Origin of the sequence: Methanoculleus horonobensis (genome assembly GCF_001602375.1) — an archaeon.
In the GTDB taxonomy this organism is placed as follows: domain Archaea; phylum Halobacteriota; class Methanomicrobia; order Methanomicrobiales; family Methanoculleaceae; genus Methanoculleus; species Methanoculleus horonobensis.
The window spans coordinates 1-103,415 of sequence record NZ_BCNY01000004.1 but is presented as its reverse complement, the minus strand read 5'-3'; the positions used below and the strand labels follow the sequence as shown (position 1 = coordinate 103,415).

Genomic DNA, 103,415 nt, shown 5'->3' with positions numbered 1-103,415 from the left:
TATCCCCTTCCTCAGGTCAGGTTATCCACGTGTTACTGAGCAGTACGCCGAGGGCCGAACCCTCTCGACTCGCATGGCTTAATCGAACCCCGATAGCAGTGACCTCTGGCAGGATCAACCAGAATTTTGAAGTATGCACACTACTGTAAACTTGGGAGGAATTAGCGGTTACTGAACAAATTTCCGCATTGCCAATGCCAACGTCAGAACCAACCCGCGTCACGGCGCGGTCATGTCGGTTCTCCATCAATAGGGAAACAATGTTGGTTTTATGGATATTTAAACATTTGCTTCCCACATCAGATTCGAGATCGCATCTCGAACCCACATATCCTCAAATGCAGGAAACCCCGGCCGAATCAGGCCGGAGCAACTTCCTGCGCAGGAAATAATGTTTGTATGTTTTACCATATAAACATTGTCTTCCTGCTTGAGATCGTTCCGCGAAAATCCTGTGAGAACTTTCGCCGGATCACGAATTCCAGGCGGATATTGTTCCGCCCGCGTGAGATACAATGTTGATCCCGAACCCACATAAACATTTCGTCAGGCCCGGACTATCTCAGGGCCTCCGGAGAGATGAGAGCGTGAACCGGAACGCAGCATTCCGGCACATCTCATCACAGAGTATTAATTTCCCCAATGGTTTCATGTAGGGATTTTGCAGCCAGGAGAAGGGGGAGAAGACTCCTTTTTTGCAGACGCACGAGATATCGCGGAGTTACACGAACGCCGATACCGCACATGGCACACCACGCGCAGGGAACCACCACTCAAAACCCGGTCTAAAGACCGCGTGACTGCCCGGAGACGCGCGCGGTCTGCACCGGGATGACCGGGGGTCTGTTCCAGGCCACAAACGCGCATATCCCTCGAAGAGCTGTCGGTCGATCCTATCTATCATATGGAACGCAAAAGAACCGACCGACAACAACTGTTTTCCCGCGCCCCCACAAACAGAATGGCACACAGGGAGTCATCCCGGATCCTCGAGTTCGTCCATGCCACGCTTCAACCTCAGCCCGTCGCTCATCGGCCGGTTCTTCTACCACGACTGCGAACGCCACCTCCGCTACCACGCGACCCCGGAGCAGGAGCGCCCTGGAGCCGGCATCCCGGCGGCCGCGATCGATACGAGCCCGGTGACGCGAGCCCTCCTCGAAGCCGGCATCCGGTGGGAGGAGGAGGTGATCCGGACGAAACTCGCGGGCCGGGTGCGGCTCCCGGACGGGGGCGGGCCGATCTCCGGGCGGTCGTTCTCCATCGAAGAGAGTTTCAACCTCCTCCCCCGGCTCTCCCGGGGCGAGGCAATCTACCAGACGACCATCCCGGTCTCGGTCCACTTCCTGCAGAGGTACGATCTTGACCCCGGGAGGCACCGGTTCTCCCCCTGCCGCCCGGATCTCGTCAGGGTCGATGAAGAAGGACGCCTGCAGATCATCGATATCAAGGCAAGCGAAGAACTCAGCGTCAGTCACCGGATCCAGGCGACGCTGTATGCCCTGATCCTCGAGCACGCCCTGGACCTGCTCGGGCTCGATCTCCGGGTCGACCGGAACCGGGCGGGGATCTGGCTCTACGGGGAGGACGAACCGGAACCCTTCGATCTAAACCTCAACATACGGGTGATCGAGGACTTCTTCCGCCACCGCCTCCCGGGCATCCTCGGCGCCCCGCCGGGGGACGTGCCCTGGCACCTCACCTCGCGGTGCGAGTCCTGCGAGTTCTACCACCATTGCCGCGCAGAGGCGGAAGATTCCTCCTCGGTCTCGCAGATCCCGGGGCTCTCGCCCATCGGGCGGCGCTACCTGCGGGAGGCGCCGTGGGACGGCGGGCTCTCGATCAACGCGCTCTCCGACCTGGAGGTGTTTCTTCGTGACCCGGCGAGCGACGGCTGCCTCGACAACTGCGGGTCGCTCGCCGGCCAGGGCGACCGCCTGCGGGCGACCGTCCGGGCGCTCACGACGGGAGAGATCATTCCGCTCGCCGCGACCTCGCTCGCGCTCCCCGTCTACGAGGATATCGCCGTCGTCCTGACCATCCAGAAGGACCCTGTATCCGGCCGGATATACGCCCTCGGGTTCCGGCGGAGCAGGGGCAAAGCCGTCTACGGGACGCCGTCGCACGAAGCAATCTTCGTCGCAGCGAACCCCGGCGACTGTGCCGGGGTGCGCCGGGAGTTCGTCCGGGCTCTCGCCGCGGAACTCGAGGCCGTCGACGGGTACAACCGGGGCCGCGACTGGGCCGAGCAGGAGTCGGTGCAGACCTACGTCTACGACACCTACGAGGAGGAACTCTTCACCCGGCTGCTCGAAGAGGCGCTCGACGATCCCGTGACCGCCGAGGACGCTCTCAGGCTGCGGTTCTACTACCAGGATCCCGGCATCGCTCTCGGATCAAGCCACCCGAGCACTTCCGTCCCCTTCCCGGCCGTCGTCCTGACACGGGAGATCCGGCGGCTGCTCGCGCTTCCCGTCCCGTTCACGCTCCGCCTGCCTGAAGTTCTCGCGGCGATCCCCTCCTCCCGGTTTGCGTACCGCCTCAACCCAAGCTCCCTCTTCTGGAACGAGCACGGCAACGCTATGAAAAGCGACGCCATCATGATGGCCTGGCACGGGAGACGGCCGGAGGCTACGGACTGGATCCGGCAGGAGGTCTCGCGCCGCCTGCTCGCCGCGGGGAGCGTCCTCGACGGGCTCCGCGAACGAACGAAGGAGAGACTCGTGCGGTGGGCGGAGAAGTTCCGGTTCCCGGGCTCGTGGGACGCCGCGACGCCCGAGATATCCCGCCTCCTCTTCATCGCGGAGTACGAGTCGACGATGGGCGCACGGCAGGTGCAGGAGCTGCGGAGCCGGCCGCGGGCCGCAAGGGTCCGGGACGGCGTCAGCATCCCGCTCAAGAAGAGCGAGGGGAACTTCTGGAAGGTGCTCGCCCCCCTGGATCTCGCACTCTTCGAACAGTCACGGGCGTTCAGTTACCTCCTCGTGCCGGACGAACCGGCGGGCGAGGAGGCTGAGCGGGCGTTCGACGACCTCCGCTACCGGAGCAGCCCGAACCCCGGGAACAGCGGGGTCTGCTTCGCAAGAGTCCGCGACACCATCGTCGACCGGACGGCCGGGGAGGTCAGGGGGCTCGTGCTGGAGGTGGCCTACCCCCGCGATCACGCGCCCTTTGCCGAGGGTGATCTCGCGGTGCTGCACCCCCGGTTCACGGACTTCACCGCCCCGCGCTACGTCGACCGCCTCCTTGCTCTCGACGAGCAGCCGGAGAACGACTTCATCCGCCTCCTCCGCGACCCGCAGGGGTTCGCCGCGCCTATCCCTGAGCCCGGGGAGGTCGCCGCCGACGCCGAACGGCTCGCCCGCGATGCCGGGTTCACGAGGAGCCAGAACGCGGCGTTCTCCCACGTAACGGAGAACCGCCTGACCCTGGTCTGGGGGCCGCCCGGAACCGGGAAGACGCATTTCCTCGCGACGGCGATCCTCTCGCTCGTCAAAGCCCGGCGTGCGCACGGGGAGCGGATCCGGGTGGGGGTCGCGGCGTTCACCCACGCGGCCGTCGAGAACCTGCTCGTCAAGGTGCAGGGCTCGGTCGACGAGTTCGGCCTTACCGCGGGCCTCCCCATCTACAAACTGAGGGATATCCGGACACCCGGCGGGGAGCGGAGCCTCGAGGTGCTGCCCCACGACCGGGCCGAGACCGTCGTCGGCTATCCTGCCCTTCTCCTCGGCGGGACGGTACACGGGTTCGCAAAACTCGAGAAATCCCTCCCGTCCCTCGATCTCCTGATCGTCGACGAAGCGTCGCAGATGCGGGCGGCGGAACTCGCGATGGTGCTCCCGATGCTGGGAGAGGGCGGACGGCTCGTCCTCGCGGGAGACGATCTCCAGCTCCCGCCGGTCGTCCAGGGGGCGTATCCGGCACCGGTTGACGGCCTCCCCGGGCTCGATGACTCCGTCTTCGCCTACCTCCGGCACCGCGACGACCCCTCCCGCCCCATCTACACCTGCCAGATCCAGGAGAACTGGCGGATGAACCGCACCCTCTCGGGATTCCCGGCGGAGACGCTCTACGGCGCCGGATATGCTCCCGCAACCGACGAGATTGCACGGCAGCGGATTACCCTCGCTCCGGCTCCGCCGGGAGAGGAGTGGATGGAGTGGGTTCTCGATCCGGCATACCCGCTCGTGCTCTGCGTCCTCGAGGGCGTCCGGACGACGGTGGAGAACCCGGCCGAGGCGGCGCTGGTCGCCCGGCTGGCCGGAACGCTCCGGGAGAGGCTCATCGATTCCGGCTCAGGAGAACGGTATCCGGCGACGGAGGACGGCGACTACCGGTTCTGGCGGCACGGGCTCTTCATCGTCAGCCCGCACCACGCCCAGATCGGCGCCATCAAGAGCAGTCTTGCCGGGGTGCGGGCCTGGAAGTCCCCCCCCTTCGTGGACACCGTCGACAAGATGCAGGGGCAGGAGGCGGAGAGCGCAATCATCAGTTACGGCGTGAGCGACGTCGAGACCGCCCTTCGCGAGGCCGAGTTCATCTACAGCAGGAACCGCCTGAACGTATCGCTGACCCGGAGCCGGACGAAATGCGTGGTCTTCCTGCCCCGGCCGCTCCTGGAGCCGCCGCTTGAACTGGAGCAGAACGAGAAGGCGGCGGCGGGGTTCCGGCACATGCTCGACCTCCAGGAGTTCTGCCGGGCGCACGGCGATACGCGGACATTCGACCTCGACGGCGAGGCGGGCGTCCGGCTCACGGTGATGCGGGCGCGGGTGGAGTGAAGGGGGGAGGAGAGGCGGAGAGGGTGGAGCGAACGCCGGTTGTCACCCCAAGACCAAGCACCGTTTCGAGTAGTTGGCATTCTGTCCCTCGCAACCCATAACACGGATTTCCAGTGCATATCGCATCTGGGGGGTGGGGACAGGAGAGGGGGGTCTCCCCCCTCCCCTGCAACCCCTCCCCTATGGCGATATTCCCACGGTCCAGTGTACGGGGCTTGAGCCGGCACGCGTGAAGGGGCATCTCTTGGAGCAGGAGGGCGTTGTAACTGCCGTTCTCAGTGCCATTTAACATCCCCACCCCCGGGGTGCCCAACCTATTTGCCCCCGTCAGACAGATGGTATACCGTGATCGGCAGCCTCGACCCCGACCAGAACCAGCGCGAACGCCGGCTCCTCGACGCCGTCCAGGCAGAGGGGGCGACGCCGGAGGCCATCGACCTCTTCCGGGATCTCATCCTCTCCTACTTCCGAGCCCACGGCCGCGACCTCCCCTGGCGGCATACCACCGATCCCTACCGGATCCTGGTCTCCGAGATCATGCTCCAGCAGACGCAGGTCGAGCGGGTCGCCGTGAAATACACGGAGTTCCTCGAACGGTTCCCGGACTTCGAGAGCCTTGCCCGTGCCCCCAGAAGCGAGGTGCTCCTCGCCTGGCAGGGGATGGGCTACAACCGCCGGGCAATCGCGCTCCAGGAGACCGCGAAGCGCGTGATGGACGAGTACGGCGGCGAACTCCCCGCCGATGTCGAGACGCTCGCGACCTTCCCCGGGATCGGGAAGGCGACCGCGGCGGCGATTGTTGCGTATGCGTTCAACATGCCGGTCGTCTATATCGAGACGAACATCCGGCGGATCTTCATTCACTTCTTCTTCCAGGACAGGGAGGGCGTCCGGGACGACGAGATCCTCCCGCTCGTGGAGAGGACGCTCTACCGCGAGAACCCGCGGGAGTGGTACAGCGCGATGATGGACTACGGTACGGTCTTGAAGAAGCGGACGGCGAACCCGAACCGGAGGAGCGCCTCCTACTCCCGCCAGAGCCGGTTCGAAGGATCCGACCGCCAGATCAGGGGACGAATCCTCGCGCTCGTCCTCGAGGAGGGGACAGTCACGGAGAGGGAGGTGATCCTCCGGCTCTGTGAAGAGCCCGGGCGGGTGAAGCGGATCCTCGGCGACCTCGCACGGGAGGGGTTCGTCGCCGAGAGCGAGGGCACGTATACCTGTAGGTAAAGTTGATGCCTGTCCGGGAGCACCCGGGAGAGCCATGAAGATCGGCTACCCGTGCATCAACCGGAGCATCGGCTGCTCCTCGGGCCGCACGTTCCGGCTCTCCTCCTACTCCGGCGAACGGCTGGAGGAGACCGTCCGGGAGAACCTCAGGTGCCTTGGGGAGATCCTCCACTTCAATCTCAAAGAGTGCATCCTCTTCTTCCGGATCGGCTCCGGCCTCGTGCCGTTCGCGTCGCACCCAATCTGCACCGCCCCGTGGGAGGAGGTCTTCGCGGAGAGGTTTCGCGAGATCGGCCGGTTCGTTCGCGAGCATGATATGCGGGTCTCCATGCACCCCGACCAGTTCGTCGTCATCAACGCGAAAGACCCCGGTATCGTTGAGCGGAGCGTCGCGGAACTCAGCTACCACGCCGCCCTTCTCGACGCCATGCACCTCGACGAGACCGCGAAGATCCAGATCCACGTCGGCGGGGTCTACGGCGATCCGGAATCCGCCATCGAGCGGTTCTGCACGGAGTATTCCGGGCTCGACGAGAGCGTCCTCCGCCGATTGGTCGTCGAAAACGACGACTCGCGGTACACCCTGGCCGACTGCCTCCGCATCCACGAGGAGACCGGCATCCCGGTGCTCTTCGACGTCTTCCACCACACCGTCAACCCCTCCGGCGCCGGGGTGGCCGAAGCGGTCGAACTCTCCGGCGCGACCTGGCAGCCCCGCGACGGCATCCCGATGATCGACTACAGCACCGCGATGCCCGGCGGGCGGAAGGGCCGGCACGCGGAGACTCTTGATGCTGCCGACTTCGAGCGGTTCCTCGCCGAGACCGCACCGTCCGACATGGACATCATGCTCGAGATCAAGGATAAGGAGAAGAGCGCTCTTGCCGCCGTCGGGATCGCCCGCCGGGACGGGCGGTTCCGTCTGCCGCGAGAGCGGTAGCCCGGTCAGGGGGTGACGATCTCCAGTGTCGGCGGGACGAGCGCCGACGCTATCGCGTGGCAGACCCCGTTCGTGCAGAACGCATCCGCTTCAACGATCCGAACGCTGTTGACGGTGATCCCCCTATCGGACGACCGTATTACGAGATCCGTCCCGAGGCTCGACCTGACGGCGCCGATGCTCCGGAGATCCTCCGAGGTCAACTGCCCCGGCACGACGTGGTAACTCACGATCAGGAGGAGTTTGTCCGCATCCTGCCGGATCTCGTCCATCCGATCCTTCGGAACCCTCGAAAATGCCTCATCCGTCGGGACGAAGACCGTGTACGGCCCCCTCTCGCGGAGCATCGGTTCCATGCCGGCAATCCGGACGAGATCGAGAAACGTGCCAAGGCTCTCGGAGTCCTCCAGGGTATCGATGATATTCTTCATGCTGCTCTCTCCACGCGCACCACTAACCGTACCGGATTATTTATACGTTCCGGCTACCCGCGTGCGGCGACGGCTCTTGCAACGGGCGGCAGGAGCAGTGCGGAGACCGCGTGGCAGATCCCGTTGGTGCACCAGGCATCGGACTCCACGACCGCAGCGTCGTTGACCAGCACCCCCTCCGGCGCAACCTCCACGGTCAGATCCACCCCGAGGAGCGACCGGAGCGTCCCTATGCCGAGCAGGTCGATCATGGAGTGCACCCCGGGGACGATATGGTAGTTCAGGGTATCCCCGAGCCGGTCGGCGTCCCGGAGAATCGTCTCGAAGTCGGGCCGGGGAACCTTCTGGAACGCATCGTCTTCCGGGACGAAGAGCGTATACGGCCCTTCACTGCTCAACCGCTCCTCCATGCCGGCCGCCCGTACGAGGTCAAGAAAGATCTCAAACGATCCCGAGTCGCGCAGGGTCGCGAGGATACTCTTCATGCGAACCAACTCCCGGCGGGAGTTGAAGGGGCATGAGTATATATAACTACGGATAATTCCGCACTGCTCGGGGAACCGGTCTCCTGCCGGTCTTCGCCGCCGGACAGGAACCTACCGCTTCACCCGCGCCTCGACCGCTCGCGGCAGGAGCACCCTGTCGATGACATGGTAGATCCCGTTCGTGCACTCGACGTCGGACTGGACGACGCCGGCATCGTTCAACCGTATCGCGCCGGGAGTGCCCGCGATGTCAAGGTGGTCGCCCTGCAGCGTCCTGATCGCCTCCATCTGCGCGAGTTCGTGCGCGGTGAGTTTGCCCTGGATCACGTGATACCGGATCATGGCTGTGAGCCGCTCCCGGTCGGCCGTGACGGCGTCCATCACCTCCCGGGAGAAACCGGAGTACGCCTCGTTCGTTGGAAACAATGCAGTATACTCTCCCTCTTCCTGGAGCGTCTCGGCCATCCCTCCGGCCTGCAGCATCGCAACGGAGGTGCTCAACCGGTCGTCTTCCCGGGCCGTCTCAAAGATACTCTTCATGGGTAACCCCCGAATCATTTGGCCAGATATATAAAATTACGGACATGATACCATGCGCCCGGGGAGAGGGCTTCGGGCGCGAGGAACGCCGTATCCTGCGCCGTCTCCCGCCGGGAAGAAAAAAAGGGTTTCCAGCCGGACGATGCACTCCGGCCCGGGTTCAAACGTTCGTCGACAGGTAGGCCTGTTCGGCCTGCGCAAGCGTCGTGAAGGGAACGCTGTCGAGGGCATGGATGACCCCGTTCTCCGCCTCGATGTCTCCCTCGAGTACGACGGCCGTGTCCACCTGCGTACCACGGTCGGTCTTCCGGATCATGATGTTGTTTCCTTCGACGGTCTGCACGACGTTCCTTTTGAGGAGCGATTCAAGCGTGCATTTATGATTGCCGATCGTGAAGAAGTCGATCAGATGTGAGAGCATCTGCTTGTCGTTCATGATCATCGACCGGTTCGGCTCGGGGATCGCATCCCACGCCGAGTCGACCGGGGCAAAGAACGTCATCGGCCCTTCGCCCTGCAGCATCTTATCCTCACCGAGGGTCTGGATGATCTCGACCAGCCGGCCGAACCTGCCATCGTTCTGCAACGTATCAAAGATCTTCGCCATTACCAGGTACCTCCCTGTGGGGCGTTCGTGGTCCGTCCTGATATATAGGCATTAGTATATTCCAAAAAATATGGAACTGCGGCAAAGGGATACGCGGCTCCCGGGAAGAATAAGCAGGCCCGACTCTCACTCGTGGGTCCTGTCGGCGATATACCGCTCGAGGAGTTCGAGCGCCTCCCGTTCCCGCGGACCGCCGCACTTCCGGACGAGGCCGCTGTGGTGCTCGATCAGCCGCCCGAGCCACGGGTCGCGGTTCCTGACGTAGCGGGTGGCATGGACGGCAGCCTCCACGATGCTCGCAAATCCCCGGTTCACCGGGTGGAGACGGAGATCGAGCACCTCCTCTTTCAGAGGGCTGAGCCGCACGACGATCGACTCGTCGCCCGACCGCTCCACGTCGGCGGCAAACGCGGCCCAGGCCTCCGCGTCGCGGAGGCGGCAGACGGCCGTCCCGTCGATCTCTTCGGAGACGAAGGCGTCGAATGGAAGGTCGCCGAACGCGGTCTGGACGTAGATAACGGGGTCGAAGACGAAGTTCGCCACCACCCGCCGGTCGCGGGCGATATTTCTCGCGGTATGGCTCCCCCGGAAGAGAACCATGTGCAGGGAGCCGTTCCGGTTGATGATCCCCATGGGAGCGGCGTTGTGGCCGGTGGTCGCGATCACCTCGTTGATCCCTTCGGTCAGCAGTCCCACTGCCATCCCTCCCCGAGCGCCACGTATATCCCGGCGATGGCGATGTCGGCGATCGAGCCCGGGTTGATCCCGGCGGAGACGCACTCGGCATCGAAGGCGGCAAGGTCGCGCCTCCCGTCGAGCACCTCGGCCGCAGACCGCATCGTCCTCTCCGCCACGGCTTCCCCGTGCTTCTTCGCGATAAAGGTGTCCGGCTCTGTAGCGAGGAGATCGAGGAACGCCGCGACGACCGACGCCCTGCCGCACCCGTGCGCATGAAGCAGGTCGGCGCACCGGCGGGTCAGGGCAAATCCGTTCGTCCATTCCCGTGCGACCATGTCCCGGGGCGCCGAGTAGGCCATGACGTCGGCAAGCGTCATGCCGCGCTCCCGGATGGCGGCGACCGAGGCCGGGTCGTTCACGTCCAGATCGTCGCTCTCCGCCATCCGGACGCTCGTGAGGCCGAACGCCGCGTAAAAATCGACTGCATCCTCGACGTCGGTTGCGGCGACGACTGCCCGCGCCCCGTCGATATCTCCCCCGAGGACGAGAGGGATGAGGAGGATGAACGCCCCGAAGTGGGTGTTCCCCCCGGAATGGCCGTTCGTGCGCATGACCGCCTCCCGGATGAGGTTCCCCACCCGGCCGCCGGTCTTCTCGGCCGCATCGAAGACCGGGCGGGCGAGGATCGTCGAGGCGAGGAAGTGCTCGAGACGGGTATCTGCATAGTCGTGGCACCTGTCCACGTTCCCGGGCTTCGGGTAGGCAGAGACCTCGAGCATCATCGCCATCTGCGCACGTTCAGCTCGATTCATCGGTAGATTCTTCTTCATCGAATATCCTGTGCATGATCTTCTCGGAGAGTTGGTGCTTGCACCGCATGTACTCGCGTGGAGAGAGGCCCTTCTTCTCGAGCGTCATGTTGCGGAACATACAGGGAGAACTGATCTTGCAGCACCAGGCAAGGCTCCCGAAACAGGTGCTCTTCCCGTCTTCGAGCGGGGTCTCCTTCACCGCCTCCTGCTTGAACTTCAGGTACTCGTCGCGGGAGAGCCCGATCCGCTCAAGGGTCGGGAGGAGCGGGCAGGCCTTCACCGGCATGCAGCAGAAGGCGAGCGCCCTGATATCGCCCCCGCGGCAGAGCTGTTTCGGGGCGTTGTACCAGCCGCCCTCCTCGGCCGACCGGGTGATGGCGGCATCGAGGCCGGCGAGCGTCCAGGGGTCGGACTTCCGGGCAAGCGAGACGAGGTCGGCCCCGTGAGAGAAGGCGTCCATCGCTTTATCGAAGGTGGTGATGGAGTTGTTCGCGATCAGCGTCAGGGGGGAGGCGTTACGGATCTGGCGGACTTTGTTGTGCCCGAAGTCCATCAGGTCGACGTGGAGGATATCCGCACCCGCCTTCCAGACGGTGCGGGCGAGAGCAGCGTCGTCGGCGGCAATACCTGCCCGGATCTTCACCGAGACGGTCACGTCCTCGGCCTTCAGCGCCCGGACGGTCTCGACGAGTTTCGCCGGGTGCTGGAGGAGATACTCGCCGCACCCGGTTTCAAGCATCGCCGGCTGCCTGCAGTGGGCGTCGATCTCGTAGACCACCGCGTCCTCGAACGCCCGGGCGACCTCGGCGTAGGAGGCGGGCGTGCTCCCGCGGAGGTTGAGGCCGGTAACGACATCGCTCTCTTTCAGGGCGTCGATCTCACGGCCCAGCGCTTCGAGCGGGTCGTCGTACAAAAACTCTTTGCGACCCTCCCCGGCCATCCGCCGGCTTGCTTCAAGGGTAGGGGCGTCGATGGAGTAGCCCCCGATGAACGCTGCCCCGACATGGTCGGCCCGCTCAAGAACGTATGCCGCATCCACGATCCCGGCCATGGATGCTATTGCCACCGGTGTTTTCACGATCCGATCGTTTATGAGGAGCTCAAAACGATCATATGCTTCCATCATACTTCTCCATCAGTTGGCAGTGAGAGAGGATATTGATTTGTGTCGAGTCCCGGCAGATCGTACTCCTCACCGGAGCGGTCGAGCGTACAGCAGAGCCGGAAATCGTCTATCGAGATGCCCGGGACGTTCCCGTAATACCCGAGAACCGTGTCCCAGGGCATGAGGTACGCCTCCTTTGCCCTCCCCGCACCGAACCGGAACTCCACGGCAAGGAACCCCCGGCGGCCGGTCTTCCCGATAAAGTCGGTGATTGCGTCGATCTGATGGACTTTGTGCTTGTCGAAGTGGAAGTGCTGGGAGAAGTAGATCTTCTTGCCCGATATCGACTTGCACTCGATGGCCAGGTAGTAGCGGGGGTCGAGGGAGTCCACGAGGACGTCGACGTACTGGGTATTGAATTTGCTCTGCTTGAGCCGGTAGGCGAACCCGTGGATCTGCCGGTGCGTGAAGAATCGGTTGATGCAGTAAGTGATCTCCCGTTCGAAGTTTGCCATCAGATAAGTTTTGGATCGGGGCCTTAAAAACAATCGGTAATTATTTTAATATAGTATCGTAGTACCTTGTAACATATGGCTATGAAAGGCATGTTACTGGTCGGACACGGGAGCAAGCTCCCCCACAATAAGGAACTGATCGAGACCACTGCAAAACTCATCGCCGAGAAGACGGACGATTACATCGTCAAACCCGGATTCATGAGCCTCAACACCCCGACGGTGGAGGAGCAGCTCGAGGCGTTCCGGGACGAGAATATCGAGATGCTGGTCGTCGTCCCGCTCTTCCTCGCAAAAGGCGTCCACATCAACCAGGACATCCCCGAGATCCTCGGCCTCCCGAAAGGAGAACGGCTTGGAACGTTCCAGCTGAACGGGAAGTCTGTACCACTCGTCTACGCCAACCCCATCGGCAGCGACCCGCTCCTTGCCGAACTGATGCTGAAGAACGCGTCCGAAGCGGTCGCCGAACTAAAACCCTGAACAATATGCGAGTCCTGGTGCTGGATACCATCCACGGCGGGGCGGAACTCGCCGGGGCACTCCGTGGTGCCGGCCACCGGGTGGACGAGGTGGACGTCTACCGGGGGCTGGCCGGCATCCCCATCGAGGAGGCGCTCGTCCGGACCTACGATCTCGTCACCGCACCGGTTCACCTCGATCCCGATCACCCTCTTCTGCGACGCCACGGCCCCGCGGTCTCGCACCATGAGGCGGTGAAGAGGATTCTCGACGACGACCGGCTCCCACACCCCTTCATCGAGATCACCGGGACACGGGGGAAGACCACGACCGCCCACGCCCTCGCAACGCTCCTGCCGGGGCCAGGCATCCTGCACACCTCGACCGGAACCTACCGCTACCCGGAGCGGGAACTGCTCTGGAAGAAGAGCATCACTCCCGCCTCCCTGATCCCGGCGGTGCGCGAGGCCGAACGGATCGGCGGCTGGCTGGTCGCCGAGGAGTCGCTCGGGGTCGCCGCCGCCGGTGACGTGGCGGTGTTGACCTCGCCGGAGGACTATCCGGTCGCGGCGAGGAAGAAGAGCGCGATCGCGGAGAAGTGCCGGCTGCTCTCCCGGGCACGGACGGTCGTGCTCCCGCCGGGGATCGACCTCCCCGGAGCGGTCGCGGCCGACAGTATGGTATCCTTCGAGGGGCGAACCTGCCGCTACTCCGGGAACGGGATCGCCGGGTCATTTGAGAACCCGCTCACTACCCTCCCGGGCTACCGGACACCGCTCGCGCTCGCGGCCGCGGCCGCCTGCGTGCTCGGGGTCGATCCCTCCCCCCTCGGGCGGTTTACTGCCCTGCCCGGCCGGATGGCGGCCCGGCGGGAGGGCGAGATCCTGATCGTCGACAACGCAAACAGCGGGACGAACATGGCGACCACCGTTGAAGCCGCCCGCTACGCAAGGGAACTCTCCGGCGGCGCACCCCTGACACTCGTCATCGGCGAGGAGGCACGGGCGATCTGCGAGGGGTTCTCCAGGAACGAGATCCTGCGGACGGTATCGACCGTCGCCCCTGCGGAGACGGTCTACGTCGGGGAAGGGTATCCGGCGGCGACGATCGCCGCGGGGCTCGAGGCCGCCAGAGCGATCACCCCGGCGGGCGCGATCGTCCTCGCGGTAAAGACGTGGAGATAAGTATGGACTACATTCAACCAAGACCGAGTTCTATCGTCGCGGCGCTCTATACCGCCCGCGACCTGGGGGTGGACGTGGCTATCCTCCACGGCCCGTCGGGCTGCTCGTTCAAGCACGCCCGTCTCCTCGAAGAGGACGGCATGCGGGTGCTGACGACGTCGCTTGCCGACAACGAGTTCATCTTCGGCGGGCACGATCCGCTGATGCGGGTTCTCCGTTACGCAGAAGAGACGTTCTCACCCCACCGGATGGCGGTCGTAGGGACGTGTGTCTCGATGATCATCGGTGAAGACCTCCAGTCGGCGATCCACGACGCGGGGGTAGCGACCCCGGCGATCGCCGTGGACATCCACGCGGGGTTCCGCGAGAACATCGACGGGGTGATTGCGACGCTCGAGCCCGCCTCTGCCGCGGGCTGGATCAGCGCCGACGAACTCGAACGCCAGCGATACCTTTTAGCGAAGGCAAACGAGGTGGAGCGGCTGCGGGGAGCGGCCTCGCGGAACTACATCGAGCCGTCTCGCGGCGATCTCAAGCACGTCGCGGCGGAACGCCTCGTCGAACTCGCCGACTCGGGCGCGAGGGGGGTCGCAGTCATGAACGCGAAGAAAGAGACCGCCTACATGTTCGCCGACGAGCTCATCGCGCTCCACGACGCCTGCCCGGAGGCCGCGATCACCTACGTCGCGAACCTCGAAGGCCGCGGCCTCCCGAAGGTCGGGGAGGACGCCCGGCGGATCCTTGCCGGGATGCGGGAGCGCGGGGTCGACCCCGAACTCCTCGGGGCGCTCGACGAGTACGGGGCAAACGGCCCTGCGGTCGGGGAGCGGCTCCGGGAGATTGCTCCGGACTTCGCCCTCATGGTCGGGGTTCCGCACGCCGTCCCGCCGGAGTACACAGAAGGCATCGAGGTCTTCTCGGTCACGAACGGCCCCCGGCAGGTGGCGCCGCTCCGGGAGATGGGGCACCGGCACGTCATGGTCGAGATCGACCTGCACCCGAAGACCCTCGGCGTCCGGAATATCGTCGCAAGCGAGTTCGGGGAAGTCCTCCGGAGCATGCGATGAAGTCCTTCCTCGTCGCCGGCGACCGATCCGGGAGCGGGAAGACGAGCATCACGCTCGCACTCTCGGCCCTCCTCTCGACCGACCGGATCGTCCAGACCTTCAAGGTGGGGATGGACTACATCGACCCCTCTTACCTTGCCGGGGTGACGGGGCGGCCCTGCCGGAACCTGGACGGCTACGTGATGAGCCCGGACGAGGTTCGGGCGGTCTATGCCCACGGCTGCCGGGGAGCGGACGTCGCGGTCGTCGAGGGGGTCCGGGGGCTCTTCGAGGGCGCGGAGGCGCTCACCGACCTCGGGAGCACGGCCGCGATCGCGAAGCAACTCGACCTGCCGGTCGTTTTAGTCGTCAACGCCCGGAGCATCACCCGGAGCGCGGCGGCGCTCGTGAAGGGCTTTGTGGCCTTCGACACCGACGTCGATATCCGGGGAGTCATCTTGAACAACGTCACCGGAACCCGCCACCGGGAGAAGGCCGTCCGTGCGATCGAGCACTACTGCGGTATTCCCGTCGTCGGGGTCATCCCCCGGACGGAGGAGATGGAACTTGCCATGCGCCACCTCGGCCTCGTCCCCTACCGGGAAGGGCAGGAGCACGGCGAGTTCCTCTCACGCATCGAGACGGTGAAGCGGATGATCGCCAATCACGTCGACCTGGACGGACTGCTCGCGCTCGCACGGGAGGGCGAACCGCCGGCGGAGGAGAACTCCGTTTATAAGGCGGCCGACCCGGACGTCCGGATCGGCGTCGCGCTCGACGAGGCGTTCAACTTCTACTACGCCGATCTCTTCGATATCCTTGCGTCGTGCGGGGCCGAGACGGTTCCGTTCTCCCCGATTCACGATCGGCTGCCGGAGGCCGACGGCTACGTCCTCGGCGGCGGCTACCCGGAACTCTTCGGCGCGGAGCTCGAGGCGAACACCGCGATGCGGGAGGGGCTCAGAGAGGTCTCGCGGAACGGCACCCCCATCTACGCGGAGTGCGGGGGGCTGATCTACCTCACCGACCGGATGGTGCTCGCCCCGGGGTTCGCGGGCTCCGGAGAGGAGACCTACGACCTCGCCGGGGTCTTTGCCGGGGAGACACGGATGCCCGCACGCCGGATGCTCGGCTATGTCGTCGGGACGAGCGCGGCAGGGAGCCCGATGGGCGAGGCGGCGTTCCGCGGCCACGAGTTCCACTACAGCAGCGTCGACCTCGCGCCGGAGACGCGGTTCGCCTACCGGCTGAGCCGGGGGAGCGGGATCCGGGACGGCTTCGACGGCGCGGTCCGCGACCGGACGATCGGGAGTTACACGCACCTCCACCCGGTGACGAGCAGGGGGATGCTCGCGCACTTTGTGGACTGCTGCCGGGGCTGACTGGGCAATACGGTTTTCGAGACTCCGCGTTCTCCGCACCTTCGACCCTGAGAGAAGACGCTTCCGCGCCTTCTTACACACCGGAGATTGCCGCGCCGTTTCGGCCGCCGCCGGGCGGTGCACGAAACGCAAAAGATACAAGCAAATCGATACCACACTATTCCCATGATAATTTATCTCGACGGCAGATTCGTCCCCGAGGAGGAGGCGAAGGTCTCGGTCTTCGACCACGGGCTCCTCTACGGCGACGGCGTTTTCGAGGGGATACGGGCCTACAACGGCAGGGTCTTCCGTCTCGACGAGCACATCGCACGGCTCTACGACTCGGCGAAGGCGATCGACCTCGCCGTCCCGATCACGAGGGAGGAGATGGCCGAGGCGATCAAGGAGACGCTCCGGAAGAACAACCTGCGGGACGCCTACATCCGCCCGATCGTGACGAGGGGCAAGGGCGACCTCGGTCTCGACCCCCGGAAGTGCGAAAAGCCGACCGTCATCGTCATCGCCGTCACCTGGGGCGCGATGTACGGCGACCTCTACGAGAAGGGGCTCCGGGCGGTCTGCGTCTCGGTCCGCCGCACCCCGCCGGAGTCGATGCCGCCGAACGTCAAGAGCCTGAACTATCTGAACAACATCCTCGCGAAGATCGAGGCGAACTACCGCGGCGTCGACGAGGCGATCTTCTTCGACACCAAGGGCTACATCGCCGAGGGCTCGGGGGACAACATCTTCGTCGTCAAGGACGGCGCCATCGTCACCCCGCCGACCCTGAACAACCTGCGCGGCATCACCCGGGCGGTCGTCCTCGAGATCGCGGAGTCGATGGGCATCACCCTCCTCGAGCGGAACCTGGGCTACTTCGACCTCTACACCGCCGACGAGGTCTTCGTCACCGGAACCGCGGCGGAGGTCGGCCCGATCCGCGAGATCGACGGCCGCGTCATCGGGAACGGCAAGCCCGGCCCCGTCACCCGGCAGCTGATGGCGGCCTTCAAGACCGTCACCCAGAAGGAAGGAAGCCCGATCGGCGAGTGAGGAGAACCGGGCCGGCCGGGATTTCCCAGGCATAACTTTTTTATCCGCACACGCCCAAGTTGTATAGCACTTCGGTGCATCAATTCGCTGCTATAGTGTAGGGGCCAATCATGTCGGCCTTTCACGCCGACGACAGGGGTTCGAATCCCCTTAGCAGCATCTTGTTTTGAGGGCAAAAACTCTGCTGTCACACCTAAAACTGCGGGCAGAAAGACTGTTTTATGACAGTGGAACCACGATTCAGAGCTCTGACCATCCACGATCACACATTCCACAACCAGATTTAACAGGGTTCGGAGAATTACGATTAACCGGTACTGCGAGGACTATACGATTCATATAGGCTCTACGTCGTTTCATTCTGGGTTAATAACTATCCTCACAATGAGGAGGGTAGATCAATGAAAAGAAGTTGAAGATTTTAGTACAACCCCCGCACTAAATCCACATCAGTCATCTAATCCAAAATGCTTTGTTAATCTGTCTAGTGTGAACTTATTTCTTAATTTAAATGCACTATTTTGATTAGCAGACAATCCCTTTTCCCAATATGGCTGATCTTCTGGGCTTGTAGTTATCCACCTAACGCGAACCAGGTACTCACACATTTTGGGATCATCCGAGTATTCTTTTATTGTTTCGCACTTCAATGGGACGTCTAAAATTGGAACACCTTTTTCTCCTTCCAAAACGAAAAAATCCGTAATAGGGACGCTATTTGCTAGTACTTCTCCTACACCAAGGTACCCTCTTTTTGGGAGCATCGCAAATACTCTTGCTCCCGGGAATAGGTTATTGAGAGTTTGATGATACCACTTTCCTCTTCCCGCAGAAATAAAACCATATTTTATCGAATCTTCCCACGTTGATATTCCGTCGTATTCATCAATATTTACAACAAAATCACGGCCGTTCCAACCTTCTCCTTTATTTTGAAACCTTGAGTTACTTGACTTCTCCTCAACTTTAACGGGATCAATCAACCAACTGCGCGTCAAATAGTCTGATCCCAAGTCGGTAAAAAATCTGAAGAACACAGCGTTAATTGGGACGTAATAGTTATCAGATAGATAATTCAGTATTCTTTCTGTTTCGTTATCGAGCTCCGAGCATACAATCAGCATGTTATGCTCTTGATTGATCATTTCGGGAGGTGCAATTCCAAATTTTTCGGCGAAGAGGGATTCAAAATCCATTTCATGGTAATCTTGGCAATAATTTTTTACATCATCGTATGACAAGTCTTTAACCCACGAAGCATAATCCAAAATTTGTGCTATTACTTCCCGGGGGGCCCTATCTCTCTTCAATTCAATGATAGTGAGTTTCCCGTCTTTGTTAATCGCTAAAAGATCGATGTACTTCCCAAAAATCGTAGGCACCTGTCTTCCAATTAACAACAGATCCTCATCGAGAATTGAAATGTCATCAGTGAGGATGTCTTCAAGCCTTCTTTCAGAATTAATTGAAGAATACTCTATTCTTTGTGCTTTATTGGATGAAATGTTCCAGAGACCAACCTCTATTGGCATATTACCACACACAGAAGTTATTTTATTACAATTAATCCTTTTCCGAATTTGTCAGACATAAATATTCCTAATCTCACGGAACGGATAAGCAGGATTCTGATATGGCTTTCCGACGGCTAAATCGAATAGGTGGAACAGGGCGGTTCCTCCACCGGTTGGAAGAGACAAATCATCCAGCAAATCCCCCCTCTGCCACAGACAGACAGCATTCCTCAACTCGTGAGCATCCAGAACCATAAACACGCTTGCCACGAGCACGACTCCAGCAAGCAGCAAGTTGAGGAACTCAATCAGCCTGTCAGGCAATATGGGAAGAGAGCGACTAAAAACCTTCAGAGCAATCGTATTTCGGAAGATACATCATCACTAAAACAGAGCATCTGATAGTATGTCTTTAACAGAGATAGGCTGCTGTGGGGCGTATTGCGGGACATGCAAGGTACTGAAGGGACAAACGTGCAAAGGATGCAAACTCGGCTACGATACCGGCGAGCGGGATATCGACAAGGCCAGGTGCAGGATAAAGGTGTGCTGCATGAAGAAAGGCTACACATCCTGTGCGGATTGTCCCGAGCTCCAGGGATGCCGGACACTGAACGAATTCTATACCAAAAACGGGTACAAATACAAAAAGTATAAGCAGGCAATCGAGTTCATCGGACAAAACGGGTATCCTGCATTTCTCAAGATAGCCGATACCTGGACGAATGCCTACGGAAAATACGAAAATAAGTGACCGGGAGGGGTTCTCCGGATATTACTCTCCCACACCCCGGGCACCGGCCGGGCAGCGATCCCCTCCGAGCAGCAAGGAGGCTGCAGCGGGCAGGCAGTGCCGCCCCCTCGACCACATAGCCATCCAGTATGTTTTAGCCCGGAGCCAGGACACCGCGAGGGTGCGGGCAGTCGCAAACCCCCTGTCAACACCTGATGCCGTATCAGCGCACCTTTTCCAGAAGCCTATTGATGATCCCGGGTAGCCTGATACCGAGAAGCCCCAGGCTCACAACCATATCGCCGAGCAGGGGATGGCTGTCACAATAGTCGACCGCCCGCGGGCTGGTCAAGACCGTGACGAGCCTCCTCGGCACCCAGCCCATTCGCCACCGCCTGGATTTACCACCCATCAGCGATATCAGCCCGTTCAGGTAGACGTTCTGCCGCTTCCAGTCGTGAGTCCTGTGATCGTATCCGGAGAGGAGGTCCAGCTCGGCCGCGCTATCATCGATGCCCGTGATGATACCGTCCTCAACGGCCTTCTCGTAGAGGTTGGTTCCGGGCAGCAGCACTAGGTTGTAGGCCCGCAGGAAGAACGGATACGGCAACTTCTCCAGAAGGCGCACGCCATCAATCAGGTCCTGGCGCTGCTCGTAGGGATTTCCAAGAATCAGGAAATATATCACAGATTCCGGCGCATGAGCGTGAATGGCGGATGCTGCCCGGCACTGCATCTCGTCGGTGATGTGGCGATGGAAGACCTCCCGCCGGACCCTCTCACTGCCGCTCTCCAGGCCGACGTCGAGCTGATGCATGCCGGCCTTCGTCGCCAGGGCCATCTTCTCCTCGATGATCTGTCGCGGGGACGCCATGCACTCGAACGGAAGCCCCACCGCATCCGGGTAAGTCCCGGCAAACTCCCGCATCTCGTCCTCAGAGCGAGCGAAAAAGTCCTCGTCGGTGAAGTAGAAGTATGTTAACTGTGGGAAAAGTTGCTGATATACTCTCGCGGCTTCTACGAACCGGGGAATGGACATCTTTCTCACAAAACGGCCTTTGCCCCGGTAAATTACCTTGAGCCGGGAGTTCGAACAGTAGGCGCAACTGTTGTTGCATCCGCGGCTCCCGCTGAAGAGAACGATCCCCTTTTGCTTCATCCTGGTGTTCGGTACCAGCGCCCCCGTCTGGTCCAGGACATACTCATTCTCGAAAGCGAAATCAAGAAACGGCAGATCATCCAGATCGGCGATCAGGGGCCGGAGATCGTTTAAGACGGTTTCGCCGTCAGAGAGGTAGCCCCCATTGGGAATATCCGCAAATCCTCTGCCCGACGCCACCCGTTCTGCAAGGTCGAGCATGAACTCCTCGCCTTCACCCCGGCAAACGAGATCCGCATGTCCCGTGCAATCCCCCGGAAAGAGTGTGGGATGAACCCCTCCCCAGACGATCAGTCTCCCAAGAGGGCGGAGCCCTTCGATCAGTGTCTTGGCTCTCGCTGAACCCCGGGACATCGAGCTGATCCCGATGATCTCGGAGTCCCCGACAACCGCAGCGATCTCACGTATCACCTGATCGGTCATGGGCACATCGGATGCACCGGCGAACACCATCGTAGTCTTGTATCCCCCTTCACGGAGCACTGAAGAGATACTCCTCATGCCGATGGCCCAGGACTCATCGTCCGTATTGATCAGCGTGATCTGCATGGCTCACCCAGAATAGTAAAATTCAGTATATAATCTTTCGCCCGCCGGGTTGCCGGGGAACCAAGGTTTCACAATAATTGAACTGTCTAAAAGAAGCGGATTCCTCAACGGATTCCCGGGAAGGGTGACGGAGGACTGTAGTCCGGGAAGGTATTCCGGCCGTGGAGAAAGAACGAGTCTCGCTGCAGTATACCGCCTACGGGGCCGGAGCGGGCACAACCAGAATCAATAACAATGAAGCGGTGGTGACGGCCCTGAGAAATCGCCAGCAGTTCCTGTGTAGAGACCGGTTCCGCCGTCGCCACCCCTCCCGGAACATCGCTTCAACCACAACCCTCCGGAGGCAAAGAGCCAGGTCCGGGTGATGCCAGGATCAGGGTCCTCAGCGAGATGGCCCGACAGATGAAGGGTTCGGCAGGTAGAGCCACGCCGTGCGCCCGGCCGGCCCCCTGCACAAACGTGGTGGCTGAGATTGTTCTGACTGCCCGGCTCTTACACCGGGCCAGCCCGGTACTGCCCCTTCGGCACCGTGATCTCGAACCGTGCCCCCCTGCCTGCATCCCCGGTCTCCCGGATCGCGATGCCGGTGAGAGCAAGGATCTCACGCGTGAGGAAGAGCCCGAAACCGGTGTTCTTCCCAAACCCCCGCTCAAATATCTTCTCCTTGAGACCGGCCGCAACACCGCCGCCGGCATCCTCGCAGACGACGACGCAGTCTCCGTTGCGAATCTCGGACGTAAACCGGACTGTCGTGGTCTTCTCCCCGTGGCGAAGGGAGTTGTCAATCAGGTTGAAGAAGACCTCGGTTATGAGGGGATCGGCAAGCACCCCCATCTCTTCGGGGATCTCATTCTCCAGCGCGACCCCGTCGAGGCTGGCGCTCCTGCCCGCACCCGTCACGAGCATCCGGAGGTCGTGCCAGACGGGGAGATGCATACCGACCTCCTCGTAATCCCTCGTGAACTGTATCAGGGATGAGATCCGGCTGCTTGCCGTGGCAACCCGGGACAGCAACTCCGCGTATGAGGGATCGAGATCCTTCTCCTGCAGGAACGCGAGATACCCGTTCAGGATCTGGAGCTGGTTGTTGATGTCGTGCCGGGTGATGCCCGAGAGGAGGTTGAGTTTCTTGTTTGCCTGCTGAAGCGCCTCTTCCGCCTGCTGCCGCTCGGTGACGTCCCGGAGCGAGATCAGGATCGACGGGGCGCCGTTGAAGACGATGGCCTTCCCGAGGCTCTCGATCCACCGGTTCTCCTGCTTCATCGTGACGATCCGGTATCGGGCGACGTACCCGTCCATCCCTCCTGCCACGTTCGCAAAGTCCCTGACCGCATCCCCCTGCGACGCGGGGGCGATGAACTCCATCACGTTCCTCTTCCCGATCAGCCCGGCGGGGTCGCCTGCACCTACAAGCCGGCCCGCGGCATGGTTCGCAAAGAGGATCTTTCCTTCGTGATCAAGGATGAGAATGCCGTCGAGCGAATGCTCCACGAGAGCCCGAAACTTCTCTTCACTCTCTGACCGGGCCGCAAGAGCGTTCATACGCCCGACCTCGGCCGCCGCTTTCGCAGCGACGATCTCGATGATCTCCCGGGCGGACGGCGGCAGGTTGAGCGGGGCCCTGCTCAGGATACAGAGGATCCCAACGACCCGCCCCTCGTCATTGCGCAACGTTGCTCCGACGTAGCCCTGGATGTTGAGGTCGCGAAGGTCACGGCTGTTGGGGAAGAGCCGGGCGGCGTTGTCGGGGTACAGGCAGAACCCCTTCTTTGCGGTATTCTCACAGGGCGTACCCTTCAGGGTATAGGAGTAGTCCGGAACCTTCTTGCCGTCGAGGAGCATGGAGAGCAGCCGGACATGCTCACCATCCGGCGTGATCTCGCTGATCATGACGCAGTCGGCTTCAAGCCAGGCACTGAGGCTCTCCGTTATCCGGTCGAGCGACTCCATCCCGGTTGCACCCACCATGCCGGCGACCAGGGTATGGAGCGCCGACTCCGCAGCCCGCTGTCCCGTGATGTCGCGGACGACCGAGATCGTGGTCTGCTGTCCTTCGAGATCGAGCAGGCTGGTGCTGATGTCGAGGATCTTCTCCTGGTTGTCTCTCGTCCGGTAGGGGGTCTGGAGGACTGCGTGCCTGTCCCGTATAATGTCCTGAACAATCCCGGGAGCCCTTACCTGCATCTCGGGAGTGTCGAGATCGACGAGACTTGCGCCTAGAACCTCGTCCCGTGTCATACCAAGGATCCGGCAGGCCGATTCGTTGACGTCGATGAACCTTCCCGGCCCTCTCGGGGTGAGCTCATTGATCAGCACGCCTTCGTTGGCATTCTCCAGAATGAGCCGGTAACGCTCCCCGCTCTCCCGGATCGCCTCCTGCGCTTTTTTGTTTTCCGTAATATCCTCGATCGTCGTGAGGATGTGAGGCACGCCGCCGATCGGCACGATACTCGAAGAGAACCGGCAGGTCCGGATCTCCCCGCCCTTGTTACGGCACCGCAACTCCATGCCGAGCACGGAATGCTCGACCCGGAGCTTCGAGACGAACCGGGCGTTTTCGTCATCATCGACAAAGAAATCCATTCCCCCTGCGGTTTTACCGATCACTTCCTCCCGGGTATACCCGGAGTTACGGAGAAATGCATCGTTGACATCGGTGAAGACACCGCCGGATGCCGATGTAAGGGTCAATGGGACAGGATTGCTCCGAAAGACCGTGGTAAACTTATGCTCCGACTCGCGCAACTCCTTCTCCGCCTGCACGCGTTCGGTGATATCCCGAAGGGAGAGGAGCATGGCCGGCGAACCATGCAGGAAGATCGCTCTCCCGATGCACTCAATCCACTTCGTCCGGTCAGCAAGGGTGATGATCCGGGATTTCACCAAAATCGGGTCATGCCCCTCCACGGCCCTGTGGAAATCGCTGGTCGCGCCCTCTCTAAACTCCGGGGCGACAAAATCCAGCACGTTGAGCCCGCTTTCCGTGTTCAGGCCGCCTGCGCTATCGACGATATCGGCCGCCCGTGGATTGGCATACAGGAGCTTTCCGGTAAGATCGACGATGACGATCCCCTCGCTCGACTGTTCCACGACCGCCTGGAACATCTCGGTGCTCTCACGAAGCGCCTGCTCCTTCTTGATGAGCTGTTCGTAATTCTCGCGAAGTTCTTCTTCGGCAACGGTAACCTTCGCGTAGGCAGCATGCAGTTCATCTGTGGCCTTCTTCCGCTCCGTGTTGTCGAGAAACGTCTCAAGCAGGCATTCCCGTCCGTTGAGATTGAACGGGACGACATGCTTTATGATATCGATCTCCCTCCCATCGGCGGCGAGCAGCGTGCGCTCGGAGTTGTCCAGTTCCTGGTGCAGATCCGTGATCGGGCACCTGCCCCGTTCTGCCGGGCAGATGTGGCGGTGGCAGGTCTTGCCGATGATCTGATCCCTGCTCGCCCCGATCATCTCCGCAGCAGCAGGATTGATCTCCACGATCTCGTGTGTCGCGGCGTCGACGATGACGATCCCGCCCTGAATCGATGCGTAGATCTGGTGGAGATAGTCACGGCTCTCGGCAAGCGCTGCCTCCATCAGTCTCCGATCGGTGACGTCCTTGAAGATCCCCCGGGTATACTGGCATCTTCCGTCCACCATCCTGCAGCTCGCCACACCCTCGACGTAGACTTTCCTGCCGTCCCGGGCTCTGAAGACCGCTTCGATGAGCCCTACGTTCTCACCGTCCATCACCCGCCGGAACGTCTCGGCACAGTGATCTGCGCTATCCTCATGGATGATCTCGAAGATTGTAAGGCTCGGGAGTTCCTCCGCCGTATACCCGAGCGTATCCAGCCATTTCGTATTGACGAAACGGAAGTGCCCGTCAGGGGCGACGCTCTGGATCAGGTCGCTGGCGTTCTGGAGATCCAGGTAGTGCTCCTCCTGCTCCGCAAGAGTTATCTCCGCCCGCTTCCGTCTCACCGCCTGCCGGACCTTGTGCGCGAGCTCGGCGAACTGGGCTTTCGGATCCCCACCTTTCTGGACGTAGAAGTCGGCACCGTTGTTGATGGCTTCGATCACGACCTCCTCGCGGCCCCGGCCGGTGAACAGGATAAAGGGTACATCGCCGAACTCTTGCCGGACAGCCTTCAACAGTGCGATCCCGTCCATCTCCGGCATCTGGTAATCGGCGATGATGGCATCGTAGGATCGGATTGCAGGGTCTGATAGGACTTCCAGTGCCGATGTCGAGATTGCGACCCGAAACTCCCCCTCTCTCTCCAGGAAGAGCCGGGCAAGCTCAAGGAGGCCAGGCTCGTCGTCAACGTAGAGGACTGATATCATACAGCACACTCCTCGTGCTCCTCTGGCTTGGCATGCAGGGCAGCATGTCCCCAGGAGAAAAACACTGCTGTATTCATCCCCTGAACTCCGCCGGAGAGATCGATGCAGTGTATTATCACATTCCACTATATATATGTTACATTAGGATACCGTGAAAGATATTCGGAGTTTCTGAAAAAAATAGTATAAATATTTTGAATATGCCCTCTTATCCACGGGAAATTTTTCCGTGCCGCCAGATTGCAGGCAATTATTTTGCATCCCCCGACGATCCTCCCCGGCCACACCAACAGCCGCGCCCTCACGACCCCTCGATCAAAAGGAAATGGACACAAGTATAAGGAAGGAGGTAAAGATCTCCTTGAAAGCGATGATCGAGGAAAACCGGGCGTCCGGACTTCCTGAGCGTGGAGAAGAAGACGCAAATACCGGCGTTTTCACCTTCAATCCACGAACATTCTGCATCTCCCGGGCCACCGATGCTTTCTCCGGCATGCTCGGCTACTCGCCGGAAGAACTCGTCTCCTTCACTCTCTCCAGGATATGGCCGGACGAGGTGGAGCGGGAGCGATTCGTCCGGTCGATCGACGTGCAAAAGGCGGTCGCAGAGTATCCCGCCGACCTGCTCTGCCGCGACGGCACGCTTCTCCCGGTGACGATCGCCGCATCCTCCTTTCCGGACACGGATATCACCTGCATCGTCTCTTTTCGCCCCCGCGAACAGGAGGAGTACCTGCAGATCTTCAACTCCCTCATGGATGCCGTCCTCATCCTCGACTGGGACGGCACCGCCCGGTTTGCCAATACCGCGGCCGCAACCCTCGTCGGCCTCTCCTCGCCGGCCGAGCTCCTCGGCCGAACCCCGCTGCAGTTCGTCCACCCGGACTACGCGGAGGCCGTCGTCCGCGACCTCACGAACGTGCGCTCCGGGCACGACGGCTACCTCGCCCACTACCTGATGCGGGATCTCCACGGGAACGACAGGTGGATCGAGGGGCTCGGTTCGAGCATCACGTTCAAAGGCCGGGAAGCAAACCTCGTCACGCTCCGCGACATCACGGAGCGAAAGAGCGTCGAAGGCGAACTCGCCCGAACCAACCAGCAGTTCCGCGACCTCTACCGCCTCGTCCGGATGATGTGCGACAACGTCCCCGATCTCATATGGGCAAAAGACATGGAGAGACGGTACCTCTTCGCGAACAAGGCCATCTGCGAGAAACTCCTGAACGCTGCCGACACCGACGAGCCGCTGGGCAAGACGGATATATTCTTTGCCGGGCGTGAACGGCAGGCTCATCCCGATAACCCTGCCTGGCACACCTTCGGCGAGATCTGCCGCGACTCCGATGCAGTCGTCATGGAGAGCGAGGAACCGGAGCGGTTCAATGAGTATGGGAATGTAAAGGGAGACTTTCTCTTCCTCGATGTCAGCAAGGCCCCGTTCCGGGACGAGAACGGACAGATGCTTGGAACCGTGGGGTGCGGCCGCGATGTGACCGAGGAGCGGCGGGTGGAGGAGAGGCTCCGCTGGAACGAGGCGCTGCTCTCCCGGATGGCCCAGGCCTCCCCGCTCGCCTATTTGGTCGTCGACAACCGGACAGACGAGATCCACTATTTCACCAGCAGGTTCTGCGAGATGTGGGGGATCTCACACCTGGAGGAGGAGATGCGGGCGGGAAAGATCCGGAACAGCGATATCATCCCCCTCTGTGCCTCGCTCGTCAGAAACCCGGAGACATTTGCCGTGCTCCCCCCACCGCTCCAGGATGAAACCGACCGGCCGGTCATCGAGGGTGAGATCGAGTTCATCGACGGGCGGTGTATCCGGCGTTTCTCCACCCAGATCCGCGACGCGGACGACCGTTACCTGGGGAGACTGTACCTCTTTGAGGATATCACGGAACGAAAGAAGGCATCCGAGGCCCTCCGCCGGCACGACGCCATCATGAATGCAGTGAACGTTGCGGCGGACAGGTTCCTCAAGGAGCCGGACTGGAAGGTGCAGATGCACGAGGTTCTCGAACGGTTCGGGAGAGCAGCCGATGTCAGCGGTGTGTATGTCTTCGAGAACGGCACGGACCCCGCAACCGGCAACCCCGTCTGCAGCCAGCGGTGGGGGTGGCGCACCGAGGGGGTCGCCACCGGGGTCGATGATCGGGAACTGCAGAACATTCCCTACGAGAGGATGCCCCGCTGGCATGAGGAACTCGCTGCCGGGAGGCCCATCGTCGGGCTGGTGCGGGAGTTCCCGGATCCCGAACAAACGTACCTCGAATCCCTCCAGAACCAGTCCGTTGCGGTTGTTCCGATCTTCGTCCACAGCCAGTGGTGGGGCATCATCGGGTTTGGCGAGAGACGCAGCGAGCGGATCTGGTCGCCGGCGGAGATCGAAGCGCTCCAGGCAGCGGCAAGCATCATCGGCTCGGCGATCCTCCGGACGATGAACGAGGAGGTCTACCGGAACCCGGTGGAACACTCACCGGTGGGCGTCTACCTGATGCAGGACAGGTACATGCGGTACTTCAATACGCGGTTTGCCGAGATCTTCGGGTATTCCCGCGACGAACTTCGCGGCCACGCCGCACAGATCCCCCTGATCGCCCCGGAACACCGGGAAGATCTGATGAGGCGATACCAGGCTCTTCTCTCCGGCGATACCGAGTCGGAGCATCACGAGTTCTGCGGCGTGCACAAAGACGGGCGGATCATACTCCTCGAAAACTTCGCAACCCGTCTCCAGTTCGAGGGGCGGCCGGCGATCATCGGCAGCCTGATGGATGTAACCGACCGAAAACGGGCGGACGAAGCGCTGAGGAACTCGGAGGAACGGCTGAAGGTGATCTTCGATTACGCCCCGGACGCCTTCTTCCTTGCGAGTGTGGACGGGGTTCTGATCGACGCAAACCGGGCGGCCGAGAAACTGTCGGGCATCCCGAAGGAGGAACTCATCGGCAAGAGCATCGCCGATGCCGGACTCGTGTTGCAGGAGGAACTCTTCAAGATGGAGGCGATGCTCGGCCAGCTTGCGGCCGGAACCGCTGCCGGCCCGACCGAGTTCAACTATCTCCGCAGGGACGGCACCCGGGTCACCGTGGAGGTAGCGGCATTCCCGGTGACGATCGATGGCCGGCAGTTGGTGCTCGCAAGCGCCCGCGACACCTCGGAGCGGCAGCAGCTGGAGAACCTCAAAAAGAGAGCGTTCATTCAGATCGAGGAGAATCTCGAGCAACTTGCCGTCCTCAACGACTCCATCCGCAACCCCCTCACCGTCATCATCGGCCTTGCGGAGATGAGGGGGGAGGAGATCGACGGAAAGATCGTGGATCAGGCCTGGGCCATCAACGCGATCATCGATCAGCTCGACCAGGGATGGCTGGTCTCAAGGAAAGTGAAGGAATTTTTGAAGAAGCATTACAGGTGAGAGGCGGGCAATTGGGTCTGTGGCCGGGACTCACGACAAAGAGAGGCAGCCCCCTGCCGGAAGGGGGCTGTCAGGCAAAGTCGCCTTCTTCCATCAGCCGGGAGGCATTCCTCATACCGTAAGCATCCAGGACCAGAAACGCACCGGCCATGAGCACGATCCCGGCGAGCAGGAAGACGAGGAGATCGACCAGCCCCTCGGGCAGGATCACGGCGAGAACCCCGAGAACCAGCGAACTGACGCCCAGGCCAAGCGTGTACCAGAAGCCGTTCGGTAAATTCCCTCGCTCCCGAACTACCCGCAGCAGCGTGACGGCGGCGCTGGAGAAGAACCAGACCATGAGAACCAGCAGGATGAGGACGAGATACAGCTCCCAGAAGACAAAGAGAGCGATCCCTGCAAACGCCACGAGACTCCCCCATAGTACGTCCTTGCTTGCATACTCCTTCCTCTTCCTCTGTCGGATGCCTTTACCGATCGTGAGAAGGCCGATAACGAGAAGAAGGGAGGGCAGGATCAGAGCAAAGATGGATGTAACGTCGTAGAATGCCAGGAAGAGAAGAATGGCGGCTATCGCCCACAGAAGCGCTCCAAAGCCCATCCGGAGCCCCCAACTTATCCGTTGATCGAGAAGGCGCTGCATGGGGTCTTTTCGTGTTGCATCCCTGCCGGTTACGAGAATGGTCTCCATGGTTTCGTGAATCATGAGCACCAGGGGGGCATCGTCGATCAGGTGCATGATGGGGTTTTTCTCAGGGTCGTACCGGTCCATGTGGACATGGTACTCCGACGCCGTCTCGTGCGCATGGTACTGCCCTCTCCGGTAACTCGCGATGGTCTCGGGGCTCGGCACGTTGATGGCCGACCGTTTCCAGGCCGGCTCGAGCGGCTCGGTCACCAGGGCCTTCGGGACGACGACCTGGAAGACCCCCTGGTGCAGTGCATCGAGATACGACTCAAGCGTGCTCAACAGGTTCCCCCCTCATCCCATACGACAATGCCGAAGCATACAGAATGGCCGGATCACGCCTCCTCCAGGTCACGGGATGAGGCGTGGTCGTCCGAGACGGCTGAATGCGGCCGTCCCGCCCGGCGTATGAGGTAGTAACCGCCGGAGAGCGCGATGACGACCAGCGCGATGCCGATGAGTTCGCCTGCCGTCGACGTATCGAGGAGGATGACTTTCCTTGCGATGGCGATGATCGCGACGAGGAGGATGACCTCGACGTGGAACTCTCTCCTGTCCAGGTACGCTTTTATCGTCTCCAGGAGTTCCAGGCCGATGAGAACCAGCAGGAAGTACCCGAGAAGACCGAACAACTCGCCGCTGTCCAGCCGGTAAACGGACTCCTGGAACAGCCCTATGAAGACCATCCACCCCAGCTCGACGAGGGTGAAGAACAGCAGCACAACCAGGAATAGAATGAGCACGATATAGGTGAAATGCTCAAACCGTTCCACGAAACGGCGCATGAATAAAAGTCATGCTGTTCCGTATAAATAAATGTCGGAGATCGCGCTGTTTCACCCAGTTCCACAAAATCAGCCTCAATTGTGTATATCCGGTTCGGACCGGCCGGATCTTTCCTGAATGCCAGGACGGGTTCTGCGCCCGGAGGGGTCGGGCGCCGGGATCGCGATGGAAGAAGGGTTATACTCCGGTTTCAGTCGATCGCTGCTCCTGGCAGATGCAGAAATAATCCGGCGAGTTAACGTATCGAAATTCATCGAAGAGTAATGGAAAATCAACCATTTCAATAAAAAAGTGCCTTGAAATACCGAATGAAAACGAAATTATTATATATAATCATCCAGAAGTCCTCTTTGCCCCCGGGCAGGAGGTGTTCGTCTGTTTGACTGGGTATTGTTCCTCAACATTCTCATCGCAGTCCTCCAGGCAATCGTTTCGAATCTTCCGGTATGAAGACGACAGCGTTCATCAAATTGCGGCATCAGCCCGGTGTCGCACTCACCAACTCACTTTTATGAGTGTGGCTCTACGTTCCGGGCCATAAGTGTACGGCGCCTGTTTCGAGAGAAGAGAATGCAGTCATGGAATGTTGAGACGCTGTCGGCCACCTCCTCCGCCCACGCCGTTGTTTTCACAGGTGCCGCCACCGGCGTTCACGAAATGCAAATACACCTCAAAAACGGCGCAATTCCGCAATTTATTCCAAAAATTGGTGATATTGCAAAAAAGACAAATGGAAAAGTCTATTATAAGGTGGACCTAAGTGTTCTTGCCTGTTGGTACGGTGTTCTCTGTTAGACGGAGTAACGTCCATCAACATTCTCATCGCAGTCCTTCAGGCTATCATTACAAAATTACCGGATAACAATATCAGATCACGTCTCATTCCATAGATAGAACTGGTGTCCAATTATCAATTCAGTTCAATCCACTACGTCACCCCCATGTAACTTGCAGGACGAAGGGGGGCAGAGCAGGATGTCACCGGTCTTGGGGGCAGGGAAGACGCAAGGAGTCTTTTATGCCCCGTAGACCGGTCTTCTACACACCTCTGTGACGCAGGAAGCCACACCCTTCGGGGAGCGGCAGTTCACAGTTCAACTACGTAGCGGTCGCGCCCGGAGAGATCGCTCTCCCGCGAATTGCGGGGACGCGTCCCCCGGGATCATGCCGGAACCGGCGCAGCCTCTACATCGCTATCGATTCTGCCACCCGCACGAGTTCATCTCTGCCGAGTATCCCACCCGTGACCAGATAGGAGTATTCCCCGGAACGCCAGCGGAGCTGATCCCTCCCGCCGGTGAAGACATATTCGGCATCCCGGCCACCGGAGAGGAGCACCGCCTCAGACGTCCCGGGGAGAACCGCTTCCTCCCGGTACGGGTCGTAGAGCCGTTCCACGATCTCCAGTTCCCCGGTGCCGTCCGTGAACCGGAGCGTGGTATAGGCGCCGGGGAGGAGCGTCCCTTCTTTGAAGACATAACCCTTCGGGAGGTAGGACGGCACCAGGGAGTCAGCATCGTAGCGCCGGGCGTCGTCGACACTCCATAGGAAGAGCGGCGTGATCGCGGCCGTCGGCATCGGCCGGACCTCGACGCCTGCCGGCGGATCGAAGACGAAGAGGTCGTCCGGGAGCCCGGTGTTCGCCGAGGGATCGGTATATTCGACAGAGAGAATCAGATTCTCGTCTTTACCATACATCTCCACGCCGAGGAGGAGCCAGGTTTCGGCGTCGATCCATGCCCGGAAGCGGTACACCCCCTCCCGGTGGCGGGTGGGCGCTTCAAAGAGTTTTGATCCGCCCGCAACCTCAAGGATATAAGCGGTGTGGCCGCCGACAGATTCGCTGCCCCGGTAGGAGGCGTTCTGCTCCTCAAGCGACTCCGCGACCGTTTCGGCGTATCCCCGGACTTCCTCCGCCCAGCCGGGGTAGGGAGGTTCGGAGAAGGCAGCCTGTATATACGGCCCCGCGACCGTCTGCGCCGTCCGGGTTGCCGGGTCGTAGCGCCACTTCCGGGTGCCGTTCGAGACGACGACCGTCCCCGCGAGGTCCGTGGGTTTCAGGAACTCCAGCCGGTAATTCTCAGGGTCTTTCTGGAGCAGCCTCGCGGTGACGTTCTCAGAACCGGCCGCTACCGCTACGGTGGCAGAGAAGTCCGTCGCCTGCTCCTCTGCCGCGATGAACCGGGCGGCAATCTCGTCCGCCGGCGGCGGGTCCGCGGCGGTGTCGAGGCACCCGGCGGCGCAGGCGAGGAGGAGGAGAGCGAGTGCTAAATGCTTCATTTACAGGCCGCCCCCGTCACGATGAAGAGCAGTCCGACGAGCGGCATGAGGAGAAGAGTATACAGGACCATGGCAATCGCCATGAAACCCGGCACAGGTGTCCCGGGAACAAAGGCGCAGAACGCGTTAGCGGCCAGGATGAGGGACAGGACGCTGACAAGGGCGGAGATAGCGATCGGCATCATTACCCCGTTCCGGCAGTCATCCGGGAAAGAGTAGAAGAACAATGCTGCCGCCGGAGGAAGCAGGAATAGGAATACATGGTTCCCGATATCAGGAACCGTCACGACCCACCTGGTGATTCCCGTCCAGAGCGCAAGAGCGGTGCAGACGGCCGCGAACGGGATGCCCCAGAACCACCGGGGCGACTCGTGCCGCATTGCCCGCAGGAACTGAACCGACCCGGCGAGCGAGACGAGCGAGAGCAGGATGATCACACTCCCGGAACCGATGGAGCCGTGGGATGCGAGCGTCACCGGCATGACCGCCCAGAGGAAGAAGAAGACCGCGCTCGTGGCGACGAGCGGGGCGAGTTTCATCCCCGCCTCACCCCCCGGCGCAGGAGCGCGATACCGCAGGCGGCCGTCGCCGCGAGCGCCCCGAACCCCGGAGCGCGGACGGGCGCCGTCCACCCGTTCTCCCCGAACGACCGGGTCGTCCCGGCAAGGACGTAACCGCCGTCGGCCGTCGCAGCGAGGGCCGAGATATCGTCGGTCGCATCGCCGCCGAAGGAACGGGCGGCGGTGACGTCACCCCTATGGTCCACGAGCACCAGCCACCCATCGTGCGGCCCCCCGGCGTAGACCGTGCCGGTGAAGGCATACTCCCCCGGAGACGGTGCGACCGCCGACGTGATCGGGAAGACGCCGGGAATCTCGGGCGTCACGGCCCAGGCGACATCCCCGGTCCCGCCGAGTCTGGTGAGACAGGGGCCGGGGAGATCGCTTCCGGGGCAGAACGCCCCGCCGGCGACGAGGTAGCCGACGGCACCTCCGCCGGGCACTTCGAGAAGAACCGCGCCGGTGCCGCCGTCCATCTCATCAAGCGTCTTCGTCCAGAGTACCTCCCCCGTCGGATCGGTCTTGAACAGTCGGATGGGCGCGGCGGTTCCGGAACGTGCCGCTTCCCAGGGGTTCCTCACCGCGGCGAGGTAGCCCCCGTCGACCGGGGTCGATATGACGCTGTCCATAATCCCGGAGTCGTTGCCGCCGATGGTTCGGTTCCACTCCTCGAACCCGTCCCGGTCGACCCTGACCAGCCATGCATCATCGGTCCCGGCATTCCTATTCCCGCCAAGGATGAACCCGCCGTCACCGGTCAGATCGACCGTCGTGAAGAGTCCGTCCCCCGGAAACGTCCGGCTCCAGACCTCCCGGCCGTCCGGCGCGACCTTGAAGAGCCAGGCACTCCGCGTATTCTTCTCCGGCGTCCAGCCGGTGCTCCCGGCGACGACGTAGTTGCCATCACCGGTCGCGACCACGGCACGCACGGTATCCCAGTCCGGCCCGCCGTAGGTCTTCCTCCAGACCTCGTTGCCGTCGGCGTCCGTCCTGAGCAGCAGGGCGTCCCGGAACCCGGTGTTTCCGGCGATCAGGTATCCCCCGTCGTCCGCCTGGAGCACTGACGCGACGTCCGCACTATCCCCGCCGGGGTAGGTCCGGTTCCAGGCCTCGTTCCCCTGCCCGTCCGTCTTGACGAGCCAGATGGAGAGGTCGTACCAGGTTGCCTGCGTGCCCGTGGGCGGGGTGGAAAATGCCTCCGCCATCGCCCGGGAGATATCAGCGAGGACGGCGTTCTCCTCGTCGGTCAGGACCGGGTTCTCCCCCGCCGCCGGGGCGAACGCGATCCGGGTCACCGCACCCTCGGTCTCGTGCACCACCGGATACTTCCGCCAGATCTCACGGAGGGACTCCTTTAATGCCTTCTTCTCTTCGTTGGAGCGGGGAGAGCGGTCGATGTAGCCGAGCAGGTTTTCCTGCTCGTCATCGGTTCCGACGAGCATGACGTAGTGGGACGATGCCTGCTTCACCGCATCGTCGATCTCAAGCCGGTCGACGGGGCCCTCCACCGGGCTCTCGGCCGGCCGGGGGGTTTCGGCAGCCGCCGGGAGGATGAGCAGGCAGAGGATGAGAATAACACGAAGATACTTCATCGGATCAACTCCGGCCTCCCGATTTTGTCAAACATCGGTCCGGCACGTCTGCCGGCAGAACGGAAGGCCTATTAATGAGCGGTGGGGGAGGGCGCTATATATCTTTTCTGTGCGGACCATCTACCCTGCAGAGCAACGGTCGGACTTCGAATCTGTGCCGGGCCTCGTAGCGGCGCCACGGGAAACCCGTCTCCGAAAGCCCCGCCGCAACGACTGCCAGAGCAGCCGCGCCGAAGAGGTGTGCGCGGTTCACCCCTTCCGCCCCCTCCCTGCACGGGCGGCCAGCAGCCCTCCCGCGAGCGCAAGGATGCCCATCCCGGCGGAGAAACCGGGCGCGGTCCGGGCCTGCGGCGGCTCCGGCTCCAGTTCCAGGTCGAGCCGGTTGGTGGTGTTCTCAAAGACGACATCCCGGTGCAGGGAGAGGTAGCCCTCCTTCTCGACCGATATGTTCTGGGTGTAACCGAACGCGTTCTCGATCAGGTAGCCGCCGTCGCCGCCGGTTTCGGTCGTCACGGGATGGGGTCCCCAGGCGAGCGGGAGGACTGACTCGAACCTCACCGTTGCGTCCGGGACCGGACGGCCGTCGATGTCCCTCACCGTCCCGATCACGTAGATCCGGGGCGGCGGCGGGATATCGACGTTGACGTAGACGTGCAGCACCGCACTCGATCTCGTCCCCAGGTTGTCGATCAGGGTCACGGTGATCGTCTCGTTGCCCTCCGCGACCGGGACGGTGCAGGCGAAATTGGTCGCGTTCCCGCACGAGACCCTCCCGGCGCTGCTCTCGACCACCACGTCCCGTATCCCGTTCGAGGCCTCGGCCCTGCCGGTGACCGTGACCTCGGGCGGGACGAGATCGCTCCATACCGTCTCGTACTGCTTCGGTGAGATGACCGAGAGGAACGTCGAGGTCTCGACCGGTTCCTCCCCGGCGCTCGCCGGGGCTATAGCCGCAGAAAACAGCACGAGAATACTAAAGATCGTCAGAAGGGTTCGTCTCATTGCCCGGCTCCTTGAAAGAGCGATTGGGGAGGGGGGTTTATATCCTTTCTGTGCCGTTCGTCTCCGCGTATGCAACCCTCTCCGCCAGGGCGATCTCCCGCGGGGCAAAAATGACCAGCGCCCGGGGATCCTCGTCGATGGCGGTCGGCGTCCGGTTTTCGTCCGGCGGGTCAAGAGGGTAGATCTCAATGGTGTTCCAGACCTCCGTGGTGGCAAAGGAGATGAACTTCAGCGGGCGGAGCGTGCCGTTCTCGACGGCGTAGATGTTTCCATAGGTGTCGTCGTAGGTCCGGTTCTGCTCGTGGTAGAAGATCTTCAGACTCGTTCCCCCTTTGCCGTAGGAGATCTCGTCGAACGGGATGTCGTCGGCAGCGGCGAGGGTTCCGAGCGGGTGGGCATGGGGAGGGCGGTAATCGAGCCGCTGGGACGAGAGGTAGGCGCTCCCGTTCTGAAGGACAAAGGCGGAGTGGACCCAGGGTTCATCCTCCATATCGGCAAAGAAACCGAACTGGATATAGGTGAACGAGCCGTTCGCATCGAAATCCATGACAAGCAGCGACGACTTCGCCGTCCGGTTGTCGAACGGGATCTGCTCTTCCATCGCCTCCCAGATCTCGAGGAACGGGGGGTTATGCTGTTCCGCCGGGAGGACGGGGACGGTCTCGTACTTGATCGTCTCGTAGCCGGGCGGGACGTAGGAGGCACGCCAGAGGACGAACACCACCACGATAACGATGCCGAGCATAAGCCACCGGTCTCTCATGCGTTCGTGCTCCCGGCGATGAGGTAGCCGCCGTCCGCCGTGCCGATGCCCCGGAACGAGTAGAGGTCGATCGGCTGCTCCTGCCGCCAGATCTCGCTGCCCGTAACGTCCCTGCCGACGAGTGTGGAGCCCCCATCGGCAGCGGTGGCCGAGAGGGAACCGCTCGGCGATGCGACCACGGCACCGCCGGCTTCGGCGGCGGTTCTGTAATCCATCACCTCTCCGTTCTCGTCGAGCGTAAAGAGGTAGCCGTGGTTGGCCCGTTCGACACCGCCCCAGAAGTTCTCGGGGAAGGTCGTCGACCGGTAGAAAACCGCGAACCGTCCCGGCGCCGTCTCCCGGACACCCAGGAGTTCGTCGAGCCCGTCGCTTCCGAAGTCCCGCTTCCAGAGGACGGTACCGTTCCCGTCCAGGCGGACGGCCTCCAGGTAAGTCTCGAAGTGATCCCCGGAGAAGACGTGCTGCCCCTCTGCAACGACGAGAACGCCGCCCTCAGGGGCCGGGTAGATCGGGTGGTACTCGATACCGCCCGCGGAATCGAGCGAGGTCTGCCAGAGCCGGGTGCCGTTCTCGCTGAAGCAGGCGACCTTATCCTCCCACGCCGCGACGTAGCGACCGTCCTGAGCGAGGAGGGAGACGGGCACCATCCCCTGATCGTCTTCGACGAACGATCGCTCCCAGACCGCCTCGCCCCCGGCACCGACGCGGACAATCCCGGGGGTCTCCGTGGCTACCAGGAACCCGCCGCCGGGCGCCGGGACGAGCGCGGTCACGCGCCCATATCCGGCTTCGGCGATCACCCGGCCGAGGGCGTCCCCGTCTTTAGTGTAGGTGAGGATATGCGCCGTGCTCCCCCCCCGGCCGTAATCCGTGACCGCGAGAGCGTAGCCGCCCGGGAGTTCAGCGAGGACGTCGGGCCGGTCGTAGGCGTCGATATCAACCCGCGCCTCCCACTTGATATCGCCTGTGGCGGAGACCTTGACGACCAGAATATCGGTCTCCGGCGCGGGCTCGCCGCCCGAGTAGGGTGCCGGAGGGATGACGCCCACGGCGATACCGGCCGTCGCGAGGAGCGGCAGGACAGCGATGAACGCGACGGCGACCGCCGCGAGCGGGAGAAGGTCGCGGTACGGCCGCTCCGGGTCGAGGAACGACGCGACCAGCCCCCCGAGCCCGGCAACCAGCGTCGCGCCGCCGACGAGGAGGAGAACCTGCCCCGGGGCCGCGACGAGCGACTGGACGAGGTAGGTGGGGTTGCCCGCGAAGAGGAGCGTCCGGGCGGCGATTCCGGCGACCGCACCGGCAAGGAGGGCGGAGAGGAGCCGGGTGCGTCGCGAGGCGGTGCCGTTCATGTACGCCGGGAGGAGTCCGGCGAAGAAGAGCACCAGCAGGATCGAGACGAACGTCTGGGTGATCCCCACCCCCAGGAGAGCCTGGTTGTAGGCGGACGGGGCGCTCCAGTACCGCGTGAGCGCTCCCACCACCCCGAGGACGGCCGCCCCGGCAAGGAACCCGATGCCGATCGAGACGGCGGCGATGCGGCGCGTTACAGGGGGTTGCTCCTCCATCATAGTGAGTTCTGGGACGCGGGAATATATACGGTTTCTGTGCAGGCCGTCTATTCACAAGCCCCGGTTTCTCTGAAACCCGGCAATGAGGGTCGCCGAAAAAGCACAAACATAATGGTTCCTTACCCCAATCTCTGAAGCATGCGACGCCGGGCGGCTATTCTACTCCTGATCGTTCTCATGGCCGCTCTCCCCGCCTCTGCAGCCGCCGGGTACACGGTCAGCCCTGCCGGCAACTACGTACCCGACGGCCCGCCACAGGATCTGACGCCCATCGAGTGGTGGCAGGTTCCGCCCCAGGTCCTGATAATCGGTATGCTCATCGGGACATCCCCCGAACTCCTGGTCGTCGCGAACGTCCTCGTTCTCCTGAACGTCTGGCTCTTCTTCGGCTACCGCCGGATTGCAAAACGCGCCGCGCTCGAACACGAGACCCGGACGGCGATCTACGACCACATCCGCGCTCACCCGGGCATCCGCCTCGGGACTCTCGCCGAAGACCTCGGGATAAACCGGGGAACCCTGCGGTACCACCTCGGGAAACTGCAGGAGTTCGGGATGATCGCCACCGCCGCCGTCGGGGGGCAGACGGGATACTTCGAGAACCGGCAGAAGTATTCGGCTCTCGAAGAGAAGGTGCTCATCCACCTCAAGAACCCGAACACCCGGGAGATCCTCTTCACGCTGCTGGAGAGCCCCGGAGCGTCGCGGCCGGAACTTGCCGAACGGCTCGGGATCACCGCCTCGTCGATCTCGTGGCACCTGCGAAGGCTGAAGGGCGACGGCGTCGTGCTCCGGGAGAAGGAGAGAGGAGACGTCCGGTATACCCTCTCGGGAGAGGCGGCGGCGTTTGTCGGGGAGCGGACGGGGGGCGGGGCGGCGACGTCCGGGGATTGCCGGGGCACCGGGAGTGAGGGGGCGGGCGCCGGGATCGAGGGGTAAGGGACGGAGAGAACTGTTTTCTTCCGCGTATGCTGCCACCTTATCTTTAGTAAAAACACATTCATGGCAGTGACACCGATGAACTCCCACCGCATCCGCACCGAACACCTCGACCTGATCCCCGCCACGCTCGGAATCCTCGAGGCCGACCGGGACGACCTCCAGGAACTCGCCCGCCTCCTCTCCGCCGCCGTCCCGGGATCGTGGCCGCCGCCGCTGCTCGACGGTGAAACGCTCGCCGAGTTCATCCGGATAACGGCAGAGAACACCGACCCCTGCTTCATAACCTGGTACTGGGTGCGGGACGACCCCGCCGAGGGCGGCCGGGTTCTCGTCGGCAGCGGCGGACTGGCCTCGGCACCCGTTCCCGATACAGTCTTCATCGGCTACTCAGTGCTCGAAGAGTTCCAGCGCCGCGGCTATGCGACCGAGGCGGTGCGCCACATCATCGCGACCGCATTCTCCCTTCCCGGCGTCCGGCGGATCGTGGCGACGACCTACCCGGACCTCGTCCCATCCGTCCGGGTGCTCGAGAAGAACGGGTTCACCTGTGCCGGGGGGACTCCCGGAGGCGAGGGGTTCGAGGAGGGAACCATCGCCTACGTGCTGGAGAGGGACGGCGATCCGGCCTGAAGGGGGGGGGAGGACGCCGGAGTGGAGGTGCCCTGCCCGCACAGGAACCTATATGAAGTGTTCGCGCCCTGTGAGCCTGCCGAGATCAACAGAAGATTGCGGCAGGATGTGGGAATCATGGCATGGAGAAGACCGTCACGCGAGATCTGGAGCGAATTCGACCAGATGATAGGGGATATGCAGAAGCAGTTCTCCGAGGTGATGGAGCGGCTCTCGGGAGCCGCACAGCAGGTGCCCACGCTCGGGGGAGCCGGGACGGTTGTCGACGTCGTCGAGCACGAGGACGACGTCGTGGTCGTTGCCGACCTCCCCGGCGTCGAGAGGGAGGGGATATCCGTCCGGCTCCTTGATGCGAGGACGCTCAGGGTCACCGCCAGAAGAGAGGAGGCGAAGGAGGAAAGACAGGCCGGATATCACGTGCGGGAACGGAGGTTCGGCGCGATCTCCCGGACGGTCTCCCTCCCGACCGAGGTCCGCGACGAGGGGGCGACCGCCACGTTCAAGAACGGCGTCCTCGAGGTGCGGCTGAAGAAGGTTCCCGAGACTCGCGGAAAAGAGATCTCGCTGACCGAAGAGGCCGGCCAGGCCGCCGAGCAGCACAGGAAGCAGGTGGAGGAAGGATACCGGGAGGCGCGGGAGAAGATAGAACCATCCGGGTACCCGAGCTCACGGGACGTGATGGGAGCGGCGGAGGGGATCGAACTCGAGGAGCGGGGGAGTCCCGAAGAGCAGGAGACGGCCGCGAAGCTCCGCGAGCAGAAGGAGCAGCTCTACAAAGAGGGGAAGAGGAAACTCGAGGAGTAAGCCGGTCACCTCGAAAGGTTCCGGAGGATATCGAACCCCGACTCGATGGCATCCAGGTACCGCCGGTTGCGCCCGCCCGGGTAGGGAAGACAGAGGAGCCGGCTCTCCTCGAAGATCGCCTCCCGGGATAGCCCGGTGATCGTCCCGGCACCACAGAGAGCGCTCGCGTAGGGCTCGATACACCGAAGGCCGGTGAGCGCCGTATTCCCGAGGGCGACGACGTACTCCGGGGCGAGGGCGGCAAGTTCCGGGGCGAGCGTCTTTTGGGCGCTCATCCTGACCAGATCTGCCGGGATGGCAGGCTTACGGTTCTTCCGAAAGACGCACCTGACCGTATCGACGAGGAAGAGACCCCTCTCAGTGAAGAGATCGAGGTTCTCCCGGCGCGAGCTGCCGTCGAGCCCGAGCAGACGAAACAGGTTCTCCGCGAGCCCACGGGAGAGGGGCGCGGCGCCGGGACGGCACGGCGCGTCGTAGCGATCGTTCCAGAAGTAGGGGTAGCCGGGGCTCCGGCAATCGGCCGGTTCCGCGATCTCGTGCCGCCCGGCGGCCCAGGGCGGAGACTCCGCGACGAAGAGCACCTTCACGCGGCCGGATCTCCGGGATGCGGCATCGCAGGCGTCGTGGGGCAGGAGCCCGGGCAGGAGAATGCCGCCTAAATCAGGGCGGGCGGCGGCGTAGAGGCGGTAGGCTTCCCGCATCGCCGCCGGAGAATGTCGGGGATCCATCAGTGCAGGTTTGCCGCGGTGACGGATATGTTTCACGGGCAAAACCCGGCATGGGATGCGACATATAAAGAGGTCTCAGAACCAAGAAGTGGAAGAATGGAGAAGAATATTACCTTCCAGGAACTCAATATCTCGCCAAAGACACTCCGCGCAATAGAAGATATGGGCTTTGAGGAGCCCACGCCCATCCAGACCAGCACCATACCGGCGATACTCGACGGACGCGACGTGACCGGCCAGGCACAGACCGGAACAGGAAAGACGGCGGCGTTCGGCGTCCCGGCGATCGAGCGTGTCGACCCCGACAGCCGGAAGACGCAGGTGCTCGTCCTCTCCCCCACCCGGGAACTCGCCATCCAGACCGCCGAAGAGTTTTCCCACCTCGCGAAACATCACCGGGGCATCAACATCCTCCCGATCTACGGCGGCCAGCCGATCGATCGGCAGTTCCGGGCGCTGGAACGCGGCGTCCAGATCGTCGTCGGGACACCCGGCCGGGTGCTCGACCACCTCGACCGCGGGACGCTCTCGTTTGGCGCGGTGAAACTCGTCGTCCTCGATGAGGCCGACCAGATGCTGGACATGGGCTTTCGTGAAGACATCGAGAAGATCCTCGACGAGACCCCGCGTGACCGCCAGACGATCCTCTTCTCGGCCACCCTCCCCCGACCCATCCTGGAGATCTCGAAGAAGTTCCAGAAGAACCCCGAGTTCATCTCGGTCGCGCGCCGGGAAGTGACCGTCCCGCAGATCGAGCAGCTCTACCTTGAGGTGCGCAACCGCGACAAACTTGAGGTCCTCACCCGGCTGCTCGACATGTACGACCCCGATCTGACCCTGATCTTCTCGAACACCAAGAGGGGTGTCGACGACCTGACCACGCACCTCCAGGCCCGCGGCCACTTCGCCGAGGGGCTCCACGGAGACATGAAGCAGACGTTGCGCGACCGGGTGATGGCAAAGTTCCGCGGCGGGAGCATCGACGTCCTGGTCGCGACAGACGTCGCCGCACGGGGCATCGACGTCGAGGACGTCGACCTGGTCATCAACTACGACGTCCCGCAGGACATCGATTACTACATCCACCGCATCGGCAGGACGGCGCGGGCCGGGCGCGCCGGCCGGGCCGTCACGTTCGTGGGCCAAAAAGAGTACTTCAAACTCCGGACGATTCAGAACTACACGAAGATCAACATCGCCCGGATCCCGCTCCCGACACAGGGGGACGTCGAAGAGAGCCGGACGCGTAAACTCATCGAGCGGGTGCAACAGACCATCGAGGCGGGTGATCTCGACAAGTACGTGAATCTCATCGAGCGGATCATCACCGAGGACTACACCTCGCTCGAGGTCGCCGCCGCCCTCCTGAAACTGGAAATCGGCGGGACCGCCCAGGGCCAGCCACAGGATATCAGACCGACCCGGGGGCAGGCTCTTCTCAGGATCCCGGTTGGAAGGGAACACCAGATCAGGCCGAAGGATATCGTCGGAGCGCTCGCGGGGGAGACCGGGATCTCCGGCAGCGCCATCGGCGCGATCAACATCTACGACACCTACTCCACCGTCGACGTGCCCATCGAAGCCGCCGAACAGATCATCGAGGGGATGAAAGGAAAGACCATCGCACGGGCCAGGTTGACCCGACCGATCGAGATCGTCGAGGCGGCTGGCGGGCGGTAAGGGCATACAGGCCGGCGGCGTGCGGAGCCGGCCTCCACAAACCTTTTTGCCGGGCCGGCGCAGCTCACCGGGATGCTTGAGACGCACCGGAAGGGCGGCAGAGCAGAACAGTCGTTGACCCGGGACGCTTTCCCCGAATCAGGAGCACCGTCCGGTATGAACCGGCGGGATCACCGCATGGGAACCCGGAGGTGCGGCGGGATTCACCGGGGTTGCGGCACCGGTCCCGTCCGGAGAAATGATTATATAGACTGACACGTATTCTACACCGTCTGGGGGTGGTGGCGTCAACAGGTACGTACAATCTCTTGTCTTCCGGAGTCTCATCGCCATCGAAAAAATCGAGGATTATCTGCCCTAAGACCCGCAAATAGCATATGTAAAGGATAGGGTGCTGCAAACTCCTGCCCGGGTTCGGCCGGCCATCTCTGCCACCTGCCCTGCATAGGGGGGCGCGACGGGGCAACCCGACCCGAAAGCGCCTCCCTCCGGAAAAAAAACCGGATCCCCGAAATAAGTCCAGACGAATCTGCCGGATGGGCGCGGCCGTGAGACCGCTTTAACGGCCCCGCCCGCAGTACGTGTATCGGGATTGTATGCCTTTTTTTATGTATTCTGAACGCCGAGCTCCGCGCTCAGCATGTCCAGATAGTCGGAGAGAAGACGGGTGATCAGGAAGTTCTGCCGGACGTGCTCTTTGCCTGCCCGGCCGAGCCGCTCTCCGAGATCAGGATTCTCGAGAACCTGCCGGATCCTCCAGGCAAATCCCTCGGTATCAGTCGGGTCGAGGAGGAAACCGGTCTCCCCGTCCTCGATCTGGAGCGATATGCCCCCGACCCGGGACGCGATGACCGGACGCCCTTTCCAGAGTCCTTCGGTGACGGTCAGACCGAACCCTTCGCGGAGCGACTTCTGGAGGATGACGCACGAGACTCGCTGCAGGGCGTTGACCAGCAGGTGGTCTTCGGCGGTGATCAGGATGACGTCGCCGGCCTCGATGAACTCCCGCGCCTTCTCCTCGACGCTACGGTAGATCGCCCAGCCTTCGGGGTCGTCCGGAGCCATGCTCCCGCAGAGCACCAGCCTGCAGTCGACGTGTTCGCGTACCCGGGCAAAGACGTCGACGACGCCCTCGGGGTCCTTCCACTTATCGAACCGCGAGATCTGGGTGATCAGCGGCTTGTCTATCGGCACGCCGTACTTCTCAAGAAGCCCTGCGATCTCCGCGTCAGTGAGATCGCGGTTCTTCTCCGAGAGGGGGTCGATCGCCGGGCGGCAGATCCACTGCTCCATCGGCATCCCGCGGCGCCGGTACTCCTCGTGCGAGATGACCATCCGGTCGTAGTCAAGGACAAAGTCCTTGAGGAACTCCCAGAGGTTCGCATCAGGGTTCGAGAGATCGACGTGGCACCGCCAGACCCAGGGCTGGGTCTTCTCGTAGAACCGGATCAGGGGCAGGGGCTGCGGGTCGTGGATGACCACAAGGTCGTGGTCAATCTTCATCTGCCCGGAGAAGCCCTCGTTCGTTTTGAGGTAGAGCTGCTTCTCATCGTCCGAGAACGATATCGCCTGTCCCTGGAGCGCGTTATGGAAGTTCTTGGTGATGGTGAAGAAGTCACCCTCGCCGGTCAGGATATTCCACTGCGTCCTGATCCCGACGTCGTTCATGAGCGGAACGAGCGAGAGGATCATCTCCGCCACGCCGCCGCTCTGGTAGGTCGAGTTCACGTGAAGGATCCGTCTTCCCTGGAGAACCGCCGCCTTGCGGTAGATCCCGGAGATGACTTCGTCGCCGACGATGGGCCGGTGGTCCTCGAGCGTCCGGCCGTTTTCGCAGATGCAGGTTATTCCGTCCATATAGGCCATCGCAAATCTCCCCCTCAAATACAGTTTTGAGACTTACTGCACACAGCATCTATGAGCACCAATTAATAAATATATGCTTATAAAAATGGCCCGTTTGCCGCCGGAATTTGCTCGCGACGTCGATTTTGTCCATAGTATATCGATTCCGGCGATGCAGACCAACGATGCCCGGGACAAAAAGGGTTAATAAGGTGAAAAAATTCGGAGCCCCGGGACGATGCGGATCCGGAGAGCGCAAGAGACGGAGAAGGCGACGCGCCGAAAGAAATGAAGAAGCAATGCCCATATAGGGAGGATTCCCAACACTATACGGTGCGATGTATCGAAATCACGCCGGGAAACCCGGCATCGATCCCGGGAACACGTCCCTGTTCACCACCCCCGACGGGGTAACCTTCAGGAGGATGCCGCACGGAGCCGACGCCGTCTACGTCGTCGGCGAGTACCGCTTCGACGACATCCGGCCCGACGAGATCGTCCTGGACATCGGGGCCAACGTGGGCGCTTTCTGCATCCGGGCCGCCCGTCGTTCGAGGCACGTGCTGGCCGTCGAACCCATCCTCACAGAGGCGCTCCGGGAGAACGTCGCACGAAACGGCGGAGGTGTCGATGTGGTGGACGGGGCGCTCGGCACGGGGGAGAGAGTCCGGATCGCCTGGGGAGAGAGAACCCTCGCCGTGACGACCTGCACCCTCGAGGAGTTCGCCGCCGCGGCCGGGGGGTGCGACTTCTTAAAGTGCGACTGCGAGGGGGCGGAGTGGTTCATCAGGCCACAACACCTTGATGGGGTGCGCCGGATCGAGATGGAACTCCACATGCCCCCGATCGGGGGGCCGGTGAACAGGAGGCTCCTCGACTACATCGGGGAGCACTACGATTTTGAGATAGAGCGGACGCCCGGCTACGATGTGAAGGGCGTGATAGGGGTTCTGCACGCCATCCGAAAGGGCGGTAGATGAAGATCCGCCGGCCTTCGCGAGCCGGGATAGTTCAGGGAATCCCGGCCGGGATAAAATGGCCGGTAAATTCCCCGAGATCCGGCTAACCGCGACCAACCGGCATGCATAAATAGGGATCGGCAACAACGCCCCGGGTGGTGATGTAGTATGGCGCAGGCAAAAGAAGGCGACACCGTAAAGGTGCACTACACCGGAAAACTTGAAGACGGAACGGTCTTTGACACGTCAGAAGAACGAACGCCTATCGAGTTCACCATCGGCAGCGGCCAGATCATCCCCGGGTTCGAGCGGGCCGTGGTCGGCATGGAGCCGGGAGAGACGAAGACGATGAGGGTCCCGCCCGAAGAGGCATACGGCCCACACCGCGAGGAGATGACCATCACGGTGGACAGGGGACAGTTCCCCGAGGAGATCAACCCCGAACCCGGCCAGCAACTCCAGGTTCAGCAGCCGGACGGCCAGGCGGCCGTCGTCGTTGTGAGCGACGTCTCGGAGTCGACCGTGACGCTGGACGCAAACCATCCCCTTGCCGGCCAGCCCCTGACATTCGAGATCGAACTCGTGGATATCGTCAGCGCCAAGCAGGAGCAGGCAGCCGGGTAACTCCCTAAGAGCGCAGGATTTTTCTTAGTTCTGAAAGCGGCCGGGTGTTGGCGATATCGCCGGCCGTTAGCCACCCCCGCCGGGCGGTCGCGACGCCGAGTTCCATATACCGGAGGTTCTCACGGCGATGGGCATCCGAGGCGACCGAGAACCGGACGCCTGCCCCGCGGGCCGAACGGGCATTGATGTCGGAGAGGTCCAGCCGGGCCGGGAACGCGTTGATCTCCATAAGCACCCCGAGCGCTGCCGCGGCTTCGAAGATTGCGGCGAGATCGATCCGGTAGGGTTCACGGGAGAGGAGTATCCTTCCTGTCGGGTGGCCGATGATATCGACGTGATCGTTCTGCATCGCCGCGAGCACCCGTTCGGTCATCTCGCTCTCGGACTGCTTGAACCCCGAGTGAACGCTTGCCACCACCACGTCGAGGTCGGCGAGGACGCTGTTCGGGAGGTCGATCGTGCCGTCCATGCCGATGTTGCACTCGGTGCCGGTAAGAAGGGTGAATTCGTCATCGCTCTCCCGGTTGATCCGCTCGATCTCCCGCATCTGGTCGGCAAGACGCCCGGGGGAGAGGCCGCGGGCGATACGGAGGCTCTCTGCATGGTCGCAGATGGCAATGTACTCGTAGCCGAGCGTCCGGGCTGCCTGTGCCATCTCCTCGATGGAATGAGCGCCCTCGCTCCAGGTGGTGTGGACATGGAGGTCGCCCCTGATCACGTCGTAACCGACGAGATCGGGGAGGGTTCCGGTTCGGGCAGCCTCAAACTCGCCCCGGTTCTCCCGGAGTTCCGGCTCGATCCAGGCGAGACCGAGGGCGCGGTAGATCCCGGCCTCGTCCTCTCCCGCGACCGCCCCGCCGGTCGCAAGGTCGACGAGCCCGTACTCGTTCAACCGCCAGTTCCTCGCGATCGCGAGTTTGCGCATGACGATGTTGTGCTCTTTCGAGCCCGTGAAGTACTGGAGGGCGGCTCCGAAATGTTCGTCCTCCACCACCCGCAGATCGACCTGGATGCCGGTCGAGAGCACCACCGAGGTCTTCGTCGTCCCCCGGACGAGGACGCGCTCGACCCCGGGGAGGGTGGCGAAGACCTCCATCACCTCCTCGGGACGCGCTGAGGTGGCGAGGATGTCGACGTCCCCGATCGTCTCTTTCCTCCGGCGGATCGACCCGGCGAGGCTCACCTGACGGACAGACGGGAGCGAGGCAAGCCGCCGCTCGATATCCCTGGCGACGGGAAGGATCTTTCCGAGAAGACGGCGCTCCTCTGCCGTCCGACTCAACTGGATGCTCGCGAGGATATTCGCTTCGGTCTTCTCCCCGAAACCGGGCAGATCGCGGATCCGACCGGCCAACGCCTTCGCCTCCAGGTCGTCGACCGTCCTGACGCCGAGTTCCCGGGAGAGGGCGATCGCCTTCTTCGGCCCGATCCCCTCGAGCCGGGTAAGGTGCTGCACGCCTTCCGGGAGTTCTGCCCGGAGAGAGGAGAGGTATCCAAGGCTGCCGGTCTCGAGGATCTCGCGGATCTTCGCGGCGATGGCTCTCCCCACCCCGGGAATCTCGTCGAGATCGCCTCTCCGCTCGAGATCGCCGATACTCTCCGGCAGCGTCTCGATCGCCAGCGCCGCCCGCCGGTATGCCTGCGGCTTGAACCGGACGCCCTTGATCTCCAGGAGATCGGCGACCTCGTAGAGGATCGCCGCGACCTCGACGTTCGTCACCCTTGAGTGGTTCTCCATGACGTTCACCCGGAACCGGAAGGCAGAGGAACTGCAATTCCTGATTCATTCATCACCGGGGCCTACTTGAAGGTTGTGATCTCCGGGCGGCCGAAGAAGCCCCGGGCGGTAACTCCATATGTTCGGAAGGTCTTTCAATCACGAGGAAGGATCGCATGGGCGAGCGCAAAAAGGAGTCGATTGCCGAAGTCCTCGTCTCGAGAGTTGTCGGGATCGTCGTCTTCCTGATCGTGCTCGGCATCTTGAACATCCTCGCTGGCGCCTACGTCCGGATACCGATCTTCCTCCAGGTCGTCGAGTTCCTCAACGCCAACCTCGGGCTGCTCATCCTGATATCGGTCATCTTCCTCGTCGGCGACCTCTTCGGGGCGCTTCCACTCCCCCTGAACCTCCCCGGCCCGATCTTCGGCGCATTCGGTGCCGTGCTCCTGGTCATCTTCATCGCCAGGTTCTTTCTGTTCTTCGCCGGGATCACCGATCTTGAATTCTTCTTCGTCTTCGAGAAGGTGCTTACGCTCCCGGTCTACCTGCTCGTCTTCATCATCGCGCTCATCGCAGGGTATATCGGGCTATTTACGAACCGGATGTGAACCGGGACTACTCGAACCCCTCCATCTCCTCGAAAGTGCTCACCGCGTGGTCGCGCAACGTCCCGGTCTTCGGGTCGATATGAACCAGCACGAAGAGTTCGTGCTCGCCGCTCTCCCAGAGAGCAAGGGCGGGCCTGTCCTCCTTTGCCTGGAACCCGAGCGATCCGAGGATCTCCCGGACCTCGTCGTAGGTGGGGTTCGCGGCGAACATCTCCCTGATCCTGGCCTCCATGGCCTCCTGTGCATCCCGGTCGATAGGAACCTGTTCCGGCATGCGCCAACCATACTGCATACGCCCGGATAAATCTGACCCGGTGGAGGCGATCGAAGAGTGAGCCTGCCGGCGGGTCTCGAAGGGAGAGACCCCCTACCGGGCGTTGAAACCGACAGGACTCTCATCGCGGCCTTCCAGGTCGTCGGAGGCGACCACCCGGTAGCCCGCATACCCGCCCCCGAGGTTCATCTGCAGGAGGACGAAGATCCCGAGTTCGGGCTGCACCCATATCGCAACGTCGGCATCGTCCTGCTCCGGTATGAAGTTCAACGAACGGAGCGCCTCCCTGACATCGGTGTAGTCGGGCGTCGCCTGGATGATCTCCTCGATCTCCACCATCATGGCCTGCCGTTGCAGGGTCTCGATATCTCCAAGCATGCCGCCCCCGATCGCACCCTTCGTATAAAATATGATCCGGGGTACGACCGTGCACCGGGCGGCGTCAACCGGAGCGTGCCGGCACGGTTCGCCGCCCGTCGTGGTGCACAACCTTCATCAGAGACCTCGTTAAAACATACAGCAACGGAGTCCCGCACGAGAGCCTATGACCGACGACGACTCAAGAACGCTTATCCTCGATGTAGACAACGACGACCTGCAGGAGCTCTCCGAATACCTGGACGTGCTGAGCAGCAGCACGCGTTTGAAGATTCTGAAAGCCATCGAACGAAGCCCGAAGGACGTCCGGCAGATCTCGGCCGCGATCGAGACGAGTTACGAGAACACAAAGAAGCATCTCGACAAACTGATGAGTATCGGGGTCGTCCGCAAAGAGGCCGGCCTCTCGCGCCCGACCGCAAAGGGGGTTCATCCGGTCTGGAAATACTCGATCGTGCCCGGGGGGCTCGAAGCGATCACAAGGAGCCTCGGACTGTTTGCGAACCTGAGACTGACCCTCACGGACTCCGTGCTCGCGAAAAGACTCGCCGGTGTCCGGGAGACGTTCTCGGGAGAGTTCTCCGGGCAGCCCCCGGCCGTCATCCTCCTCGGGGGCGCGGAGGACGGCAGGGTCTTTGCGCTCGCCGGGGAGAGCATCCCCGTAGGCCGGGCTGACCCGGGAACGCCCGAACGGGCCGGAGAGGCGATCGTCCTCGGCGAGGCATACGCGGCGGTCACCCGCGTCTCGAAGCCGCACGCCCGGCTCACCCGCCGCCGGGTGGACGGCACCTGGCTGATCGAGGACTGCGGCAGCACGGGCGGCACCTTCGTGAACGGCACGCCGCTTGAACCGGGCAAGCAGCGGGAACTTCACGACGGGGACCTCATTGAACTCGCGAAAGGCGCGCCGGGGGCAACCCTCGTCTTCGTCATTCCCGGGGGGGTGCCGGTGCCGGATGCCGCCTGACCGGGCCGGGCGAGCGGCCGTCCTGCTCTTCGTCGCCGCGCTGCTTCTCGCAGCCTTCGCTCCTGCCGTCTCGGGCGCCGGAGGGCCGCCCGAACACTCAAGCGCCTCCCCCCAGGGCATCGAATCCGCCGGAAATAGCCCTAACAACGATAAGAACGCCGGTTCCGGCCCGAACAAGGGCGGAGGTGCACCAGAAGAGACGCCCACACCTCAGCCCCCGGCTGACCCGACCGTCACCCCCGGCGGAACCCCGACAGTGGCGACGGCAACCCCGACCGGGGGGGCTGCCCCCGAACAGGATAATCCGGCCGACAATAGCCCGTCCCCCTGGCTCGGGGTCGCTCTGGCTCTCGTACTGCTCGGTGGAGGGGTCGTTGGCGCCTGGTACCTGAAGCGGCCGGCCGGAGAGGAGACAGGGGCCGCCGCGACCATCCTTGCCGATGCATACCGGACAGTGCTCTCCCGCCCGGCAGGGTTCCCACCCGAACTTGCGGAGCGCTACGACCGGGTCGCCTTTGTCGGGAGAGGAGGGCTCGGGCAGGTCTTCTCGGCGGTCCGGCGCGATGACCGTCGAACCGTAGCGGTGAAGATCCCGGCCGCCTACGACGAGGCGACGGGGAGGACCTTCATGAAGGAGATGCGGTTCTGGGAAGACCTCGTCCACGAAAACATCGTGGCGGTCTACTCGGTCAACATCCTCCCGGTCCCATTTGTCGAGATGGAATACCTCCCACGGACGCTGGAGGGCCTGGAAAAACCCCTCCCGCCGGAGACCGCCGTCCGCATCGCTGCAGGCATCACCGCAGGGATCGCCTACGCCCACGAAAAGGGTGTGATTCATCGGGACATCAAGCCAAGCAACATCCTTCTTTCCGGCGACCTGACGCCGAAGATCACCGACTGGGGGATGAGCACGACACTGGCGGCGAGCCGGGACACCGCCATCGCAGGGTTCACCCTCGCCTACGCGGCCCCGGAGCAGATCGCCCCGGAACGGTTCGGCAGGGCCGACGCACGGACGGACATCTACCAGCTCGGCGCCGTCTTCTACGAACTGGTGACGGGGAAGCCGCCCAACGCCCGCGAGAGCCTCGCCGGGCTGGCCGAAGCAATCATCCGCGAGCAGCCCGTCCCTCCCTCGGAGATCGACCCGAAACTTGCACGACTCGACCCGATCATCCTCCGGTGCCTCGCCAAAGATCCCGGCGACCGCTACCAATCCGCCGCCGAACTCCTCGAGGCGATCGAGGCATTGACGGGCGATGCAGGAGCGGAGAAGCCGTGAAGAACCTTCTTTCCCGGTACCTCGCACGCGCGAGAAAGATGCAGTTCCACTACCTCCTCGCGTCGCTCGTCCTCCTGCTCGCCGTCTACCCCTACGTGAGCGCAGGGCCGAGCGGCCCGGTCGCCCTGAAGGTGCTCTCGTCCTTCGTCCTGATCACCGGTGTCTACGCCGTGAGCAATCGGCGACGGCAGGTCGTGATTGCCGTCCTCCTCGCTGTCCCCGCCTTCGGCCTCGGCTGGCTCCAGGTCATCACCGGGAACCCGGCACTCGGCAGCGCCGAGAGCGTCTTCACGCTCCTCTTCTACGCCTTCACCGCGCTTGTCGGCCTCTCGAGGGTGCTCGGGACACAGCGGATCACCACCGACACCATCTACGGCGCGGTCTCCGTCTACCTCCTCATGGGTCTCACCTGGGCGACGGCCTACGATCTCGTCGAGGGCATCACCCCGGGATCGTTCTCGGCCGGGCCGGGAGAGGTTCTCACCTTTCCTGCGTTCATCTACTACAGTTTCGTCACCCTTGCGACGCTTGGTTACGGCGACATCACGCCGATCACCGACCAGGCCAGATCGCTCGCCGTGCTCGAGACCGTGAGCGGGACGCTCTACATCGCCGTTCTGATCGCCCGCCTGGTGGCGGCGGCCGGATGGCGAACCGATGCCGGTGACGGGTGAACCGCACAGGAATTCCAGAGAGAAATGTCGGGTTTCCCGATCCGTCCGATTTAAACTACGAAAAATCTCGTAGCTAAAGCAAGATATTTATTTTGACCGAATCAAGAGATGATTGATATCTATGCGAGGAAAAGCAGCACTTCTGGGGATCGCCCTGATGGTTCTCTGTGCCGCGGTGATCGGCAACGTCACCGCACAGTTGCCGGAGGAATCCAGGGACAAACTGATCCATGTCTCCGGCACGGGCAAAGTGACGACCACGCCTGATGAGGCCGTCGTCGTCTTCGCGGTCGAGACCGAGAACACCGACGTCAAGACAGCACAGCAGCAGAACGCCGAGAGGATGGACGCTGTGGTCAACGCACTGAAGAGGGCGGGCATCCCGGAGAAAGACATCAGGACCGCCGGCTACAACATCATCCCGGTGACCGAGACCGACAGCCGGGGCCTGACAACGTCGAAGGTCAAGTACTACCGGGTCGTCAACAGCCTCGAGGTCACGATGAACGACGTGAACCGCGCAGGCGAGATCGTCGACCTCGCGGTCGCGAACGGTGCAAACAAGGTCAACCGGTTCGCGTTCACCCTGAGCGACGCAAAGCAGCAGGAGTTCCGGTCGCAGGCCCTGACCGCCGCGGTCGCACAGGCACGGGGTGACGCCGACGCCGTCGCCGCGGCCATCGGCAAGACCATCGTCGACGTCAAAGAGGTCAACGTCGGCGGCAGCTACGTGCCCATGGCCTACGACGGTCGCTACAATATGATGGAGAAGGCGGCGGGTTCAGCCGTCGCAACCCCGCTCGAGGTCGGCGAGATCGACGTGACCGCCACCGTCTCCATCTCCTACATCATCTCCTGATCACCTCTACCACCTCTTTTTCGTCTGTGAGATCCGGGGGCTCCGAACCCCGGACTGCCCCATCGGAAAGCATAATCGCCTCTGAGGAGAGACCAAAAAGGCGGAGTCTTTTCTATGTTCACAGTGACCGAAGTCTACAACAACATCCCCTGCCGTGAGGGGCTCACGGCGGACTGGGGATTCTCCTGCCTGATAGAGGAAGCGGGGCTGCTCTTCGACACCGGGGCTAAAGGAGACGTGCTCCTATCCAATATGCGGGCGCTCGGCATCGGTCCTGCGGGCATCCGGCGCCTCGTCCTCTCCCACGACCACTGGGACCATACCGGCGGCATCGAAGCGGTTCTTGCTGCAAACCCGGCAATTGAGGTCTATGTCCACGACGCATTCTCGGAAACGACGCTCTCGCTGATCCGGAAGTATACCGAGCCGCGGATCGTGACGGAGCGGACGGAGATCGCGAACGGCATCGCCGTGACCGGGCCGCTCGGAACGGATATCCGGGAGCAGTCGCTCGTACTATCGACGCCGGGTGGTTACCTGGTCGTCACCGGGTGCGCACATCCCCACATCGGCCGGATCATCGAGCGGGTCTCGGATCTCGGGCCGGTTCGGGGCATCATCGGCGGGGTCCACACCGTCTCCGGCGAGGAGATCGACGCGCTCGCAGGGGTGGCGTACCTCTCGGTGTCGCACTGCACCAACCGGATCGAGGAACTCGCGGAGCGCTACCCGGAGTCGTTCTTGCCCGGCGGCGTCGGGAAGACGCACCGGGTGGGGTAAAGTAGGGTTACTCGTCCTCTCCGTTCATCTCCCCACCCCGGTTCTTCCCCTCAGACCCGTCCACAAACCGGACGGTACGCTGCGGGAGGGGTATCTCGATGCCGTTCTCTTCAAGCGCCTGTTTGATCTTCCAGAGGAGATCCGTCCGGACGTCCCACCAGTTCCGGGCCGGCGCCCAGATGTAGGCGGTCAGGTTGACGCTGTTGTCCCCCAGATTATCGACGAAGACCGACGGCGCCGGGCTCTTGAGCGCGAAGGGGTGGGTCTCGATGACCTCTCGTGCGATCCGGATCGCTGCATTGGCGTCGTCCTGGTACCGGATGCCGATCCGGTATTCGAACCTCCGGGCCGCGTTATGGACGTAGTTCGTGATGTTCGAGGTGAAGACCTTCTCGTTTGGGATCCGGATGTAGATCCCGTCATAGGTCTTGATGACGGTCGAGAGGACACGGATGTCCTCGACACTCCCGCTCACGTCGGCGACGTTGATGTTGTCGCCGATCCGGATCGGGTGCTCGAACATCAAAAAGAGCCCGGAGATCAGGTTGGAAACAACGCTCTGGCTCGCAAAACCGATGACCAGCCCGGCGATGCCCCCGGCCACCAGGAGACCGGAGAGGTCGAATTCGAGCTGCGGGAGAGCGACGACGAACGCCCAGACGATGATGACGTAGTAGACCAGTTTCGCGAGCAGTTCGCGCTCGTTCACGGGCAACCGTTCCGAGAGAGCCCGCCGGACGTTCGTCGCGACAACCTTCGCGATTATAACGCCGACCGTGAGGATAACGGCGAAGTACAGGAGGCGCTCGACGGTGATATCCCCGACGCCGATCGGGATCTCGAAGATCTCTGTCACGTTGAACGCCATCAGAGACCCCACTCCATCAGGTATCCGCGGTCGATAGCCGGGATCTTGCGGGCCGTGTAGAGCTCGACGGACTTCACCATCCCGGGCCGGAGCGGGGCGTCGATGAAGTCCGTCTCCGCCATAGTCTTGGTGAGAAGTTTCATCGTGGCGGTGGCCGCCACGAAGTCACCGTAGTAGATCTTCATATCGGTACTCTCAAAGACAACCCGGGACACCTCCACCCACTCGCGGCAGGTATTGTGGATGGAGAGTTCCATCACCCCCTCGCGGAAGGGATCGACGGAAGGGATCTCCGGGTAGACCACGCTCTCGTAGTACCGGGCGATGACCCCATTCGTCGGCGAGCCGTAGAGCGCATATTTCTGGGTGCCGAGAGCAAAAACATCCAGCACCTCGATATCCCGCGCAGACTCCACGAAGACGCCGATCTCGACGGGGAACTTCAGGTAGACCGTCCGGGAAGCGCCGGGCTCGATCATCATCGGGGAGAACTCCACCTGCAGGAAATTCGTGATCTCCTTGGGGAGGTTGACCGGCTCGACCGGGTTGATGACCACCTCCCCCGTATTCGAGACCAGGATCCGCTCGAACGTCTTCCCTTCGCACCTGCGCCGGTAGGTCAGGAGACCTCCGGCGCTCTCGGCTTCCACCAGAATATCGTTGTATTCACGGCGAAAAGTGCCTCTGTAACGTCCGAACATCAACTATGATCTGCAAATACTCAAATATTAATCTACGTTATAGACGCGATCCGCCGGAGTCGCGTCCCGGCACCGGATCGCAAAAGACGGATCAATACGGGCATTTGTGGAGTCACTCACGCAATAGGGAGTAGTTGTGGGAAATCAGCCCGGTCTAAATGGGAACGAACTGGGAAGATATATATAATAAATCCATTCGAAAGTATATTTTGCAGAAGATAAATGAACACTCTTTTAACCGGCTGCTCCAGACATTTCTCCTGTGCGTTCGCCCCAAACGATAATATGCATGGGGCACCGTATCGGCCGGCACGGAGGACTCGCCCGGAGATCCAGGCGAGAGGCCCTTCTCGCGGCATTGCGGGACGAGAACAGTTCCCGGGTGATGCGTTTGAAGACAGAGCAGCAAAGAGTCAGGGAGTCCATGAATCGCAGCCAGATACCCATGAGTATCTTCAACCACCTCCAGCAGCCGGCGCTCGTCCTCGACTGCGAGGGGCGGGTGATCATCTGGAACAACAGCATGGAGCGGTACACCGGCGTTCCGGCGGAAGAGATCGTTGGAAAAGGTGAGTACGTCCATGGAAAAGCGCTGTTCGGGGAGGCGTGCCCCACACTGGCAAACTGTATCCTGACTCACAGTGAAGCCGGGAGCGGCCATTACCACCTGCTGCACCACGAAGGCGAAGAGTTGCTCGCCGAGTCGCGCATCCCCACGAGATCCGGGAGAGCGGTCGTCTGCATGGCCGCCCCCCTCTACGATACCGGCGGCCGACAGATCGGTGCGGTCGAGACCATCCGCGACGCTCCATAGGAGATGGTGGCCGAAGAGTCCCGCGGAGTGCCGGAGGAGCAGGTGCAGATCCTGGCAAGCACCCTGCCCGACATGATCTTCACGCTCAACAGGGACGGCATCTTCACCCAGTTCTTCTGGACCGGCGGCTGGAACCAGGGCGTAAACCCGGAAGGGGTCGTGGGCAGAACACCCCATGTGCTGTTTCCGCCGGAGGAGGCTGACTTTCTGACCGGAGCGGCGTTCCGGGTCATCGAGACGGCGGAGGCCGTATCGGAAACCCGGACATTCGCGTGGCGCGGTGAGGAGCGGTCGTTCCAGATCGCCATCCACCCCCTGCATAACGCTTCCGGGAGGATCGTGGCCGCGACCGGGGTAGGCCGGGAGATCACCCGGGAGATCGCCTGCGAACAGGCCAGCCGGCTCTCCAGCCTCTACCTCGACCTGCTCGGCACCGACATCTACAACACCAGCATGGTTGCGGCAACGATCATCGAGATGCTCCGCGACCGGCTCTCCGACGAAGAGGCGGAACTCGCCCAGAGGGTCAAGATCACGATCGAGCAGGGGATCAACGTCATCAAGAACGTCGAACTGCTGACCACGCTCAACAAGCACAGCATCCGCCTGGAACCGGTCGACCTCTCCGCCGCCGTCCGCGACCAGATGCAGCGGTACGCGGGCATCGATATCAGGTATGAAGGCGGAACCTGCATGGTCTGGGCAAATCCCCTTCTTGAGCACACCATCTCCAACCTGATCAGCAACAGCATCAAGTTCGGCGGCATGAAGGTCAGGATCGAGATATCCGTCATGGAGACCGGCGACACCGTGGTGCTCTCCGTCGCCGACACCGGCATCGGCATACCGGATCACTTAAAGCCGAACATCTTCGACCGCTTCAGCCGGGAGGGCAGCAAAACCCCCTCCGGGGGCAGGGGTCTCGGGCTTCATATCGTCAAGACCCTCGTGAACCGGTACGGCGGACGCGTCTGGGCGGCCGATCGGGTTCCCGGAAAACCGGAGGAAGGAGCGACGATCAAGATCATCCTGCAGAAGTGCTAGTGGGATTTTTCGCGCCCCGGGTGCGGGCCGCCGTCCGGAGGATACGGGGTTCGGAGGATGGATCCGGCTCGCTTTCCCTGTCGGCAGAACCTATCGCTTTCTCCCTGTAGCCCCCACCCCTGTCTCCACCTTGTACACGGGCACTTGTAACCCCCACCCCGCCCGGCCTTCGGCCTCCTCACCCGCCCACGAGGGGCGGGGGCAGTGCATGACGATAGCCGGTGGGAAGCCGTGCACGGTTTTTCTCCCGGGACTCCATCCGTCTCCAGCATCTTCCCAAGCAGTGGACTGTGGGGATATCGCCATTGGGGGCGGGGCCGACGGGGAGTGCGACGGTTTGTAGAACCGGAGCTTGACCACCGTCAGGTGGGGAGTGCGACGGTTTGTAGAACCGGAGCTTGACCACCGTCAGGTGGGGAGTGCGACGGTTTGTAGAACCGGAGCTTGACCACCGTCAGGTGGGGAGTGCGACGGTTTGTAGAACCGGAGCTTGACCACCGTCAGGTGGGGAGTGCGACGGTTTGTAGAACCGGAGCTTGACCACCGTCAGGTGGGGAGTGCGACGGTTTGTAGAACCGGAGCTTGACCACCGTCAGGTGGGGAGTGCGACGGTTTGTAGAACCGGAGCTTGACCACCGTCAGGTGGGAAGTGCGAGCGAAGCGAGCTTGAGCACCGATAGGTGCGAGGGGGTTCACCCCCTCCCCTGTCTCCATTGCGTAAGGCTCTTCTTTGTAGCCCTCACCCCACCTGCGCTTCGCACTCCTTCCCCCCGACGCCCGGGGTACTCAGATATATATCCCGTGAGCGACTATATCATACCGCATCATTCCCATCGGGGACTGCTTCAATGATACGAACAATATGCTTTAAAGAACGAAGATATATCGAAGAGTTGAGAATTCTTACCCGGGCGACCGCGCTGGACTGCATCATCGACGAGCGCTTCGACCGCATAGTATACCTCATAAAAGAAGGAGACATGGGTCTCGCCATCGGCCGGAAGGGGAGCAATATCCGCAAGATGCAGAGGGTTCTCGGAAAACGCATCGAGATGGTCGAATATTCCCCCCAGATCGAGCAATTCGCGAAGAACGTCTTCAAGCCTGCCGACGTCGTCGGCGTCGCGAAAGGAGACGACGAGAAACTCGCAGTATACATCAGCTCAAGCGACCTCGGCATCGCCATAGGGAAAGGCGGATGCACCATCGAGAAGGCACGGCTCCTCCTTGCCCGGTACTTCGATACCGAACTCGGCGAGGTGCTGACAGGAGTTGATGCCCATGCGTGATTGGACCATCCTCGAAGAAGTCTGGCAGGTCATCCAGGACCGGGCAGAGCACCCGTCCGCCGAGAGTTATGTCAGTTCCGTCCTGACTCACCGGAAAGGAGTCGACAAGTCCCTCGAAAAGGTCGGCGAAGAGGCGGTCGAGTTCATCCTTGCCGCCAAGAACCAGGTTCCGGAAAGGACGGTCTCCGAAGCGGCCGATCTCCTCTTCCACCTGCTGGTGGCGCTCAGGGCATCCGGCACCGATGTCGGTGACGTGCTCGACGAACTCGCATCTCGCCGGAAGTAATCAGAGGTACTCCTTCAGGTCGACCATCCTCGGGAGATCATCCTTCTTTACCGCCGCCGTCTCCACGACCGTATCCTCGATCATGATCGGCGCCCGGTAGCGCAGAGCGATGGCTATCCCGTCGCTCGGCCGGCAGTCCATGATCTCCGTTCGCGATCCCTGCCGGAGATGGAGTTTCGCGTAGAAGACCCCCTCCTCCAGGGAATCGATGTGCAGGGAATCGAGAGCGATCTCAAAGTTCCGAAACATCTCGACGATGAGATCGTGGGTGATGGGGCGGGGGAGCATCTCGCTGTTGAGCGCGTTGCTGATCGAGATTGCTTCCCAGAGTCCGACGTAGATGGGTATCGTGCTGTCGCTCCCGGCATCCAGGACAACGGTCGGCGCTGCTCCCATCTCGCTCACCGACATGAACACACCCTGCACCCTGCAACTTTGAGCCGTCATGTGATCACCTGACATCAGCCTTCTGGTGTTTAAACCTTGGGATCAATCACCGCTGTTTTTTGGCGCGGGCGAGAAACTCGCGCCGGACAATGACGAGACTCGAAAGGAGACCGAGGAGGATGTTCAGGTAGTAGAAGATCAACCGCCAGAGGAGGACGAAGACGCCCACGATCGCCGACGGGACGAAGAGGCTGTAGAGCGACGTGGCGCCGATCTCCGCAACGCCCGAGCCGCCGGGGGTGAGCGGGATCATCATGATGATGGCGATGACGAGCTGGACGACGAACGACTCGATGAGATACGCGGGCTGCCCGAGACCTATGAGAAGCAGCGACGCGATGACGAACTCCGAGATCCAGAAGAGCAGGGTGAAGAGCATCCCCCACACGAGGCCGCTCTTGCCGTGGTTCACGAACTTGACGAGCCCCCGGTTGAAGTTGTCCACCTCGCGGTCGATCGTCTCCAGCAGGTTCTCGAGCCGCTTTAAGTGCCAGCGGCGGTCGACCCACCGCGAGATCCCTTTGAGCGCTCTCTTGAGGTAGTCCGGGTTCTTGACGGAGTAGACGAAGACCAGCACGAAGAAGGTGACGAAGATCCAGGCGGCGTACATCATGGCGCTCAACCCGCTGAACCCCGAGGCGAGGCTGCTCCAGTAACTGCCGAGGAAGAGCATGGCGAAGGCCCCGAGTGCCCCGAGAACGATCCCATCCAGGATCCGCTCCATGATGACGACGGCGGTGGCGTCTCCGACCGGAACGCCTGCCCTGTAGAGTTCGTGAACCCTGACCGGTTCCCCGCCCGCCTGGGAGGGGGTCACCGCCGCAACGAGCATGTTCGCCAGCACCAGGTTCAGGCAGTGCGTGAGGTGTACCCGGTAGCCGAGCGACGCCGACATCAACTTGATGCGGAGCGCCCAGAAGACGAGCGAGACGATGTGAAGGAGGACGGCAAGGATCAGGTAGACCGGGTTTATCCGGCTGAGGTGTCCGATCGTCGACTCGTCGACGGTGAAGTACAGAACGCCCGCCATGACAAGAGCGCTAAAACTGAGCGAGACGAGCAGCCACTTCCACTGAGACCTCTTCATCCTCTACGCTCCCGGGCACGGGGACGGCACGCAGACAGTCCACCTCACCCCTGTTGCTGCAGCCGTTTGCGGACGCGGGCAACACGGGGGCGAAACACCCGAATTTTTATTAATAAAATATCGTGCGGCTACTATTTAACGATGGTTTTATCGAAAAATCGATAGAACCGGGGATCCGCGGGAAACCCGGATCCTAGACGGTGAAGAGGCCCCGGTCCCCGGTTATCCGAAACAGCCCCGCGCGGATGCCGGCATCGAGCCAGGCATAGCCGTAACTGAACCGGGCGAGGGCGGCGACACGGTCCCCCGCATCGAGGTATTCCGCACCTTCCGCATACCAGGTGCGTGCCGCCGAATAGAACTCCCCGGCTCCTGCATGAAGCGGGCTCGCCTCGTCCGCCGCCGCTTCAACCGCCGCGAGGGCCGCATCGAGCATCCGCCGGTAGCGGTGCGTCTTCTCCTCGAGATGGTAATCCTGCGATTCCGGTATGCACGCGTCCACCGTCTGTGGGGGGTGGGTACTGGAAGGCTCGAGCAGCCCGAGGTATGAACCTGCGTCGAGCCAGCCGAGCCCGTAGGCAAACGCGGCGAGGGCGTTCACCCGGTCGCCCGAGTGGAGAAAGGCAAACCCGTCGCCGTGATAGGCGATAGCCATCTCGAGCACCTCCCCGGCCGCCCGGTAGAGGAGGGTCTCCTCCGGGACGGCAATCCCGGCCAGGGAAAGGGCCTCTCCGTAGAGAGCGCCGTAGTCATCGAGGATCATAGGCCGGCGAACGTCTCCAGGTACTCGCGCTCCATCGGGTGGAGCTCCGCCGGCACGGCGAGGATATGGAGCGGAGGGCCGAAGTCCGTCTCCTTGAGCTTCGCGCCGGTTCCGGCGGCAACCACCGGCCGCTCCGACCCCGCCCGGGCGATCCCCACGTAGAGCGCGGGCGGTTCGATGCCGCGCTTCTCCGCCATCTCCTCGAGAACGGCGATCGCCTCCGGGACGCGCATGTAGCGATCGTTCTGGATATCGAGGTAGACGAGCGTATGAAGGTTGAGCGCGAGATTCGCCGCGACCGTCTCGATTGGAGCCGTCGGGAACCAGCCCTTCGCGGGGAACGGCACCGAACAGGACTTTCCGAACCGGTAGTTCTGCAGGCCCGAGAGGCCCGAGACCGCGCTCGATATGGAGGAGGCGTGGATGATGGAGGTCTCGATCCCGGCGGCGGCCGCCCGCAACCGGAGGTCGGCATGCGTCGTCGAGACCATGGGGTCTCCTCCGGTCAGGAACGCCACCCGGCCGGCAGCGGCACAATCAAGGATCTCGCGGGGGTGCTGCTCGACGTCCTCCCGGCCGAGGACCCGGATCTTCTTCCCAAAGAACGCTTCCATCGCAGCGACGTCCGTTCCCATCAACCGCGAGGTATACGCCTCTAAAAAGACAGCATCGGCGTCTCTAACGTAGAGAAGGCCTTTGACCGATATATCCTCGAGGTCGTAGAGCCCGAGACCCACGAACGTCAGCATCGGTACCTCACTCCCGGGACGGGGGGCAGAACGCAGCCGGGATACAACTGCACGGGTTCCGTCATCATTCATCAAATGTCAGCGTTCCATCATCGTAGAAGTAACGGATCCAGGGGGTCGTCCTGCCATGGACGCCGAGGATGCGGAACTCCCGCGGCACCGTCCCTCCCCCGTCTTCAGCCCGCACCTCGATGACCGTACTCATCAACTGTTTGATCGTGGCGACGGTTCGCTCGTCGAACGACTCGCTGTTGAGGATGTAGATCCCGATCCCCTCCAGTTTCTTCACCCTGTTGGTGATCACATGGAGAAACCGGTACGTCACCTCCAGCTGTGCGTACATAAGAAGCGTCGAGACCGAGTGGAGGCAGAGCCGGATCGGCGGAGGCATCGGGCCCGGAGGATCGGCCATCACTCCTTCCTTCCACATATCCTCCACCATCCGGGAGAACTTGATCCCCATGCTGGTCAGGTCGAGAGGGCTCGTGACAAACTTAGCCCTCGCCGTGTCCCGCAGGGTGGGCACCGAACTCTTCGTGACCGCGTCGATGATCCCGACCCGCCCCCTGCCGGCCCCAAACCTGCGGAACGCATCGACGGCGTCGGAAGCACGCTCGTCGGTCGAGATGCCGACAGCCCATTCCCCCGACCGGGGAGAGGCTATCCGATATGCCAGGAGCTCCGCGTAGGAGAGAGGAGGCGCCAGAAGGAGAACATTTGATGCGGCCCGCAGGCCCCCGTACTCCCTGTCGATCATCGGAATGCCGGTTTCGTAGGTGTACATCTTGTAATACCAGTTATGCCAGGAGATAGTGGATAAGACCTCCGATCAGGAGCCCGAGGGCGACCGTGTAGACCGTGATCCCGAGCGTGATCCTGGAGCCGACCTCGCGCAGGAGAACGGTTATCGTCGCGAGGCAGGGGACGAAGAGGACGGTCACGACCGCGAATATGTAGAGCTGCAGCGACGAGAGCACCGCCCCGAGGTCGGCGGTGCCCGCGAGGATGGCAAGGGTCTCGAACGCCATCTCTTTTCGGAGGATCCCGAAGATGAGCGCCGTTGCCGAGTAGCCGGGAAGGCCGAGGAGGGCCATGGTGTACGGCTCGATGAGCCCCTCAAAGATTGTCATGACGCCGAAGAATTCCAGGAGCCCGAGGACGACGCTTCCCACGAGGAGCAGGGGCATCGCGATGAAGAGGAACTCCGAGAGACGCGACCAGGACTTCTTCATCACCAGTTTCGGGTCCGGCCAGCGGAGCGGAACCATCTCCATGATCATCCCGAACCGCTCGCCGGGCGTCACGCGGGAGAGGACGAGCCCGGTCGCGAGGATCAGCACGACGATGATGGCGTATACACTGAACGCCGCCGCGATGCCGACGAAACTGGCCACGATCCCGGCGATGATGACCGTCCGGGCGGAGCAGGGAACCATCGTGACCAGGAACGAGGCGATGATCCGCTCGCGCCGGGAGCGGAGGAGCCGGATGCTCATGATGGCCGGGACGTTGCACCCGAACGCCAGGGTGAGGGGGATGACCGCCCCGCCGTGCATCCCGACCCGGTGCATCGCGTTGTCGGCGAGGAATGCCGCCCGGGTCATGTACCCGGAGTCCTCGAGGACGGAGATGATGATGTAGAAGAGGAAGACGTACGGGAACGCTATCCCGAGACCCGCCTGGAGCGCGAGCAGGATGGATACCCCCAGTTCTTCGGCGAGCGGCGGCAGCCCGAGCTCGATGAACGGCTGCATCGCGTAGATCTCGAAGAACTCCACGATTATTCCTTCGAGGAACGATCCCGCTATAAAGACAAAGAGGAGCATCCCGATGAGGATGGAAAGAAGGATCGGCATCCCGGGGATGAGCCGCGTCAGGATGCTGTCCGGATCGGTCTGGGGGAGTTCGGCCTCCTCTTTCAGGGTGAGGTCGGCGATCTTGTGGGCGAAGTTGTGCCGGTTGGCCGCGATGATCTGGGCGACCGTCATCCGGTGCCGGGACTCGATCTCATCGGAGATCGTCCGCGCCGCTTCGAGCAGTTCCGGGTTGTCGCCGAACCCGAGGAGCCCACGGACGCTCTCCTTGCGGTCGGCCTCAAACATCTTCCCAAGGCTCCGAACGGCTGCCTCGATGTGGTGGTCGTACGGGATCTCGACCAGCGACGGGCTCGAAGCGGCGAGAGCCGCCGGAATGATCCGGTCGATGTTCTTCCCCTGCGACGCTGCCGTCAGGATCACCTCGACGCCGAGAAGGTCGTGAATCGGGCCGGGATCGATCTCAAGCCCCCGTTTTGCGGCTTCGTCGGCCATGTTCAGCACGACGACCATCGGGAGGCCGTACTCCGCCACCTGGAGGAGAAGGTAGAGGTTGCGCTCGAGACGGGTGACGTTCGCCACCACGATGACCGCATCGACGTCCTGCTGCTCAAGGAACCGGCGAACCAGACCTTCTTCGTCCGAGTTCCCTTCCAGCGAGTAGACCCCGGGCAGGTCAACGAGTTCGATGATCTCGCGCTGGAAACAGGTGTTGCCCCGCTGCAGCTCGACGGTGGTTCCGGGGTAGTTGCTCACCTCGACCCCGAGGCCGGTGAGCTGGTTGAAGATGAGGGATTTGCCGACACTGGGGTTGCCGATCAGCGCGAACTTCATGGACACGACTCCACGATGATCGATCTCGCGATCTCGGGGCTGATGGCGATATCACAGCCTTTCACCCTGACGACGACGGACTCGTTCGGGAGCTTGCGCCGGATCAGCACGATCTCGCCGGGGAAGATGCCGAGGTCGAGCAGCCTCCGGTGCCGCCGCGGGCCGCGCATCATCGCCACCCGGACAGTATCGCCTTCCTTGCAGTCGAGCAGCGTGCAGTCCCGCCCCCGGCAGTGTCCCATACGCCCCGGCGGGGAGTGGGCGCCGTCCATGTAGGAGGAGAGCCGCTCGATGGTCTCGTCGGAGATCCCGTGCTCGAGCGTGCAGGCCTCCCTGCTTGCCGCGTCCTCATCGACGCCGAGCATCTCCGTCAAAAAACACTGGAGAACGCGGTGCTTCCGCGCCACGCTCGCCGCTACCGACGAACCCTTCCCGGTAAGCCTGACGGCATCGTCGTTCGCCCGCTCCAGGTATCCTTCCTCGACCAGAGCGGCGACGGTCGTCCCGGCGGTCTCCTTCCCGGTATCGAGGGCTGCTGCTATCTCTTCCAGCGTCGCCGCCCGTCCCCCGTTTTCCATGATCGTGAGGATTGCTTCGAGATAATCCTCAAACGTGGAAGGAAGCATGTTACAATTTCTTTCACTTCTACAAGTTTATGGATTTGGGTAGTGCCATGGGGATCGGGGCACGATACGGGGGTGCCATGCCGTGTCGTGGCGGGTACCCCGATGATGCCCCCGGCGGGCATCAACGCCTATATGGTTTCGGGGACGAACCGGTGATCATGGGAACCCCGGAGAGGCAGGTCACGAACAGGGATGTCACCGAACAACTTGCGTTCATGGCCCGCCTGCTCGGGATCGCGGGGGAGGATCAGTACCGGATCGCTGCCTACGAACGGGCGGCGCGCCAGATCGATCATCTCTCCTTCCCGGTCGCCGGGCTCGACGAGGAGGAACTCACCCGTATCCCGGGGATAGGAGAGAGGATTGCCCGGCAGATCCGCGAGATCGCCGCCACCGGTACGTTCGGGGAACTGATAGATCTCCAGTCGGCCATACCCGGATCGGTCGTCGAACTGCTCGGCGTTTCCGGGGTGGGGCCGAAGACGCTGCACGTCCTCTACAAGAAACTCGGGATCCGAACATTGGACGACCTGGAGCAGGCGGTGAAGGGGCACCGGCTCAGGGTGCTCTCCGGGTTCGGAGCAAAGAAGGAGGAGACGATCAAGCGCGGCATCGAACAGTTCCGGAAGAGGTCGAACCGGATGACCCGCCCGCAGGCCGACGCGGTGCTCGCGGGGGTGGCGGCGATCCTCCCCGACGGCCGGTACACGATTGCGGGGAGTTACCGGCGGGGGTCGAGCACTGTAGGGAGGCTCGCGATCGTCGTTGCCGGTGACCGGAACGCAGTCGCAGAGACTCTCTCCACCGGAGGTGCGGTGACCCGCGAGAACGATGCGGTCTCGGTCTCGCTCGGCGGTGCCGGGGTGGACGTCCGGTTCGCCGAACCCGGCCGGTGCGGCACGGCGCTTCTCTCCGCCACCGGCTCGGCCGGGTTCCTGGAGAGGCTCGGGCAGGTGGCGGCCGAACAGGGTTACCGGATCACGCCCGACGGCCTTGTCGAGAGAGCAAGCGGGCAACTGCAGGAGTTCGCAACCGAGGAGGAGGTCTTCTCGTTCCTCGGGATGGAGACGGTTCCGCCGGAACTCCGGGAGGATCGGGGCGAGATCGAACTTGCCCTCCGGCACGCCCTCCCCGACCTCGTCGATCTCTCCGACGTGCGGGGCGACCTCCACGCCCACACCACATGGAGCGACGGCCGCCAGTCGCTCGAAGACGTGGCGGAGGCGGGGGAGAGAAGGGGCTACGAGTACATCGTGATCACCGACCACTCTTCGAAGGTGCGGGCTGAAGCCCTTGCAAAACAGCAGGCGGAGATCGAGCGGATCAACCGGCGGCACGACTGCAGGCTCCTCTCCGGGAGCGAGGTGGATATCAGGAGCGACGGCACGCTCGGGTACGAGAACAGGGTTCTCGCCGACCTCGACCTGGTGATCGCCTCGGTTCATTCGGGGTTCTCCCAGGACCGGGACGTCCTGACCCGGCGCATCCTCACCGCGATGGAGAACAAGCACGTCGATATCATCGGTCACCCCACCGGCCGCCTGCTCGGCCAGAGACCGGCGTATGCCGTCGACCTCGAACGCGTTATAGCGCATGCGGCGACGACGGGGACGGCCCTCGAGATCAACGCATCGCCCCACAGGCTCGATCTTGAGGATATTTATATCTGGCATGCCAAGAAGGAAGGAGTGAAACTGGCTGCAGGAACGGATGCTCACAGGAACGGGGAATTTGCAAACATGCGCTACGGGATTCTCATGGCACGCCGGGGCTGGTGCACCCCGGACGACATCTTAAACACCCTCTCTCTATCCGCGCTGCTGGAGTGGACGTCATGATCTACCGGTTCTACGAGAAGTACCTCCTCCGCGACCTCAGGACGCTTCCCGAGCACGTCTGCTTCATGATCACCGAGCAGGATATGCTCGACGCCCCGGACAACCTCTCCCTTGCCACCCGGTGGTGCCGCGACCTCGGGATCAAGAGCGCCACGTTCCACATCAGCACCGCCGACCCCGCCCGGCTGGAGCGGTGCCTCCCGCGAATCCGGGAGGTATCCTCGATCGCGCGCCTGACCCTGCACTACCGCGACGAGAAGGAGGTCACCGGCGAAGGCATGGACGTGACGGTGGCGATCGGGAAGAGCGGCAGGGAGGAGATCGCCGGGTGCGTGCGAAGGATGGCCGAGGACGGGATAGATCCGGAATCGGTCGACGAAGACGTGCTGGAGTCGTACCTCACCTTCAACTACGAGCCGGATCTCGTCATCAAGACCGGCGGCGACCACCTGACCGACTTCCTCATCTGGCAGTCGGTCTACTCCGAACTCTTCTTCCTCGACGTCAACTGGGCGCTGCTCAGAAAAGTGGATTTCCTCCGGGCGCTCCGGGACTTCCAGTCGAGAGCCCGACGGTTCGGGAAGTAAACGACGTTCCCGGAGGGTGCGACGTTCCGTAGGAACGGAGCTTGAGCACCGCCAGGTGCGGGAAAGGAGTTCGAGCACCGTCGGGTGCGAGTAGCGACGCGTGCCCCGTTAGGGGCAGGCGGAGCTCGAGCACCGTCGGGTGCGAGTGGCGACGTTCCCGCAGGGCTGATCGGAGTTCGAGCATCGCAAGGTGCAACCGGTGATGCGTGCCCCGCCAGGGGCAGGGAACTTGAGAAGCCGTCAGGCGCCGGGGCAGGAGCCTGCCTCAAATCAGCCAAAATAACCCAATTACACAGATACCAATCACGCCCGCCGGGCCACGCGCTCTTTTAAGCGCATGCGCTGGTCGTAGACCCGCATCGCCCGCAACAGATCGATCTTCCTGAACGCCGGCCAGTAGGGGGCGCAGAAGTAGACGGCCGACTCGTGGCCGTTCGCGAGCCAGGGGAGGAAGTTCGAGGTCCGGTAATCGTTCCCGGTACGGATGATCAGGTCGACGGGGGGTATGGGCGCTCCCCGGTTGAGGTGGGCCTCAACGGTCGCGGGGTCGATGGCCGCCGGGTCGATGGCACCCTCCCGGACCTCGTCGAGGATCGACCGGGCGGCGTGCACGATCTCGTTCCGGCCGCCGTAGGCGAGCGCGATGTTGATGAAGTAATCGCTGTAGTGCCGGGTCGCCTCCTCCGCCGCATCTATGGTCGCGAGGAGGTCGGCAGGGAGGAGGGATCGATCGCCGATCATCTGCACACGGATGCGGTTTCTATGCACCCGCTTGTCCTTCATGACCGCAGTGAACTTCTCCCGGAAGAGGCGAAAGAGCGATTCGAGCTCGGCGCTATTCCTCCGGAAGTTCTCGGTGGAGAAGGTGTAGAGCGTGATGTGCTGCACACCGAGCTCGCACGCCCAGTCGAGAACCTGCTCCGTCGCATCCGCTCCGAGCCGGTGGCCGACCGCCGTATCGAGCCCCTGTTCCCGGGCATACCGGCGGTTTCCGTCCTGGATAACCGCGATGTGCCGGGGGACGTGCTTCACCTGCCACTTCAGGAAACGCTCGTAGAGCGGGTCGATCCCCGAACGCAACATCAGAGCGGCGTCACCTCGACCACCATGCCGCCGCTCGGGTAGCGCTCGACGACGTACTTCCTGCCCGGCAGCCCGGCACCGTGCTCGGCAAGAACCCACCACGCCATCTCGATCCGCCCCTCAGAGACTGCATACTCATCGTCATCAAGACCCTCCAGGAACCCGTCGACGGCACCTTCCGGCTCGAGCACCCCGTAGACGACGGTTCCGTCATCCGTCACCTCCTCGAACGGACGCGCAGTATTGGCAGCGATCCGCTTTAACCGTTCCCGTAGCTGGACTGAGTCCTTGAAGACCGACGAACAGAAGTGGACTTTCGGGTCGCCGGCAAGTTTCTCCGCCCACTGGCGAGCACCCTTCACGGCGTTGTGCATCCCGTCGTCGAGCTCGAGCCCGCGTTCGCGCATGGCGGCGGCGCAGGTCTCGCCCCACTCCAGCTCGTTGATGTTCAAAAAGTCGAGGAGAGGGAGGACGGCGGCAAGGTTCTCGATTCCCGGGAGCGCCGGCACCTCGATCCCGATGAGGAAGCCCATCCGCCGGGCGAGGACGGCAGATCGGGCAAAATCGGTCTCGATGATCTGCGGCCAGACCTCATGCGGCGGGTGCAATCGGATCTCGTCGACCAAACCCTGCAGGCGCCGGAGCATGGCTTCGTCCGGCGCAAGGCCGGTGTAGAGGTGGATCTGGTGATCCGGGCCGAAGTGCTCCTTGAGGGCGCGGCAGTACTCCACCACCCGGTCGAGTTCGATCAGGGGTTCGCCGCCGGTGACGCCGGTTCCGAGAGCGCTCATGCTCTCCGCGACCTCGATGGCTTCGGGCGGCGACGAGACCTGCCGTTCATTTGCAAACACCACGTCCCGGCCCTTCCTCTCACGCGAGAGCGGGCAGTACCAGCAGGTGCGGTGACACCGGCCGGTCACGAAGAGGACCATCTTTGCTCCCTGGTGGCAGAGGACGCACCCTGGCGAGAGGAACTGCCCGCCGGGGGGTACTCCCGTGTCCTGTGGCATACTGTATGAATTATGGGACGGCGAAGGTGAAAAGGATAGATGATGAGAAAGGGAGAGCGGCAAAGTAGAGGGATTTACGGTTTTCAGACAATATATTTCCGAAATTTCCATTTTACCGGTTTAAAAATGCAATACGGTGAACAATAGATAAATATAGAGCCCGCACAGAGATTTACTTTAACTATGCCGTCCCGCGCACGTGATGATGGCCTCTCCGAGGTCGTCGGATTCGTCCTGATCCTCGCCCTGATCGTTATGGCACTCTCGCTCTATCAGGTCTACGGGGTTCCGGCGGCCGGGAGGGAGAGCGAGATCGCGCATATGAACCAGGTGAAAGACCGGTTCATCGATTACAAGATTGCTCTCGACTCGCTCTGGTTGAACGAACGAAACGGGGTTCTTCTCTCGACGGCCTTCGACCTCGGCACGGGCTCGGCGGCGACCGGGGGCAGTGCCTTCGCGCTCCCGATCCTTGCGCCAGCAGGGTCGGGAGGAACGGTCTCGGTGAAGAGCGGGGGAGCGAACCTGACGATCGCACCCGAAGGGGGGAGTCCGATGACCGTCCCCCTCGGCAGCCTCTCCTACACCTCCTCGAACCACTACTGGGTCGACCAGACCTGGACATACCAGGGGGGCGCGATCTTCCTCTCGCAGGGGGAGGCGGCGACGGTGCGGGTGGGGCCGTCGATTGCGGCGGCGAAGACGGAGGACGGCAACATCACCCTCACCGTAGCCCCGATCAGCCTCGAAGGCTCGGCCGGGACGGCGGGGTCGGGGCCGGTGCGGGTCGAGACCAGGATGCGCTGGAGCGAACCCTCCACTCTCAGCGGAACCTATGACAACGTGAACCTGACCCTCGATGCCGACGATCCGGCGACGGCCAGGGCCTGGATGAGGGCGTTTGACGGGGTCCGGCAGAGAGCGATCGAGGAGAACGTCGAACCCACATGGCTATCGACCGGACTGAGCGGGAATACCGCCCGGCTCACCGTCCAGCCGGAGGGAGGCAAGAAGGTCTTCCTCAGGATGTATCCGGCGAACTACACGGTGACGATCCACAACGCGGCGTCCCTGACGGAGTGAGCAACATGCAACAGCACCCGGGTGAAGAAGGAGTCTCCGAGATGGTCGGGGCGATGCTCCTGCTCGGCCTGACCGTCATCGGCGTCGTGCTCGTCGGTATCGTCTTCCTCTCCGACTCCCGGCCGGACGCGATCCCCCATGCAGCCATCGCCGCGGGGATGAACGAGACCGACCGCCTCATCCTCGTCCACGAGGGCGGTGACCCCCTGCGGGCAGGCGAGTACCGGATCTACGTCGATACCGGGAGCGGACTTACTGTCGGGACAGATTCATTCACCGGACACGAAGACGGGGCGTGGTCGGTGGGGAAGAGCCTCGTCTACAACGGCACGGGAACGCCGGAACGGGTGGTCGTGACCGCAATCTCGGGGGGCAGCGAGACAGTCCTTGCAGAGCCGGAGTTCAGGGGCGGGACGGAGAGGTTCTCCCCCGACCCGGTGAGGCCGGGAGTGATGGTAACCCCGGGATCGGGAGACGACGAAGATACCTCGCCCGTTTGGATCACGACACCTGAAACCGGCCAGGGGTTGGCATTCTCAGGGACAGGAAACGGCAACAATAGGCATGCAACGATGGTCGCCCAGACTACGCTGGAAGATGTGACCCGAGTTGATTTCATCGTATACCAACTTGATGAGCCGTATAGCAACGAGAAAGAATCAATGATGCGAAACGTCCAGACAAATGCCAGTGCCTATTACGTCTGGGACAACATCCCAACTATGCCAGGGCTTTCCAATGGCGACAAAGTCGCAATGATCGCCATTGTGTATAACGGAGACGCGATAATCGGATGTAGCGGGGTGACCACGACGGTCTCAGGACTATAGATCTCCGACTTACGAGCAGATAGATTCTCCAAAAAGGAAGGAACATGGATCCCGACACCGCCGCCTCCGACCTCATCGCCACGATGGCGCTCATCGCCGTCTTCGTGACAGCGATGGCGATCCTCGGGGTGACGCTCCTCGCCAGTCCCCCGGGGGACGCGGCACCCGCGATGCTTGCCCGTAGCGTGACCGAGGACGGGAGACTCTCCATCCACCATGACGGCGGCGACCCCCTCGATTGGGAACACGTCGCTATTCTGATCGACGGGGTCGACCGGACGGGGGAGTTCAGCCTCGTCGATGTCTCAGGAGGCGAGCACGACACCTGGACGTCATGGGAGACCGGGCAGGTCCTCGTCCTCAGCGGTGTGCCCGAGGACGCCCACGTCCAGATCGTCGCCGGGGGCGTGGACCGCACCGGCAGCGACTGGCTCCTTCACGACTTCGGGAACGGTTCGGCGGTCGGGCCAACGGCAACGGCAACAACGGTGCCGACCGGAACATCCACTACAGTGCCCACCACCATACCCACTACAATACCGACGACCGAACCGACACAGGTGCCTCTTGTCGCTGGCTTCACCGCCGACACCACATCCGGCCCGGCGCCCCTCTCGGTGCAGTTCAACGACGCCTCCACGGGCGGGGCGACCTCGTGGTTCTGGGACTTCGGGGACGGCGGCAATTCTACCGACCAGAACCCGATCCACGTCTATATCAGTCCGGGGACGTACACCGTGACGCTGGCAGCCAGCAACGCACACGGGAACGATACCGAAACGAAGCCCGGGTACATCACCGTCGCCGCTCCGCTCATCGCTGACTTCACAGCCAACGTCACCACCGGCCCGGCGCCCCTTACGGTGCAGTTCACCGACTTCTCCAGCGGTGATGGAATTACATCGTGGTCCTGGGACTTCGGCGACGGCAGTACGTCCTCCGTGCAGAACCCGGTGCACACTTACGGGACAGATGGCACCTACAACGTCTCCCTGACGGTTGAGAACGCCCACGGCAGCGATACCGTGACGAAGTCGAACTACATCACGGTTGCAGCGGAGCACGTCTCGCAGCTGGAGGTGAACTCGGTCAGGCAGGTGCGCATACTCTTCTGGAGTTGGTACACCCCGGTAAACGACATCGAGATCGATTATTCTGGGGAACTCGGAGCGGGATCGGACCGGACGCCGTTCGTGCTCAGCAAGACCGCTCCGGCCAACTCCGGGTTCAGCGTTACGCTGGCTGCACCGGATGAAATACAGGTCTGGCTCCTGATATTCCCCACCTCCATGGAATTTGACCACTGGGAGGTCGGCGAAAATACGTTCGGGAGCAGGATCGTCGACGTATCGATCCCCGACAGAGGGAGCGAGACAGCCACGGCGTATTACAGGTTCTGATTCTCCGAAAACATGACCGCACCGGCCGGAGGGGGAGACGGAAAAGAGGGAAAGCCGCGGCCGGCAAATAAGCCCGCCTACAGCAGATCCTGCGGCTCCCTCACCCTTCCTTCGTCCACCAGTTCCGTGTAGTCGTCGAACCAGTAGGCGTCCGGGTTGCTCTTATAGACCATGAATCGCCCGAGATCCTCCGGGTCTGCCGCCTGGTTGTACTTGAAGTAGGTGTACCGGTCCGTCTTCCCGAGCACCTCGATCTTCCCCGTCGCGTGGGAGATCACGAACCGGGCCCGCTTCGCAAGCCCCGAACAGATCGTGCGGGCCTGCTCGAATATCCGGTAGGATTCCTCCACCGGCACCGCGAACGTCCTGTTGCCGACCGCCGGGCGGCACTGGAAGACGTAGTAGGGATTTGCGCCGATGAACGAGAGTTTGTCGAAGAGCGCCGCAAGCACCTCCGGGTCGTCGTTGATGCCGCGGATGAGCGGCGTCTGGTTCATCACGACCGCCCCGGCTTCCTGCAGGAGAGCAACCGCCCGGCATGCGGCATCGGTCAGTTCCCTCGGGTGGTTGAACTGCGCCATGATGTAGATACGCTTCTCGTCCATGCTGTAGTCCCGGATCATGTCGAGCAGCGCCGGATCGTTGATGATCCGGAAAGGATCGTATGCAGGCATCTTCGTGCCGATCCTGATGATCTCGACGTGTTCAATCTCGCGGATCTGCCGGACGATATCGAGCAGCCTGTCGGTCTCGAGGAAGAGCGGATCGCCCCCCGTAAGGAGGACGTTCGTGATCTCCGGATGATCCCGGATGTAGGCAAGCCCCGCAGAGATCTCCTTGTTCACCTCGCGCGCATCCTCGGTGAAGAGGCGCTTGCGGAAACAGTAACGGCAGAGGCCGCCGCAGATGTCGCTCACGAGCAGGAGAGCGGTTTCGCGGTATTTGTGCTGCAGGCCCGGAGCCCGGGTAAACCGATGCTCCGACGACGGGTCGAGATGCCCCCAGGGCTCAAGCTCCTCGACGGTCGGCACGATCAGCCGCCGGATCGGGTCGGCCGGGTCGGCCCAGTCGATCAGCGAGAGGTAGTAGTCGTTCGCACGGAACGCGAAGAGGTCGGTCACCTCCGCAAGGCGGGCGCGCTCCTCCGGCCCGATACCGGGAACCGAATCGAGCGATGTGACATAAATCGGGTTTTTGGTGCTCCCGATCGCGGTTTGAATATCATATGTCGTGTTCATGGAGTACCTCTCAGGCGACACTCTCCAGTGCAGGATACAGTCCGCTAACGGTCGGGGACAGGTGCACGAGAGCAGAGATCGTGAATGAAATCCGATCTACGCAAAGGGTCATGAGAGAATCATGTTCTCATGCAGGAAACCGTCGCTCCGACATGCGTTATTGAGTGTCGGATTACGTATTGTACCTCAAAAGGGTTCTGAGGATATTTATATTTTCGGTTGCAGGGACAGTGCTGCAGAAGCAGCACCGCCCCCCTGGATTAAAGCGGTGGATATCGGATCACTTCTTTTTCTTGGCCATGGAGAGGATATCCACAACGTATTTTCCTTCCTTCTCCAGTCCGACGACGACCTCGTCCGACCGGGCCAGCTTCTCGATATTCAATTCGTACGAACCCGGGCCGAGGATACGAATGCTCTCGATACGCTCGAATACCTCGATATCCTCTTTCTTTCGGCGATCCTGCTTGACCTCAAGCACTTCCTCGCCCGTCTCCTGGGCGATCTCATCGATAGTCTTCTCCTTCAGCACATCGTCGTGTCGTTCGGCCTCACGGATATAGAGAAACTTCTTCCCGCCGCAGCTCGGACATCCTTTCAGTATCTTCGTCGAACCGTCTTCGAACTCCCTGCCGCATTGTGTACACTTGTGAGGCATCTATTCACCCCTGCTCCCGGTTCATCTCGACGAGGAGACCCATGCGCTGATGAGATCCTTCTCCTTCTTGAGCGTCTTGAGCTGATTGGCGGGCCCAATCACGGTCAGACGGGTCTCGGAGCGTTTCCCGCCGAGAAGTTTCGCCAGGAACCCGTTTCCGGCATCCCTGATGGGATAGGTCTCCATCTCGATCCCGGAGAACCCGTCCGGCGCGATCTCCCGCATCGTGATCTCGATGAGCTTGCTCTGCTCGTCCGGCGCGAGGCCCTTCTCCAGGATAACGATGTTTCCTTCCATAACGTCATCGAGGATCAGGCGGATCTTCTCCATTGCGGTGAGCCGATCCAGACGCTCCGCAGAAATCAGGTCGATTTGTACACCCTGTATCATCTCCATCACCCGAAATACGACGTCATCTGCTCGTACAACTCTTCCACGTTGTTCCCTTCGAGACCCGATATGGCGATCACGGGATGCTGGGGGAACGCACTCTTGATCCGCGCGGGAGACGCATCGGGAAGATCGTTCTTGTTTGCGACGATCAGGACAGGAAGTTTCCTGCTCTCGATGATCCCGACAAGCATGATGTTCACCTGCTGGAACGGGTCCAGCGTGGAGTCGAGCATGTAGATGACGCCGTCGATATCCTCGCGAAGCCAGTGCATCGCCTCGGCAACACCCTCGGTCGCCTCCCGTGCCCGCTTGACCGCTTCATCCTTCTCGATGCCGAACTCGATGAACTCGTTGTAGTCAATCTTGGTCGTCACGCCAGGGGTATCGACGATGTCGATCGTGATCGAACCGCCGTTCTGGCCCGTGATGGTGATATCCTCTTTCCGCCGGACACGCCGGGTCTCGTGAGGCACCTCACTGACCGGGCCGACCGCGTCACCGACCCAATCCCGCACAATCCGGTTCGCAAGCGTCGTCTTGCCGGCGTTGGGAGGGCCGTAGATCCCGATGCGGCAGGTTCTCTTCTTAAAGAGCGCCTTCAATAGCCCCGAGATCTTTCTTTTCGTACGAACTAAGAACGTCATTAAGCTCCCTCAGGTAGGCAGAATTTGCCTATACGTAAGTGAGTTGTGGCACTCACAAATAAATATAATTATATGTTCCGTCCGGCGGATTCTCTCTATTTTGCAGACAAACTACATTCCGGGGGCGAGAGAATTCTTTTATAGTGTTGTAACCTAGATAGACTTGCACCTGGAGAATTGGCTCTAAATGCGGCCAGATTAGGAGAATCCCATGATGAATAATAGCGATGCCATCCGCTTCGAGACACGCATACCAGTCAGGGAGGTCATGCAGAGCCATCCTACGACCATCGATGTTAGTGAGACTGTTGCCCGGGCGGCGCAGATCATGTGCCGCGACGAGGTCGGGAGCTGTATCGTGCTGCAGAACAACCTCCCCACCGGGATCGTCACGGAGGAGGATATCAACTGCAAAGTCGTGGCTAAAGACTTAAAACCAGGCGATATTCACGTCAGCGAAATCATGAGCACGCCGCTCATCACGATCGGTGCCGACAAACTGGTCGGGGACGCCGCAGCAATGATGGTGAAGCACCGCGTCCGCAGGCTCCCCGTCGTCGAAGACCAGATGGTCATCGGTATCGTGACGGTCCGGGACATCCTCACCGTCGCGGCCGAAGTGAACGAGCTGCTGGCGGATCTCATCGAGATCAACCGCGAGGAGGAGTACGCCATGGGCGTATGCGACCGGTGCGGGAACATCTCCGACGATTTATCAAGGGTCGACAACCTTATGCTCTGCCCCGCCTGTCGGGAGGAGGATCAGTTGCTATGAAGGTGGCCTCAGACCAGATGGTGGACATCCCCACCCTGTATTACGACGATCATGTCACGAAAGCACGGAGTATCCTCCGTGACGACGTCTTTCGCGAACTCTACATCGTGGACGAGAAGAACCGTCTGAGAGGTTATCTTGACATCTCCGACGTCCTGCGCGTCATGGACACCAAGTCGAACGTCACGATCAAGGGGTTCGTCCGGGAAGCAGCCCGGGTCTCCCGGAACACCCCCCTTGCGGAGGCAGGCATCGCTATAATGAATGCCCGTACAAACAGCGCTGCGGTAGTCAACGAAGACGGCGTATACCAGGGAGGGGTGCTCTTCTCCGAACTCTTCCCCGTCCTGATCTCGCGTCGCGCCATCCCCGGCAGGGTCGAGGACGCCATGTCGCGAGAGCCCGTCTCCTGCACACCGGACGAACCCATACACCGCGTCTACAGCCTGATTGTTTCGAGCGGGTTTACCGCGTTTCCGGTGGTACAGAAGAGAGAGGTTATCGGCGTAGTCTCCCGCCGGGATCTCCTCCGCGCCGGGAGTGTCCGCACATCGGTGAAGAACCAGGCAGACACCACCGTCGAGCGGGTGATGACGACACCCATCATCTCGGTGACGCCGGACGACACGATAGCAGCGGCAAGCCGGCTGATGGTCGAACACGACGTCAGCATGCTCCCGGTAATCGACGAGAAAAAGCACCTCGTCGGCGTTATCGACCGTCATGATGTCCTCAGCGGCCGCCTGCCCTGAGGAAGACTCCAAATACCACAATTTCAAAGGAGTGATAGGATGCAACCCAACTCGAATAACTCGGATAAGAAACCGGCCGACAGACTTCTGAAGATGCCGGGCAGACGCGAACGCGGGCCGGTCGACTTCAAGACAAAGATCGCCGAGCATGAAGGCGAGATCATGGCGATCGCCACGAGAGACGTCGTCGTGGCTCAGCAGACGACCGCGATCATCCAGGGGGTCGAGATCATGACCCGAGAAGGGTTCCGCAGACTGCCGGTCGTCGATCCCGGAACGCGTCACCTCCGGGGGATCGTGACCGTCGGCGACATCATCAACTTCATGGGCGGCGGCGACAAGTTCAACCTCGTTCAGGTGAAGCATGGGGGGAACTTCCTCGCGGCCATCAACGAGGGGCTCCGCGAGATCATGACTCCGCACCTGGTCACCATGCCCGTGACCGGAGCCATCGGCGACGCGGTCGATATCATCATCAACAAGCATATCGGCGGGATCCCCATCACCGACACCGAAGGGGAACTGAAGGGCATCGTGACCGAGCGCGACGTGATGAAGGTGCTCACCACCGAACACTCGAACCGCAAGGCAGAAGATATCATGAACGCTTCGGTACGCGTCACCGGCCCCGACACATCGATCGGCAAGGTCTGCCGGGAGATGGTGAAATGCCGGTTCAGGCGGCTTCCGGTCGTTGCCGACGATCTCCTCTGCGGGATCGTCACCGCCACCGATATCATGAGTTATCTCGGGAAGGGCAAGGCGTTCGAGCAGCTGACGACCGGAGACTCCGCCGAGGTCATGGGAGCACCGGTGCGCTCGCTCCTCTCCGGGGAACTGCACACCATCACGCCCGACCGGAACATTCACGAGATCGCTCTCGAGATGATCCGAAGGCGTGTCGGGGCGCTCCCGGTCATAGAGGACTCGCACCTTGTCGGTCTCGTGACGGAATACGACCTTGTAAAAGCATTTTCTGAGGAGTGATGCGAAGATGCGGGCCATTGATGTGATGGCATCTCCGGTGTACGTCGTTGCACCGGGGGATAACGTTGCCTATGCACGAAACCTCATGCTCAAACACCGGGTGTCGAGGTTGCCGGTCATGGAAGGGGACGAACTCCGGGGCATCCTCACCAAGAAGGATATCGCTTACCGGCTCAGGCAGACGGAGCCGATGTGGCGGCGGCGCCCGATCGACCGGATTCCGGTCAGCGTCCTGATGGCGCCCGAGCCGATCACGGCTGCGCCGGAGACCAGTATCCACGATATCGCGTCCATCATGCTTGATAAGGACATCTCCGGGATTCCCGTGGTCGAAGAGGGCAGGATGAGCGGCATCGTCACCAAGCTGGATCTGATGCGTTCTGCCCATATCCGCGGGCTCACCGCAAAGGTCAACGAGATCATGGAGGATGCGGCCACGGTCAACCGGTATCACTCGTTAGACCACGTCATCGACACGATTAAGGGAAAAAACGATAAACTTATCGTCGTTAACGACAATGGAAGCCTTGCCGGCATAATTACGGAAAGCAACCTCGCATTTTACGAGTATCTGGACGAGCGGATGAACCTGCCCAGGAAGGATGTTACTCACCTCAGGAAAGAGGGGCCGGCGGGGCAGAAACGCTTCAGATATGTCGTCGAGGTATCGGCAGTTGCAGAAGACATCATGAGCCGCCCGGTCGTCACCGTATCTCCCGATGCATCCCTCCAGGATGCCGTCGGGCTGATGCTGGAGCACCAGATCAACAGCCTCGTCGTCGTGGAGGACGGTGATATCCGCGGCATGCTCAAGAGAGATGATATCATCAAGGAAGTGGCAAAATGAGCGACAGATTTCAGGTACTTGTCAAAGACGTGATGGCAAAACCGATCACCATCGCGAAATCCGCCTTTGTCAGCGAAGCGCTCGATAAGATGCTCGGTGAGGGGGTCGATCCGCTTATCGTGACCAACAACGGCACGGTCATCGGAACGACTTCCCGTGCAGCAATCGCCGAGACGCTCGGGAGCAGGAAGACCCAGGCGCTGAAGGCCACATCCATTCATGTCGCGAACACGGTCGAGGAGAACTTCACCTCCGCGTATCCCGATCAGAGCATCGACATCCTGGTACCGTTGCTCCAGCACTACAAGCTGGTCGTGGTCTTCGATGCCGAGCACCGCCTGATCGGGCAGGTGACGGCGGGTGATCTCTTGAAGGTGCTCCGTCCGGCAGGCGGCACCCTCGAAGTCATGGAACCGGCGTACACCATCCAGAGCGAGGAGCGCGCCGTCCACCTCCGCCGCAGGATGCTTGACGGAGAGATCAACCGCTTCATCGTGGAGGACGGGGACACCGTCCTCGGCATCGTCACGGAGACCGATGTCGCGAAGGCGCTCCACGCGCTGAAGGATATCGTGGAGGATACCCGGCAGGAGTACCGGATCAGGAACCTGCTCGTGCGGGACATCATGACCACGCCCCTGATCTCGATGGACGCGAATACGGACGTCTCCGAGATCATCGACCTGATGCTCAAGAAGAACATCAGTTCCGTCCCGATCAAGCAGAACAACAGGATCGCGGGCGTCGTGACTCGGAACTCGCTCGTGCAGGCCCTGTGAAGCGGCCGGATACTACTACACATTTTTTGCGGGCGCGGGGATTTTTGGGGCAACGCTATCTCCTGTAGTTGTAAACCAGCCCTGGTCGTGACGTTAGCCGGCGGGAAACCGTGTCCCGGGAGCGAATTGTGATTCTGCTCTTCTTCAGGGCCTCCCCCGTACTCAGCACTTCGCTAAAATGGTTGAGGTAATCTTCAAGAGGTCAAACCATCGACCTCCCTTCGCGTTCTCCCGCGTGCTTCCGCGTGAGTAAGTTGGAGGATGTCAACAGGACCTCGCGCGAAGGGCGCGAAGCCGCGAAGTTCGGTGCCCGGGTTCTCACCCATGCAGTGGACCGTGGGGGTATCGCCACTGGGGGAGGGGCTGACGGGGAGGGGGCACGCCCCCTCCCCTGTCTCTATTGCGTAAGGTCCTTCCTTTGTAGCCCCCACCCACTCCTCCCGACCCGCCACAATGACAGCCCCAAAACCTCCATCCGCCCCGCTCCACCGGACCGGCACCAACCATTAATACGCCACAATCCGAAATGGGTAACAGGATATTTCCATGAAACCAACGCAGCCAGTTAAACCAAACAGCAATATAACGGCCCTCCTCGAGTCCATGAGCCAAACCGGCTTCCAGGGGAGAAAACTCGGGGAGTCGCTCGGCATCTGGACCAGAATGGTCTCGGATCCGGACTGCACGATATTCATGGGACTCTCGGGCGCGATGATCCCGGCGGGTATGCAGAACGTGCTCATCGAACTCGTCAAACACCGTTACGTCGACGTCATCGTCTCGACGGGCGCGAACATCTTCCACGACACCTGCGAGCACCTCGGCGTCCGGCACTACCTCGGCCACCACCACGCGAACGACGAAGCCCTCTTTGCGGAGGGGATCGACAGGATCTACGACGTCTTTGCCTACGAGGAGGAGTTCCGGAGCATTGATGCGGAGATTTCGCGGTTCGCCGACACCATAGCGCCGTTCAGGGGCTCCTCGCGGGAGTTCATCCGGCTCCTCGGCAACTGGCTCCGCGAGCAGAGGCCGGAAGGACGATCACTCATCGCCACCTGTGCCGAGTACGGCGTCCCGATCTTCATCCCCGCCCTCTGCGACTCATCCATCGGGATCGGCCTCGTAATGGCCCGGCGGCGGGGGGTCGACGTCGATGTCGACCAGCTCACCGATACCGACGAGATCACCCGTATGGTCGAGGACGCGCAGAAGACCGGCGTCATCTACGTCGGCGGCGGCGTCCCGAAGAACTTCATCCAGCAGACCCAGGTCATCGCGTCGATCCACGACCAGAACCTCGGCGGGCACGCCTACGCCATCCAGTACACCACCGACGCCCCCCACTGGGGCGGACTTTCCGGGTGCACGTTTGAAGAGGCGATCAGCTGGGGCAAGGAGGCGCCTGCATGCCCGCGGGTCCAGTGTTTCTGCGATGCGACGATCGCGCTCCCCATCGTCGCATCGGGGCTGATCGGAAGCGGGATCAAGCGTGCTCGCCGATCTCCCTGATCACCACAATTATTATTAATCAATGGAGCCAAAATAAGTAGGCACAAGTCATAGAATGCTGTGTCTGGAGCAGCACATCGCGTGTTGCGAGTGTCGAAAGATGCGAAGTTCTATGTTGAGGTAGCCAAGCCTGGTATGGCGCAGGTTTGCTAAACCTGTGTCCCCCTGGGACTCGAGGGTTCAAATCCCTCCCTCAGCGCTTTCACCGACAATGTCGATGATGAGGCGATCACATGGATGATGAAGAGATAAAGTACTTTGTTCGAATCAGGAACACTGATCTCGACGGCACCAAGGCAGTGCACATCGCACTGACCGGGATCAAGGGCATTGGTCCGCACACGTCGCGCACCATCACCGCCCTTGCCAACGTAGATCCCCGTGCCGTGCTCGGCAAACTCGACGACGAGTCGGTCGAGCGGATCGCAAGCGCCGTCGACACCTACACAGAGCAGGTGCCCGACTGGATGGTCAACCGCCCGAAAGACGTCTACACCGGAGAGATCCGCCACCTTCTTGGGACCGATCTCAGCATGATGAACGATGACGACGTCAACCGCATGAGAAAGATGCGGAGTTACCGCGGTATCCGGCACGAGACCGGACAGAAGGTCCGCGGCCAGCGCACCAAGTCCACCGGAAGAACCGGCACGACCGTCGGCGTCAAGAGGAAGAAAGATTGAGCGGTGATTGAATGGGATACCCAGGAAAAAACCACAAACAGTACGCGACGCCCAAGAGGCGGTTCGAAAAGACGAGACTCGAGGACGAAAAGCGGCTCCTCATCGACTACGGCCTGCGAAACAAGCGCGAACTCTGGAAGGCCCAGAGCGTTCTGCGGAAGTACCGCGCTGCTGCCCGTGAACTGGTGGCACTGCGCTCGGGCGGACTCAGCACCGAGGATTATCTGGAGAAGAGAGACCGGCTTGTCAACCACCTGTACCGCTACGGTCTCGTCGGTGAGAACGCCGACGTCGGCGACGTCCTTGCGCTCAAAGTCGAGCAGCAGCTCGACCGCCGGCTCCAGACGCTGGTTCTCCGCAGAGGGTTCGCACGGTCCCCCAAGCAGGCGCGCCAGTTCATCACCCACGGCCACATCGCAATCAAAGGCCGCCGCGTGACCATCCCGGGCTACCGTGTCGAGAGAGCCGAAGAGGCCGAGATCAGCTACTACGGGCCTTCCCCGCTCACGAACGAGGTTCACCCCGAGAGAAGCCGCATCGCCCGCGCAGGAGTGAGATAAAACCATGGCAGAAGAGAAATGGGGCATCGCGCACATCTTTGCCTCCTTTAACAACACCATCATCACCGTCACCGACCTCTCCGGAGCGGAGACGATCACCAAGAGCAGCGGCGGCATGGTCGTGAAACAGGACAGGAACGAGAGCTCGCCGTACGCAGCCATGCAGATGGCAATCCAGGTCGCGCAGAACGCACGGGACAAGGGGATCACCGGCGTCCACGTGAAGGTCCGCGCACCCGGTCGGGGCAAACAGCGGAGCCCCGGACCCGGCGCTCAGGCAGCGATCCGCGCCCTTGCCCGTGCAGGGATGAGGATCGGCCGCATCGAAGACGTCACCCCGGTGCCTCACGACAGCATCCGCGGTAAAGGCGGCCGGAGAGGAAGGAGAGTGTAATGGAGATAGCGTTTTCTCGACTGGATGAGAGAGTCGCCAAATTCACCCTGAGCGGCGTTTCCACGTCGTTCGCCAATATGTTCCGGCGGGCGATGATCAGCGAAGTGCCGACGCTCGCCATCGAAGATGTCCGCATCTACGACAACACAAGCGTCCTCTTCGATGAGATGCTGACGCACCGCCTGGGACTCGTTCCACTCCGGACAGACCTCAAGGTCTACAAACCGCGCAGTGAGTGTACCTGCGAAGGCGTCGGATGCTCGGCCTGCACCGCGACCTATACGCTCTCCGTCGAGGGGCCGAAGACCGTCACCTCAAGCGACCTGATACCGCAGGATCCCGACGCCGCACCGGCGGAAGAGGGCATCCCCATCATCGAACTGGCGAAGGACCAGAAGGTCGTGCTCGAAGCGCAGGCAGTCATCGGCACCGGAAAAGAGCATGCCAAGTGGCAGGCGACGACCGCCTGCGGCTACAAGAATTACCCGGTGATCGCCATCGACGCGAGGTGCGACGGGTGCGGCATGTGCATCGACGAATGCCCGAGGAGCGTGCTTGAAACGGCACAGGGGAAAATCCGGGTCATTGAAGGGCGGCAGGAACTCTGTTCCCTCTGCAGACTCTGTGAGCGGGCATGCCTCGCCGGTGGAATCGGCACCGAGCCGGCCATCCACATAAGCACCGATACGGAGAGATTTATCTTCGTGGTGGAGAGCGACGGTTCGATGCCCGTCCAGAAGATCATCGAGAGAGCGCTACAATATATCCAGAAATCATCAGACAACCTGGTAGACGTGATGAACGAGATTACGGGAGAGGGGACTGAATGAAGAAGACAACCGAGAATAAATCAAACCCCCGGCTGACCGCCCTCATCGTGACGCTCAAAGACGCGTCGCGCATACATGAGGCGAACATCTGGCGCGAGATTGCAAAGAGGCTGGATGCGCCCCGGAAGAACTACGCCGAGGTGAACCTCAGCAAGATCGACCGGTACGCGAACGAAGGTGAGACGATCCTGGTGCCGGGCAAGGTGCTCGGCAGCGGCGCGCTCAACCTGCCGGTGAAGATCGCTGCACTGGACTTCTCCGAAGCGGCGGTGAGCAAGATCACCGGCGCAAACGGGACGTGCATGACTATCGAGGACCTCGTCCGGGACAACCCGACGGGGAGCAGGGTACGGATCCTCAGGTGAGACGAATGGTTACAATTATCGACGCAGACGGATTACTGCTCGGAAGGATGGCCAGCCTCGTCGCGCAGCGTGCGCTTGCCGGCGAAGAGATCGCCATCGTGAATGTGGAAAAGGCAATCGTCTCCGGAAACAGGGCACAGGTGCTCGCGAACTACACCACGAAGCGCGAGCGCGGATCCCGCGAGGGCGGCCCGTTCTTCCCGCGCAGGCCCGACCATATCGTCAAGCGCACCATCCGCGGGATGCTTCCCTACAAGCGCGAGCGCGGTATCGCGGCATTCAAGCGGATCAAGACCTACGTCGGCGTTCCAATGGAGTTCACCGGAATGGAGACGGAGACGCTCGAGGCGGCACACATCGACCGGCTGGGCAGCACGAGATACGTGACGATCGGGGCGATAAGCAACAACCTCGGAGCTAAATATTAATGAGGTGATGAAGTGGCAAAGATCATCAATTCAAGCGGTAAGAGAAAGACGGCAATCGCCCGCGCGACCTTAAAGCCCGGCAACGGTCGGGTCCGCATCAACTCCGTGCCCCTGGAGATCTACGGGACTGAGTTGATCCGCATGAAGATCGCCGAGCCGCTGCTGCTGGTTCCGAACGCGCTCGACGGTGTCGACGCGGCGATCGATGTCTCCGGCGGCGGCACGATGGGACAGGCCGAAGCAGTCCGGACTGCGCTCGCGCGCGGCATCGTGGAGTGGCACAACGACCCCCAGATAAAGGACGCATTCCTTGCGTACGACCGGACACTGCTCGTAAACGACTCGCGGCAGAAAGAGGCCAAGAAACCGCACGGCCCCGGCGCACGGGCGAAGTTCCAGAAGTCCTACCGGTGAGCAAAAGAGATATAAGGGATGCTGGACCATTATTATGATACCCGTACGATGTTTTACATGCGGTAAGGTCGTCTCTACAGCCTGGAAGGAGTTCAAGGAGCGGCGGGATGCCGGCGAGGATCCAAAACGGATCCTCGACGATCTCGGTCTGGAGCGCTACTGCTGCAGACGGATGCTGCTGACGCACAAGGAAGTAGTGGAGGACCTGAATCCGTACCAATGAGGGGTCGTGGGGTAGCCTGGCCATCCTATGGCGTTCGGGATGCTGTGACCTGAGTTCAAATCTCAGCGACCCCATTTTATCATGAATGATTTTGAGGCTGCACGATGGAATCATATACCCGGTATGAACGGGCACGAATTATAGGGGCTCGTGCTCTCCAGATCTCGATGGGTGCGCCTGTTCTGGTCAAAACACCAAACACAGAGCCGCTCGAGATCGCACTTGAAGAGTACGCTCAAGACATGATCCCTATAACGGTGAAGAGAAAGTAGTGATCTGATGACGACCATCGAACAGATTATCCTGAGAACAATCCTGGATAGCCGCGGAAACGAGACCGTCGAGGCTGAGATCTACACGGATTGCGGCTTCGGACGGGCTGCGGCACCCAGTGGTGCCAGCACCGGCACGTATGAAGCAAAGGTGCGGCCGCCGCGCGAGGCTGTCGAGGACGCGCAGAAAAACCTGATTCCATCGCTCATCGGTGAAGACACCCGTGATCAGATCACGTTCGACGCACTGCTCAGAGAGAACGACGGAACGGCCGACTTCAGTTCGATCGGCGCAAACGTCGCCGTAGCGCTCTCGCTTGCGTGTGCAAAGGCGGCGGCGGCGTCTCTCGACCTTGAACTCTTCCGTTACCTTGGAGGTGCGTTCGCCGCCGAGACACCCCTGCCGCTCGGCAACGTCATCGGCGGAGGCGCGCATGCCCCCAACGCCACCTCGATCCAGGAGTTCCTGGTGGTTCCCACCGGGGCTTGTGGCGCGACGGAAGGCGTCTTCGTGAACGCTGCCGTTCACAAGACCGTGAAGAAGATGCTGCAGGAGCAGGGCAAACTCTCCGGGAAAGGGGATGAAGGCGCCTGGGCACCTGCCATAACCGACATTGAGGCGTTCGAGCTCATCACTGACGCAATCAACACCGTTTCCGACGAGACGAACGTCGAGGTCAGGATGGGAATCGACGTAGCGGCAAGCGAACTCTGGAACGGCGAGCAGTACCGCTACAAGGACGCGGCACGGAGCCGTGAAGACCAGATCGCCTACATGACGGATCTCGTCGACCGCTACAACCTCATCTACATCGAGGACCCCCTCTTCGAGGAGGACTTCGAGGCGTTCGGCGACCTGACCGATCAGGTCGGGGACCGGTGCCTCATCTGCGGCGACGACCTCTTCGTGACCAACGTCGAGCGGATCACGAAGGGCGTCGAGACGGATGCGGCAAACTGCGTCCTGATCAAACCAAACCAGATAGGGACTCTCACCGACACCTTCGAGGCGATACGCCTCGCACAGGAGAACGGTATGGAGACCGTCATGAGCCACCGTTCCGGAGAGACGACCGACGCGACGATAGCACACCTTGCAACCGCGTTCGGGTGCATCTTCCTCAAGACCGGCGTGGTCGGCGGTGAGCGAATAGCCAAACTGAATGAATTGATTCGCATAGAGGAGCTGATCTAACTTGACAGGAAACGAACTTGAAATTGAACTGAAAGAACCGCTGTTGCCCGTTGAGGAGTACCTTGCGGCAGGCGTGCACATCGGCACCCAGCAGAAGAGCAAGGACATGATGAAGTTCATCTACCGCGTGCGTGGGGACGGACTTTATATCCTGGATATCCAGGCAACCGACGAACGGATCAAGACTGCCGCGAAGTTCCTTTCGCAGTATGAGCCTTCGAAGATCCTGGTCGTCACCTCCCGGCAGTACGGCCAGTACCCGGCCAAGAAGTTCGCCGACGCCGTCGGCGGCATGTCGGTCATCGGCCGCTTCATCCCCGGGATGCTCACCAACCAGCGTCTGAACAAGTACATCGAGCCCGACGTCGTCGTGGTGACCGATCCCATCGGCGATGCCCAGGCGATCACCGAAGCCGTCCAGGCAGGCATCCCGATCGTTGCGCTCTGCGACACCAACAATATGACGAAGTACGTCGATATGGTCATCCCGACGAACAACAAGGGTCGGAAGGCGCTCTCGGTGATCTACTACCTCCTGACAAAGGAACTGCTCCGCCTGCGCGGCGTGGCCACATCGCTCACGTCCGAAGACTTTGAGACAGAGTTATAAGATCCGAAGCACAAGAGCTCAACCTTGATGGATATGCGCCCATGCAGTGTAGCGGGAATGTTCTATCCTGCCGAGCCCAGGCATCTGGAGCAACTGCTGGAGACCTTTTTCCAGAAAAGGGCCCCGGGGATAATATCCCGGGGAATCGTCTCTCCCCACGCAGGATACGTCTACTCGGGAGAGACAGGAGCCTGTGCATTCTCTACCATACCACCTGATTTTGACGGCACGTTTCTGGTCATCGGCCCGAGTCATCGGGGATACATGACCTGTGCTTCTGCCGTACCGTGGGAGACGCCGCTCGGGATCGTCGATGTCGATACGGAGTTTGTCGACGCGATGGATATCGAGATAGACGAGGCATCGCACCAGAGCGAACACTCGATCGAGGTACAGATGCCGATCATAAAATACCGGTTCCCGAGAGCAAGGGCCGCACCCGTTCTCATGGGAGAACAGACCTACGAGGCGGCGGAAAGCCTTGCGGAGCACCTGCTCCAGGCAATCGAACACACGAAACGGGACGTGCGGATCGTCGCCTCGAGCGACTTCTCCCATTACGTCCCGGACGAGGTGGCCCGGCGGCAGGACCTGCACGCGATCGACGCGCTCAAAACCCTGGACATACCCGAGTTTTACCGGCGGCTCCAGGAGACACGCGCTACGGTCTGCGGCTACGGCCCGATCGCGACCATGTGCATCACATGCCGGTCGCTCGGTGCAGAGAGGGCAGAGCTCTTACGGTATACGACCAGCGGCGATGTGACGGAAGATTACAATCAGGTAGTGGGGTATGCAGCAATAGCGGTGGTCTGATTGGCAACGTGGAGCGCGCCGGGCAAGGTATTCCTGTTCGGTGAGCATGCAGTGGTCTATGGAAAGCCGGGGGTCGCGATGGCAATCAAGCCACGCGTCTTCGTCACAGTGAGGAAGTCGCGCAACCCGACCCGCCCGAAGTCGCCCTACATCGACGAGTGTTTCAGGATGATGGGTGCCCGGGGCAGTGTCTACGTCCACTCCCAGCTCCAGAGTTCGTCGGGGCTCGGGTCGTCGGCCGCGGTGACGGTGGCGACGCTCTCTGCGATCAATGACGAGTTCAATCTCGGGCACACCCGGGATTACATCGCAGAGACCGCGTTTGCCATCGAGAAGAAAGTTCAGAAAGGGCGGGCAAGCCCCACCGACACCTACGTCTGTGCAAACGGCGGCATGGTGCTGATCACGGGGAACTCCAAGCGGAGACTGCCGCCCGAGAACCTGCAGGTCGTCGTGGGGAACACCCTGGTGCCGCACAGTACCGCGAAGATGGTGGAACTGGTCGGGACACTCCAGCGAAAACACCCCGAGGTCGCGAACCCGATCCTGGACGCGATCGGGGCGCTGACGCTTGCAGCCCTCCATAACATCAGCAACCCGAAGGAACTCGGGCAGTATATGGACATGAACCACGCCCTCCTGGAAGCGCTCGGCGTGGGGCACCCGGTGAGCAGCAAACTCGTGCTTGCGGCGCGGGCAAGCGGCGCATACGGCGCAAAGATCACGGGGGCCGGAGGCGGCGGGTGCATCGTCGCCCTCTGTCCGAGGCGTGCGAAGAGCCGGGTTGCCGGGGCCATCGAGGCCTGCGAAGGAAGAGCAATCATCACGTCGATAGATACGGACGGCGCGAGAAAAGAGAAGCATGACTGAGAGAGTGGTACTGAAACTGGGGGGGAGCGTGATCACCGACAAGTCGGGGGATTGTGCCATCGATCACGCCCGCCTCCGCGAGATCGCGGTAGAACTTGCCGCACAGAGAGAGACCGCTCTCGTGCTCGTCCACGGCGCGGGGTCGTGCGGGCATCCCGAGGCCCGTCGCTACCGGATCAACGACGGCCTGACCGGAGAGAACGTCCCCGGCGTCTACGAGACACATACCGCCGTCTCAAGCCTGAACACGGCGGTCGTCGACGCTCTGCGGGACGCGGGGGTCGAGGCAATCGGCATCCACCCCCTCGACCTCGGCCTCGCCGAAAACGGACGTCTGGTCTCGTTCGAGACCCGCCACATCGCCGAAATGTCGGAACACGGCATTGTGCCCGTGCTGCACGGCGACGTGGTGATGGACCGTCTCCGGGGCTCCTGCATCGTCTCGGGCGACCAGCTCGTGACCCATCTTGCCGCCGCTCTCAAAAGCAGGCGGGTGGGCCTTGCAACGGATGTTCCCGGCGTCCTCGCGAACGGCTCGGTCGTCCCGCGTATCGACCGCAGCACGGTGGAGTCGCTCGATGTCGGCGGGTCGGGAAACACCGACGTGACCGGGGGCATGCGAGGCAAACTTGCGGAACTCCTGGCATTGGCCGATGCCGGCATCGATTCACACATCTTCCATGTCTCGAAGATCGGCCGGTTCCTGGACGGTATCGAGCATGGCGGAACAATGATAACCGCAAAGGAGTAAACCATGAAGAAAGAGACCGCGACGTCTTCAAGAAAACGGGATCACCTGCAGATATGCTGCGAGCAGCCCGTCGAGGCCGGCGACGCCGGCTTTGGGGACGTGCGCCTGGTGCATAACGCTCTTCCCGAGTGCGACATGGACGCGATCGAGACGAAGACGCGGTTCCTCGATAGAGCACTCGGTTCCCCCCTCTTCATTGCAGCGATGACCGGAGGACATCCGGACACCCTCGAGGTGAACCGACGGCTGGCACGTGCCGCCGAACGGTATAACCTCGGCATGGGTGTCGGTTCTCAGCGAGCGGCACTGGAGAAGCCCGAACTGGAGGAGAGTTTCACTGTCGTGCGGGAGGAAGCGCCACACGCGTTCCTCTGCGCGAACCTTGGAATCATCCAGCTCCGCGACCACGGCATCGAGTGGGCGGAGCGGGCTGTCGAGATGATCGATGCACAGGCGATCGCCATCCACATCAATTCGCTTCAGGAAGCGATTCAGCCGGAGGGCGATCACAACGCAGAGGGATGCATCGAAGTGCTGCGCAACCTCTGCAAAGAGTTCTCCTACCCCGTCATCGTGAAGGAGACAGGTTCCGGCATATCGGCCGGAACCGCAAGGATTATCCGGGGTGCCGGAGCAAGCGCCATCGATATCGGCGGCTACGGAGGCACGTCGTGGGCGAAGATTGAACGCCTGCGGGCGAGCGGCTCCGAACTCGCCGATCTCGGGGAGGCATTCCTCTCGTGGGGCATACCGACGGTGGTGAGCCTCCACGAGGTGCGGACGATAGAAGGCCCGATCATCGCGACGGGCGGACTACGAACAGGTGTCGACATCGCTAAGGCCATCGCTCTCGGGGCAGACCTCGGGGGCATGGCGCTCCCCCTCTTGAAACCAGCCATGGAGAGCGAGAACGCGCTCTCTCTGGCCGTCGAAGCGATGCACCGCGAACTCCGCGTGGCGATGTTCCTGACGGGATCCCGGTCTGTAGCGGATCTCCGGCACGCCAGGACGTATATAACCGGCCTGACCCGGCAAATGATTGAAAACAGCGACTAACAACGGAAAAACTCTACAAGGAGACTACATGGATATTGAGATCATAGCAGTGGGCGGATATAACGAAGTCGGCAGAAATATGACTGCCGTCCGCTGCGGAAAAGAGATTGTCATCTTTGATATGGGTCTTAGGCTCGACCAGGTGATGATCCACGAGGATGCTGATATCGAGAATATGCATTCCCTGGACCTGATCGAGATGAAGGCCATTCCTGATGACACCATCATGAATGCGACCGAGGGGAGCGTCAAGGCTATCGTCTGTTCGCACGGACACCTTGACCATATCGGTGCTATACCGAAACTGGCGCACCGCTACAACGCCCCGATCATCAGCACGCCTTACACCTCGGAACTGATCCGACAGCAAATTGCAGGCGAACAGAAGTTCGGAGTGAACAACAAGCTCTTCGCCCTGAAAGCCGGGCAGCGCTATACCATCTCCCCGCACCTGACGCTCGAGTTCGTGCAGGCCCAGCACTCGATCATCGATACGGTCTTCCCGGTCCTGCACACGCCAAGAGGCGCGGTCGTCTATGCAAACGACTTCAAACTCGACCGGACGCCGGTGCTCGGGGCGCCCCCTGACTTCGCCAGGCTGCGGCAGATCGGGAAGGAGGGTGTCATTGCCCTCATCACGGAGAGCGTCAACATCGCCGATAACGGCCGGTGCCCGAGCGAGAGGATCGCGCGGGACCTCGTACGGGATACCATCACGAGTTACGAGGACGACAAAGGCGCTCTCTTCGTCTCGACGTTCTCGTCGCATATATCCCGTGTCAAGGCCATCGCCGAATGTGCCCACGAGATCGGCAGAAAACCGGTCCTGCTCGGGCGGTCGATGGAGCGCTACAGCTCGGCGGCCGAACAGTTGAAACTGGTCGCGTTCCCCGAGTCCCTCTCCATGTTCGGCAACCGCCGGACCGTTGATAGGACGCTGCGCCGGATCATGAAGACCGGGAAGGATAAGTTCCTCCCGATCGTCACCGGCCACCAGGGAGAGACAGGCGCCATCCTGACAAGGATCGTGATGGGGGACACCCCCTACAAGATGGAGAAGGGCGACAAGATCCTCTTCTCCGCAAAGGTGATCCCGAACCCAATGAACTACGGCCAGCGTTACCTGGTCGAGGCCCGTGCCAAGATGGCGGGCGTGCGGATCTTCGATGAACTGCACGTCTCGGGTCACGCTTACAAAGAGGACCACTACGAGTTCCTGCATCTCTTAAATCCCCAGCATATCGTCCCGTCTCACGGCGACATCGGGATGACCGGCGGCTACGCGAGGTTCGCGGAGGAGCTCGGGTATACGCTCGGCAACGACCTCCATATCCTCCGGAACGGGAGCAGACTGTTGATAAAGTAGGAGACAATGCATGACGACGCTTGAAGACTACCTGGAGAAGAATGCTGAGCGGATCGACAAGGCGCTCCACCGTTACTTCGGAGATGTCCACGGCGACCTCTTCCGGGCGAGCGCCCACCTGCTGCTTGCGGGGGGCAAACGCCTCCGCCCGGCGGTCGTCATTCTCGCTGCGGATGCGGTGAGGAAGGGGAGCTCCGACGACCTGCTCCCGGCGGCCCTTTCGCTCGAACTGACCCACAACTTCACCCTCATCCACGATGACATCATGGACGGCGACGCCGCCCGGCGCGGCGTGCCGACGGTGCATACGGTCTGGGACGAACCGACGGCGATTCTTGCCGGGGACGTGCTGTATGCAAAGGCGTTCGAGTTCATCTGCTTCTCGGAAGCCGCGGACGCCGCCAAGATCCGGGCGGTGAAGATGCTTGCCCGGACGTGCACCGACATCTGCGACGGGCAGAGCATGGACATGGCCTTCGAGAAGAGGAGCGACGTCCAGGAGGTGGAGTACCTGGAGATGGTCAGCAAGAAGACCGGTGTCCTCTACGGGGCATCCGCCGCCATCGGTGGAATCCTTGCCGGAGCAAATCCCGTCCAGGCCGACGCCCTCTATCAGTACGGGGTGAACAGCGGGATCGCCTTCCAGATACAGGACGACCTCATCGATCTCCTTGCGAGCAGTGAAGCGAGCGGCAAGGACCGGGCGTCGGATATCCGGGAAGGGAAACAGACCCTGATTGCTATCCGGGCGCGGGAGAAGGGGATCGATCTCGTTCCGTACCGGAGAGAACTCTCCACTGCCGAGATCGACGACCTGATCGCCCGGCTCCGGGAGGCCGGGGTCATCGACCAGGTCAGGGCGGTCGCCGTCGAACGGGCAGCCGTCGCGAAACAGGCGCTCTCGATTCTCCCGGACACGGAGGAGAGGCGGCTTCTTGAGGAGATCGCCGATTTCTTCATTGCTCGAGGCAACTGATACCATGGACGGCGATATCGAGCACCTGCTCTTTATCTACGCTCTGCAGAACGCGGTGAAGCACGACAGCGCCCCGAAGAGCGGGACGGTCATCGGCACGGTGCTCGGCAAGCACCCCGAGTTCCGGAGCCGTGCGCGGGAACTCGGCCCTCTTGCAGGGAAGGCGGTCGCAGAGGTGGCGCAGATGAGCGCGGCGGAGAGGAAGAGCCGGCTCGAAGCACTCGCGCCCGAACTTCTCGCGGAACTCACCGAGACGCACGAACACGTCCGGGAACTCCCTGCTCTCGAGGGGGCGGAGAACGGCGTGGTGATGCGGTTTGCGCCGAATCCGAGCGGCCCGCTGCACCTCGGGCATGCCCGCGCCTCCATCTTGAACGACTACTACGTCAAGCGCTACGGCGGCCGATACGTCCTCCGCATCGAGGATACCGACCCGCGGAGGGTCGATCCCGAGGCATACGAGATGGTCCGGGAAGATATCGCGTGGCTGGGGCTCGGGATCACCGATATCGTCTACCAGAGCGACCGCCTCGATATCTACTACGATTGGTGCAGGAGACTGATCGAACTCGGCGGCGCCTACGTCTGCGTCTGCGACTCCGAACGCTTCCGCGAACTCAAACTCAAGGGGAAGGCCTGCCCCTGCCGGGAGCGGACGGTGGAGGAGAACCTGGAACTCTGGCAGCAGATGCTTGATCAGGAGTTCTACGAGGGCGACGCGACCGTCCGGGTGAAGACGGATCTCACCCACCCCGACCCGGCGATGCGGGACTACTCCGCGATGCGGATCGTGAACGCGCCGCTCCACCCGCGGGTGGACGCCACGGTCTTTCCGCTGATGAACTTCTCGGTCGCGGTGGACGACCACCTGCTCGGGATCACTCACGTCATCCGCGGCAAGGACCATATCGCGAACACGAGACGCCAGCGGTACATCTTCGACTACTTCGGCTGGAAGCCGCCGGTCTACCGCCACTACGGCCGTATGGGGATATCGGGCGTCGTTCTCTCGACGTCGGGGATGCGCGAAGGGATCAAGAGCGGCCTCTACACGGGCTGGGACGACATCCACCTCGGGACGATGCGGGCGATCGCGCGTCGCGGCATCGAGCCGGAGGCCGTCCGGAACGCCATGGTCGATATCGGGATCGGGGAGACCGACATATCGTTCTCGTGGGAGAACCTCTACTCCCGGAACAAGGAGCTCGTCGACCCGAAGGCGAACCGCTACTTCTTCGTCCCCGACCCGGTCGAGGTCACGGTGGAGGGCGCCCCGCGCCGTGAGGCGCATGCTCTTCTCCATCCGAACGATCCCTCCCGGGGGGTTCGCACCCTCGTCGCGGAGGGAGCAATCCTCCTCCCGCGGGCGGATATCGAAGGGAAGAGCATGGTCAGGTTAAAAGACCTCTACAACGTGAAGATCGAGTGGGACGGCGATGCGTTGCGGGTATCCTACGCGGGCGACTCGCTCGAAGAGGCCCGGCACGAGAAGGCGCCGATCATCCAGTGGCTGCCGGCGGACGCGAAACTCCCCTGCACCCTTCTCCGGCAGGACGGGAGCCTCGAAGGGTTCTGCGAGCCGCTGGTCGCGGGAGAGACCGACCGCGTCGTCCAGTTCGAGCGGATCGGGTTTGCCCGGATCGATTCGGCGGACGGCGGCCGGGTAAGCGCGTATTTTGCGCACCGGTGAAGCGGGTTCACCGGATAGGGATAGAATCCCTTCTTCACGCCCTTTTTTTCAAGACGGTTTAAAAGATAGATTCCAGGGAAGACCGCCCACGTTCACCGGCGCTGGATCGCCGCCCTCTCTGCCCGGCGGGCGAGTTCGCAAAGCAGCATCCGCGCGAGATCGACGTTGGCGTAGTCCCGCTCCCGGGCGACGTCGCGGATGCAGGCCGGCACCTCGATGATCCGCTCGGCCTCCCGGATCTCTGCCTCGAGCGCCGCGAGTTCTCTCCTCTCCCGCATCCGCTCCCGGTGCCAGGCTGCCGACCCACGTTCCGGGTCGATCGAGAGAACCGCCTCATAACATTCCAGCGCCTCGTCGTAACGGCACATCACCCCGAGCACCCAGCCCCGGCTCTGCCAGGCGAGAATGTGCTCCGGGTCAAGCCTGAGCGCCCGATCACAGCAGGCGACCGCATCTTCGTGTTTCCCGAGGTGCGCGAGAGCGTAGCTCTTCCGCTGCCATGCCGTCGCATCGTCGGGATCTGCGGCGAGCGCCTTATCGAAGCAGGCGACCGCCTCGTCGTAGCGGCCGGCCTTGATGAGAGCAAACCCCTTCCTTTTCCAGAGGAGAGGGTCGTCGGGAGAGAGTTCAAGTGCCTTATCGTAACAGACGACCGCATCGTTGAAGCATCGGGTGGTGCAGAGAACCTGACCTCTGTGATACCATCGTTCGGCATCCTCATCTCTTGTCGCCATCGAACCTGAAAGGGGAGCCAATCCATAAGAAGATAACCCGACCCGCAACGAATAAGACCGGTCGAGCAAGAAGTAACTACTCATGGCAGAGAGGATTCTTGTTGCCTACGCCACCCGCTACGGCTCGACCGCGGAAGTGGCAGAGGCGATCGGCAACGAACTCCGTAAAGCAGGCGTTGATGTCGATGTCAGGCCGGTGGGAGAGGTTCAGGACATCTCCCCGTACCGGGCCGCCGTCATCGGAAGCCCGATATACATGGGGAAGTGGCTTCCGGAACCGCAGGTCTTCATCGAGAAGAACCAGCAGCGCCTGCGCACCATCCCGGTCGCCTACTTCGCCGTGGGCCTCACGGTCGCAGACGGGGGGCCCGAGATCCTCAGGAAAGCGGAAGCATCGATGGACTCGGTCAGGCTGCTCGTCAACCCGGTGGAGGTCGGTGTCTTCCCGGGCAGACTGGAGAGCAGCGGCCTCTCCTTCACCGACCGCACCATCGTCAAGATGATCCGGGCAAAGACCGGAGACTTCCGCGACTGGGAAGCCGTCCGCGCCTGGGCACAGGCGGTGCATCAGAAACTCATGGCGGCGTGACCGGCCGCGACAGGATGGTGTGAAGGCAGAAAAACCTCCCTTTTCTTGTTCCGGCTGCCGGAACGCACAAAAAAGTGCTTATAGGACGGCCGCTCACCTATATAAACCACAAGGTGAACCGGGTGAATAAATACTCTTTTGTAGCCAGAATGCCCGACAAACCGGGCGCGCTGCATCGCGCGGCCGAGATCGTCAAGTCTTACTCGGGCAACATCATCCGCATCCAGTACGACCGCCGGATCGATCCCGCCACGGTATTCTTTGAGGTGACCGCAGAGCCGGAGAGTTACACCCGGATGAAGAGAGACCTCCACGCGATCGGCTACCTCCAGGAGTCGCTCCCGACGCTCGGGTTTCTCAAATTCTCCGTATACCTCCCTCACGAACCCGGATCCCTCTTCGAACTCCTCACCTACGTCACCGGGGCGGGGGCGAACATCGCCTACATCGACTTCGACGACCGGAGGCCGGACCCCGGGAGAGTCACGATCAGCCTGAACGTCGAAGAGACCGCGATCGTCGAGAACCTGCTCGACCGGCTGAAGTCCCGCTACCGTCTCGAGATCCTGGAGTACGACACCACCGGTGAGAGACTCGACGACACCGTCTTCTACGTCCGATTCGCCCAGGCGGTGCGGGGGCTGATCGGGACGGCGGAGGACGAGTTCCTGCTCTCGCTCCTGCAGGACGTCAACCACATCGTCCAGGAATTGAACAGCCTCGGCCAGGACCCAAGAGAGGTCTTCGAGTCCATCCTGCTCACCGGCCGGACGCTCCGGGACACCACCGGCGACGGGTTCTACGCGGACGTCCAGCGCATCAGCCTCGCCGACGACGTCGAGGTCTTCTGCTTCCAGATGCCGGGCGGCGGGAACATCTTCCTGCTCCGCGCCCCGGACGAGACGGTGATGATCGACACCGGATACGGGATCTATCACGAGGATGCCGTCCGGATGTTCCGGCACTACGGTCTCGATGATCTCGGGAAGATCCGGAGGATCTACATCACCCATGCCGATGCCGACCACTGCGGGGCGGGGGGACTCTTCGAGGCGAAGGCGTATACGCACACCGGGTCGCTCGAGATCATCCGCCGGGCGAACCGGGCATACGGGTCGCGCAGCGAGTCCTCGATCCTCGAAGAGGTCTACACGACCGTCATCAACCTCTTCTCGCACTTCACCCCCCCAGGCGACCCCGAGGTCTTTCCGGCGGAGAGGCTCGGCATGCGCTCGATCTTCCCCGTCCTCGCACGTTTTACGGTCAACGGCCTCGAGTTCGAGGTTCTCGAGTCTCTCGGCGGACATATGCACGGCCAGGTCTACTTCTTCTGCCCCACGCACGGGATCATCTTCACCGCCGACACACTGATCAACTTCGGCAGCCTCGACGAGGCGCGGAGACGCTACAACTCGCTCGCCGACTTCCTGGTGACCTCGGTCAACGTCGACAGCGACTGCGCCAAGAGAGAGAGGAAGGCACTGCTCGAACTGATCCATGACCTGGACGAAGAACTCAGAGCGACCGGCCGGCGGTGCCTGGTCGCGTGCGGCCACGGCGCCATGTCCGTCCTCTCGGACGGGAGGCTGGAAGCCATCGGGCCCATCGAGCGCTACCGGGCAAAAGAGGAGCAGGACTAGGCGGAAGGCGGCCGCCGCGTTCCGACAAGGGCAATCGCCGCACCGATGACGACCACCATCCCGCCGATGAGCAGCACCAGGAGTTCCAGCTGGGCGAGGAGAAGGAGGGTCGAGACGATACCGACGGCCGGGATGACCGGGAACCTGCCGATGCTGCCCGGTATCCGGAACGGCCGGGCAACTTCCGGCGCACGATAGCGGAGCAGGATCACGGCTGCATTGATGACGACGAACGTCACGAAGAGCGTGAAGTTCGTGACGTTCGCGACGAAGTCGATCTCGCCGGCAAAGAGGAACGCGATGGAGGCGAGCAGGACGGCGACGATGGCAGTCCACGGCGTCCGTGTCCGGGGATGCACCCGGGCGAGGATGGACGGGAGCGAGAAGGAGGAGGCCATCCCATAGGTGATCCGGGACGACGCCATCATCATCAGGAGAGCGGTGTTCGCCGTGGCGAAGAGGGCGATGACGGAGATGACGGTGAACGCCGCAGGGCCGAGAGCGACGGACGCGACTTCGGCGAAGGGCGCCCTCGATGCGGCGAGCTGCTCCCACCCGACGACTGATACGGCGGCGAGGGAGACCAGGATGTAGAGGAGGACGGAGACGGCGAGCGCAATCATCAGGGCGATGGGGATGGTTCGCTCCGGGTCTCTGGTCTCCTCCGAGAGTTTCACCATCTCCTCAAATCCCATGTAGGCAAAGAAGACGAGCGCGGAGGCCTGCAGGAGACCCGGAACCCCGAGGGGCATCTCGAAGTAGTCTACCCGTCCGAGGTGCGGGAGGCCGATCAGGATGACCATGACGATTCCTCCGACCTCGACGAGGGTCATCGCGATGGCGGCCCGGGCGGTCTCCTTGATGCCGTAGAAGAGGATCCCGGCAAGGACGAGGAGGAGCAGGATGGCGGAGGGGAGGGGCGGGAAGCCGACGAGATCCGAGAAGTAGCCGGCAAACCCGAGCGAGACGGTTGCGGCCCCGAGGATGCCGGAGAAGATGATCAGCCACCCGACGACGAACGCGAGCCCCCTCCCGAAGGCGTTTCTGACATACTCGAACTCGGCGCTGGCACGAGGGAACATCGACGAGAGTTCGGCGTAGCCGAGCGCGCTGAAGGCGGCGATGGCGGCGGCGACGGCAAAGGTCAGCCAGACGGCGTTTCCGGCCATGCCGGCCGCTTCCCCGAGCAGGGCATAGATCCCGGCCCCGAGGATGATCCCGATGCCCGAGAGGGTGACCGCGGGAAGGCCGAGCTCGCGCCGGAGCTTCGTCCCGGGAGTAGGGGTGCCCCGATCCTCGTTTGGCATGTACAATCCTATGTGCCTGCAGCATTTATGGATATCCGGCAACGACTGTCGGGCACCGGCATGAAACGCCATACAGCCGGGCGCATCGCCGCCGGGGAGCAAGGAGAGGGCGCGCGACGGGGCACCGCATAATGTATATATATTCGCCTCGCCCCTCATGGCTTCCCTGCAAGAGCGGGGGGAAGTGAATCGATGGCACAGAGCGTTATCGACATACTGAAGCAGGAGCACGAGATGGTGCTCTCGCAACTCTCGGAACTCTCGAGCAAGGGCACGAGCAGCCGGGAGCAGAAGTACAACGCATTAAAGGAGAACCTCATACCGCACATGATCGGAGAAGAGCAGGCCGTATACCCGAAACTCATGGACTCGGGGATGCAGGAGATAGCCCTCGAATCGATCGAGGAGCACAACGCGGTCAAGACGCTCCTATCCCAGCTCGACAGCGCATCCACGTCGGAGGAAGACGTCTGGGTGGCGAAAGTGACGGTGATCAAGGAGAACGTGGAACACCACATCAGCGAGGAGGAGGAGCATATCTTCCCCGAGATGCAGCAGAAGATGAGCAGCGACGATCTCTCGAGTCTTGGGAGCAGCTACGAGGAGGCAAAGAAGAGCGCGCTCCCCGTTGCGGCACGCTGAGCACGTCGGGCGAGGGTGCCGACACCTCTCTTTTTTGGCCGGGATCGGCCGGGCGAAACCGTTAAGTTCCTCATCCCCTATTCTCCACCGGACGGAGGACGTATATGCCGCAGATTCTTGAATTGATCCGTGAGGATCACGATCTCATCAGGGCACTCTTCGACGAACTCGAGAGCAACCCCGAGACCCGGGACGTCCGGTGCATCACGCTTCGCCGGGAACTGCCGGGGCACATGCATGCAGAGGAGGTTACCCTGTATGCACACCTCCGGGACAGGGTTCCGGAGGAGATATGGCGATCGCTCGACGAGCACACCGATGTCCGGGAGACGCTTGCACGGTTTGAGAGGATCCCGCTCCGGGATGACGCCTGGATGCCGGCGCTCGCCGATCTTCGGGGACGGGTCGAGGCCCACTTCGTCTCGGAAGAGGGCGAGGTCTTCGCCCGGGCAGAGGAGCATATCGAGAGGAGCGATCTCTTCGCCCTCAGCGAGACGTTCGAGAAGGAGAAGGTGGCGGCGGCGCGGTACGTGCCGGTGTGACACTCACGATACCGGGGTGCCCGGCACCCCTTCTCTTCCTGGTGCGGGTCACCCGGTAAATTTATTTTCGTTTACTTTTTTCAATTGTAAATCCGCAACCATTATCGCCGCAGAGGTCAGACTGACCATCAATGGATATTCTCATCACGAGCGGGAGGACGATCGCGCAGGGCAAAAAACTCTACTACAAAGACATGCCCGCCTACTCCATTGAGACGGCACGCTGCTTCGTCAACCCGTTCGATCTCCTGGAACTCGGGGCCGCGGCAGGAGACTGCCTTCTCCTCTCGACCGGGACGGGAGAGGAGGTGTTTATCGCCACTCCCTGCGACGATCTCGTCTCCGGAACCGTGTTCATCCCCTGCGGGCCGCACGCGAATGCAATCCTGCACGCGACCACGCGGGGAACCGGTGCTCCGGACTACAAATGGCTGAAAGGGACGGTGAAACGAACCGATCTCTCCCCGCGATCCGGTTGGGATATCCTCATCGAGGAAGGCGGGGCCGCATGCCCTCCGGTGCCGGCACCCTCCGGTGACGACGGCAGCGGGGCGGTGACCATCCGCGACGTCGCCTGCCCGCTCTGCGGGTGCCTCTGCGACGACCTGGTCGTGCGGGTCGAGGGCGGGGCGATCCGGTCGGTCGACAACGCATGCTCGCTCGGCTCGGAGAAGTTCCTCTCAAGGAGCCGTCTCATGCTCCCTGTCTCAAAGACGGGAGGAACCTGGGAGACGATTGGATTAGAGGAGGCTATCCGGTATACCGCAGAGGTGCTCGCCGACGCCGAACGGCCGCTCCTGTTCGGGTGGAGCGGGACGTCCGCGGAGGCGCAGTGCATCGGCATCCAGATCGCCGAGGCGATCGGGGGCGTGATCGACAACTGTTCGTCGATCTGCCACGGGCCGTCGATCATGGGCATCCAGGAGGCGGGTCACCCGGGGTGCACGCTTGGTGCGGTGAAGAACCGGGCCGACGTCGTGATCTACTGGGGCTCGAACCCCATCGAGTCGCACCCCCGCCACCTCTCCCGGTATACGACGTTCGTCACCGGGAAGTACCGGGATAACGGGCACCATGACCGGACTCTGGTCGTCGTGGATATCAGGGAGACCGATACCGCGAAGCTTGCCGATGAGTTCATCCGGATCAGGCCGGGCGGGGACTACGCGGTATTCTCGGCGCTACGGGCGATCCTCAGGGGCCACGCGGACGCGCTTCCCCCAACCGTTGCAGGTGTCCCGCGGGAGAGGCTGATCTGGCTTGCCGACCTCTGCATGAACGCCCGATTCGGGGCACTCTTCACGGGGATAGGCCTGACGCAGTCGCGCGGCAGGTACAAGAACGTCAGGAACGCCATCCAGCTCGTCGACGAGCTCAACCGGCATACGAAGTTCACCCTGACGCCCATGCGCGGGCACTGGAACGTCAACGGCACCAACCAGACGTTCTCGTTCCTGACGGGCTACCCGTACGGCGTCGATTTCTCGCGCGGCACGCCCTACTACAACCCCGGCGAGACGACGGCGGTCGACCTGCTCCGCCGGGGCGAGGCCGATGCATGCCTCATCATCGGCGCCGACCCCGGAGCGCATCTGCCGAGACGGTGCAACGAACACCTCGCGACGATCCCCACGATCGTCATCGATCCGTTCGTCTCGCTCAGCACCTCCGTTGCGGATCTCCATATCCCGGTTGCATGCACAGGCATCGACTGCGAGGGAACGGGCTACCGGATGGACTCAGTACCGATCCGGATGAAGAAGATCCTCGACCTGGGTCTCCCGACCGACGAGGAGGTATTGTCAGAGATCCTCTCCCGGGTACAGGAGAGACGTCAGCCTTACGGCGTAATCGTCCCGGAGAGGCGGTATTCGGAGGCGCCGCCGGCAGCATGAGTAAATGTAAATTGCTCGACATGAAACAAAAGTTAAATAACCCGCGCAGACCACAGATAGATTGGTGCCACCGCAGTGGCGGCGCATCACTGAGATCCAATCTTTAGAACCTCAATTCCATCAATCAAACCGCGGAACACCGCAAACGTCGGGAATGGGGAAGAGCCCGACCGGGCGTCGTGCCGGATGTCCCGGGAGGCGCTGCAAGCGAGCTTCAACGGGGCGAGAGATCGCTCCCCTCTTCTCCCCCTCGACTTTCAGTTTTGTCGATAGTATCGATGTAAACGCGCGCTACGCAGAAGAAGAACGATCGATCACTGGCGTTCGCACAGTAAAACTCCAGAACAGAGCAGAAACTCTAAGAACAGTTTTCAAAGTAAAGGGAGGTAATAGCAGCGAGTTGCGCTTCCCGAGGGCTCGCGCACCTCAGTACCACACATCACGTGAGAGGGCTTAACTTCTGGGTTCGGAATGGGTCCAGGTGTTTCCCCTCTGCTATGGCCGCTATTACCAGTAACATCCAGGTATGAAGGTTCGATCGAGTCGAAAACCCCTGCGGGGTTTTCTCCCCAATCGGCCGCTTCGCGCCCGAATGGAAGCCAAGGCCCGGACTTGAACCGGGGTGTAGTTGATCTGCAGTCAACCGCGTGGCCGCTCCGCCACCTTGGCAAGCTGTGTTACCTCACTCTATTGTCGCCCAATCTATTTAAGGGTTACACCCTTGCTAGATTCGGCCGTAAGGCGTCATCGGTGCGTACTCCGGATTTCGTCTGAGCTCAGCGGAAGACATCGGACGTTAGTATCCGCGGACTGAACACGTCGTTGCCTTCGTGCTTACATCCCGGACCTATCAATCGGGTCTTTTACCCGTGTCCTCAGCGGAGTCTCT

At 61.9% G+C, this 103,415-nt stretch carries 103 protein-coding genes, 4 tRNA genes and 3 rRNA genes; 64 read left to right on the top strand and 46 right to left on the bottom strand.

Annotated elements, in window-relative coordinates:
* Positions 1-125, bottom strand: a 16S ribosomal RNA gene (locus tag MCUHO_RS00540); the annotation flags it as partial.
* Between the two features lie 876 nt (positions 126-1,001).
* Here MCUHO_RS00540 and MCUHO_RS00535 point away from each other — a divergent pair.
* The 3 genes from MCUHO_RS00535 (at position 1,002) to uvsE (ending at position 6,951) form a co-directional block, all read left to right on the top strand.
* Positions 1,002-4,781: an AAA domain-containing protein gene (locus tag MCUHO_RS00535; RefSeq protein ID WP_067072244.1), complete on the top strand. Its 3,780-nt coding sequence runs from the start codon at positions 1,002-1,004 to the stop codon at positions 4,779-4,781.
* 345 nt (positions 4,782-5,126) lie between these two features.
* Entirely contained in the window at positions 5,127-6,011 is an 885-nt protein-coding gene (locus tag MCUHO_RS00530) for an HhH-GPD family protein (RefSeq protein WP_067072242.1), read from the top strand.
* 34 nt (positions 6,012-6,045) lie between these two features.
* Positions 6,046-6,951, top strand: coding sequence for a UV DNA damage repair endonuclease UvsE (gene uvsE, locus MCUHO_RS00525; protein WP_067072240.1), 906 nt, complete (start codon positions 6,046-6,048; stop codon positions 6,949-6,951).
* Between the two features lie 5 nt (positions 6,952-6,956).
* On the opposite strand, the gene MCUHO_RS00520 is transcribed toward uvsE, so the two are convergent.
* The 8 genes from MCUHO_RS00520 to MCUHO_RS00485 form a co-directional block, all read right to left on the bottom strand.
* Positions 6,957-7,382 (bottom strand): fasciclin domain-containing protein, encoded by a 426-nt coding sequence (locus MCUHO_RS00520; RefSeq protein WP_067072238.1) that lies wholly within the window; start codon positions 7,380-7,382, stop codon positions 6,957-6,959.
* A 53-nt stretch (positions 7,383-7,435) separates the two neighbouring features.
* Positions 7,436-7,867 (bottom strand): fasciclin domain-containing protein, encoded by a 432-nt coding sequence (locus MCUHO_RS00515; RefSeq protein ID WP_067072236.1) that lies wholly within the window; start codon positions 7,865-7,867, stop codon positions 7,436-7,438.
* A 111-nt stretch (positions 7,868-7,978) separates the two neighbouring features.
* Positions 7,979-8,407: a fasciclin domain-containing protein gene (locus tag MCUHO_RS00510; protein WP_067072234.1), complete on the bottom strand. Its 429-nt coding sequence runs from the start codon at positions 8,405-8,407 to the stop codon at positions 7,979-7,981.
* 160 nt (positions 8,408-8,567) lie between these two features.
* A complete protein-coding gene (locus MCUHO_RS00505) occupies positions 8,568-9,014 on the bottom strand; it encodes a fasciclin domain-containing protein (RefSeq protein ID WP_067072231.1) in 447 nt (148 codons plus the stop codon).
* Between the two features lie 126 nt (positions 9,015-9,140).
* Positions 9,141-9,716, bottom strand: coding sequence for a DUF447 domain-containing protein (locus MCUHO_RS00500; RefSeq protein ID WP_084385837.1), 576 nt, complete (start codon positions 9,714-9,716; stop codon positions 9,141-9,143).
* Positions 9,698-10,504 (bottom strand): triphosphoribosyl-dephospho-CoA synthase, encoded by an 807-nt coding sequence (locus MCUHO_RS00495; protein ID WP_084385836.1) that lies wholly within the window; start codon positions 10,502-10,504, stop codon positions 9,698-9,700. Before MCUHO_RS00495 ends, MCUHO_RS00500 begins: the two co-directional genes overlap by 19 nt.
* On the bottom strand, positions 10,491-11,630 hold the full coding sequence (locus tag MCUHO_RS00490; protein ID WP_067072228.1) for a methanogenesis marker 9 domain-containing protein: 1,140 nt from the start codon (positions 11,628-11,630) through the stop codon (positions 10,491-10,493). Before MCUHO_RS00490 ends, MCUHO_RS00495 begins: the two co-directional genes overlap by 14 nt.
* Entirely contained in the window at positions 11,627-12,124 is a 498-nt protein-coding gene (locus MCUHO_RS00485; RefSeq protein WP_067072226.1) for a PDDEXK family nuclease, read from the bottom strand. The genes MCUHO_RS00490 and MCUHO_RS00485 overlap by 4 nt, the downstream gene beginning before the upstream one ends.
* A 75-nt stretch (positions 12,125-12,199) precedes the next feature.
* Here MCUHO_RS00485 and cfbA point away from each other — a divergent pair, with 75 nt between their 5' ends.
* The 6 genes from cfbA to MCUHO_RS00455 all read left to right on the top strand — a co-directional run bounded on the left by cfbA (position 12,200) and on the right by MCUHO_RS00455 (position 17,392).
* Positions 12,200-12,607, top strand: a complete 408-nt coding sequence (cfbA, locus tag MCUHO_RS00480) for a sirohydrochlorin nickelochelatase (protein WP_067072224.1) — start codon at positions 12,200-12,202, stop codon at positions 12,605-12,607.
* Between the two features lie 5 nt (positions 12,608-12,612).
* On the top strand, positions 12,613-13,770 hold the full coding sequence (gene cfbE, locus MCUHO_RS00475; protein ID WP_067072222.1) for a coenzyme F430 synthase: 1,158 nt from the start codon (positions 12,613-12,615) through the stop codon (positions 13,768-13,770).
* Positions 13,771-13,772: 2 nt separating this feature from the next.
* On the top strand, positions 13,773-14,837 hold the full coding sequence (gene cfbD / locus MCUHO_RS00470; protein WP_067072221.1) for a Ni-sirohydrochlorin a,c-diamide reductive cyclase catalytic subunit: 1,065 nt from the start codon (positions 13,773-13,775) through the stop codon (positions 14,835-14,837).
* A complete protein-coding gene (gene cfbB, locus MCUHO_RS00465; RefSeq protein ID WP_067072220.1) occupies positions 14,834-16,198 on the top strand; it encodes a Ni-sirohydrochlorin a,c-diamide synthase in 1,365 nt (454 codons plus the stop codon). Before cfbD ends, cfbB begins: the two co-directional genes overlap by 4 nt.
* Before the next feature lie 165 nt (positions 16,199-16,363).
* Complete coding sequence (gene ilvE / locus MCUHO_RS00460; protein ID WP_067072219.1) at positions 16,364-17,233, top strand: branched-chain-amino-acid transaminase; 870 nt, start codon at positions 16,364-16,366, stop codon at positions 17,231-17,233.
* 86 nt (positions 17,234-17,319) lie between these two features.
* Positions 17,320-17,392: transfer RNA gene (locus MCUHO_RS00455), tRNA-Glu, on the top strand.
* A 290-nt stretch (positions 17,393-17,682) separates the two neighbouring features.
* On the opposite strand, the gene MCUHO_RS12175 is transcribed toward MCUHO_RS00455, so the two are convergent.
* Together MCUHO_RS12175 and MCUHO_RS00450 are read right to left on the bottom strand one after the other, a co-directional pair.
* On the bottom strand, positions 17,683-18,765 hold the full coding sequence (locus tag MCUHO_RS12175) for an endonuclease NucS domain-containing protein (protein ID WP_084385835.1): 1,083 nt from the start codon (positions 18,763-18,765) through the stop codon (positions 17,683-17,685).
* 51 nt (positions 18,766-18,816) lie between these two features.
* Positions 18,817-19,071: a hypothetical protein gene (locus MCUHO_RS00450; RefSeq protein WP_067072217.1), complete on the bottom strand. Its 255-nt coding sequence runs from the start codon at positions 19,069-19,071 to the stop codon at positions 18,817-18,819.
* Positions 19,072-19,300: 229 nt separating this feature from the next.
* On the opposite strand from MCUHO_RS00450, the gene MCUHO_RS12885 reads away from it, so the two are divergent.
* Entirely contained in the window at positions 19,301-19,501 is a 201-nt protein-coding gene (locus tag MCUHO_RS12885) for a hypothetical protein (RefSeq protein WP_201786407.1), read from the top strand.
* Positions 19,502-19,703: 202 nt separating this feature from the next.
* Here MCUHO_RS12885 and MCUHO_RS00440 read toward each other — a convergent pair whose 3' ends face one another.
* Together MCUHO_RS00440 and MCUHO_RS00435 are read right to left on the bottom strand one after the other, a co-directional pair.
* The gene (locus MCUHO_RS00440) at positions 19,704-21,188 is read right to left on the bottom strand and encodes a B12-binding domain-containing radical SAM protein (protein ID WP_067072213.1); all 1,485 of its coding nucleotides are present in this window, start codon (positions 21,186-21,188) and stop codon (positions 19,704-19,706) included.
* A 492-nt stretch (positions 21,189-21,680) separates the two neighbouring features.
* Positions 21,681-25,520 (bottom strand): PAS domain S-box protein, encoded by a 3,840-nt coding sequence (locus tag MCUHO_RS00435; RefSeq protein WP_067072211.1) that lies wholly within the window; start codon positions 25,518-25,520, stop codon positions 21,681-21,683.
* 325 nt (positions 25,521-25,845) lie between these two features.
* On the opposite strand from MCUHO_RS00435, the gene MCUHO_RS00430 reads away from it, so the two are divergent.
* The gene (locus MCUHO_RS00430; RefSeq protein WP_067072209.1) at positions 25,846-28,941 is read left to right on the top strand and encodes a PAS domain S-box protein; all 3,096 of its coding nucleotides are present in this window, start codon (positions 25,846-25,848) and stop codon (positions 28,939-28,941) included.
* 70 nt (positions 28,942-29,011) lie between these two features.
* Here MCUHO_RS00430 and MCUHO_RS00425 read toward each other — a convergent pair whose 3' ends face one another.
* Both MCUHO_RS00425 and MCUHO_RS00420 read right to left on the bottom strand, forming a co-directional pair.
* Positions 29,012-29,911 carry an HdeD family acid-resistance protein gene (locus tag MCUHO_RS00425; RefSeq protein WP_067072207.1) on the bottom strand — a complete coding sequence of 300 codons (900 nt, stop codon included), beginning with the start codon at positions 29,909-29,911 and terminating at the stop codon, positions 29,012-29,014.
* A 53-nt stretch (positions 29,912-29,964) separates the two neighbouring features.
* Positions 29,965-30,414, bottom strand: coding sequence for a phosphate-starvation-inducible PsiE family protein (locus MCUHO_RS00420; RefSeq protein ID WP_067072204.1), 450 nt, complete (start codon positions 30,412-30,414; stop codon positions 29,965-29,967).
* Between the two features lie 571 nt (positions 30,415-30,985).
* On the opposite strand from MCUHO_RS00420, the gene MCUHO_RS12695 reads away from it, so the two are divergent.
* A complete protein-coding gene (locus MCUHO_RS12695) occupies positions 30,986-31,210 on the top strand; it encodes a hypothetical protein (RefSeq protein WP_161485857.1) in 225 nt (74 codons plus the stop codon).
* A 390-nt stretch (positions 31,211-31,600) separates the two neighbouring features.
* On the opposite strand, the gene MCUHO_RS00415 is transcribed toward MCUHO_RS12695, so the two are convergent.
* The 6 genes from MCUHO_RS00415 to MCUHO_RS00390 all read right to left on the bottom strand — a co-directional run bounded on the left by MCUHO_RS00415 (position 31,601) and on the right by MCUHO_RS00390 (position 38,183).
* On the bottom strand, positions 31,601-32,695 hold the full coding sequence (locus MCUHO_RS00415; protein ID WP_067072202.1) for an outer membrane lipoprotein-sorting protein: 1,095 nt from the start codon (positions 32,693-32,695) through the stop codon (positions 31,601-31,603).
* The gene (locus MCUHO_RS00410) at positions 32,692-33,234 is read right to left on the bottom strand and encodes a hypothetical protein (RefSeq protein ID WP_067072200.1); all 543 of its coding nucleotides are present in this window, start codon (positions 33,232-33,234) and stop codon (positions 32,692-32,694) included. The genes MCUHO_RS00415 and MCUHO_RS00410 overlap by 4 nt, the downstream gene beginning before the upstream one ends.
* Positions 33,231-34,847 carry a hypothetical protein gene (locus tag MCUHO_RS00405; RefSeq protein ID WP_067072197.1) on the bottom strand — a complete coding sequence of 539 codons (1,617 nt, stop codon included), beginning with the start codon at positions 34,845-34,847 and terminating at the stop codon, positions 33,231-33,233. Before MCUHO_RS00405 ends, MCUHO_RS00410 begins: the two co-directional genes overlap by 4 nt.
* 249 nt (positions 34,848-35,096) lie before the next feature.
* The gene (locus MCUHO_RS00400; protein ID WP_067072195.1) at positions 35,097-35,849 is read right to left on the bottom strand and encodes a peptidase associated/transthyretin-like domain-containing protein; all 753 of its coding nucleotides are present in this window, start codon (positions 35,847-35,849) and stop codon (positions 35,097-35,099) included.
* 37 nt (positions 35,850-35,886) lie between these two features.
* Positions 35,887-36,594, bottom strand: a complete 708-nt coding sequence (locus tag MCUHO_RS00395) for a hypothetical protein (RefSeq protein ID WP_153019966.1) — start codon at positions 36,592-36,594, stop codon at positions 35,887-35,889.
* Between the two features lie 14 nt (positions 36,595-36,608).
* Positions 36,609-38,183, bottom strand: a complete 1,575-nt coding sequence (locus MCUHO_RS00390) for a PQQ-binding-like beta-propeller repeat protein (RefSeq protein WP_067072191.1) — start codon at positions 38,181-38,183, stop codon at positions 36,609-36,611.
* 138 nt (positions 38,184-38,321) lie between these two features.
* On the opposite strand from MCUHO_RS00390, the gene MCUHO_RS00385 reads away from it, so the two are divergent.
* The 3 genes from MCUHO_RS00385 (at position 38,322) to MCUHO_RS00375 (ending at position 40,559) form a co-directional block, all read left to right on the top strand.
* Positions 38,322-39,122: a winged helix-turn-helix transcriptional regulator gene (locus tag MCUHO_RS00385; RefSeq protein WP_084385834.1), complete on the top strand. Its 801-nt coding sequence runs from the start codon at positions 38,322-38,324 to the stop codon at positions 39,120-39,122.
* Positions 39,123-39,200: 78 nt separating this feature from the next.
* Positions 39,201-39,755, top strand: coding sequence for a GNAT family N-acetyltransferase (locus tag MCUHO_RS00380; RefSeq protein WP_067072187.1), 555 nt, complete (start codon positions 39,201-39,203; stop codon positions 39,753-39,755).
* Positions 39,756-39,872: 117 nt separating this feature from the next.
* Positions 39,873-40,559 carry an Hsp20/alpha crystallin family protein gene (locus MCUHO_RS00375; RefSeq protein ID WP_067072185.1) on the top strand — a complete coding sequence of 229 codons (687 nt, stop codon included), beginning with the start codon at positions 39,873-39,875 and terminating at the stop codon, positions 40,557-40,559.
* Positions 40,560-40,564: 5 nt separating this feature from the next.
* On the opposite strand, the gene MCUHO_RS00370 is transcribed toward MCUHO_RS00375, so the two are convergent.
* On the bottom strand, positions 40,565-41,287 hold the full coding sequence (locus tag MCUHO_RS00370) for a uracil-DNA glycosylase family protein (protein WP_067072182.1): 723 nt from the start codon (positions 41,285-41,287) through the stop codon (positions 40,565-40,567).
* A gap of 96 nt (positions 41,288-41,383) precedes the next feature.
* Here MCUHO_RS00370 and MCUHO_RS00365 point away from each other — a divergent pair, with 96 nt between their 5' ends.
* Positions 41,384-42,967: a DEAD/DEAH box helicase gene (locus MCUHO_RS00365; RefSeq protein ID WP_067072181.1), complete on the top strand. Its 1,584-nt coding sequence runs from the start codon at positions 41,384-41,386 to the stop codon at positions 42,965-42,967.
* A 606-nt stretch (positions 42,968-43,573) separates the two neighbouring features.
* Here MCUHO_RS00365 and MCUHO_RS00360 read toward each other — a convergent pair.
* Positions 43,574-44,833 carry a glycosyltransferase gene (locus MCUHO_RS00360; RefSeq protein WP_067072179.1) on the bottom strand — a complete coding sequence of 420 codons (1,260 nt, stop codon included), beginning with the start codon at positions 44,831-44,833 and terminating at the stop codon, positions 43,574-43,576.
* A gap of 317 nt (positions 44,834-45,150) precedes the next feature.
* Between MCUHO_RS00360 and MCUHO_RS00355 the strand changes: the two genes are divergently transcribed.
* Positions 45,151-45,792, top strand: a complete 642-nt coding sequence (locus tag MCUHO_RS00355; protein ID WP_067072177.1) for an FkbM family methyltransferase — start codon at positions 45,151-45,153, stop codon at positions 45,790-45,792.
* Between the two features lie 147 nt (positions 45,793-45,939).
* Complete coding sequence (locus MCUHO_RS00350) at positions 45,940-46,395, top strand: FKBP-type peptidyl-prolyl cis-trans isomerase (RefSeq protein WP_067072175.1); 456 nt, start codon at positions 45,940-45,942, stop codon at positions 46,393-46,395.
* A gap of 4 nt (positions 46,396-46,399) precedes the next feature.
* On the opposite strand, the gene polX (MCUHO_RS00345) is transcribed toward MCUHO_RS00350, so the two are convergent.
* Positions 46,400-48,133 carry a DNA polymerase/3'-5' exonuclease PolX gene (polX, locus tag MCUHO_RS00345; RefSeq protein WP_067072253.1) on the bottom strand — a complete coding sequence of 578 codons (1,734 nt, stop codon included), beginning with the start codon at positions 48,131-48,133 and terminating at the stop codon, positions 46,400-46,402.
* Between the two features lie 155 nt (positions 48,134-48,288).
* Here polX (MCUHO_RS00345) and MCUHO_RS00340 point away from each other — a divergent pair, with 155 nt between their 5' ends.
* On the top strand, positions 48,289-48,723 hold the full coding sequence (locus tag MCUHO_RS00340) for a hypothetical protein (protein ID WP_067072173.1): 435 nt from the start codon (positions 48,289-48,291) through the stop codon (positions 48,721-48,723).
* Positions 48,724-48,730: 7 nt separating this feature from the next.
* Here MCUHO_RS00340 and MCUHO_RS00335 read toward each other — a convergent pair whose 3' ends face one another.
* Both MCUHO_RS00335 and MCUHO_RS00330 read right to left on the bottom strand, forming a co-directional pair.
* On the bottom strand, positions 48,731-48,997 hold the full coding sequence (locus MCUHO_RS00335; protein WP_067072171.1) for a hypothetical protein: 267 nt from the start codon (positions 48,995-48,997) through the stop codon (positions 48,731-48,733).
* Positions 48,998-49,090: 93 nt separating this feature from the next.
* Positions 49,091-49,375, bottom strand: a complete 285-nt coding sequence (locus MCUHO_RS00330) for a hypothetical protein (RefSeq protein WP_067072252.1) — start codon at positions 49,373-49,375, stop codon at positions 49,091-49,093.
* Between the two features lie 166 nt (positions 49,376-49,541).
* On the opposite strand from MCUHO_RS00330, the gene MCUHO_RS00325 reads away from it, so the two are divergent.
* The 5 genes from MCUHO_RS00325 (at position 49,542) to MCUHO_RS00305 (ending at position 53,940) form a co-directional block, all read left to right on the top strand.
* The gene (locus MCUHO_RS00325) at positions 49,542-50,342 is read left to right on the top strand and encodes an FHA domain-containing protein (RefSeq protein WP_067072166.1); all 801 of its coding nucleotides are present in this window, start codon (positions 49,542-49,544) and stop codon (positions 50,340-50,342) included.
* Complete coding sequence (locus MCUHO_RS00320; protein WP_067072164.1) at positions 50,332-51,627, top strand: serine/threonine-protein kinase; 1,296 nt, start codon at positions 50,332-50,334, stop codon at positions 51,625-51,627. Before MCUHO_RS00325 ends, MCUHO_RS00320 begins: the two co-directional genes overlap by 11 nt.
* Complete coding sequence (locus MCUHO_RS00315) at positions 51,624-52,301, top strand: potassium channel family protein (RefSeq protein ID WP_235808102.1); 678 nt, start codon at positions 51,624-51,626, stop codon at positions 52,299-52,301. The genes MCUHO_RS00320 and MCUHO_RS00315 overlap by 4 nt, the downstream gene beginning before the upstream one ends.
* A gap of 121 nt (positions 52,302-52,422) precedes the next feature.
* A complete protein-coding gene (locus MCUHO_RS00310) occupies positions 52,423-53,160 on the top strand; it encodes an SIMPL domain-containing protein (RefSeq protein ID WP_067072156.1) in 738 nt (245 codons plus the stop codon).
* Positions 53,161-53,274: 114 nt separating this feature from the next.
* Positions 53,275-53,940 (top strand): MBL fold metallo-hydrolase, encoded by a 666-nt coding sequence (locus MCUHO_RS00305; protein ID WP_067072154.1) that lies wholly within the window; start codon positions 53,275-53,277, stop codon positions 53,938-53,940.
* A 7-nt stretch (positions 53,941-53,947) separates the two neighbouring features.
* Here MCUHO_RS00305 and MCUHO_RS00300 read toward each other — a convergent pair whose 3' ends face one another.
* Complete coding sequence (locus tag MCUHO_RS00300) at positions 53,948-54,808, bottom strand: mechanosensitive ion channel family protein (RefSeq protein ID WP_067072152.1); 861 nt, start codon at positions 54,806-54,808, stop codon at positions 53,948-53,950.
* Complete coding sequence (locus MCUHO_RS00295) at positions 54,808-55,509, bottom strand: DUF432 domain-containing protein (protein WP_048181139.1); 702 nt, start codon at positions 55,507-55,509, stop codon at positions 54,808-54,810. Before MCUHO_RS00295 ends, MCUHO_RS00300 begins: the two co-directional genes overlap by 1 nt.
* Before the next feature lie 424 nt (positions 55,510-55,933).
* Here MCUHO_RS00295 and MCUHO_RS12940 point away from each other — a divergent pair, with 424 nt between their 5' ends.
* The 4 genes from MCUHO_RS12940 to hisE all read left to right on the top strand — a co-directional run bounded on the left by MCUHO_RS12940 (position 55,934) and on the right by hisE (position 58,942).
* Positions 55,934-56,323, top strand: a complete 390-nt coding sequence (locus MCUHO_RS12940) for a PAS domain-containing protein (RefSeq protein ID WP_235808101.1) — start codon at positions 55,934-55,936, stop codon at positions 56,321-56,323.
* A 3-nt stretch (positions 56,324-56,326) separates the two neighbouring features.
* Entirely contained in the window at positions 56,327-57,367 is a 1,041-nt protein-coding gene (locus MCUHO_RS00290; protein ID WP_235808100.1) for a sensor histidine kinase, read from the top strand.
* Positions 57,368-58,215: 848 nt separating this feature from the next.
* Positions 58,216-58,656 (top strand): NusA-like transcription termination signal-binding factor, encoded by a 441-nt coding sequence (locus MCUHO_RS00285; RefSeq protein ID WP_067072151.1) that lies wholly within the window; start codon positions 58,216-58,218, stop codon positions 58,654-58,656.
* Positions 58,649-58,942 (top strand): phosphoribosyl-ATP diphosphatase, encoded by a 294-nt coding sequence (gene hisE / locus MCUHO_RS00280; protein ID WP_067072149.1) that lies wholly within the window; start codon positions 58,649-58,651, stop codon positions 58,940-58,942. Before MCUHO_RS00285 ends, hisE begins: the two co-directional genes overlap by 8 nt.
* Here hisE and MCUHO_RS00275 read toward each other — a convergent pair whose 3' ends face one another.
* The 7 genes from MCUHO_RS00275 to MCUHO_RS00245 form a co-directional block, all read right to left on the bottom strand.
* Complete coding sequence (locus MCUHO_RS00275; RefSeq protein WP_235808099.1) at positions 58,943-59,353, bottom strand: bifunctional nuclease family protein; 411 nt, start codon at positions 59,351-59,353, stop codon at positions 58,943-58,945. It lies immediately after the preceding gene.
* Between the two features lie 82 nt (positions 59,354-59,435).
* Positions 59,436-60,476 (bottom strand): lysylphosphatidylglycerol synthase transmembrane domain-containing protein, encoded by a 1,041-nt coding sequence (locus MCUHO_RS00270; RefSeq protein WP_067072145.1) that lies wholly within the window; start codon positions 60,474-60,476, stop codon positions 59,436-59,438.
* Positions 60,477-60,669: 193 nt separating this feature from the next.
* Positions 60,670-61,239 (bottom strand): DUF357 domain-containing protein, encoded by a 570-nt coding sequence (locus MCUHO_RS00265; RefSeq protein WP_067072143.1) that lies wholly within the window; start codon positions 61,237-61,239, stop codon positions 60,670-60,672.
* Positions 61,236-61,988, bottom strand: coding sequence for a diphthine synthase (gene dph5 / locus MCUHO_RS00260; protein WP_067072141.1), 753 nt, complete (start codon positions 61,986-61,988; stop codon positions 61,236-61,238). The genes MCUHO_RS00265 and dph5 overlap by 4 nt, the downstream gene beginning before the upstream one ends.
* Positions 61,989-62,052: 64 nt before the next feature.
* Positions 62,053-62,772, bottom strand: a complete 720-nt coding sequence (locus MCUHO_RS00255) for an RAD55 family ATPase (protein ID WP_067072139.1) — start codon at positions 62,770-62,772, stop codon at positions 62,053-62,055.
* A gap of 13 nt (positions 62,773-62,785) precedes the next feature.
* Positions 62,786-64,636 (bottom strand): ferrous iron transport protein B, encoded by a 1,851-nt coding sequence (gene feoB / locus MCUHO_RS00250; RefSeq protein ID WP_067072137.1) that lies wholly within the window; start codon positions 64,634-64,636, stop codon positions 62,786-62,788.
* Positions 64,633-65,262, bottom strand: a complete 630-nt coding sequence (locus tag MCUHO_RS00245; protein WP_067072135.1) for a metal-dependent transcriptional regulator — start codon at positions 65,260-65,262, stop codon at positions 64,633-64,635. Before MCUHO_RS00245 ends, feoB begins: the two co-directional genes overlap by 4 nt.
* 77 nt (positions 65,263-65,339) lie before the next feature.
* Between MCUHO_RS00245 and polX (MCUHO_RS00240) the strand changes: the two genes are divergently transcribed.
* Both polX (MCUHO_RS00240) and MCUHO_RS00235 read left to right on the top strand, forming a co-directional pair.
* The gene (polX, locus tag MCUHO_RS00240; protein ID WP_235808098.1) at positions 65,340-67,100 is read left to right on the top strand and encodes a DNA polymerase/3'-5' exonuclease PolX; all 1,761 of its coding nucleotides are present in this window, start codon (positions 65,340-65,342) and stop codon (positions 67,098-67,100) included.
* Complete coding sequence (locus MCUHO_RS00235; RefSeq protein WP_067072132.1) at positions 67,097-67,687, top strand: undecaprenyl diphosphate synthase family protein; 591 nt, start codon at positions 67,097-67,099, stop codon at positions 67,685-67,687. The genes polX (MCUHO_RS00240) and MCUHO_RS00235 overlap by 4 nt, the downstream gene beginning before the upstream one ends.
* A 303-nt stretch (positions 67,688-67,990) precedes the next feature.
* Here the strand turns inward: MCUHO_RS00235 and uppS are convergent, their stop codons facing one another.
* Both uppS and MCUHO_RS00225 read right to left on the bottom strand, forming a co-directional pair.
* Entirely contained in the window at positions 67,991-68,770 is a 780-nt protein-coding gene (uppS, locus tag MCUHO_RS00230; protein ID WP_067072130.1) for a polyprenyl diphosphate synthase, read from the bottom strand.
* The gene (locus MCUHO_RS00225; RefSeq protein ID WP_067072128.1) at positions 68,770-69,780 is read right to left on the bottom strand and encodes a radical SAM protein; all 1,011 of its coding nucleotides are present in this window, start codon (positions 69,778-69,780) and stop codon (positions 68,770-68,772) included. The genes uppS and MCUHO_RS00225 overlap by 1 nt, the downstream gene beginning before the upstream one ends.
* A gap of 183 nt (positions 69,781-69,963) precedes the next feature.
* Between MCUHO_RS00225 and MCUHO_RS12690 the strand changes: the two genes are divergently transcribed.
* Genes MCUHO_RS12690 through MCUHO_RS00210 form a run of 3 tightly spaced genes read left to right on the top strand, consistent with a single transcriptional unit; the run spans position 69,964 to position 73,093 of the window.
* Positions 69,964-70,863, top strand: coding sequence for a DUF7289 family protein (locus tag MCUHO_RS12690; RefSeq protein WP_067072127.1), 900 nt, complete (start codon positions 69,964-69,966; stop codon positions 70,861-70,863).
* 5 nt (positions 70,864-70,868) lie between these two features.
* Positions 70,869-71,693, top strand: a complete 825-nt coding sequence (locus tag MCUHO_RS00215) for a type IV pilin N-terminal domain-containing protein (protein ID WP_067072125.1) — start codon at positions 70,869-70,871, stop codon at positions 71,691-71,693.
* Positions 71,694-71,737: 44 nt separating this feature from the next.
* Positions 71,738-73,093, top strand: a complete 1,356-nt coding sequence (locus tag MCUHO_RS00210; RefSeq protein WP_067072123.1) for a PKD domain-containing protein — start codon at positions 71,738-71,740, stop codon at positions 73,091-73,093.
* A 77-nt stretch (positions 73,094-73,170) separates the two neighbouring features.
* On the opposite strand, the gene MCUHO_RS00205 is transcribed toward MCUHO_RS00210, so the two are convergent.
* The 4 genes from MCUHO_RS00205 to MCUHO_RS00190 form a co-directional block, all read right to left on the bottom strand.
* A complete protein-coding gene (locus MCUHO_RS00205; RefSeq protein WP_067072121.1) occupies positions 73,171-74,331 on the bottom strand; it encodes a KamA family radical SAM protein in 1,161 nt (386 codons plus the stop codon).
* A 280-nt stretch (positions 74,332-74,611) separates the two neighbouring features.
* The gene (locus MCUHO_RS00200; RefSeq protein WP_067072119.1) at positions 74,612-74,989 is read right to left on the bottom strand and encodes a Zn-ribbon domain-containing protein; all 378 of its coding nucleotides are present in this window, start codon (positions 74,987-74,989) and stop codon (positions 74,612-74,614) included.
* 21 nt (positions 74,990-75,010) lie between these two features.
* A complete protein-coding gene (locus tag MCUHO_RS00195; RefSeq protein ID WP_048183498.1) occupies positions 75,011-75,379 on the bottom strand; it encodes a DUF2073 domain-containing protein in 369 nt (122 codons plus the stop codon).
* Positions 75,380-75,384: 5 nt separating this feature from the next.
* A complete protein-coding gene (locus MCUHO_RS00190) occupies positions 75,385-76,026 on the bottom strand; it encodes an Era-like GTP-binding protein (RefSeq protein ID WP_067072117.1) in 642 nt (213 codons plus the stop codon).
* A 211-nt stretch (positions 76,027-76,237) separates the two neighbouring features.
* Between MCUHO_RS00190 and MCUHO_RS00185 the strand changes: the two genes are divergently transcribed.
* The 26 genes from MCUHO_RS00185 to MCUHO_RS00065 all read left to right on the top strand — a co-directional run bounded on the left by MCUHO_RS00185 (position 76,238) and on the right by MCUHO_RS00065 (position 95,177).
* Complete coding sequence (locus tag MCUHO_RS00185; RefSeq protein ID WP_067072115.1) at positions 76,238-76,801, top strand: CBS domain-containing protein; 564 nt, start codon at positions 76,238-76,240, stop codon at positions 76,799-76,801.
* Entirely contained in the window at positions 76,798-77,553 is a 756-nt protein-coding gene (locus MCUHO_RS00180; RefSeq protein WP_067072112.1) for a CBS domain-containing protein, read from the top strand. Before MCUHO_RS00185 ends, MCUHO_RS00180 begins: the two co-directional genes overlap by 4 nt.
* A 39-nt stretch (positions 77,554-77,592) precedes the next feature.
* Complete coding sequence (locus MCUHO_RS00175) at positions 77,593-78,540, top strand: CBS domain-containing protein (RefSeq protein WP_067072110.1); 948 nt, start codon at positions 77,593-77,595, stop codon at positions 78,538-78,540.
* A gap of 25 nt (positions 78,541-78,565) precedes the next feature.
* Positions 78,566-79,387 (top strand): CBS domain-containing protein, encoded by an 822-nt coding sequence (locus tag MCUHO_RS00170; RefSeq protein WP_328585617.1) that lies wholly within the window; start codon positions 78,566-78,568, stop codon positions 79,385-79,387.
* Positions 79,384-80,166: a CBS domain-containing protein gene (locus tag MCUHO_RS00165; protein ID WP_067072106.1), complete on the top strand. Its 783-nt coding sequence runs from the start codon at positions 79,384-79,386 to the stop codon at positions 80,164-80,166. The genes MCUHO_RS00170 and MCUHO_RS00165 overlap by 4 nt, the downstream gene beginning before the upstream one ends.
* A 546-nt stretch (positions 80,167-80,712) precedes the next feature.
* Complete coding sequence (locus MCUHO_RS00160; protein ID WP_067072104.1) at positions 80,713-81,678, top strand: deoxyhypusine synthase; 966 nt, start codon at positions 80,713-80,715, stop codon at positions 81,676-81,678.
* 114 nt (positions 81,679-81,792) lie between these two features.
* Positions 81,793-81,877: transfer RNA gene (locus MCUHO_RS00155), tRNA-Ser, on the top strand.
* A gap of 34 nt (positions 81,878-81,911) precedes the next feature.
* Positions 81,912-82,361, top strand: a complete 450-nt coding sequence (locus MCUHO_RS00150) for a 30S ribosomal protein S13 (RefSeq protein ID WP_067072101.1) — start codon at positions 81,912-81,914, stop codon at positions 82,359-82,361.
* Between the two features lie 11 nt (positions 82,362-82,372).
* Positions 82,373-82,921, top strand: coding sequence for a 30S ribosomal protein S4 (locus MCUHO_RS00145; protein WP_067072099.1), 549 nt, complete (start codon positions 82,373-82,375; stop codon positions 82,919-82,921).
* 4 nt (positions 82,922-82,925) lie between these two features.
* A complete protein-coding gene (locus MCUHO_RS00140) occupies positions 82,926-83,315 on the top strand; it encodes a 30S ribosomal protein S11 (RefSeq protein WP_067072097.1) in 390 nt (129 codons plus the stop codon).
* Positions 83,315-84,145, top strand: coding sequence for a DNA-directed RNA polymerase subunit D (locus tag MCUHO_RS00135; protein ID WP_067072095.1), 831 nt, complete (start codon positions 83,315-83,317; stop codon positions 84,143-84,145). Before MCUHO_RS00140 ends, MCUHO_RS00135 begins: the two co-directional genes overlap by 1 nt.
* Positions 84,142-84,510 (top strand): 50S ribosomal protein L18e, encoded by a 369-nt coding sequence (locus MCUHO_RS00130; RefSeq protein WP_067072093.1) that lies wholly within the window; start codon positions 84,142-84,144, stop codon positions 84,508-84,510. Before MCUHO_RS00135 ends, MCUHO_RS00130 begins: the two co-directional genes overlap by 4 nt.
* 5 nt (positions 84,511-84,515) lie before the next feature.
* Entirely contained in the window at positions 84,516-84,938 is a 423-nt protein-coding gene (locus MCUHO_RS00125; RefSeq protein WP_067072091.1) for a 50S ribosomal protein L13, read from the top strand.
* Between the two features lie 12 nt (positions 84,939-84,950).
* Complete coding sequence (locus tag MCUHO_RS00120; protein WP_067072089.1) at positions 84,951-85,352, top strand: 30S ribosomal protein S9; 402 nt, start codon at positions 84,951-84,953, stop codon at positions 85,350-85,352.
* A gap of 34 nt (positions 85,353-85,386) precedes the next feature.
* Complete coding sequence (locus MCUHO_RS00115; protein WP_048181237.1) at positions 85,387-85,575, top strand: DNA-directed RNA polymerase subunit N; 189 nt, start codon at positions 85,387-85,389, stop codon at positions 85,573-85,575.
* A tRNA-Pro gene (locus MCUHO_RS00110) sits at positions 85,576-85,649 on the top strand.
* Between the two features lie 30 nt (positions 85,650-85,679).
* Entirely contained in the window at positions 85,680-85,847 is a 168-nt protein-coding gene (locus tag MCUHO_RS12170; protein ID WP_084385831.1) for a DNA-directed RNA polymerase subunit K, read from the top strand.
* 7 nt (positions 85,848-85,854) lie between these two features.
* Entirely contained in the window at positions 85,855-87,042 is a 1,188-nt protein-coding gene (gene eno / locus MCUHO_RS00105) for a phosphopyruvate hydratase (RefSeq protein ID WP_067072087.1), read from the top strand.
* 1 nt (position 87,043) lies between these two features.
* Positions 87,044-87,652 carry a 30S ribosomal protein S2 gene (gene rpsB, locus MCUHO_RS00100; protein ID WP_084385830.1) on the top strand — a complete coding sequence of 203 codons (609 nt, stop codon included), beginning with the start codon at positions 87,044-87,046 and terminating at the stop codon, positions 87,650-87,652.
* A gap of 27 nt (positions 87,653-87,679) precedes the next feature.
* On the top strand, positions 87,680-88,468 hold the full coding sequence (gene amrB / locus MCUHO_RS00095; RefSeq protein WP_067072085.1) for an AmmeMemoRadiSam system protein B: 789 nt from the start codon (positions 87,680-87,682) through the stop codon (positions 88,466-88,468).
* Positions 88,469-89,338, top strand: a complete 870-nt coding sequence (gene mvk / locus MCUHO_RS00090) for a mevalonate kinase (RefSeq protein ID WP_067072083.1) — start codon at positions 88,469-88,471, stop codon at positions 89,336-89,338. It abuts the gene before it with no gap.
* Positions 89,331-90,089, top strand: coding sequence for an isopentenyl phosphate kinase (locus tag MCUHO_RS00085; protein WP_067072081.1), 759 nt, complete (start codon positions 89,331-89,333; stop codon positions 90,087-90,089). Before mvk ends, MCUHO_RS00085 begins: the two co-directional genes overlap by 8 nt.
* Before the next feature lie 3 nt (positions 90,090-90,092).
* On the top strand, positions 90,093-91,145 hold the full coding sequence (fni, locus tag MCUHO_RS00080; protein WP_067072071.1) for a type 2 isopentenyl-diphosphate Delta-isomerase: 1,053 nt from the start codon (positions 90,093-90,095) through the stop codon (positions 91,143-91,145).
* Positions 91,146-91,173: 28 nt separating this feature from the next.
* Positions 91,174-92,511, top strand: a complete 1,338-nt coding sequence (locus tag MCUHO_RS00075; RefSeq protein WP_067072069.1) for an RNase J family beta-CASP ribonuclease — start codon at positions 91,174-91,176, stop codon at positions 92,509-92,511.
* Positions 92,512-92,521: 10 nt separating this feature from the next.
* Complete coding sequence (locus MCUHO_RS00070; RefSeq protein WP_067072067.1) at positions 92,522-93,487, top strand: polyprenyl synthetase family protein; 966 nt, start codon at positions 92,522-92,524, stop codon at positions 93,485-93,487.
* 4 nt (positions 93,488-93,491) lie between these two features.
* A complete protein-coding gene (locus MCUHO_RS00065; RefSeq protein WP_067072065.1) occupies positions 93,492-95,177 on the top strand; it encodes a glutamate--tRNA ligase in 1,686 nt (561 codons plus the stop codon).
* A 92-nt stretch (positions 95,178-95,269) separates the two neighbouring features.
* Here the strand turns inward: MCUHO_RS00065 and MCUHO_RS00060 are convergent, their stop codons facing one another.
* Positions 95,270-95,911: a tetratricopeptide repeat protein gene (locus MCUHO_RS00060; RefSeq protein ID WP_067072063.1), complete on the bottom strand. Its 642-nt coding sequence runs from the start codon at positions 95,909-95,911 to the stop codon at positions 95,270-95,272.
* Between the two features lie 82 nt (positions 95,912-95,993).
* Between MCUHO_RS00060 and MCUHO_RS00055 the strand changes: the two genes are divergently transcribed.
* Entirely contained in the window at positions 95,994-96,500 is a 507-nt protein-coding gene (locus tag MCUHO_RS00055; RefSeq protein ID WP_067072061.1) for a flavodoxin domain-containing protein, read from the top strand.
* 122 nt (positions 96,501-96,622) lie between these two features.
* On the top strand, positions 96,623-98,140 hold the full coding sequence (locus MCUHO_RS00050) for an MBL fold metallo-hydrolase (protein ID WP_067072248.1): 1,518 nt from the start codon (positions 96,623-96,625) through the stop codon (positions 98,138-98,140).
* On the opposite strand, the gene MCUHO_RS00045 is transcribed toward MCUHO_RS00050, so the two are convergent.
* Complete coding sequence (locus tag MCUHO_RS00045) at positions 98,137-99,447, bottom strand: APC family permease (protein WP_067072059.1); 1,311 nt, start codon at positions 99,445-99,447, stop codon at positions 98,137-98,139. The genes MCUHO_RS00050 and MCUHO_RS00045 overlap by 4 nt on opposite strands.
* Before the next feature lie 192 nt (positions 99,448-99,639).
* Here MCUHO_RS00045 and MCUHO_RS00040 point away from each other — a divergent pair, with 192 nt between their 5' ends.
* From MCUHO_RS00040 to MCUHO_RS00030, 3 genes are all read left to right on the top strand, one after another.
* A complete protein-coding gene (locus tag MCUHO_RS00040; protein ID WP_067072057.1) occupies positions 99,640-100,089 on the top strand; it encodes a hemerythrin domain-containing protein in 450 nt (149 codons plus the stop codon).
* Between the two features lie 104 nt (positions 100,090-100,193).
* The gene (locus MCUHO_RS00035; protein WP_067072055.1) at positions 100,194-100,631 is read left to right on the top strand and encodes a hemerythrin domain-containing protein; all 438 of its coding nucleotides are present in this window, start codon (positions 100,194-100,196) and stop codon (positions 100,629-100,631) included.
* A 131-nt stretch (positions 100,632-100,762) separates the two neighbouring features.
* Positions 100,763-102,526 (top strand): formylmethanofuran dehydrogenase subunit B, encoded by a 1,764-nt coding sequence (locus MCUHO_RS00030; protein WP_084385829.1) that lies wholly within the window; start codon positions 100,763-100,765, stop codon positions 102,524-102,526.
* 387 nt (positions 102,527-102,913) lie between these two features.
* On the opposite strand, the gene rrf is transcribed toward MCUHO_RS00030, so the two are convergent.
* From rrf to MCUHO_RS12880, 3 genes are all read right to left on the bottom strand, one after another.
* A 5S ribosomal RNA gene (gene rrf, locus MCUHO_RS00025) occupies positions 102,914-103,035 on the bottom strand.
* An 88-nt stretch (positions 103,036-103,123) separates the two neighbouring features.
* Positions 103,124-103,195: transfer RNA gene (locus MCUHO_RS00020), tRNA-Cys, on the bottom strand.
* A gap of 108 nt (positions 103,196-103,303) precedes the next feature.
* Positions 103,304-103,415 (bottom strand): 23S ribosomal RNA (locus MCUHO_RS12880); the annotation flags it as partial.

Excerpts from the sequence above, each read along its gene's own strand:
- MCUHO_RS00535 (WP_067072244.1), top strand. The coding sequence starts at position 1,002 with ATGCCACGCTTCAACCTCAGCCCGTCGCTCATCGGCCGGTTCTTCTAC.
- uvsE (WP_067072240.1), top strand. The coding sequence starts at position 6,046 with ATGAAGATCGGCTACCCGTGCATCAACCGGAGCATCGGCTGCTCCTCG.
- MCUHO_RS00520 (WP_067072238.1), bottom strand. The coding sequence starts at position 7,382 with ATGAAGAATATCATCGATACCCTGGAGGACTCCGAGAGCCTTGGCACG.
- MCUHO_RS00515 (WP_067072236.1), bottom strand. The coding sequence starts at position 7,867 with ATGAAGAGTATCCTCGCGACCCTGCGCGACTCGGGATCGTTTGAGATC.
- MCUHO_RS00510 (WP_067072234.1), bottom strand. The coding sequence starts at position 8,407 with ATGAAGAGTATCTTTGAGACGGCCCGGGAAGACGACCGGTTGAGCACC.
- MCUHO_RS00505 (WP_067072231.1), bottom strand. The coding sequence starts at position 9,014 with ATGGCGAAGATCTTTGATACGTTGCAGAACGATGGCAGGTTCGGCCGG.
- MCUHO_RS00500 (WP_084385837.1), bottom strand. The coding sequence starts at position 9,716 with ATGGCAGTGGGACTGCTGACCGAAGGGATCAACGAGGTGATCGCGACC.
- MCUHO_RS00495 (WP_084385836.1), bottom strand. The coding sequence starts at position 10,504 with ATGAATCGAGCTGAACGTGCGCAGATGGCGATGATGCTCGAGGTCTCT.
- MCUHO_RS00490 (WP_067072228.1), bottom strand. The coding sequence starts at position 11,630 with ATGATGGAAGCATATGATCGTTTTGAGCTCCTCATAAACGATCGGATC.
- MCUHO_RS00485 (WP_067072226.1), bottom strand. The coding sequence starts at position 12,124 with ATGGCAAACTTCGAACGGGAGATCACTTACTGCATCAACCGATTCTTC.
- cfbA (WP_067072224.1), top strand. The coding sequence starts at position 12,200 with ATGGCTATGAAAGGCATGTTACTGGTCGGACACGGGAGCAAGCTCCCC.
- cfbE (WP_067072222.1), top strand. The coding sequence starts at position 12,613 with ATGCGAGTCCTGGTGCTGGATACCATCCACGGCGGGGCGGAACTCGCC.
- cfbD (WP_067072221.1), top strand. The coding sequence starts at position 13,773 with ATGGACTACATTCAACCAAGACCGAGTTCTATCGTCGCGGCGCTCTAT.
- cfbB (WP_067072220.1), top strand. The coding sequence starts at position 14,834 with ATGAAGTCCTTCCTCGTCGCCGGCGACCGATCCGGGAGCGGGAAGACG.
- ilvE (WP_067072219.1), top strand. The coding sequence starts at position 16,364 with ATGATAATTTATCTCGACGGCAGATTCGTCCCCGAGGAGGAGGCGAAG.
- MCUHO_RS12175 (WP_084385835.1), bottom strand. The coding sequence starts at position 18,765 with ATGCCAATAGAGGTTGGTCTCTGGAACATTTCATCCAATAAAGCACAA.
- MCUHO_RS12885 (WP_201786407.1), top strand. The coding sequence starts at position 19,301 with ATGAAGAAAGGCTACACATCCTGTGCGGATTGTCCCGAGCTCCAGGGA.
- MCUHO_RS00440 (WP_067072213.1), bottom strand. The coding sequence starts at position 21,188 with ATGCAGATCACGCTGATCAATACGGACGATGAGTCCTGGGCCATCGGC.
- MCUHO_RS00435 (WP_067072211.1), bottom strand. The coding sequence starts at position 25,520 with ATGATATCAGTCCTCTACGTTGACGACGAGCCTGGCCTCCTTGAGCTT.
- MCUHO_RS00430 (WP_067072209.1), top strand. The coding sequence starts at position 25,846 with ATGGACACAAGTATAAGGAAGGAGGTAAAGATCTCCTTGAAAGCGATG.
- MCUHO_RS00420 (WP_067072204.1), bottom strand. The coding sequence starts at position 30,414 with ATGCGCCGTTTCGTGGAACGGTTTGAGCATTTCACCTATATCGTGCTC.
- MCUHO_RS12695 (WP_161485857.1), top strand. The coding sequence starts at position 30,986 with ATGCAGTCATGGAATGTTGAGACGCTGTCGGCCACCTCCTCCGCCCAC.
- MCUHO_RS00415 (WP_067072202.1), bottom strand. The coding sequence starts at position 32,695 with ATGAAGCATTTAGCACTCGCTCTCCTCCTCCTCGCCTGCGCCGCCGGG.
- MCUHO_RS00410 (WP_067072200.1), bottom strand. The coding sequence starts at position 33,234 with ATGAAACTCGCCCCGCTCGTCGCCACGAGCGCGGTCTTCTTCTTCCTC.
- MCUHO_RS00405 (WP_067072197.1), bottom strand. The coding sequence starts at position 34,847 with ATGAAGTATCTTCGTGTTATTCTCATCCTCTGCCTGCTCATCCTCCCG.
- MCUHO_RS00400 (WP_067072195.1), bottom strand. The coding sequence starts at position 35,849 with ATGAGACGAACCCTTCTGACGATCTTTAGTATTCTCGTGCTGTTTTCT.
- MCUHO_RS00395 (WP_153019966.1), bottom strand. The coding sequence starts at position 36,594 with ATGCTCGGCATCGTTATCGTGGTGGTGTTCGTCCTCTGGCGTGCCTCC.
- MCUHO_RS00390 (WP_067072191.1), bottom strand. The coding sequence starts at position 38,183 with ATGATGGAGGAGCAACCCCCTGTAACGCGCCGCATCGCCGCCGTCTCG.
- MCUHO_RS00385 (WP_084385834.1), top strand. The coding sequence starts at position 38,322 with ATGCGACGCCGGGCGGCTATTCTACTCCTGATCGTTCTCATGGCCGCT.
- MCUHO_RS00380 (WP_067072187.1), top strand. The coding sequence starts at position 39,201 with ATGAACTCCCACCGCATCCGCACCGAACACCTCGACCTGATCCCCGCC.
- MCUHO_RS00375 (WP_067072185.1), top strand. The coding sequence starts at position 39,873 with ATGGCATGGAGAAGACCGTCACGCGAGATCTGGAGCGAATTCGACCAG.
- MCUHO_RS00370 (WP_067072182.1), bottom strand. The coding sequence starts at position 41,287 with ATGGATCCCCGACATTCTCCGGCGGCGATGCGGGAAGCCTACCGCCTC.
- MCUHO_RS00365 (WP_067072181.1), top strand. The coding sequence starts at position 41,384 with ATGGAGAAGAATATTACCTTCCAGGAACTCAATATCTCGCCAAAGACA.
- MCUHO_RS00360 (WP_067072179.1), bottom strand. The coding sequence starts at position 44,833 with ATGGCCTATATGGACGGAATAACCTGCATCTGCGAAAACGGCCGGACG.
- MCUHO_RS00355 (WP_067072177.1), top strand. The coding sequence starts at position 45,151 with ATGTATCGAAATCACGCCGGGAAACCCGGCATCGATCCCGGGAACACG.
- MCUHO_RS00350 (WP_067072175.1), top strand. The coding sequence starts at position 45,940 with ATGGCGCAGGCAAAAGAAGGCGACACCGTAAAGGTGCACTACACCGGA.
- polX (WP_067072253.1), bottom strand. The coding sequence starts at position 48,133 with ATGGAGAACCACTCAAGGGTGACGAACGTCGAGGTCGCGGCGATCCTC.
- MCUHO_RS00340 (WP_067072173.1), top strand. The coding sequence starts at position 48,289 with ATGGGCGAGCGCAAAAAGGAGTCGATTGCCGAAGTCCTCGTCTCGAGA.
- MCUHO_RS00335 (WP_067072171.1), bottom strand. The coding sequence starts at position 48,997 with ATGCCGGAACAGGTTCCTATCGACCGGGATGCACAGGAGGCCATGGAG.
- MCUHO_RS00330 (WP_067072252.1), bottom strand. The coding sequence starts at position 49,375 with ATGCTTGGAGATATCGAGACCCTGCAACGGCAGGCCATGATGGTGGAG.
- MCUHO_RS00325 (WP_067072166.1), top strand. The coding sequence starts at position 49,542 with ATGACCGACGACGACTCAAGAACGCTTATCCTCGATGTAGACAACGAC.
- MCUHO_RS00320 (WP_067072164.1), top strand. The coding sequence starts at position 50,332 with ATGCCGCCTGACCGGGCCGGGCGAGCGGCCGTCCTGCTCTTCGTCGCC.
- MCUHO_RS00310 (WP_067072156.1), top strand. The coding sequence starts at position 52,423 with ATGCGAGGAAAAGCAGCACTTCTGGGGATCGCCCTGATGGTTCTCTGT.
- MCUHO_RS00305 (WP_067072154.1), top strand. The coding sequence starts at position 53,275 with ATGTTCACAGTGACCGAAGTCTACAACAACATCCCCTGCCGTGAGGGG.
- MCUHO_RS00300 (WP_067072152.1), bottom strand. The coding sequence starts at position 54,808 with ATGGCGTTCAACGTGACAGAGATCTTCGAGATCCCGATCGGCGTCGGG.
- MCUHO_RS00295 (WP_048181139.1), bottom strand. The coding sequence starts at position 55,509 with ATGTTCGGACGTTACAGAGGCACTTTTCGCCGTGAATACAACGATATT.
- MCUHO_RS12940 (WP_235808101.1), top strand. The coding sequence starts at position 55,934 with ATGAATCGCAGCCAGATACCCATGAGTATCTTCAACCACCTCCAGCAG.
- MCUHO_RS00290 (WP_235808100.1), top strand. The coding sequence starts at position 56,327 with ATGGTGGCCGAAGAGTCCCGCGGAGTGCCGGAGGAGCAGGTGCAGATC.
- MCUHO_RS00285 (WP_067072151.1), top strand. The coding sequence starts at position 58,216 with ATGATACGAACAATATGCTTTAAAGAACGAAGATATATCGAAGAGTTG.
- hisE (WP_067072149.1), top strand. The coding sequence starts at position 58,649 with ATGCGTGATTGGACCATCCTCGAAGAAGTCTGGCAGGTCATCCAGGAC.
- MCUHO_RS00275 (WP_235808099.1), bottom strand. The coding sequence starts at position 59,353 with ATGTCGGTGAGCGAGATGGGAGCAGCGCCGACCGTTGTCCTGGATGCC.
- MCUHO_RS00270 (WP_067072145.1), bottom strand. The coding sequence starts at position 60,476 with ATGAAGAGGTCTCAGTGGAAGTGGCTGCTCGTCTCGCTCAGTTTTAGC.
- MCUHO_RS00265 (WP_067072143.1), bottom strand. The coding sequence starts at position 61,239 with ATGATCCTCGATGACTACGGCGCTCTCTACGGAGAGGCCCTTTCCCTG.
- dph5 (WP_067072141.1), bottom strand. The coding sequence starts at position 61,988 with ATGCTGACGTTCGTGGGTCTCGGGCTCTACGACCTCGAGGATATATCG.
- MCUHO_RS00255 (WP_067072139.1), bottom strand. The coding sequence starts at position 62,772 with ATGTACACCTACGAAACCGGCATTCCGATGATCGACAGGGAGTACGGG.
- feoB (WP_067072137.1), bottom strand. The coding sequence starts at position 64,636 with ATGAAGTTCGCGCTGATCGGCAACCCCAGTGTCGGCAAATCCCTCATC.
- MCUHO_RS00245 (WP_067072135.1), bottom strand. The coding sequence starts at position 65,262 with ATGCTTCCTTCCACGTTTGAGGATTATCTCGAAGCAATCCTCACGATC.
- polX (WP_235808098.1), top strand. The coding sequence starts at position 65,340 with ATGCCGTGTCGTGGCGGGTACCCCGATGATGCCCCCGGCGGGCATCAA.
- MCUHO_RS00235 (WP_067072132.1), top strand. The coding sequence starts at position 67,097 with ATGATCTACCGGTTCTACGAGAAGTACCTCCTCCGCGACCTCAGGACG.
- uppS (WP_067072130.1), bottom strand. The coding sequence starts at position 68,770 with ATGTTGCGTTCGGGGATCGACCCGCTCTACGAGCGTTTCCTGAAGTGG.
- MCUHO_RS00225 (WP_067072128.1), bottom strand. The coding sequence starts at position 69,780 with ATGCCACAGGACACGGGAGTACCCCCCGGCGGGCAGTTCCTCTCGCCA.
- MCUHO_RS12690 (WP_067072127.1), top strand. The coding sequence starts at position 69,964 with ATGCCGTCCCGCGCACGTGATGATGGCCTCTCCGAGGTCGTCGGATTC.
- MCUHO_RS00215 (WP_067072125.1), top strand. The coding sequence starts at position 70,869 with ATGCAACAGCACCCGGGTGAAGAAGGAGTCTCCGAGATGGTCGGGGCG.
- MCUHO_RS00210 (WP_067072123.1), top strand. The coding sequence starts at position 71,738 with ATGGATCCCGACACCGCCGCCTCCGACCTCATCGCCACGATGGCGCTC.
- MCUHO_RS00205 (WP_067072121.1), bottom strand. The coding sequence starts at position 74,331 with ATGAACACGACATATGATATTCAAACCGCGATCGGGAGCACCAAAAAC.
- MCUHO_RS00200 (WP_067072119.1), bottom strand. The coding sequence starts at position 74,989 with ATGCCTCACAAGTGTACACAATGCGGCAGGGAGTTCGAAGACGGTTCG.
- MCUHO_RS00195 (WP_048183498.1), bottom strand. The coding sequence starts at position 75,379 with ATGATACAGGGTGTACAAATCGACCTGATTTCTGCGGAGCGTCTGGAT.
- MCUHO_RS00190 (WP_067072117.1), bottom strand. The coding sequence starts at position 76,026 with ATGACGTTCTTAGTTCGTACGAAAAGAAAGATCTCGGGGCTATTGAAG.
- MCUHO_RS00185 (WP_067072115.1), top strand. The coding sequence starts at position 76,238 with ATGATGAATAATAGCGATGCCATCCGCTTCGAGACACGCATACCAGTC.
- MCUHO_RS00180 (WP_067072112.1), top strand. The coding sequence starts at position 76,798 with ATGAAGGTGGCCTCAGACCAGATGGTGGACATCCCCACCCTGTATTAC.
- MCUHO_RS00175 (WP_067072110.1), top strand. The coding sequence starts at position 77,593 with ATGCAACCCAACTCGAATAACTCGGATAAGAAACCGGCCGACAGACTT.
- MCUHO_RS00170 (WP_328585617.1), top strand. The coding sequence starts at position 78,566 with ATGGCATCTCCGGTGTACGTCGTTGCACCGGGGGATAACGTTGCCTAT.
- MCUHO_RS00165 (WP_067072106.1), top strand. The coding sequence starts at position 79,384 with ATGAGCGACAGATTTCAGGTACTTGTCAAAGACGTGATGGCAAAACCG.
- MCUHO_RS00160 (WP_067072104.1), top strand. The coding sequence starts at position 80,713 with ATGAAACCAACGCAGCCAGTTAAACCAAACAGCAATATAACGGCCCTC.
- MCUHO_RS00150 (WP_067072101.1), top strand. The coding sequence starts at position 81,912 with ATGGATGATGAAGAGATAAAGTACTTTGTTCGAATCAGGAACACTGAT.
- MCUHO_RS00145 (WP_067072099.1), top strand. The coding sequence starts at position 82,373 with ATGGGATACCCAGGAAAAAACCACAAACAGTACGCGACGCCCAAGAGG.
- MCUHO_RS00140 (WP_067072097.1), top strand. The coding sequence starts at position 82,926 with ATGGCAGAAGAGAAATGGGGCATCGCGCACATCTTTGCCTCCTTTAAC.
- MCUHO_RS00135 (WP_067072095.1), top strand. The coding sequence starts at position 83,315 with ATGGAGATAGCGTTTTCTCGACTGGATGAGAGAGTCGCCAAATTCACC.
- MCUHO_RS00130 (WP_067072093.1), top strand. The coding sequence starts at position 84,142 with ATGAAGAAGACAACCGAGAATAAATCAAACCCCCGGCTGACCGCCCTC.
- MCUHO_RS00125 (WP_067072091.1), top strand. The coding sequence starts at position 84,516 with ATGGTTACAATTATCGACGCAGACGGATTACTGCTCGGAAGGATGGCC.
- MCUHO_RS00115 (WP_048181237.1), top strand. The coding sequence starts at position 85,387 with ATGATACCCGTACGATGTTTTACATGCGGTAAGGTCGTCTCTACAGCC.
- MCUHO_RS12170 (WP_084385831.1), top strand. The coding sequence starts at position 85,680 with ATGGAATCATATACCCGGTATGAACGGGCACGAATTATAGGGGCTCGT.
- eno (WP_067072087.1), top strand. The coding sequence starts at position 85,855 with ATGACGACCATCGAACAGATTATCCTGAGAACAATCCTGGATAGCCGC.
- amrB (WP_067072085.1), top strand. The coding sequence starts at position 87,680 with ATGGATATGCGCCCATGCAGTGTAGCGGGAATGTTCTATCCTGCCGAG.
- MCUHO_RS00085 (WP_067072081.1), top strand. The coding sequence starts at position 89,331 with ATGACTGAGAGAGTGGTACTGAAACTGGGGGGGAGCGTGATCACCGAC.
- fni (WP_067072071.1), top strand. The coding sequence starts at position 90,093 with ATGAAGAAAGAGACCGCGACGTCTTCAAGAAAACGGGATCACCTGCAG.
- MCUHO_RS00075 (WP_067072069.1), top strand. The coding sequence starts at position 91,174 with ATGGATATTGAGATCATAGCAGTGGGCGGATATAACGAAGTCGGCAGA.
- MCUHO_RS00070 (WP_067072067.1), top strand. The coding sequence starts at position 92,522 with ATGACGACGCTTGAAGACTACCTGGAGAAGAATGCTGAGCGGATCGAC.
- MCUHO_RS00065 (WP_067072065.1), top strand. The coding sequence starts at position 93,492 with ATGGACGGCGATATCGAGCACCTGCTCTTTATCTACGCTCTGCAGAAC.
- MCUHO_RS00060 (WP_067072063.1), bottom strand. The coding sequence starts at position 95,911 with ATGGCGACAAGAGATGAGGATGCCGAACGATGGTATCACAGAGGTCAG.
- MCUHO_RS00055 (WP_067072061.1), top strand. The coding sequence starts at position 95,994 with ATGGCAGAGAGGATTCTTGTTGCCTACGCCACCCGCTACGGCTCGACC.
- MCUHO_RS00045 (WP_067072059.1), bottom strand. The coding sequence starts at position 99,447 with ATGCCAAACGAGGATCGGGGCACCCCTACTCCCGGGACGAAGCTCCGG.
- MCUHO_RS00040 (WP_067072057.1), top strand. The coding sequence starts at position 99,640 with ATGGCACAGAGCGTTATCGACATACTGAAGCAGGAGCACGAGATGGTG.
- MCUHO_RS00035 (WP_067072055.1), top strand. The coding sequence starts at position 100,194 with ATGCCGCAGATTCTTGAATTGATCCGTGAGGATCACGATCTCATCAGG.
- MCUHO_RS00030 (WP_084385829.1), top strand. The coding sequence starts at position 100,763 with ATGGATATTCTCATCACGAGCGGGAGGACGATCGCGCAGGGCAAAAAA.